This window comes from Streptomyces gottesmaniae, from assembly GCF_031845845.1.
Taxonomy (GTDB): domain Bacteria; phylum Actinomycetota; class Actinomycetes; order Streptomycetales; family Streptomycetaceae; genus Streptomyces; species Streptomyces akebiae.
The window spans coordinates 173,015-288,357 of sequence record NZ_JAVRFJ010000001.1; the positions used below are offsets into that span (position 1 = coordinate 173,015).

The 115,343-nt window shown below is 71.5% G+C and carries 97 protein-coding genes and 2 pseudogenes (2 of these 99 running past the window's edge); 58 read left to right on the top strand and 41 right to left on the bottom strand.

Going from position 1 to position 115,343, the window contains the following annotated elements:
• From RM704_RS00700 to RM704_RS00710, 3 genes are all read right to left on the bottom strand, one after another.
• Window positions 1-65, bottom strand: the beginning of a protein-coding gene (locus RM704_RS00700; protein ID WP_033528702.1) for a GDSL-type esterase/lipase family protein. It extends 1,936 nt beyond the left edge of the window; 65 of the gene's 2,001 nt are visible here — the first part of the coding sequence; it begins with the start codon at window positions 63-65; its stop codon lies off the left edge, out of view.
• A gap of 123 nt (window positions 66-188) precedes the next feature.
• Window positions 189-665: an iron chaperone gene (locus RM704_RS00705; protein WP_033528703.1), complete on the bottom strand. Its 477-nt coding sequence runs from the start codon at window positions 663-665 to the stop codon at window positions 189-191.
• A 102-nt stretch (window positions 666-767) separates the two neighbouring features.
• Window positions 768-1,259, bottom strand: coding sequence for a pyridoxamine 5'-phosphate oxidase family protein (locus RM704_RS00710; RefSeq protein ID WP_052146187.1), 492 nt, complete (start codon window positions 1,257-1,259; stop codon window positions 768-770).
• Window positions 1,260-1,466: 207 nt separating this feature from the next.
• Here RM704_RS00710 and RM704_RS00715 point away from each other — a divergent pair, with 207 nt between their 5' ends.
• A complete protein-coding gene (locus RM704_RS00715) occupies window positions 1,467-4,454 on the top strand; it encodes an ATP-binding protein (protein WP_037657904.1) in 2,988 nt (995 codons plus the stop codon).
• A 17-nt stretch (window positions 4,455-4,471) separates the two neighbouring features.
• Here the strand turns inward: RM704_RS00715 and RM704_RS00720 are convergent, their stop codons facing one another.
• From RM704_RS00720 to RM704_RS00735, 4 genes are all read right to left on the bottom strand, one after another.
• A complete protein-coding gene (locus RM704_RS00720; RefSeq protein WP_033528704.1) occupies window positions 4,472-5,896 on the bottom strand; it encodes a DEAD/DEAH box helicase in 1,425 nt (474 codons plus the stop codon).
• 143 nt (window positions 5,897-6,039) lie between these two features.
• Window positions 6,040-6,960, bottom strand: coding sequence for a phosphatase domain-containing protein (locus tag RM704_RS00725; protein WP_311588687.1), 921 nt, complete (start codon window positions 6,958-6,960; stop codon window positions 6,040-6,042).
• Between the two features lie 2 nt (window positions 6,961-6,962).
• Window positions 6,963-8,171, bottom strand: a complete 1,209-nt coding sequence (locus RM704_RS00730; protein WP_033528705.1) for an RNA ligase — start codon at window positions 8,169-8,171, stop codon at window positions 6,963-6,965.
• Window positions 8,172-8,252: 81 nt separating this feature from the next.
• Complete coding sequence (locus RM704_RS00735) at window positions 8,253-9,353, bottom strand: serine hydrolase domain-containing protein (RefSeq protein WP_311588690.1); 1,101 nt, start codon at window positions 9,351-9,353, stop codon at window positions 8,253-8,255.
• Window positions 9,354-9,557: 204 nt separating this feature from the next.
• On the opposite strand from RM704_RS00735, the gene RM704_RS00740 reads away from it, so the two are divergent.
• The 4 genes from RM704_RS00740 (at window position 9,558) to RM704_RS00755 (ending at window position 12,448) form a co-directional block, all read left to right on the top strand.
• Window positions 9,558-10,280 carry an alpha/beta fold hydrolase gene (locus RM704_RS00740; protein ID WP_052146161.1) on the top strand — a complete coding sequence of 241 codons (723 nt, stop codon included), beginning with the start codon at window positions 9,558-9,560 and terminating at the stop codon, window positions 10,278-10,280.
• A gap of 13 nt (window positions 10,281-10,293) precedes the next feature.
• A complete protein-coding gene (locus tag RM704_RS00745) occupies window positions 10,294-10,431 on the top strand; it encodes a hypothetical protein (protein ID WP_157856723.1) in 138 nt (45 codons plus the stop codon).
• Between the two features lie 360 nt (window positions 10,432-10,791).
• Window positions 10,792-11,526: a 2-phosphosulfolactate phosphatase gene (locus RM704_RS00750; RefSeq protein ID WP_311588692.1), complete on the top strand. Its 735-nt coding sequence runs from the start codon at window positions 10,792-10,794 to the stop codon at window positions 11,524-11,526.
• 160 nt (window positions 11,527-11,686) lie between these two features.
• Window positions 11,687-12,448, top strand: coding sequence for a carbonic anhydrase family protein (locus RM704_RS00755; protein WP_033528706.1), 762 nt, complete (start codon window positions 11,687-11,689; stop codon window positions 12,446-12,448).
• Window positions 12,449-12,484: 36 nt separating this feature from the next.
• On the opposite strand, the gene RM704_RS00760 is transcribed toward RM704_RS00755, so the two are convergent.
• From RM704_RS00760 to RM704_RS00770, 3 genes are all read right to left on the bottom strand, one after another.
• Window positions 12,485-14,158, bottom strand: a complete 1,674-nt coding sequence (locus tag RM704_RS00760) for an ABC-F family ATP-binding cassette domain-containing protein (protein ID WP_033528707.1) — start codon at window positions 14,156-14,158, stop codon at window positions 12,485-12,487.
• A gap of 353 nt (window positions 14,159-14,511) precedes the next feature.
• Complete coding sequence (locus tag RM704_RS00765; protein ID WP_311588696.1) at window positions 14,512-15,477, bottom strand: LysR family transcriptional regulator; 966 nt, start codon at window positions 15,475-15,477, stop codon at window positions 14,512-14,514.
• A gap of 75 nt (window positions 15,478-15,552) precedes the next feature.
• Complete coding sequence (locus tag RM704_RS00770; RefSeq protein ID WP_078937230.1) at window positions 15,553-16,215, bottom strand: lysophospholipid acyltransferase family protein; 663 nt, start codon at window positions 16,213-16,215, stop codon at window positions 15,553-15,555.
• 280 nt (window positions 16,216-16,495) lie between these two features.
• On the opposite strand from RM704_RS00770, the gene RM704_RS00775 reads away from it, so the two are divergent.
• The 3 genes and pseudogenes from RM704_RS00775 (at window position 16,496) to RM704_RS00785 (ending at window position 17,849) form a co-directional block, all read left to right on the top strand.
• A complete protein-coding gene (locus tag RM704_RS00775) occupies window positions 16,496-16,993 on the top strand; it encodes a DUF2975 domain-containing protein (RefSeq protein WP_033528709.1) in 498 nt (165 codons plus the stop codon).
• Window positions 16,993-17,220: pseudogene (locus tag RM704_RS00780) on the top strand (helix-turn-helix domain-containing protein); the annotation flags it as partial. The gene RM704_RS00775 and the pseudogene RM704_RS00780, both read left to right, overlap by 1 nt.
• 125 nt (window positions 17,221-17,345) lie before the next feature.
• Window positions 17,346-17,849, top strand: a complete 504-nt coding sequence (locus RM704_RS00785; protein ID WP_033528710.1) for an HAD domain-containing protein — start codon at window positions 17,346-17,348, stop codon at window positions 17,847-17,849.
• Here the strand turns inward: RM704_RS00785 and RM704_RS00790 are convergent.
• The 8 genes from RM704_RS00790 to RM704_RS00825 all read right to left on the bottom strand — a co-directional run bounded on the left by RM704_RS00790 (window position 17,815) and on the right by RM704_RS00825 (window position 29,010).
• Window positions 17,815-18,456 carry a DUF6461 domain-containing protein gene (locus tag RM704_RS00790; protein ID WP_052146162.1) on the bottom strand — a complete coding sequence of 214 codons (642 nt, stop codon included), beginning with the start codon at window positions 18,454-18,456 and terminating at the stop codon, window positions 17,815-17,817. The genes RM704_RS00785 and RM704_RS00790 overlap by 35 nt on opposite strands.
• A 144-nt stretch (window positions 18,457-18,600) precedes the next feature.
• Window positions 18,601-20,739: a beta-galactosidase gene (locus RM704_RS00795; RefSeq protein WP_033528711.1), complete on the bottom strand. Its 2,139-nt coding sequence runs from the start codon at window positions 20,737-20,739 to the stop codon at window positions 18,601-18,603.
• A gap of 56 nt (window positions 20,740-20,795) precedes the next feature.
• Entirely contained in the window at window positions 20,796-21,725 is a 930-nt protein-coding gene (locus RM704_RS00800; protein WP_033528712.1) for a carbohydrate ABC transporter permease, read from the bottom strand.
• On the bottom strand, window positions 21,722-22,642 hold the full coding sequence (locus RM704_RS00805; RefSeq protein ID WP_033528713.1) for a carbohydrate ABC transporter permease: 921 nt from the start codon (window positions 22,640-22,642) through the stop codon (window positions 21,722-21,724). The genes RM704_RS00800 and RM704_RS00805 overlap by 4 nt, the downstream gene beginning before the upstream one ends.
• A 1-nt stretch (window position 22,643) precedes the next feature.
• Window positions 22,644-24,038, bottom strand: a complete 1,395-nt coding sequence (locus RM704_RS00810) for an ABC transporter substrate-binding protein (protein ID WP_033528714.1) — start codon at window positions 24,036-24,038, stop codon at window positions 22,644-22,646.
• Between the two features lie 356 nt (window positions 24,039-24,394).
• Entirely contained in the window at window positions 24,395-25,534 is a 1,140-nt protein-coding gene (locus tag RM704_RS00815; RefSeq protein WP_052146163.1) for a LacI family DNA-binding transcriptional regulator, read from the bottom strand.
• A gap of 188 nt (window positions 25,535-25,722) precedes the next feature.
• The gene (locus RM704_RS00820; protein WP_033528716.1) at window positions 25,723-27,390 is read right to left on the bottom strand and encodes an amidohydrolase; all 1,668 of its coding nucleotides are present in this window, start codon (window positions 27,388-27,390) and stop codon (window positions 25,723-25,725) included.
• A gap of 141 nt (window positions 27,391-27,531) precedes the next feature.
• Window positions 27,532-29,010: an APC family permease gene (locus RM704_RS00825; protein WP_033528717.1), complete on the bottom strand. Its 1,479-nt coding sequence runs from the start codon at window positions 29,008-29,010 to the stop codon at window positions 27,532-27,534.
• Between the two features lie 145 nt (window positions 29,011-29,155).
• On the opposite strand from RM704_RS00825, the gene RM704_RS00830 reads away from it, so the two are divergent.
• From RM704_RS00830 to RM704_RS00845, 4 genes are all read left to right on the top strand, one after another.
• Entirely contained in the window at window positions 29,156-29,848 is a 693-nt protein-coding gene (locus RM704_RS00830) for a TetR/AcrR family transcriptional regulator (RefSeq protein WP_033528718.1), read from the top strand.
• A 129-nt stretch (window positions 29,849-29,977) separates the two neighbouring features.
• Complete coding sequence (locus tag RM704_RS00835) at window positions 29,978-30,643, top strand: ArsR/SmtB family transcription factor (RefSeq protein WP_033528719.1); 666 nt, start codon at window positions 29,978-29,980, stop codon at window positions 30,641-30,643.
• 74 nt (window positions 30,644-30,717) lie between these two features.
• Window positions 30,718-31,977, top strand: coding sequence for an MFS transporter (locus RM704_RS00840; RefSeq protein WP_107072340.1), 1,260 nt, complete (start codon window positions 30,718-30,720; stop codon window positions 31,975-31,977).
• 629 nt (window positions 31,978-32,606) lie between these two features.
• Entirely contained in the window at window positions 32,607-32,747 is a 141-nt protein-coding gene (locus RM704_RS00845) for an SMI1/KNR4 family protein (protein ID WP_157856724.1), read from the top strand.
• A 162-nt stretch (window positions 32,748-32,909) separates the two neighbouring features.
• On the opposite strand, the gene RM704_RS00850 is transcribed toward RM704_RS00845, so the two are convergent.
• The 3 genes from RM704_RS00850 to RM704_RS00860 all read right to left on the bottom strand — a co-directional run bounded on the left by RM704_RS00850 (window position 32,910) and on the right by RM704_RS00860 (window position 35,180).
• Window positions 32,910-33,884 carry a GNAT family N-acetyltransferase gene (locus tag RM704_RS00850; protein ID WP_052146164.1) on the bottom strand — a complete coding sequence of 325 codons (975 nt, stop codon included), beginning with the start codon at window positions 33,882-33,884 and terminating at the stop codon, window positions 32,910-32,912.
• 238 nt (window positions 33,885-34,122) lie between these two features.
• A complete protein-coding gene (locus RM704_RS00855; protein ID WP_311588715.1) occupies window positions 34,123-34,263 on the bottom strand; it encodes a hypothetical protein in 141 nt (46 codons plus the stop codon).
• Window positions 34,263-35,180, bottom strand: a complete 918-nt coding sequence (locus tag RM704_RS00860) for a LacI family DNA-binding transcriptional regulator (protein WP_311588716.1) — start codon at window positions 35,178-35,180, stop codon at window positions 34,263-34,265. The genes RM704_RS00855 and RM704_RS00860 overlap by 1 nt, the downstream gene beginning before the upstream one ends.
• A 247-nt stretch (window positions 35,181-35,427) precedes the next feature.
• On the opposite strand from RM704_RS00860, the gene RM704_RS00865 reads away from it, so the two are divergent.
• Window positions 35,428-38,790, top strand: a complete 3,363-nt coding sequence (locus RM704_RS00865) for an alpha-L-rhamnosidase-related protein (protein ID WP_078937222.1) — start codon at window positions 35,428-35,430, stop codon at window positions 38,788-38,790.
• 189 nt (window positions 38,791-38,979) lie between these two features.
• Window positions 38,980-39,987 carry an alpha/beta hydrolase gene (locus tag RM704_RS00870; protein ID WP_052146165.1) on the top strand — a complete coding sequence of 336 codons (1,008 nt, stop codon included), beginning with the start codon at window positions 38,980-38,982 and terminating at the stop codon, window positions 39,985-39,987.
• 39 nt (window positions 39,988-40,026) lie between these two features.
• On the opposite strand, the gene RM704_RS00875 is transcribed toward RM704_RS00870, so the two are convergent.
• The 4 genes from RM704_RS00875 to RM704_RS00885 all read right to left on the bottom strand — a co-directional run bounded on the left by RM704_RS00875 (window position 40,027) and on the right by RM704_RS00885 (window position 42,180).
• Window positions 40,027-40,881, bottom strand: a complete 855-nt coding sequence (locus tag RM704_RS00875; protein WP_052146166.1) for a PfkB family carbohydrate kinase — start codon at window positions 40,879-40,881, stop codon at window positions 40,027-40,029.
• Window positions 40,830-41,618, bottom strand: coding sequence for a WD40 repeat domain-containing protein (locus tag RM704_RS00880; protein WP_311588721.1), 789 nt, complete (start codon window positions 41,616-41,618; stop codon window positions 40,830-40,832). The genes RM704_RS00875 and RM704_RS00880 overlap by 52 nt, the downstream gene beginning before the upstream one ends.
• A gap of 94 nt (window positions 41,619-41,712) precedes the next feature.
• Window positions 41,713-41,823, bottom strand: a complete 111-nt coding sequence (locus RM704_RS45140) for an nSTAND1 domain-containing NTPase (protein WP_369015698.1) — start codon at window positions 41,821-41,823, stop codon at window positions 41,713-41,715.
• 72 nt (window positions 41,824-41,895) lie between these two features.
• Entirely contained in the window at window positions 41,896-42,180 is a 285-nt protein-coding gene (locus RM704_RS00885) for a hypothetical protein (protein WP_192829709.1), read from the bottom strand.
• Between the two features lie 540 nt (window positions 42,181-42,720).
• On the opposite strand from RM704_RS00885, the gene RM704_RS00890 reads away from it, so the two are divergent.
• The 7 genes from RM704_RS00890 to RM704_RS00920 all read left to right on the top strand — a co-directional run bounded on the left by RM704_RS00890 (window position 42,721) and on the right by RM704_RS00920 (window position 53,895).
• On the top strand, window positions 42,721-45,111 hold the full coding sequence (locus tag RM704_RS00890) for a SpoIIE family protein phosphatase (protein WP_033528722.1): 2,391 nt from the start codon (window positions 42,721-42,723) through the stop codon (window positions 45,109-45,111).
• 135 nt (window positions 45,112-45,246) lie between these two features.
• Window positions 45,247-46,332, top strand: coding sequence for an S-(hydroxymethyl)mycothiol dehydrogenase (locus RM704_RS00895; protein WP_033528723.1), 1,086 nt, complete (start codon window positions 45,247-45,249; stop codon window positions 46,330-46,332).
• Window positions 46,333-46,642: 310 nt separating this feature from the next.
• Complete coding sequence (locus RM704_RS00900; protein WP_033528724.1) at window positions 46,643-48,964, top strand: FdhF/YdeP family oxidoreductase; 2,322 nt, start codon at window positions 46,643-46,645, stop codon at window positions 48,962-48,964.
• 172 nt (window positions 48,965-49,136) lie between these two features.
• Window positions 49,137-50,894, top strand: coding sequence for a BCCT family transporter (locus RM704_RS00905; protein WP_052146167.1), 1,758 nt, complete (start codon window positions 49,137-49,139; stop codon window positions 50,892-50,894).
• A 217-nt stretch (window positions 50,895-51,111) separates the two neighbouring features.
• Window positions 51,112-51,474 (top strand): bifunctional 3-phenylpropionate/cinnamic acid dioxygenase ferredoxin subunit, encoded by a 363-nt coding sequence (locus tag RM704_RS00910; RefSeq protein ID WP_033528725.1) that lies wholly within the window; start codon window positions 51,112-51,114, stop codon window positions 51,472-51,474.
• Entirely contained in the window at window positions 51,471-52,634 is a 1,164-nt protein-coding gene (locus tag RM704_RS00915; RefSeq protein ID WP_033528726.1) for an NAD(P)/FAD-dependent oxidoreductase, read from the top strand. The genes RM704_RS00910 and RM704_RS00915 overlap by 4 nt, the downstream gene beginning before the upstream one ends.
• A gap of 130 nt (window positions 52,635-52,764) precedes the next feature.
• Entirely contained in the window at window positions 52,765-53,895 is a 1,131-nt protein-coding gene (locus tag RM704_RS00920) for an aromatic ring-hydroxylating oxygenase subunit alpha (RefSeq protein WP_033528727.1), read from the top strand.
• 1 nt (window position 53,896) lies between these two features.
• Here RM704_RS00920 and RM704_RS00925 read toward each other — a convergent pair whose 3' ends face one another.
• Window positions 53,897-54,700 (bottom strand): IclR family transcriptional regulator, encoded by an 804-nt coding sequence (locus tag RM704_RS00925; protein ID WP_192829710.1) that lies wholly within the window; start codon window positions 54,698-54,700, stop codon window positions 53,897-53,899.
• A 150-nt stretch (window positions 54,701-54,850) separates the two neighbouring features.
• Here RM704_RS00925 and betA point away from each other — a divergent pair, with 150 nt between their 5' ends.
• Window positions 54,851-56,521 carry a choline dehydrogenase gene (betA, locus tag RM704_RS00930; protein ID WP_033528729.1) on the top strand — a complete coding sequence of 557 codons (1,671 nt, stop codon included), beginning with the start codon at window positions 54,851-54,853 and terminating at the stop codon, window positions 56,519-56,521.
• A 3-nt stretch (window positions 56,522-56,524) separates the two neighbouring features.
• Window positions 56,525-57,361 carry a methylenetetrahydrofolate reductase gene (locus tag RM704_RS00935; protein WP_033528730.1) on the top strand — a complete coding sequence of 279 codons (837 nt, stop codon included), beginning with the start codon at window positions 56,525-56,527 and terminating at the stop codon, window positions 57,359-57,361.
• 130 nt (window positions 57,362-57,491) lie between these two features.
• On the opposite strand, the gene purU is transcribed toward RM704_RS00935, so the two are convergent.
• A complete protein-coding gene (purU, locus tag RM704_RS00940; protein WP_438828881.1) occupies window positions 57,492-58,424 on the bottom strand; it encodes a formyltetrahydrofolate deformylase in 933 nt (310 codons plus the stop codon).
• Between the two features lie 166 nt (window positions 58,425-58,590).
• Here purU and RM704_RS00945 point away from each other — a divergent pair, with 166 nt between their 5' ends.
• The 10 genes from RM704_RS00945 to folP all read left to right on the top strand — a co-directional run bounded on the left by RM704_RS00945 (window position 58,591) and on the right by folP (window position 73,875).
• Window positions 58,591-60,060, top strand: a complete 1,470-nt coding sequence (locus RM704_RS00945) for an aldehyde dehydrogenase family protein (RefSeq protein ID WP_033528731.1) — start codon at window positions 58,591-58,593, stop codon at window positions 60,058-60,060.
• Between the two features lie 20 nt (window positions 60,061-60,080).
• On the top strand, window positions 60,081-61,166 hold the full coding sequence (locus tag RM704_RS00950; RefSeq protein ID WP_033528732.1) for a quaternary amine ABC transporter ATP-binding protein: 1,086 nt from the start codon (window positions 60,081-60,083) through the stop codon (window positions 61,164-61,166).
• Window positions 61,166-63,184, top strand: a complete 2,019-nt coding sequence (locus RM704_RS00955; RefSeq protein ID WP_033528733.1) for an ABC transporter permease — start codon at window positions 61,166-61,168, stop codon at window positions 63,182-63,184. The genes RM704_RS00950 and RM704_RS00955 overlap by 1 nt, the downstream gene beginning before the upstream one ends.
• 13 nt (window positions 63,185-63,197) lie before the next feature.
• A complete protein-coding gene (locus RM704_RS00960) occupies window positions 63,198-64,175 on the top strand; it encodes an ABC transporter substrate-binding protein (RefSeq protein ID WP_033528734.1) in 978 nt (325 codons plus the stop codon).
• 225 nt (window positions 64,176-64,400) lie between these two features.
• Window positions 64,401-66,839, top strand: coding sequence for a GcvT family protein (locus RM704_RS00965; RefSeq protein ID WP_033528735.1), 2,439 nt, complete (start codon window positions 64,401-64,403; stop codon window positions 66,837-66,839).
• 37 nt (window positions 66,840-66,876) lie between these two features.
• Entirely contained in the window at window positions 66,877-67,737 is an 861-nt protein-coding gene (locus tag RM704_RS00970; protein ID WP_033528736.1) for a bifunctional methylenetetrahydrofolate dehydrogenase/methenyltetrahydrofolate cyclohydrolase, read from the top strand.
• 58 nt (window positions 67,738-67,795) lie between these two features.
• Entirely contained in the window at window positions 67,796-69,028 is a 1,233-nt protein-coding gene (locus RM704_RS00975; RefSeq protein WP_033528737.1) for a sarcosine oxidase subunit beta family protein, read from the top strand.
• An 11-nt stretch (window positions 69,029-69,039) separates the two neighbouring features.
• Entirely contained in the window at window positions 69,040-72,270 is a 3,231-nt protein-coding gene (locus RM704_RS00980) for a sarcosine oxidase subunit delta family protein (RefSeq protein ID WP_033528738.1), read from the top strand.
• Window positions 72,263-72,865 carry a sarcosine oxidase subunit gamma gene (locus RM704_RS00985; protein WP_033528739.1) on the top strand — a complete coding sequence of 201 codons (603 nt, stop codon included), beginning with the start codon at window positions 72,263-72,265 and terminating at the stop codon, window positions 72,863-72,865. Before RM704_RS00980 ends, RM704_RS00985 begins: the two co-directional genes overlap by 8 nt.
• Before the next feature lie 41 nt (window positions 72,866-72,906).
• A complete protein-coding gene (gene folP, locus RM704_RS00990; RefSeq protein ID WP_033528740.1) occupies window positions 72,907-73,875 on the top strand; it encodes a dihydropteroate synthase in 969 nt (322 codons plus the stop codon).
• Here the strand turns inward: folP and RM704_RS00995 are convergent.
• Window positions 73,847-74,644 carry an IclR family transcriptional regulator gene (locus RM704_RS00995; protein WP_052146169.1) on the bottom strand — a complete coding sequence of 266 codons (798 nt, stop codon included), beginning with the start codon at window positions 74,642-74,644 and terminating at the stop codon, window positions 73,847-73,849. The two genes, folP and RM704_RS00995, sit on opposite strands and share 29 nt — an antisense overlap.
• Before the next feature lie 330 nt (window positions 74,645-74,974).
• Here RM704_RS00995 and RM704_RS01000 point away from each other — a divergent pair, with 330 nt between their 5' ends.
• The 9 genes from RM704_RS01000 (at window position 74,975) to RM704_RS01040 (ending at window position 86,345) form a co-directional block, all read left to right on the top strand.
• On the top strand, window positions 74,975-76,060 hold the full coding sequence (locus tag RM704_RS01000; RefSeq protein ID WP_033528741.1) for an S-(hydroxymethyl)mycothiol dehydrogenase: 1,086 nt from the start codon (window positions 74,975-74,977) through the stop codon (window positions 76,058-76,060).
• On the top strand, window positions 76,057-76,689 hold the full coding sequence (locus tag RM704_RS01005) for an MBL fold metallo-hydrolase (RefSeq protein ID WP_033528742.1): 633 nt from the start codon (window positions 76,057-76,059) through the stop codon (window positions 76,687-76,689). Before RM704_RS01000 ends, RM704_RS01005 begins: the two co-directional genes overlap by 4 nt.
• A 41-nt stretch (window positions 76,690-76,730) precedes the next feature.
• Complete coding sequence (locus RM704_RS01010) at window positions 76,731-77,864, top strand: aromatic ring-hydroxylating oxygenase subunit alpha (protein ID WP_033528743.1); 1,134 nt, start codon at window positions 76,731-76,733, stop codon at window positions 77,862-77,864.
• A 121-nt stretch (window positions 77,865-77,985) separates the two neighbouring features.
• Window positions 77,986-79,167 carry an NAD(P)/FAD-dependent oxidoreductase gene (locus tag RM704_RS01015; protein WP_033528744.1) on the top strand — a complete coding sequence of 394 codons (1,182 nt, stop codon included), beginning with the start codon at window positions 77,986-77,988 and terminating at the stop codon, window positions 79,165-79,167.
• Window positions 79,168-79,245: 78 nt separating this feature from the next.
• Window positions 79,246-80,502 carry a serine hydroxymethyltransferase gene (gene glyA / locus RM704_RS01020; protein WP_033528745.1) on the top strand — a complete coding sequence of 419 codons (1,257 nt, stop codon included), beginning with the start codon at window positions 79,246-79,248 and terminating at the stop codon, window positions 80,500-80,502.
• Between the two features lie 69 nt (window positions 80,503-80,571).
• Window positions 80,572-81,954: an L-serine ammonia-lyase gene (locus RM704_RS01025; protein ID WP_033528746.1), complete on the top strand. Its 1,383-nt coding sequence runs from the start codon at window positions 80,572-80,574 to the stop codon at window positions 81,952-81,954.
• 51 nt (window positions 81,955-82,005) lie between these two features.
• Window positions 82,006-82,857 (top strand): formate dehydrogenase accessory sulfurtransferase FdhD, encoded by an 852-nt coding sequence (gene fdhD / locus RM704_RS01030; RefSeq protein WP_033528747.1) that lies wholly within the window; start codon window positions 82,006-82,008, stop codon window positions 82,855-82,857.
• A 191-nt stretch (window positions 82,858-83,048) separates the two neighbouring features.
• On the top strand, window positions 83,049-84,575 hold the full coding sequence (locus tag RM704_RS01035) for an ABC transporter substrate-binding protein (RefSeq protein WP_033528748.1): 1,527 nt from the start codon (window positions 83,049-83,051) through the stop codon (window positions 84,573-84,575).
• 6 nt (window positions 84,576-84,581) lie between these two features.
• Window positions 84,582-86,345: an ABC transporter permease subunit gene (locus RM704_RS01040; protein WP_033528749.1), complete on the top strand. Its 1,764-nt coding sequence runs from the start codon at window positions 84,582-84,584 to the stop codon at window positions 86,343-86,345.
• 75 nt (window positions 86,346-86,420) lie between these two features.
• Here the strand turns inward: RM704_RS01040 and RM704_RS01045 are convergent, their stop codons facing one another.
• Window positions 86,421-87,236, bottom strand: coding sequence for an SAM-dependent methyltransferase (locus RM704_RS01045; protein WP_033528750.1), 816 nt, complete (start codon window positions 87,234-87,236; stop codon window positions 86,421-86,423).
• A gap of 222 nt (window positions 87,237-87,458) precedes the next feature.
• Between RM704_RS01045 and RM704_RS01050 the strand changes: the two genes are divergently transcribed.
• Complete coding sequence (locus RM704_RS01050) at window positions 87,459-90,695, top strand: glycosyl hydrolase family 95 catalytic domain-containing protein (protein WP_033528751.1); 3,237 nt, start codon at window positions 87,459-87,461, stop codon at window positions 90,693-90,695.
• 138 nt (window positions 90,696-90,833) lie between these two features.
• On the opposite strand, the gene RM704_RS01055 is transcribed toward RM704_RS01050, so the two are convergent.
• Window positions 90,834-91,124 (bottom strand): hypothetical protein, encoded by a 291-nt coding sequence (locus tag RM704_RS01055; RefSeq protein ID WP_107072333.1) that lies wholly within the window; start codon window positions 91,122-91,124, stop codon window positions 90,834-90,836.
• Window positions 91,125-91,293: 169 nt separating this feature from the next.
• On the opposite strand from RM704_RS01055, the gene RM704_RS01060 reads away from it, so the two are divergent.
• The 3 genes and pseudogenes from RM704_RS01060 (at window position 91,294) to RM704_RS01070 (ending at window position 95,171) form a co-directional block, all read left to right on the top strand.
• Window positions 91,294-92,316 carry a sulfotransferase gene (locus RM704_RS01060; RefSeq protein WP_033528753.1) on the top strand — a complete coding sequence of 341 codons (1,023 nt, stop codon included), beginning with the start codon at window positions 91,294-91,296 and terminating at the stop codon, window positions 92,314-92,316.
• A gap of 187 nt (window positions 92,317-92,503) precedes the next feature.
• Window positions 92,504-92,944, top strand: a pseudogene (locus RM704_RS01065) (GtrA domain-containing protein); the annotation flags it as partial.
• Between the two features lie 190 nt (window positions 92,945-93,134).
• Window positions 93,135-95,171: a DUF11 domain-containing protein gene (locus RM704_RS01070; protein WP_033528754.1), complete on the top strand. Its 2,037-nt coding sequence runs from the start codon at window positions 93,135-93,137 to the stop codon at window positions 95,169-95,171.
• Here the strand turns inward: RM704_RS01070 and RM704_RS01075 are convergent.
• Complete coding sequence (locus tag RM704_RS01075; RefSeq protein WP_052146170.1) at window positions 95,158-96,252, bottom strand: protein kinase family protein; 1,095 nt, start codon at window positions 96,250-96,252, stop codon at window positions 95,158-95,160. The genes RM704_RS01070 and RM704_RS01075 overlap by 14 nt on opposite strands.
• A 2-nt stretch (window positions 96,253-96,254) precedes the next feature.
• Window positions 96,255-96,899, bottom strand: a complete 645-nt coding sequence (locus RM704_RS01080) for a hypothetical protein (protein ID WP_033528755.1) — start codon at window positions 96,897-96,899, stop codon at window positions 96,255-96,257.
• 307 nt (window positions 96,900-97,206) lie between these two features.
• Between RM704_RS01080 and RM704_RS01085 the strand changes: the two genes are divergently transcribed.
• Both RM704_RS01085 and RM704_RS01090 read left to right on the top strand, forming a co-directional pair.
• Window positions 97,207-97,767 carry a snapalysin family zinc-dependent metalloprotease gene (locus RM704_RS01085; protein ID WP_033528756.1) on the top strand — a complete coding sequence of 187 codons (561 nt, stop codon included), beginning with the start codon at window positions 97,207-97,209 and terminating at the stop codon, window positions 97,765-97,767.
• 272 nt (window positions 97,768-98,039) lie between these two features.
• Window positions 98,040-98,474, top strand: coding sequence for a cupin domain-containing protein (locus tag RM704_RS01090; protein WP_033528871.1), 435 nt, complete (start codon window positions 98,040-98,042; stop codon window positions 98,472-98,474).
• A 5-nt stretch (window positions 98,475-98,479) separates the two neighbouring features.
• Here RM704_RS01090 and RM704_RS01095 read toward each other — a convergent pair whose 3' ends face one another.
• On the bottom strand, window positions 98,480-99,274 hold the full coding sequence (locus tag RM704_RS01095; protein WP_033528757.1) for a methyltransferase domain-containing protein: 795 nt from the start codon (window positions 99,272-99,274) through the stop codon (window positions 98,480-98,482).
• A gap of 220 nt (window positions 99,275-99,494) precedes the next feature.
• Here RM704_RS01095 and RM704_RS01100 point away from each other — a divergent pair, with 220 nt between their 5' ends.
• Together RM704_RS01100 and RM704_RS01105 are read left to right on the top strand one after the other, a co-directional pair.
• Entirely contained in the window at window positions 99,495-100,376 is an 882-nt protein-coding gene (locus tag RM704_RS01100; RefSeq protein ID WP_033528758.1) for an LLM class flavin-dependent oxidoreductase, read from the top strand.
• 75 nt (window positions 100,377-100,451) lie between these two features.
• The gene (locus RM704_RS01105) at window positions 100,452-101,423 is read left to right on the top strand and encodes an LLM class F420-dependent oxidoreductase (RefSeq protein ID WP_033528759.1); all 972 of its coding nucleotides are present in this window, start codon (window positions 100,452-100,454) and stop codon (window positions 101,421-101,423) included.
• 64 nt (window positions 101,424-101,487) lie between these two features.
• On the opposite strand, the gene RM704_RS01110 is transcribed toward RM704_RS01105, so the two are convergent.
• Window positions 101,488-102,657 carry a hypothetical protein gene (locus RM704_RS01110; RefSeq protein WP_192829711.1) on the bottom strand — a complete coding sequence of 390 codons (1,170 nt, stop codon included), beginning with the start codon at window positions 102,655-102,657 and terminating at the stop codon, window positions 101,488-101,490.
• A 138-nt stretch (window positions 102,658-102,795) separates the two neighbouring features.
• Window positions 102,796-103,779 (bottom strand): SMI1/KNR4 family protein, encoded by a 984-nt coding sequence (locus RM704_RS01115; protein WP_052146171.1) that lies wholly within the window; start codon window positions 103,777-103,779, stop codon window positions 102,796-102,798.
• Window positions 103,780-103,866: 87 nt separating this feature from the next.
• On the opposite strand from RM704_RS01115, the gene RM704_RS01120 reads away from it, so the two are divergent.
• Window positions 103,867-104,904: a hypothetical protein gene (locus RM704_RS01120; protein WP_311589031.1), complete on the top strand. Its 1,038-nt coding sequence runs from the start codon at window positions 103,867-103,869 to the stop codon at window positions 104,902-104,904.
• A 36-nt stretch (window positions 104,905-104,940) separates the two neighbouring features.
• On the opposite strand, the gene RM704_RS01125 is transcribed toward RM704_RS01120, so the two are convergent.
• Window positions 104,941-105,315 carry a hypothetical protein gene (locus RM704_RS01125; RefSeq protein WP_033528761.1) on the bottom strand — a complete coding sequence of 125 codons (375 nt, stop codon included), beginning with the start codon at window positions 105,313-105,315 and terminating at the stop codon, window positions 104,941-104,943.
• A gap of 103 nt (window positions 105,316-105,418) precedes the next feature.
• Here RM704_RS01125 and sigJ point away from each other — a divergent pair, with 103 nt between their 5' ends.
• The gene (gene sigJ, locus RM704_RS01130; RefSeq protein WP_033528874.1) at window positions 105,419-106,363 is read left to right on the top strand and encodes an RNA polymerase sigma factor SigJ; all 945 of its coding nucleotides are present in this window, start codon (window positions 105,419-105,421) and stop codon (window positions 106,361-106,363) included.
• A 49-nt stretch (window positions 106,364-106,412) separates the two neighbouring features.
• Here sigJ and RM704_RS01135 read toward each other — a convergent pair whose 3' ends face one another.
• Window positions 106,413-106,847 (bottom strand): VOC family protein, encoded by a 435-nt coding sequence (locus tag RM704_RS01135; RefSeq protein WP_033528762.1) that lies wholly within the window; start codon window positions 106,845-106,847, stop codon window positions 106,413-106,415.
• A gap of 73 nt (window positions 106,848-106,920) precedes the next feature.
• Here RM704_RS01135 and RM704_RS01140 point away from each other — a divergent pair, with 73 nt between their 5' ends.
• A complete protein-coding gene (locus RM704_RS01140; RefSeq protein WP_033528763.1) occupies window positions 106,921-107,382 on the top strand; it encodes a pyridoxamine 5'-phosphate oxidase family protein in 462 nt (153 codons plus the stop codon).
• A gap of 82 nt (window positions 107,383-107,464) precedes the next feature.
• Entirely contained in the window at window positions 107,465-108,301 is an 837-nt protein-coding gene (locus RM704_RS01145; protein ID WP_033528764.1) for an endonuclease/exonuclease/phosphatase family protein, read from the top strand.
• 51 nt (window positions 108,302-108,352) lie between these two features.
• On the opposite strand, the gene RM704_RS01150 is transcribed toward RM704_RS01145, so the two are convergent.
• Together RM704_RS01150 and RM704_RS01155 are read right to left on the bottom strand one after the other, a co-directional pair.
• Window positions 108,353-109,306 carry a GlxA family transcriptional regulator gene (locus RM704_RS01150; RefSeq protein ID WP_052146173.1) on the bottom strand — a complete coding sequence of 318 codons (954 nt, stop codon included), beginning with the start codon at window positions 109,304-109,306 and terminating at the stop codon, window positions 108,353-108,355.
• A 10-nt stretch (window positions 109,307-109,316) separates the two neighbouring features.
• Window positions 109,317-109,919: a cysteine hydrolase family protein gene (locus RM704_RS01155; RefSeq protein WP_033528765.1), complete on the bottom strand. Its 603-nt coding sequence runs from the start codon at window positions 109,917-109,919 to the stop codon at window positions 109,317-109,319.
• 256 nt (window positions 109,920-110,175) lie between these two features.
• Here RM704_RS01155 and RM704_RS01160 point away from each other — a divergent pair, with 256 nt between their 5' ends.
• The 4 genes from RM704_RS01160 to RM704_RS01175 all read left to right on the top strand — a co-directional run bounded on the left by RM704_RS01160 (window position 110,176) and on the right by RM704_RS01175 (window position 111,797).
• The gene (locus RM704_RS01160; RefSeq protein ID WP_033528766.1) at window positions 110,176-110,550 is read left to right on the top strand and encodes a hypothetical protein; all 375 of its coding nucleotides are present in this window, start codon (window positions 110,176-110,178) and stop codon (window positions 110,548-110,550) included.
• A gap of 194 nt (window positions 110,551-110,744) precedes the next feature.
• On the top strand, window positions 110,745-111,116 hold the full coding sequence (locus RM704_RS01165) for an ArsR/SmtB family transcription factor (protein ID WP_033528767.1): 372 nt from the start codon (window positions 110,745-110,747) through the stop codon (window positions 111,114-111,116).
• 58 nt (window positions 111,117-111,174) lie between these two features.
• Window positions 111,175-111,414: a hypothetical protein gene (locus RM704_RS01170; RefSeq protein WP_033528876.1), complete on the top strand. Its 240-nt coding sequence runs from the start codon at window positions 111,175-111,177 to the stop codon at window positions 111,412-111,414.
• On the top strand, window positions 111,414-111,797 hold the full coding sequence (locus RM704_RS01175; protein ID WP_033528768.1) for a hypothetical protein: 384 nt from the start codon (window positions 111,414-111,416) through the stop codon (window positions 111,795-111,797). The genes RM704_RS01170 and RM704_RS01175 overlap by 1 nt, the downstream gene beginning before the upstream one ends.
• A gap of 169 nt (window positions 111,798-111,966) precedes the next feature.
• Here RM704_RS01175 and RM704_RS01180 read toward each other — a convergent pair whose 3' ends face one another.
• Together RM704_RS01180 and RM704_RS01190 are read right to left on the bottom strand one after the other, a co-directional pair.
• Window positions 111,967-113,985 carry a glycoside hydrolase gene (locus RM704_RS01180; protein ID WP_033528769.1) on the bottom strand — a complete coding sequence of 673 codons (2,019 nt, stop codon included), beginning with the start codon at window positions 113,983-113,985 and terminating at the stop codon, window positions 111,967-111,969.
• Window positions 113,986-115,074: 1,089 nt separating this feature from the next.
• Window positions 115,075-115,343: the 3' portion of a GH12 family glycosyl hydrolase domain-containing protein gene (locus tag RM704_RS01190; protein ID WP_033528770.1), read on the bottom strand. Its footprint extends 859 nt past the window's final position; 269 of the gene's 1,128 nt are visible here — the last part of the coding sequence; its start codon lies beyond the right edge, outside the window — the gene reads right to left on this strand; its stop codon occupies window positions 115,075-115,077.

Sequence of the window (115,343 nt, forward strand, 5' to 3'; positions counted from 1 at the left end):
AGGAGTACCGCTGTGAGGACGGCGGCCACGCCGCCTCTGCCGGACCTGTGGGGGAAGGTCAGCATGGGGATCCTTTCTCACTGGAAGTGGGAGCGCTCCCATGAGCAACCTCCCCACGGAACCAGTGAGTGGGACCGTGGTCAAGGAGGTCTGCGGTGAAGGAAGTTGGCTTCTTTGTGCGCGCGGCTTCAGCCCGCCGCCTTCCGGACGAGTTCTCCGATCCGCGCCTCCGTTTCGGCCGTCAGCTCGGTCAGGGCGTAGGTGGTCGGCCACAGGGTGCCCTCGTCGAGGTGCGCCTGGTCGCTGAAGCCGAGGGTGGCGTACCTGGTCTTGAACTTCTGCGCACTCTGGAAGAAGCAGACGACCTTGCCGTTCCTGGCGTACGCGGGCATGCCGTACCAGAGCTTCGGCGCGAGGTCCGGCGCGACGGTGGCGACGATCCGGTGCAGCCGCTCGGCGAGCACCCGGTCCCCGTCCTGCATCGCGGCGATCTTCGCGAGCACATCGCTCTCCCCGTCCGCCTTGGCGGCTCGCGGTCCGCGACGGGCGGACGTCTTCAGCTCCCTCGCGTGGTCCTTCATCGCCTCGCGCTCCTCGGCTGAGAACCCGTCGAACTTCTCGTCGGCCGCGGCGGCGCTCCGGGTGGTCTTCCGCGTGTTCGTCATGGCGGTTTTCCTTCCTCTCACAGTGATGATTGGTCGATCCGGTGGTTGTCTGTTGCCGCGATTCCGCGATTCCGCGATTCGGATGAAGGACGCGGGTTCCGGTCAGTCGAGCCAGCGGCCCCCGCGCATCAGCTCACGCCCCGTCAACTCGTCCGCCTCACGCCAGGCCTGCACGCGGATCGGGGTGACACGGAACCAGTGGTAGGAGGTGGCCGAGACCCGGGGATCGAAGCCGGTGCGCGCGGCGAACCGGTTCCCCCGCTCCGTCGGCAGCGCGTCGAGCGGGAGCACCTCCACCTCGCCCTCGATCATGGTCACGTCGCGGGTGGGGCCCAGCCCGAGCCGGGTGGTCCGTGTCGCGGCCAGGTTCCTGCCCGTCGGACTGTCGCCCGGCGTCGCCAGCAACAACGTCTCGCCGTCCCACTCGAAGGACAGCGGAACCAGATACGGCACACCGTCCACCGAGGCACTGGCCACCCAGACGTCGGCGTCATGGGCGAGCCGGTGCTCCGTGTCGCGGCGACGCACCGCACGGGGGCGGGGACCGGGGGACCGGGTGGCGGACCGGACGGTTGCCTCGGCCGTGGACTGCATGGCGGACTGGGTGGCGGACGAACCGGTCATGGTCACTCCTGACTCGCTGGGGCTCACCGAGGGTGGGGACGGGGCCGCTACCCGTCCGGTGTGTCCGCCGGGCGCTTTCGCCGTGGTCACAGCCTCCCCCGACGGGGCCACGGCCCGCCTCCGTGGTGAGCACGGAATCCACCACTGAGAGACCACGGAGCAGCGGATAATGACCCGGTGTCCAGTCCAGTGGTCTCGGCTCGGGAAGCCGAAGTGCTTGCGTTGCTCGGGGAGCACCTCAGCAACGCGGAGATCTCCGCGCGCCTGTTCATCTCGGTGCGCACGGTCGAGTCCCATGTCTCCGCCCTGCTGCGCAAGCTCGACGAACCGGACCGGAGGGCGCTCTCCCGGCGGGCGGCGGACCTCGCCCGCGCCGCCCGGCCCCGCCCGGCGGCCGTCCTCCCCGCACCGCTGACGGCGTTCATCGGCCGGGTGCGTGAACGCGCCGAACTGGCCGAGGCGGTCAAGACGCGTCGGCTGGTCACGGCGGTCGGCCCGGGAGGGGTGGGCAAGACCCGGCTCGCGCTGGCGGTGGCGGCGGACGCGGCCGGTGACTTCGCCGACGGGGTGTGGTTCGTCGACCTGGCCCCGGTCACCGACCCGGCGCGGGTCGGCGCGGCGGTCGCGGTGGCCGTCGGTGTGGGCGAACAACCGGGGCGCGGCGCCGAGGAATCGGTGCTGGCCGCCCTGGCGGACCGCGAGGTGCTGCTGGTCCTGGACAACTGCGAGCAGATACGCGACGGTGTCGCGCCCTTCCTGGAACGCCTGCTGGTCGCCTGCCCGAGGCTACGGGTGCTCGCGACGAGCCGCGCTCGCATGATGGTGCCGTTCGAATGGGTCTTCCCGGTGCCGCCGTTGTCCTCGGACGGCGGCCCCGACTCGGAGGCCGTGACCCTCTTCCTGGAACGGGCGGCGGCGGTCGGTCGGCCACCGGAACCGGCCCTGCGCGACAAGATCGCGGCCATCTGCGAACGCCTCGACGGTATGGCGCTCGCGATCGAGCTGGCGGCGGCACGCTGGCCCACCCTCGGACTGGACGGTCTCACCGCCGGCCTCTCCGACCAGCTGCGCATCCTCGCGGGCGGCCCCCGCGCGGACGACCGGCACCGGTCGGTACGGGCCGCGCTCGACTGGAGCCATGATCTGCTGGAGCCGCCGGACCGGGCGCTGCTGCGCCGGATCTCGGTGTTCGTCATGCCGTTCACCGCCGAGGCGGCAGGCGTCGTCGCCGGGTTCGCCCCCCTGGAGCCGACGGCGGTCGCCGACGGGCTGGGCCGACTCGCCGAACAGAGCCTGCTCACCGCGACACCGACCGCGACCGGCACCCGCTACCAGGCGCTGGAGACCATCCGCCAGTACGGGACCGAGCGGCTCGCCGGCGCCGACGAGCTGACGGACGTGCGATCGCGCCACGTCGCCTGGTGCCTGGCCGGTGCGACCGCGCTCAGCGGAGCCGAGGGCCCGGACTGGCGCGCACGCTTCGACGCCGTCGCCGACGACCTCCGAGCGTCCCTCGCCTGGGCCGCCGCCCGCCCGGACCACCGCACGGTCGCCCACCGCCTGGCCCTCGCTCTCGCCGGTCTGGCCTTCACCCGCAACCTGCTCGGCGAGAGCCAGCAACGATATGAGCAGGCGGCGGCGCTTGCCGATGACGGGGCCGGGCGAGGAGACACGAGGGGCGTCGCGGCCGCCGAGGGCCGCGCGGTGGCGGACGCGGCCGATGCGGTGGGGGACGAGGCTGGTGCGGGGCGTGGCGCGGGTCGTGGTGCGGACGGTGCCGCCGCCGCTGCCGAGGCGCTGCGGGAGGCCGCCGGGGTGGCCGGCTGCCGTCGGCTCGGCGATGACATGTACCGCCTGCACCGCGCGGCCGCCGAGGCCGCCCGCCGCGCGGGCGACCCCACCGGCGCGGCCCGCGACCTGGCAGCCGCCGCCACCGTCGCGTACCGCTTCTCCAGCGAGTTCGCACATCTCCCCACGCCTGCCGAGGTCACCGGGTTGCTCACCACGGCCCGCCGACTGTCCGGCGCCGTCGACCCGGTGCCCCATCCGTCGACCTCCCCGCCCCCCGATCCGGCGGCCGATCCGACGGTCGAGGTCGAGGTCGAGGCTGACGCCGTGGCCGCTCTCGCTCTCGCCGAAGCGGCCGTCGTCATGGATGCCTTCGGGGCGGTTCAAGGGGACGTGGACAACAGCGCGGGGGAGACCGTCGCCTGTGCCGAGCGGGCCGTCCGGCTGGCTCGGCGGGCGGGGGACCCGGTGGCCGAGTCCGCCGCTCTCGACGCGCTGTCCGGGGCCCGGACCTGGGCCGGTGACCCGTTCGGCGCGGCGGCCGCCGCCCGACGCCGGATCGAGGTCCTGGCCCCGGTGCCGCACACCCCCGCCGGCACGCAGGAGCGGATGGACGCCCTCGCCATGGCCGCCGGGACCGCCCTCGGCGTGGGCGAGCTGGCGCAGGCCCGCCGGTGGGGCAGACACCTCGCCGACCACCCCCTGCTCGCCGAGGTGGAACACCACGCCTCGTCCTGGCTGCTGGTCGCGGACGCCTTCGCGGGCAACGGCAGGGACGTGCTCACCGGCAGCGAGCGCTTCCTCGACGCATGGCGCCGCAGCGGCAGGCAGCGGTCGTTCTCCCTCGGCCCCGCCGCCGCGTCCGTCGCGATGATCCACGGCCTGCGCGGCGACCACGGGGCGCGGGCGAGCTGGCTGGCGGTCGTCAAGGAGGCCGGTACGGCGTCGGAGCACCACCACGGCTACGGCGCGGTCTTCGACGCCATGGTGCTCCTCCAGGACGGCGACCCGGACGCGGCACTGGCCCGGGTCGCGCCGGAACCGGACCAGGTGTGGAAGTGGGTCTCCTGGATCTGGCACCACTGGTACGTGGGCCTGCGCGTCGAGGCCTCGGTGCTCGTCGGCCACCCGGAGGCCCGCGCGCGGGTCGCCGCAGCCCGGCACCTGGTCGCGGGCAACCCGGTCGCCACCGCCCAACTGGACCGGGCGCAGGCGCTCCTGGACGGCGACCTGTCCGGTCAACTCGCCGCCGCGACGGCGTTCGACGCCGCGGGCTGCCCCTACCAGTCGGCCCGCACCCTCCTCCTCGCCGGAGGCGATCACACCGCCACCGGCAGGGCCGCCCTCGCCGCCCTCGGCCTGGCCCCCGGCTCCTGAACGTCGGTGCGCGGGTGTCAGCGGCCCTTGCGCACCCGGGCGGCCGCGCGGGCCTCCGCCGCCTTCCGCGCCTCGGCGGCCTTGCGGGACTCCTTCGCGGGGCGGCCCGGCCGGGTGCCGAGACCACGGAAGGGCGCGTTGCCACCGCTGGTCCTCGTCCCGGTCGGTGGCCGCCTGGCCCCGGTGATGGCGCTCAACTGCGCCTCGCCGGACCGCACTTGGGTGACCGTCGGCCGGATTTTGGCCTCGGACATCATCCGGTTGACGTCGCGCCGCTGGTTGGGTGTGACCAGGGTGACGACCTTCCCGGACTCCCCGGCGCGCGCCGTGCGCCCGCCGCGGTGCAGATAGTCCTTGGCGTCGGCGGGCGGGTCCACGTTGACGACGAGGTCGAGCGCCTCGATGTGGATGCCCCGGGCCGCGACGTTGGTGGCCACCAGCACGGTGACCGCACCGTCCTTGAACTGCCCCAGCGTGTGCGTGCGTTGGGGCTGCGACTTGCCGCTGTGCAGGGCGGCGGCCCGTACGCCACTGGCCCGCAGATGGCGGGTGAACTGGTCCACCCCGGCCTTGGTGTCGAGGAACATCAGCACCCGGCCGTCCCGCGCGGCGATCTCGGTCGCGGTCGCGTACTTGTCGGCGGGGTGGATGTTCAGCACATGGTGTTCCATCGTGGTGACCGAGCCCGCGACCCGGTCGACGGAGGCGAGCACCGGATCGTGCAGGTGGTCGCGGACCAGCTGGTCGACATCGCGGTCGAGGGTGGCGGAGAACAGCAGCCGTTGCCCGTCGGGACGGACCTGGTCCAGGATCTCCGAGACCTGCGGCAGGAAGCCCAGGTCGCACATCTGGTCCGCCTCGTCCAGCACCGTGATCCGGACCCGGTCGAGGTGGCAGTCACGGCGCGAGATCAGGTCGGCCAGCCGTCCCGGGGTCGCCACGACCACCTCGGCGCCGGTCCGCAGCAGCGCCTGCTGCTTGTTGATCGACAGCCCGCCGACCACCGTCGCCAGCCGCACCCCCAGGGTCCGCGCGTACGGCGTCAGCGCGTCGCTCACCTGCTGCGCGAGCTCCCGGGTCGGCACCAGGACCAGTGCCAGGGGCCGCTTGGACTCCGCCCGCGACCCGGCCGTCCGGACCAGCAGCGCGAGCCCGAACGCCAGCGTCTTTCCCGAGCCGGTCCGCGCCCGGCCGAGGACGTCACGGCCGGCCAGCGCGTGAGGCAGCGTCGCCGCCTGGATCGGGAACGGCTCCCGCACCCCGAGCTCGGTCATGGTCCGCAGCAGCTCCGGCGGCAGCCCGAGCGCGTCGAAGGACTCCGCCGGCGGCAGCTCCCCGGACACCGCCTCCGGCGTCGAGGACTCGTCCCACGGCTCGGTGGCGTGCCGGAGCGGGTCGGCGGCGGAGAGCCCGGAGGCCGAGGACGGCGGCTTCGCGTTCAATGGGGAACCCTTCCTGGTGTGGTCGCCCGGAACGCGCCGGGGCCCGTACCCCTCGGTACGGGCCCCGGCGGTGTCGAAGCGTGCCCCCATTTTACCAGCGGGCACCCACGGGCCGCCCCGCCCGCTCGCCCTCTGCCGCGGCACTAGAAGTTGCCGTAGTTGACCTGCCAGGTCGGCAGCCCCATCCGCCGCCACACGGCGACGACCCGGTCCCGGTCGTCGAGGGAGACCCGTACCGCGAAGCGGTGCCGCACATGCCGGTCGAAGAGCTCCGCCTTCACCACGTCGTCGCGACGTTGGTCGCCGGCCGCCCGCATCCACAGCTCGTCGTACGGCACCTCGTGGGCGCGCAGCCACGCCTCCGTCCGGGCGCGGTGCTCCTCGCCGCGCCCGGAGAGCAGGACGACGACATCGCCGTCGGCGCTGCGGAAGGAGCGCAGCGCGCCGCGCACCGACACGTTGAGCAGATCCTCCTCGCAGCGCGTGAAGTCGTAGGCACCCCGGTCGCCCCGGATGGCGAGCGTGCCGTCGATGTCGCACATGACCGCCGAGGGGAGCGCCGGGTCCGCGGTGTACGGCTCGACGGCGGGCTCGTCGTTCAGCCACTCCGCCGTGAGTCGCCAGCCGCCCCTGCGGGACTTCTCGTGCTTGTCGGCGAGGATCCGGATGATCTCCTCGCCGACCGGCCGCTCCCGCTCGGCGTCGCGCCGCAGGCACTCCTCCACCGGTACGTCGGTGAAGTCGTGCACCACGAACGTGGCCAGCCCCGCCACGGCAGCCTTCAGCCGCTTGGGGATGTGCGGGGTCATGTGCGTGTTGTCCACGACGACGTCGAAACCGCCGTCGACGGCCGCGCGCACCGCCGCGTCCTGGATCGCCAGCACGGTCTGCTCGTGCGCGTACGACCGACGCTCGGCCCCCTCCGGCAGCGGGACGTCGAGCATCGCCCGCAGATCGTCGAGGTTGACCCGGCGCATCCGGCCCCCGGACTCCGCCTGCAGCTCGCGCGCGGCCGTCGTCTTCCCCGAGGCGGGCAGCCCCGTCATGACGTGTACCACGGGCACGGTCAGTTCTCCTCGTCGTTCTTGAAGGGGTCGGCCGCCTCCGGCCGGGTGGAACGGTACGTCACGAGGACGGTCGGGCGTCCGTCCAGGCGCTGGAACATGGCGGGGCGCACGGCCGCGTCGGGCAGTTCCCGCACCGCGCGGGCGAACGCGCCCCGGTCGCCCGCGAGATGCGCGAGTGAACGGAACGCCTTGTCGATCGCCCGCTCGCGGTCCTCGACCTGTTTGTCGATGCCCGCGACGACCCCGCGCACCCAGGCGTCGAACTCGTCGGGCACCTGCTCCAGCAGCGCGTCCAGCGGCCGCCCGCCGGACGCGACGACGTCCTCGGCCGAGCAGTTCAGCGCCTGCGCCACCTGCTTGGCGGGCAGCCCCGCGAACCGCTGGATGCCGTGACCGCGCCAGATGTCCCGCTCGGTCACACCGGTCAGCACCTTGTGGAGCCGCACGTACTCGGCGAACTTGGCCTTGGCCCGTACACCCGAGGCGAAGCGCAGGACGAAGCCCTCCGCGTCGGTTCCCGTGGCCGTCAGGCCGCCGGGCAGCCGGTTGCCCTCCGTCATCGCCAGCAGCTCGGCGAGCGGCACGGCGGGCCGGACGGTGACGACCGAGCCGATGCCCCGCCACCCCACGGCGGCCTCCGCCAGGGGGACTTCGGTGCCGTCCTTGGCGAACGCGGCCAGCAGCACCACGTCCCGACGGTCGCCGTAGTCGACGACGATCCGGTTCTCCGGGTACAGGATCTCGGCCAGGTAGGTCACCCCGGGCACGAGACCGGACGTGTCCTTGGCGTCGAGCAGTCGCTGCGCCCAGGTGGCCTGCACGCTCACGAACGACCCCTTGGACGCGACCCGCCACCGGCCCGCGTAGTGGAACACCACCGCCAGACTGCCGTCGACCTTGTCGTACACCTCGAACGGCTCGTCCGGGAGGCTCGGGGCGTAGGGCTGACCGGACTCGTGCTCACCGACGTTGAAGAACTTCGGCAGCGGCAGCGCGACGATCTCCCCGGTGCCGTCGTCGGCCACGAGGCCCCGGCAGCGCGTGGTCACGCGGTTCCACACCCGCTCGTACTGACATGTCCTCGTGTACGTGTAGATGGACAACGGCAGTTCCGGGTGCGACTTGCGCGTGACGTGCCCCGCTTCGAGCGCCGCCGCGAGCTCCTCCGGCGGCAGCAGCTCATGAAGAGTCAGGTGTGCCTGGCTCATGGTGTTCCTCCCCTTGCTGGCTCCTGATTGTCACGTGGGGGGCGGCCCCGGGCCCACCGATTTTCGGTGGAGCGCCGCAGCTCATCCGCCGGGTGCCACCGCACGTGACACCCTTGCCAGCAGCGTCTCGACCTCCGCGCCCCAGCGAGAGCTGATCACCAGGTCGCGCGCCGGGTCGACCCACAGCAGATGGTTGCCGCCGTTGCCCCGGGCGCAGCGGCCGGTCGCGGGCGCCGAGGGCCAGACCGTGCGGTCGTCGTTCAGCCACCACGACAGGCCGTAGTTCGGCTTGACCCGGCAGGGTGTCCACGACTGCTCGATCCACCGCCGTGAGAGGACCCGCCGCTCGCCCCACGCCCCGGCTCGCAGGCAGAGTTGACCGACGCGGGCCAGATCGAGAGCGCTGATCCACAGGCCGCCGCCCCAGTGCGCGCCACCGGACACCACGGGCACCCGTACGCCGTCGATCTCGGCCACGGAGGTGCCGTAGCCGTGCCAGGACCAACCGTCGGACGCGCCGATCGGCGTCATGATCCGCTCGCGCAGGAGGTCCGGCAGGGAGCGGCCCGTCAGGACCGTGAGCGCGAGCGCGGTGAGGTTCACCCGGACGTCGTTGTAGGCCCAGCCCGCGCCGGGCGGTCCGCCCGCCGACTCCGTTCCCTCACGCGTGCTCTGGGCGTCGACGCGCGTCGGTTTGCCCCACAGCTCGCCCTCCCACTGACTGGTCTGGGCGAGCAGATGCCGCCAAGTGATCGCGCGCCCGTGGGAGTCGGCGAACTGGGGCAGAGGGACCGAGTCGGCGACCGGCTCGTCCAGCCGCAACAGGCCGTCGTCGAAGGCGACGCCCGCCACCAGCGACAGCACGCTCTTCGTCGCGCTGTACGCCATCTCCGTACGCGTCGGATCGCCCCACGAGGCGATGACCTCGCCCCGCCGCACCACGACGCCACTGGCGCCACCGCCGTCGAGGAGCGGCCCCACCACCTCGCGATGGGACGCGTCCGCCACCTGGGCCGCGAGATACGACGCCATGTCGTCCACGCCGGCCACCGCGCGCACGGCCTGCTCGCGCACGGCCCGCGCCAACTCCTCCTGGTCCACCCCCCGCCACGGATCCCCGCGCCGACGGCCCCTACCCTCCAGCGCGCCCCCGCCCCACTCCGGACACTCCGACACCCTCACGCCTCTCCCTTCTTCTGCTCCCGGCCCCGCCCCTCGTTCTGGTTGCGGTCCCGCCGGGCCTGCCGCTCCGGGAACTTGATCAGACGGATCTCGCCCCGCACAAGCCGTTCCCGCCCGTCGTCGTCGCCGACTCGGCTGGGTAGTGGCGGTAGGCGCGCCGCCACCCCGCAACGGAAGGAAGGTCCGCCGTGGACGCCGATCCACGTGACGGTGTGGGACGAGACCGAGGGCGCGGGCACCCCCGCCGTCTTCGTGCACAACAGCTTCACCTGGGGCAGCGACGAGACGTACGGCTTCGCCGCCCAGCGGCCGTTGGCCGACCGCCACCGACTGCTCCTGGTGGACCGCCGGGGCTACGGCGACAGCCCCGACACCGTACGCGGCGACTTCGACACCGACGCGGACGACCTGGTGGACGTGCTGACGGCCCAGGACGGCGGGGCGCACCTGGTCGGGCACGGCAACGGCGGCCTGGCCGCCATGCTGGCCGCCGGAGGCCGCCCCGACCTCGTGCGCTCCCTGACCCTGATCCAGCCCTCCGCGTTCGCCGCGGCGGCCGGGCACCCGGTGATCGACGCCATGATGCGGCGGGTGCGGGAAGGGCCCACGGTCCCGGAGTCGGTGACGCCGGAGCAGTTTCTGCGCGCCTCCACGGAGGGCATCGGCATGACCATGCCCGAACCGACCCCGCGGCGGCTCCGAGCCGTGGCCACGTCCATGCGCGAACGCCCCGTCTGGGAGGCGGCGGGGCCGCTGGAACCGCTGCGTGCGGCACCCTGGCCGACGCTGGTGATCTGCGGGACCTGGCAGGACGCGCCGGAGCAGTACCGCGCGTACGTCGGTGAGGCACTGATCGCCTGCGCCGAGGCGGTGTCCGACGCGCTCCACGCCCGCCTGCTCCGGGTCCCGGGCTTCTACCGTTCCTAAGGACTGAGCGGGAGTGAGTCCGTTCAGCCGCGCGCCCCGAACGGTCTTGGGCGAGCTGGTCCCCGGCGTTCTCTACTCCGGGGTGGCGACACGCATCCTGTGCGTGGTCCGGGCCCGGGAGGCCAGTTCCCTGCGCGACCTGGCCAATTGAGTACGGCCAAAGGCGACGGGGAGGCCCCGAACCATCCTCTGGTGGAGCAGGGGCCCCGCACGCTGACGCCGTACCCGGTGTCCCAGGTCGCACGATCACGTTAGCCCGATCAGCCCAGGGCACCGCAAGCCCGCAAGCGGACCATCACACGATCGAGCTAATTCGGCCTCGTGTGCACTCCTTGGCGAGCAGCTACCAACCCCCACATCCAGCAACCGACCACCGTCAACGCCGCGTTGCGCGCACTGTGGTCCTGAGGCGGGGACGCGTTCGGCTGGACCGCGCGTCCCGGGAACTTCTGACTGTGGTGTGCGTCACTCTCTGGCTGCTGCGAGGTCGATGTGCACGATCATGATCAGAATGAACGCTCGTTTCGTCGGCATCCCCGAGCTGCGCGAAGCTCCGACCGTGGCGGTGGTGGTCGACGTCATGCGCGCTTTCACCGTGGCCGCCTGGGCGTTCGCCCAGGGCGCGGAGAAGATCGTTCTCGCCGAGTCGCTCGACGACGCCTTGGCGCTCAAGGCCGGTCACCCCGACTGGGTGACGCTCAAGGACGGTCCGCCGGCGCCCGGATTCGACGCCGTCAACTCGCCGGGCCTGATGCGGTCCATGGATCTCGGCGGACGGACCGTCATCCAGAAGACCACGGCGGGGACGGTGGGCGCGCTCGCCGTGAAGGACGCCTCGTTGGTGCTGTGCGCCGCCTTCGTGGTGGCGGAGGCCACGGCGCGGGTCCTGCGGACGCGCGGGCACGACGGCGTCACGTTCGTGGTCACCGGCGAGGACGGGCGGGCCGACGAGGATCTGGCCTGCGCCCAGTACATCGCCCGCAGAGCCTCCGGGGACGGGGAGGGGGCCGCCGGCGCCGCGCCCGGCGCCGGGACGGACGCCGCTGACTTCCTCCGCCGTGCCGCCGGGTCGCGGGCCGCGGCCGAGCTGGCGGAAGGCGTGCGTCAAGGGGTCCATCCCGATGACGTCGCCCTCTGTCTGGAGCTCGACCGGTTCCCCTTCGCCATGGTGGCGACCCTGGAGGGCCCGCTCATGGTCCTGCGTCCGTGTGACGTGCCTGCGCCGACGGAGGGCGCCCCCCTCTGAGGGGACCGCGCAGTCGGCAGGGCGTCCGTGCCCTTCGTGCGTCAAGGCCGGGCCGCCTGTTCATCAGGGTGGGTGAGCCTGCGCGTTCCGGCGCGGTGTCAGGGGGAGGGATGCGGTGCGTCCGGACCCCAACTCCCGCCCCACCTGAAGGTGTTCTCCCATGTCCCTGACCGCGCCCGCGTCGTCCGCCGTCGGCCGTTCGTACGGCGAGCAGAGCCCGGTCGACATCCGCCCGCTGGATGTCGACCATGCCGCGCTGCCGCCCCTGCGCTTCGCCCACCCGACGACGCTCGACCTGGAACTGCACTTCGACGACCCTGACCACCATCGGGCCGAGACCGGACCCCTGCGGAATGGCCGGCCCGACTGCGTGCGGGACGACGAGGGGACCGTGAAGGCCGTGCCACCACCCGGCGGGGAGTGCCGGGTGCGGGTGGGCGCGGACCGCTACGAACTGGTCGACGTGCACTGGCACACGCCGTCCGAGCACACCGTCTCGGGCGTGGCGTTCCCGATGGAACAGCACATGAGGTACCGGCGGGTGACCGATGAGGACGGCGCGGCCGGAGCGGGGAAGGACAGCGGGTTCGCGGTCGTCGGCGTCTTCGTGCACCCGGGCCGGGCCAACGACTCCCTCGACCGCCTGCTCACCTCGGCACGCCGCGCCGCGGAACGCTGGGAGGTCCCCGGCGTCGAACTCGACGCGCTGCTGCCGTCCTGCACCGAGTCGTATCGCTACCTCGGCTCCACCACCGTCTGCCCCTACACCCCCGGAGTGCGCTGGATCGTGCTGACCCACCCCGTCCAGGCCTCCGCCACCGCGCTGGCCCACTACCGGACGGTCTTCCCCGAGGGCAACGCCCGCGCCGTACAGCCCCTCGGTGACCGGCGCATCGTCGGCGACCGCCACCGGTGGTGGTGACGGCGCGGCGGGCCGTACCCGCCGCGCCGACCGTGGTCAGGAGTGCGGGTGGCCCGACGCGTGGCCCGGAACGCCGGCCCCCTCGTACGCGGAGACCGCCAGCCGGGGCCAGCCCCGGATGTCGCGTCGCAGCTGCCGGTCGTGTGTGGCGACGACGACGGCCGCGTCCGTGGTGTGCAGGGCCTCGGTGAGTTCGTCGACCAGGGCGATGGACAGGTGGTTGGTCGGCTCGTCCAGCAGCAGGACGTGCGGCCGGGTGGCGAGCGCCAGGGCGAGGTCGAGCCGCCGCTGCTGCCCCGTCGACAACTCCGCCACCGGCTTCTCGGCGTCGCGGGAACCGAGCAGACCCAGCGCTCCGAGCCCCACGACCTCGCCCTCCGTGAGGGCCCCGGTCGTCACCAGCCGAGCGGTGTGCCTCTCGTACAGGTCACGGGCCGGTCGCCGGGTCGGGTGCGGCGACTCCTGCCCCAGCAGGTGCACCCGTACCTGGCGCGCCCGGTGCACCCGGCCCGTGGTCGGGGCGACCTGCCCGGCCAGGACCGACAGGAGCGTGGACTTGCCCGCCCCGTTCGCCCCGGTGACGGCCAGCCGGTCGCCGGACGCCACCTCCAAGGTCGTCGGCCGGCGCAGTCTGTCCCGGACACTCACCTCCTGGGCGCGCAGCAGCAGGACGCCGGTGCGGACGGGAAGTTCGGGCATGTGGAAACGCCGTGGCGGTACGGGCGCGGTGACCTGGTGGCGTTCCAGCTCGTCCTGGCGGCGGTGCACGGAGCGGGCCAGCGCGCCGGCCCGGGTGGCGCGTTGGTGCTTGCCGGTGCCCTTGTCCGGGCGCCAACCCGTGATCAGCCGGTTCCGGGCCTCCGACAACGCCTCCCCGAGGCGGGCCTGTTCGGTCCGCTGCTGCTCGTACTCCGCCTCCCACCGAACGAGTTCGGCCTCTCGGCCCTCGCGATAGCCGGCGTAGCCACCGCCGTGGACCCGCGGCCGGCCGTCCCGCGTGGGGTCGAGGTCGAGGATCGTGGTGGCCACGTCGGACAGCAGCGCACGGTCGTGGCTGACCACGACCACACCTCCGGAGTGGGCACGCAGCCTGGCGGTCAGGTACTCCAGCCCCGCCAGATCGAGATGGTTGGTCGGCTCGTCCAGCAACAGGAAGTCGTACTCGGCACCCAGCAGACACGCCAGCCGGATCCGGTGGCGCTGACCGACGGAGAGCGTGGCGAGCGGGCGGGTCCGGTCACCGACCGCGCCGAGCCCGGCGAGGGCGACGTCGACCCGGCGGTCGGCGTCCCAGGCGTCCAGCGCCCGCGCGGCCTCCAGCGCGTCGGTGTACGCGTCCTCGGCGCCGGGCCGCCCCTCGGCCAACGCCGCCGTGGTCGCGTCCAGTCGCCGTAGTGCGGCACGGGTGTCGACGAGGTGCTCGTCGACGACGTCGCCGACCGTGCGCCCGTCCTCGGCCGGCGTCTCCTGCTCGGCCAGCGCGAGGGTGCCGACCCGCTGGACCTCCCCCTCGTCGGGAATCAGGGCACCGGCCAGGACATGCAACAGGGTCGACTTGCCGCGCCCGTTCTCGCCGACCACGCCCCAGCGCGTTCCCGGGGACACCTTCATCTCCACGTCGTGCAGCACCCGTCGACCGCCGCGGTCGACGCGGACGCCGGTACAGGTCAACTGAGCCCGGTCGCGGGCAGGCAGGGTAGGGACAGTCACGTTCTCTTCCTCCACAAGGAGGCACACGTCACCCCTGGGACCGGTGGAATCACTGGGACCACTGGGACCACTTGGGCCACTGGGGGAGCGCACCGAAACTCTGACGTACGACCCGGCCCGACATGGAGCGGGGGGTCGCGGGCGAACTCGTGGCTCCCGACTCGTCACACAGGTGAGGAGCGGAGCCCTGGCCCGGTCAGAGGTAGAGGACGTCAATCATTCGACGAGCGTAGCCACGCGCTGAACCGGACGGCCACCGAATATCGAGCCCCCGGGAAGGGGGACGGGGGCGGGGCGCATGTGTGACGAGGCGCTTCGCGGGCCACGGGCGGGACCCGACCGTGGTGTCGGCCTCAGCCGGCCTCTTCGGCTGCCGCGCGCAGGCGGCGGACGACCCGGCGGACGGCGGGGGAGGTCTCGTCACGGCGGTGGACGCCGACGAGGCGGGTGGTGAGTGAGACGTCGGCGAGGGGGCGATGGGCCACGCCGGGCATCCGCACGCACCGCACCGAGTCCGGTACGAGGGCGACACCCAGGCCGCCGCCCACGAGCGTCAGGGCGGCGACGAAGTCCTTGACGGGTGGCGCGAGTCGGGCCTGGAAGCCGCCGATGTCCGCCACCTCGTTGATCTGGTCGCGGAAGCCGTGCTCCTCGTCGAAGTGGGGCACCACGAACCGTTCCCCGGTCAGCTCCGCGGCGGGCACGGCCTCCAGGGCGCTCAGCCGGTGCTCCTCGGGGAGGGCCAGCACCATCTCCTCCGTCAGCAGGCAGACGGCCGTCAGGTCCGGCGGGTACTCCGGCCGCCACCGCAGAAAGCCCACGTCGATGCGGCCCGAGCCGAGCGCCTCCAGCTGGGCCGGCGTCTCCATCTCCCGCACCCGTACGGTCACGTCCTGCTCGTGCCGCGCGCAGTCGGCCAGCACCCGGGTGAGCACACCCGAGAACGCGGCGGAGGCGACGTACGCGATCTCGGCCTCGCCCAGCTCGCCCCGGCCCGCCCGTCGGCCCACGGCCTCGGCCTTCGCGACCTGGGCCAGGGTCAGCCGGGCCTCGGTCAGGAAGAGCTCGCCCGCGCCGGTCAGCCGGATCCGGGAGCGGCGGCCACGGTCGACGAGCCGCACGCCCAGCTCGGTCTCCAGCGCCTTGATCTGGGCGCTCAAGGCCGACGGGGCGAGATAGAGCCGGTCGGCGGCATGCCCGAAATGCAGGTCCTCGGCGACCGCCACGAACGATGTCAGCCAGCGCAGTTCCACCGTCGGCTCCTCGTGTTCGCGGAATCCCGTGCCGCGATCATCGTCCGCGCTCCTGCCTCGCGACAACCGCGCCGCACCTTGTCTATGCTAACGATAGCATGGGGTCGCCCCGGGCAGCGTCCCGCTGGTGCGGCTCCTCCGTCACGCGGCGAGCGCGGCCGGTTCACCGAGGCGGGCGGCGGCCGTGCGCCAGGCGGCGGTCACCGCGGCGTGCGCCTGCAGAGTGTTCGACGTGTGGTCGTCGGTGAGGGAGAGGGGCGCCCCGACGTGGACATGGAGCGCGGGGCGGCGCAGGGGAGCGGTGAACAGCCCCGCCACCTGCTTGGCCGTGTTGCCGGAGGTGACCCGGCGGGCCCCGGCCTGGCCGACGGGGACGACGGGGGCTCCGGTGCGTGCCGCGAGCCGGGTCAGGCCGCTGCGGAACGCCCCGGGCGCGGCCTCGGCGGCGTCCTTGCGGACCGGGATCCCGCCCTCGGCGTAGATGAGGACCGTCCGGCCCCGCGCCAGTGCGGCGGCGGCGAGATCGAGCGCGTCGGCGGCGCGTGGGTCCCTCCGGTGCACCGGGATGTACCCCTCGCGGGTGAGCGCGCGGCCCAGCAGGGGGATCCGCCACAGGCCGGCGGCGCCCATGGCGACCGGCTCGATGCCGAGGCGGTGCAGCGCGGCGAGCACGATCGCGGGATCGGCGAGGGAGGTGTGGTTCGCGACGACGATGCTGCCCGGTGTCCAGACGGATCCGGCATCGGTGGTCACCGTGAGACGTCCGACGGCGGGCACCAGGACGTCGGCGAGGCGGCTGAACATGAGGTCTCTCCCGATCTCGACCAGCAGGACCCCCATCGTCGGGGCGCCCGCGGCCCGGGATCTTGAGTGCGCGTACTCACCTTCGCGGGTGCTGATACCCAGAGTCGGGGCACGGGACTGGATCCTCCGGGAGTACGGCGACTGTCTGATCGCCATCAACACCAGAGCGCGAGGTCGCCGGACCGCGTGCCTCCGCGTAGCCGTCACGGTGACATCTTGCCTGTCCTATCGATTTTCGATAGATTTCTATCGTTGGTCGAGTGAGGTGGAGGAGGGTGTCGTGGGGAAGCTGACGGTGCTGGCATTGCGGGCCGTGATCGTGGGGTTGTTCGTCGGCTCGGCGTTCGTGCAGGCGGTGATGGTGCCGCTGTTGGCCGCGGATCTGGAAGGGCTCGACGCGGATGTGGCCCATGTCCGGACGCCGACGCTCGTGATCGTGGTCCTCGGCGTGGTGACCGTCCAGGTCGTCCTCGTCTGTGTGTGGCGGCTGGTGACGATGGTCCGGCGGGACACGGTCTTCTCCCACGCGGCCTTCCGGTACGTGCACGGCGTGATCGGCGCGATGGTGGCGGCGGCGCTCCTGGTGTTCGCGCTCGGTGTGGTCCTGGCGCCGGGCGAGGCGGTGGCCCCCGGCGTCGTGCTCCTGCTCGGCGGCGTCGGTCTGGCGGTGCTGGGGATGGCGCTCATCGTCCTCGTCCTGCGGATGCTGCTCGCGCAGGCCGTCAACCGTGACGCCGAGGCGACGCGGATGCGGGCCGAGCTGGCCGAGGTGATCTGATGCCGATCGCCGTCGACATAGACGTGATGCTGGCCAGGCGGAAGATGTCCGTGGGCGAACTCGCGGAACGCGTCGGTATCACCCCCGCCAACCTGGCGGTGCTCAAGAACGGCCGCGCCAAGGCCGTCCGCTTCACCACCCTCGCCGCGCTCTGCGAGGTGCTCGAATGCCAGCCGGGCGACCTGCTCCGCTGGGAGACCGACCACCCTTCGGACACCGGTCGCCCTTCGGACACCGGTCACCCTCCGGACGCCGACCAGAGCTCCGACCCCGACCGCATGTCCGACCCCGACAGGCTCGCGGCCACCGACGGCTTCACGCCCACCGACGGCACCACGGCCGGAGCGCGGCCATGACCGCTCACGCGCCACACCCGCTGCTCTTCCTGGACGTCGACGGAACACTCCTGCCCTACGGCGGCGGACGGCTCCCCTCGGCCGCCGAGGAGTGGGTCGACTGGCAGCACACGTCGAACCCTCAACTGGCGAAGATCGACCGCGCGCACGGGCCGCGCCTGCTGCGGCTGACCTGCGAGCCGATGTGGGCCACCGCGTGGATGGACGACGCCAACGAGGTGATAGCCCCGCTGCTCGGGCTGCCACGTTGGCCCGTCGTGGAACTGCCGGAGGCGCCGGAGGAGGACCGGGGGGATCTGCTGCACTGGAAGACCCGAGCACTCGTCCGCGCGGCCGCCGGACGGTCGTTCATCTGGGTCGACGACGAGATCACCGATCTCGACCGCGTCTGGGTGGCGCGGCATCACCCGGGGCGGGCCCTCCTGCACCGCGTCGAACCCGAAAGGGGGCTGACCGCCGCGGATTTCACGGTGTTCCAGGGCTGGTTGCGCGCCGGGTGACGAACGCCGCCGCCGGCAGCCGCAGATGCTCGGAGGCCGTGGGCAGCCACAGCCCGAAGCGGTGCTCCAGCCACTCCATGACCTCGGGCGCGGTCACGCTCCTGTCGGTCGGCCAGGCGAGCGCCGACGGGTCGACGCCGTCGTCGTAGGCGGGGAGGCCGGGGTCGAAGGAGGACAGGACCCGCCCGTCGACGGCGTACTCGACCCGTTGCGTGGCGTTCACGTCCCGGCAGACGGTGACGACACGGGTTCCACGGGAGAGCGCGGGCAGGTAGTCGCGGGCGGAGACGTACGAGGTGGAGGCCTGGACCGCGAAGGCCCAGCCTTCGATCGCCCCCGCCCGGAGCACGGCGTCGACCTCCGGCCGCAGGAACCCCCGTTCCTCGACCGCCTCCACGTCCAGGCCGTCGAGGTGGTCGAGGTCGAAGGGCTCGTCGGCGGCGTTGCGGACCTCGATCTCCTGGGCCTCGTCACGGGTCAGCGGGAACAGCGACTCGGGCCGCGCACCGAGCCGCAGGAGCACCTGCTCCGGTGCCAGACCCTCACCGAAGACGAGGGTGTGGCCGAGCGGGTATGCCTGGCACACCCAGCGGAGTCCGTCAGTCATCGGACCATCCTGGCAGTCCCCGCCGGGACGCGGTCGAGGTTCCGGGCGCGCTACCGAACGACGAACGACGCGACCAGCCGCCCCGCCCGGCAGCTGCGCCGACTTGGGGTGGACGGCGCAGTTGGCCCCGCCCCAAGGCTTCTCCTAGTCGAGGTCGGTGGAAGCGAGGACCCGTACGTCCCAGGGGCCGAGTTCCACTGCCGTGCCCGCCGCGACGGACGAGTCGTCCAGCGCGTCGGTGAGATCGGTCGGGGCCGGGACGCTCGCGGGCTCCCAGCTCCAGTTGTGGACGATGTGGACGCGCCGCCCGTCCGCCGCCGTGCCGGTGGTCGCGGTGACCGACTCCGGCAGCTCCGCCCAGCCGTGGCGCGCGACCGGCGCCAGCCACTCGGCCAGCGCCCGCCCCAGGCGACGGTCGGGCACCGTACCGACGTACGTGATCCGTCCCGCGCCGTGCCCGCGCGTGGTGAGCGCGGGCCAGCGGCCGAAGTGCGGGTGGTCGTACGAGGCCAGCACCTCGGCGCCGTCGACGGTGAGTCCGTCCGCCCAGTGGGTCGCCGCCGCGCCCTCCGGCAGCCGGAACGGGCTGTCGGGCCTCGGACGCACCGGGATCTCGCCGGTCAGGTTGCTGAACTCGTCGTAGTGGACGCCGGCCGCCGCCGCCAGCCGCCCGGGGGCCGGTTCGGTACGGGCCCGTGCCTCGTGGTCGGCGTACCCGGTGCGCGGGCTCAGCACCAGATGGCCACCGGCCGCGGCGTACGCGGCGAACCAGTCGAGGGTGGCGTCGGCGGCGAGATACAGCGCCGGGACGACCAGGACCGGATGGCGGCGGACCGCCTCCTCCGGCGACAGGCCCTCCCGCTCCCCGCTAGGGTCGTGCAACTGCCGGGCGTGGACGATCCGGACCTGGCGGCCCGCGTCGAAGGCACCCCGGTAGAACGGGTCGAAGATCCGGTGGTAGGCGGTGGGGTCCGGTGCGCCGTCCGGCGTGGCGAGCGGCGGGTACTTCTGCATCAGCCACTTGCTGGGCGTGGAGTACACCAGGGTGATGTCGGCGTCCGGTTCGAGACCGGCGACGAGCGGACCGGCCGCCTCGAACTCCGCGCCGAGACGGGCGAGTTCGGCGTACGTACGGCCGGGCTGCCCGGTGTGGGGGAGGATGCCGCCCCAGTAGGTCTCGGCGCCGAAGTGCAGGGTGTGCCAGTGCCAGTACTCGATCATCCGGGCGCCGCGCGCGACGAGTGCCCAGGCCGCCTGCCGCCACTGTCCGTCGTAGCCGGGGCGGTTGTCCCAGGCCATGCCGATCGAGCCGGCGTTGGTCTCGGTGACGAGGAACGGCTCCTGGCGGGAGGAGAACATCCAGTCGGCGGTCTGGTACAGCGCCCACACCCCGGTCGTCTTCCACTTCTGCTCGTGGCCGTCGGGCGTGGGGTCGGGGAGCAGCAGTCCGTCCTGCATGTCGTAGTACGGGTTGCCGGAGGCGATGTCGAGACGGTCGGTCAGCTCGTCGTCCTCCACCCCCTGGCGGGTGTAGGAGATGCAGGTGGTGACGAACTGCTCGGGCCGGGCGTACTCGCGCACGAGGTCGGCCTGCCAGCCGATGAACTCGGTGACCTGCCGGGCCTGGAACTCCCGCCACGCGACGTCGTACTGGGGCTGTTCGTTGCCGTCCGGGGTCCACAGGTCGGCCCACGTCGACAGCCGGTGCGACCAGTAGACGAGCCCCCACTCCCGGTTGAGGGTCTCCACGTCGCCGTACTTCGCGCGCAGGTGGTCCACGAAGCGCTGGAAGACGCCGTGGTTGTGGAAGAGGTGCAGACCGGGCTCGTTGTCGACCTGGAAGCCGATGACGGCGGGGTGGTCGGCGTACCGGCCCACCACCTTGCGGATGATCCGTTCGGCGTGGAAGCGGAACGCCGGGTGGGTGAAGTCCACCTCCTGCCGGGCGCCCCAGCCGATGCGCTCGCCGGTGCGCCGCTCGCCGGTGAGCTCCGGGTACTGGCGGGCCAGCCATGGCGGTACGGCGTACGTCGGGGTGCCGAGCACCACGGAGATGCCGCGCTCGTGGGCGCCGTCCAGGACGGGCTGGAGCCAGTCGAGATCGAACGTCCCGTTCTCCGGCTCCCACGTGGACCACACCGACTCGCCGACCCGGATCACGGTCACATGGGCGTCGGCCATCAGGTCCAGGTCGGTCTTGAGCCGCTCGGCGGGCCGTTCGTACGGCTGGTATTCGTGGTAGTACGCGGCGCCGAACAGGACGCGGGCAGGCAGAGCCGCCATGAAGGGAAACCTCCGAGAGAAAGGGTGAGGGGGGAGTGGGACGAGGGCGGTGGGCCCTACTGTTTGACCCCGCCGGTGGCCAGACCGCTCTGCCAGTAGCGCTGCAGCATCAGGAACGCCACGACCAGCGGGACGATCGAGATCAGGGAACCGGTCACGACCAGCGCGAGCATGTCGCTGCTGGCGCCCGCCCCGCCGTTCTGGGCCTGCGCGGCCCACGAGGCCAGGCCCACGGTGATCGGGTACAGGTCGGGGTCGTTGAGCATGATCAGCGGCAGGAAGTAGTTGTTCCAGGTCGCCACCAGCGTGAACAGCAGTACCGTCACCACCCCGGGAGCCATCAGCCGCAGGGCGATCCGGAAGAAGATCCGGGCCTCTCCGGCACCGTCGATCCGGGCGGCCTCCAGAATGCTGTCGGGGACGGAGTCCGCGGCGTAGACGCGCATCAGGTACAGGCCGAACGGGTTGACGAGGGACGGCAGGATGATCGCCCAGGGGGTGTTGGCCAGGCCCGCCTGCGCGAACAGCAGATAGGTCGGGATGGCCAGCGCGGTGGTCGGGACCATGACGGCGCCGAGGATGAGGTTGAAGGCGGCCCGGTCGCCGCGGAACCGGAACTTGGCGAACCCGTACCCGGCCGCCGCCGCGAGCAGCGCGGCCCCGACCGCGCTGACCCCCGCGTACACGACCGTGTTGAGCAGCCAGCGCACGAAGACGCCGTCGTCCTGGGTGAGCGTCTCCTTGATGTTCGTCAGCAGCTGCGGGGCGTCGGAGAACCACAGGCCGAAGCTGTTGAACAGGTCCTGGGTGCTCTTGGTCGAGGCGATCAGCAGCCAGAACAGGGGCAGCAGGAAGTAGGCGAGGGCCGCCAGCATGGCGATCGTGAGCGGGTTGCTGCGGCGGGCCGGGCTCGCCCTGCGGTGGGTGAGGCGCGCCGGCTTCTTGGCGGTCCCGGTCACCGGGGGCGCGGGGATCGTCGTGGTCACGGGGTCCTCCTGCGGTTCGCGGTGAGCAGGACGCCGTAGGAGGCGATCACGATGACCAGGCCGAGGAGGAAGGACACCGTGGCCGCGTAGTTGACCTGCTGGCCGGTGAAGGCGAGGGAGTAGGCGTAGAGGTTGGCGGTGTAGGAGCTGCTGATGACGTCCGGGGCGATCTTCATCAGCAGGTTCGGCTCGTTGAACAGCTGGAAGCTGCCGATCACGGAGAACAGCAGGGTGAGCAGCAACGCCGGGCGGAGCGCGGGGAGTTTGATCGACCAGGCGATGCGCCAGGCCCCGGCGCCGTCCATCGCGGCCGCCTCGTACAGCTCGTGCGGGACGGTGCGCAGGGCGGCGTACAGGATGATCATGTTGTAGCCGACGAACTCCCAGGTGACGATGTTCGCCAGGCTGCCGAGCATCCAGCCCTCACTGAGGAAGCGCGGGACCGGCAGGTCCAGGTTCCGGCTCAGCTGGGCGAACGGGCCGAAGTCCGGGCCGTACAGATAGCCCCACATGAGCGCGGCGACCACGCTGGGCACGGCGTACGGGACGAAGATGCCCAGCCGGATCACCCGGGCCAGGCGCAGCAGACCGCTGTCGAGCGCGAGCGCGAACAGCAGGGCGAGCAGCAGCATCACGGGGACCTGGACGACGAAGAACAGCGCCACCCGGCCGACGCCGTGCAGGAACTGGGAGTCGCCGAAGGCCTGGACGTAGTTGTCGAGGCCGACGAAGACCGTCCCGCCGATCAGACGCGTCTGGAAGAGGCTCAGATAGGCGGCGTAGCCGAGCGGGGCGAGGAAGAGCAGGACGAACAGCACCAGGAACGGTGCGACGAAGAGCGGTCCCGCCGAGCGGTGGCGGCGCGGGCGGCCCGGCCGGGAGCGGTCCTCGGCGGTGGACGGGGTGGCGACGGCCATGTCAGCTCCCCTGGACGGTGAAGCCCTGGTTCTTGGCGTACGTGGTCATCCGTGACTGCCAGGTGCCGAGGGCGGCGACCGTGTCGGACTTGTCGGCGAGGGACTTGCCGACGGTCTCGGTCCAGTCGGTCGCCGCCTGGTCGAGGAACGGCGGCCACTGGAAGGAGGGGTCGACGGTGGCGCTGATGTCGGCGAAGACCTGGTTGACCTTCTGGCCGCCGTAGAAGGACGGCGCGTCCGACACGAACTCCTGGTCGGTGAGCAGGGCCTTGGTCGCCGGGAAGAAGAACTGCTCGGTGGCGAACATCTTGGCGGTGGCCGGGTCGCTGTTGAGGAACTGCGCGAACACTGCCGCCGCGACGGGGTTCTTGGTGGAGCGGATGACGGCGGTGGTGGAGCCGCCCCAGTTGCCCGCCTTGGGCTCGGCCGCGTCCCACTGGGGGAGCGGGGCCGCGCGCCACTTGCCGGCGGTGGCCTTGGCGGAGCCGGAGAGGAAGGCGGGGCCCCAGGCGGCGGTGATCCAGGTGGCGTACTTGCCCTTGTTCAGGCCGGCGTACCAGCCGTCGGTGAAGTCCGGGTCGGTGCTGATCACGCCCTCCTTCGCCAGCCCGCCCCAGTAGGCGCCGAGCTTCTCGGAGACGGCGTCGTCGACGCTGATGGTGATGTCGCTCTTGCCGGAGGTGGCGTACGGCTTGGCACCGGCCTGCCAGAGCAGTCCGTGCCAGGCGGCGGGCTGGTTGGCCGCGAGGTTGGTGAGGTAGACGTCGGGGTCGGCCTCGTGGAGCTTGCGCGCGGCCTCGGCGAACTCGTCCCAGGTGCCCGGCACCTCGATGCCGTGCTTGTCGAAGATGTCCTTGCGGTAGAGCAGACCCATGGGGCCCGTGTCCTGCGGGATCGCCCACACCTCGCCCTTGGCGCCGCTGACCTGCCCCCACGTCCAGTCGACGAACCGGTCCTTCAACTCGGCGGCCCCGTACGGGCGCAGGTCCAGCAGGCTGTCGGTGATGGTGAACGTCGGGATCGCCTGGTACTCCATCTGCACCATGTCCGGGGCGCCGCTGCCGGCCTTCAGCGCCGTGCGCAGCTTGGTGTACTGCGGGGTGCCCTGACCGGCGTTGACGACCTTCACCTTGACGGCCGGGTACTTCTTCTCGAAGAGCGCGATCTCCTTGGCGATGTTCGGGACCCAGGTCCAGAACGTCAGCTCGGTCGGCGTCTTCATCGCCTTGTCGATGTCGGCCTGGCTGACGGGCGCGGCCGAGCCGGAGGAGCCGGAGGAGTCACCGCCGCCGCAGGCGGTCAGGGCCGCCCCGAGCGACAGGGCACCCGTGGTGGTGAGGAACAGCCGACGGCTCATGGGAGAGGAGGATGCGGCTGTGAACGCGTTTCTGGGCATGGTGAACTCCGGCTGGTGGCGAGGGTGATGGCGGCACGCCCGAGACGGACGTACGGAGACGTGCGGGCTGTGGGGGCTGGGGCTGTGGGGGCTGTCGGGGCGCGACGCGACGCGCCCCGGCGCGGCTGACCGACTTGGTCGGGAGCGAGGGAGCGAGGGAGCGGGAGAGTAAGGGAGTGTCGATACCCGGGGCAGACGCGTGAACCTGGTTCAGGACACGCCGTGGGTGACAGGGGCGGCCCTACGGCGGGTGCGTGAGGGGCGCGCGGGAGCGGCGGGGGCGTGACGGGTACGGCGGCTCGTTCTCGGGGTCACGCGCCGGCCGTGACGGTGATGTCCGGGCGGGCGAGGGGTCCTCAGTGCTGTGGGGCGGCGCCTCCTTCCGGACGGGCGGCGGGGGTGCCCGCTTGGCGGCGTGAGGAGGTGCGCCGACCGCGGGCCCGGGCCGTCCGGCTCGGTGGTGGCGCGGTCGAGGCGCGGACGACGAGGTCGATGGGCGGGTCGCTCGGCGGCAGCGGGTCCGCGTCGGGGTTCTCGATGGCGTGCACGAGCCGCTTGAGCCCTTCCTGCGCCACGGCGTCGAACGGCTGTCGCACCGTGGTCAGGGGAGGAGTCACATAGGCGGCGACCGGGATGTCGTCGAATCCGACGACGCTGACGTCCTCGGGCACCCGGCGTCCGGCGTCCGCCAGCGCGCGGACCAGACCGATCGCCATGTCGTCGTTGGCGGAGAAGACGGCGGTGACGTCCCCGTCCTCGGCCAGCGCGCGTCCGGCCGTGTAGCCGGACGCGGCCGACCAGTCACCCGTGACGACCTCGGGCACGTCCTTCCCGTGTGCCGTGAGGGTCGCCCGCCATCCCTCCAGACGGTCCCGGGCGGCGTACCACCGCTGCGGGCCCGCGAGATGGTGGACCGTCGTGTGGCCCAGCGCGAGCAGGTGCTCGGTGGCGGTACGCGCCATCAGGTCGGCGCCGTCACCCGCGTTCAGCACCGCGGGCGCGGTGACGAACGGCGGGGCGCCGATGACCAGCACCGGCACGCCGACACGCGGAGCCATGTCCCCGTTCTCGCCCGCCTCGTCGATCGGCTCGGAGATGACGATGCCGTCCACGCCCTGGTCGAGCAGTGAGTCCACGGCACCGGCGATCCCGGCCGGGTCGCCTTCCATGGTGTTGACCACGCGGAGCGCGTAACCCGTGTCCCGGACGACCCGCTCGACGCCCATGAGCAGCGAGGCCGGGCCGTACAGGGCCGTTCCCAGTGTCACCACCCCGATGGAGCGGGTCCGCCCGGAGGCCAGTGCCCGGGCGGCGTTGTTGCGCCGGTAACCGAGCCGTTCCGCGGCCTCCGTGACACGTCGGCGCACATCGGCGGAGACGTACGGTTCGTCGTTGAAGACCCTCGACACGGTCTTCTGCGAGACCCCGGCCAGCCGTGCCACATCGGTGCTGCTCGGCGCTGCGGGGCTCCCGCCCCGCCCTGTACCTCGCGTCATGATGCCTCCCGGTGACCGCACGAACCGACCCCATGATGTCAGACATCGCCCTTCTGACTGCGCTGTCATGTCTGCGTAGTCATGTCTACGCAGTCACACGACTGCCGTCAAGGGGTCGGGCATGGATCCGTGCGGCCGGACCTACGCCCCGGAAGCCGTGGGGCGCGGGTCCTCGGGTGCCGGGGCCGTCACGCGTCGGGTGCCGCGTGGACGCGTGCTCCGTCCACGAAGGTCTGCAGGACCCGGGCGGCCGCGATCTCGTCGGCCGGGCGCGTGAACGGGTCGCGGTCGAGGACGACCAGATCGGCCGCCTTGCCCACGGTGATGCTGCCGGTGAGGGCGTCGAGGTGGTTGGCGTAGGCGCTGCCCGCCGTGTACGCGGCGAGGGCCGTGCCGAGGTCGAGGCGCTGTCCGGGCAGGAACTCCGGGGTGCCCTCGGGGGCGTCCGGTGAGACGCGGTTGACGGCGACGTGCACGGCCTGGAGCGGGTCGGGGCTGCTGACCGGCCAGTCGCTGCCCGCCGCGAGCGTGACCCCGGCGCGCAGCAGATCGCCGAACGGGTACTGCCGGGCGCCGCGTTCCGGACCGAGGAACGGCAGGGTGAGCTCGTCCATCTGGGGTTCGTGGGCGGCCCACAGCATCTGGAGGTTGGCGGTGGCGCCGAGCGCCCGGAACCGTCGTACGTCGTCGGGGTGCACGACCTGGAGGTGCGCCAGATGGTGACGGGTGTCGCGATGACCGTTGGCGGCGCGGGCGGCCTCCACGGCGTCGAGCGCCTCGCGCACCGCGCGGTCGCCGAGGGCGTGGAAGTGCACCTGGAAACCGAGCGCGTCGAGTTCGGTGACGTACTTCTTCAGCTCGCCCGGTTCGACGAAGCTGATGCCGCTGCCGTCCGAGGCGCACCCGCAGCCGGTGAGATAGGGGTCGAGCATCGCGGCCGTGTGGTTCTCGGCTATGCCGTCCTGCATGATCTTCACCGTGCCGGCGCGGAACCGGTCCCCGCTCAACTCCGCGCGCCGCGCGAGGAGTTCGGGAATCTGCTCGGCGCCGCGCTCCCGGTCCCACCACAGGGCGCCGACGACGCGTGCGGTGAGGAGCCCCCGGTCCAGGGCCGCGCGGTACGTGGGCGCGGGGTCGGTCATGTTGGCGTACGTGCCGACGATGGCGTCCTGCCAGGCGGTGACCCCGTGGGAGTGCAGTACGGCCTGGGCGCGCAGCAGGGCGGCCAGCTGTTCCTCGGGGGTCGGGTCGGGCACCAGCCGGCCGACGAGATGGACGGCGCCCTCCTGGAGCATCCCGGTCGGACGGCCGTCGGCGGCGCGTTCGATACGGCCGTCGGCGGGATCGGGGGTGCGGGCGTCGATCCCGGCCAGCTCCAGGGCCCGGGTGTTGACCCAGGCGCCGTGGTGGTCGCGGTTGGGCAGGAAGACGGGCCGGTCGGGGACGATCGCGTCGAGCGCGGCGGTGGTGGGGGCGCCGCCGGGGAAGGCCTCCAGCGACCAGCCGCCGCCGGTGATCCACTCGATGTGCGGGTGCTCGTCGGCGTACGCCCGGATCCGCCGCAGGTACTCGGCGGGGTCGACGGTGTCGGCGAGGTGGCACAGGCCCAGTTCCAGGCCCGCGCCCTGCGGATGGACGTGGGCGTCCTGGAAGCCGGGCAGCAGCAGCTTCCCGGTGAGGTCGACGACCTCGGTGCCGGGCCCGATGAGGGCGTGCACCTCGTCGTGGCCGACGGCCGTGATCCGTCCGTCGTGCACGGCCACGGAGGTGGCGCGGCTGCGCGCGGGATCGACGGTGTGGACGGGCCCGCCGGTGAGGACGAGGTCGGCGGGGCCCGTGACCTGGGACTGGGGCATGCGGAAGAACTCCCTGGGCGATTGAGGGGGGCGCGGGCGGGTCGGACGGGCACGCGGATCGGACGGGCACGCGGGTCGGACGGGTGTGCGGGTCGGAGGGGCCGTCGGTCCGGGTGTGCGGGTCGGACGGGCGCGGTCGGGTCAGGCGGGCGTGCGGTCCATGGGCAGGCTGATGGCCTCGGCGTCGGTGCCGCGTCCCGTGGCGAAGTACGGCGACCGGCGAACGTACTTGGCGACGGCCGCCATCCCGAGACCCACCAGGACGATGACGGCGGGCAGGGAGAACATGAACCACCCGTTGTCCGGGCTCAGTTCGAAGTGGTCGCTCATCGTCAGGTAGGAGTATCCGAGGTAGCCGCCGAGGCCGAGCAGGATCAGTCCGGACACGGCGGGCACACCCACGGCGAACACCGCCGCGCGCACTCCCTCGTGCCGGGCGGAACGGAAGCGGACGGCGCACGCGAGCGCGGTGAGGCCGTAGTACAGGGCGACGAGCAGGCCGATGGCGTTGACGGCGGCCAGCAGCATGTCGCTCAGCCGGGGCAGGGCGACGGCCAGCAGGGCGATCGAGGCCGCGACGGCCAGTACGACGACCGTGCCGGCGGCGGGGGTGCCGTAGCGCGGGTGGACCCGGGTCCACAGCGGGCCCATCGTGCGGTCCCGGCCCATCGCGAGCAGCCCGCGTGCCGTCGGGATCAGCGTGGACTGCACCGAGGCCGCGGCGGAGAACATCAGGGCGACCAGGGGCAGCGTGGCCCAGGGCTCGGCGGCCAGCTTCTGTCCGAGGTACGGCAGGGCCTGCGGACCGTTCTGGATCAGCTCGGCGAGGCTCATCTCCCGCTGGAAGGCGACGGAGGCGAAGAGGAACAGGCCCAGCATCGCGAACAGCGCGATCAGGCCGCCCCGGGCGGCGTCACCCGGCTTCCGGGTCTCCTCCGTGACGCTGAAGGCCGCGTCCCAGCCCCAGAAGAAGAACACCGCGAGGACCATGCCCTGGGCGAAGGTGGTGCCGTCGGCGATCTCGAAGGGGTTGAACCAGGACAGGGAGAAGGACTGTTCGCCGGTGACGAGGGCCCAGCCGCAGAAACCGATGAGCACGGCGTACTCGAAGACCAGCAGCGCGAACTGGAAGCGGGTGGTGGCACGGGTGCCGGTGACGGCGAGGGCGGTGAGGCCGAGCAGGAGCACCAGCCCGACGGCCGTGCTGACGCCGGTGGACGTCGGATCCAGCGCGATGCCCGCCAGGCTGTTCAGTCCGGCCTTGTTGGCGAAGATCAGGACGACCGACCCCATGACGGCGCTGGTGTAGGCGCAGAAGACGACCGAGCCGGCGATGGTGACCCAGCCGGTCAGGAAGCCGGGCCACGGCCCGAGGGTCCTGCCGACCCAGGTGTAGCCGTTGCCGCAGTTCGGCTCCGAGCGGTTGAGCCGCGCATAGGCGGTGGCGATGCCGAGCACGGGCAGGAAGGCGAGGAGCAGGAGGGCCGGCCCCTGGAGGCCGACGATGGTCGCGATCGTGCCCATGCCGATGGCGATGCTGGTGGTGGCGGCCGTGCTGGAGGCGGCGATGGCGACGCCGTCGACCACGCCGAGGGAGCGGCGCAGTGGGGTGGATGACATGGAGGCTCCTCGTGGGGAGGGTGACGAGGGTAGAGCCGCGCGGGACTGTGATGGAACACCCGGCGTTCGTCTTGCGTCAATGCTGTTGACATAAGGGCACCCGCCCCCCTTCACTGCCGGTACGCCTCCCGACAGGAGTCCCTCGATGTCCAGCCGTGTCCCGCAGGAACGCAGCCGCCGCCGCCCCACCCGCTCGGGCGTCGTGCTGTCGGAGGAGCTGATCGTGGAGACCGCGCTGCGGCTGATCGGTGAGCACGGCCCGGAGGCCCTCAGCGTGCGCCGGCTCGGCACCGCCCTGGGCTGCGACCCCAGCGCCCTCTACCGCTACTTCCACGGCACGGACGACCTGGTGCTCGCCATCGCGGACCGCATCATCGGGGACGCGATGGCGGGCTTCGTCCCCGGGGACGACTGGGTGGCCGCCCTGCGCGACATGGCACTGCGGGTCCGCGCCGGGTATCTCGCCCACCCGCGCGCGGCCGCCTTCGCCTCGTACCGGGTCACCCGGCGCCCGAACGAGATCCGCGCCGTGGACACCGGCATCGGCCTGCTGCTCGCGGCCGGCTTCGCACCTGCCGACGCCACCCGCATGTACCTCACGTTCATCGACACCGTGCTCAGCCACGCGGCCATGGAGGCGGCGCTCCTGGCGCTCCCGCGCGGGCAGCGCGAGGCGGATGAGAGGGCGTGGAGCGAGGTCTACCAGGGGCTGGACCCGACGTCGTACCCGGCCCTGACCGCCGTACGCCACAGCCTGCGCAGCATGGGCGCCAGTTCGTTCGAGGACGCGGTCGACCTGCTGCTGGAGGCGTTGGCGGCTCGGGCGCCGGGCAGGTGAAAGCGGTTCGTTCGCCGCGGACGACGCCTCCGCCGGTACTGGCTGGGTTCTTCCGCAAAGGGTTCTTCGCAAAGAAGTCTTTGCGAAGAACCCTTTGCGAAGGACTCTTTGCGGTTTAATCTCTGGGGTGTGACCGACGTGACGAAGAGGCCTGACGGCCCGAGCGCTGAAGAGAAGTCCGTTGTTCTGGACGCCAAGGGGCTGCGCGCCATGGCGCATCCGGTGCGCGTGCAGCTGATCGGGCTGCTGCGGAAGTACGGCCCATCGACAGCCACCCGACTCGCCGAGCGGCTGGGGGTGAACTCCGGGACGGCCAGCTATCACCTGCGCCAGCTGGGTGCGGCTGGTTTTGTCGAGGAGGACACCGAGCGCGGCAACGCGCGAGAGCGCTGGTGGCGTTCGGTACATCAGATGACCGAGCTCAACGACCGAGAGCTGGTCGATCGAGAGCCCGAGGCCACCATGGCCTTTCTGCAGTCCGTCGCCACCGTTTACACCCTGCGTGCTCAGCAGACGCTGAACGAGTTGCAGACGATGCCCCGCGCGTGGCGGGACACCTTCGACATGAGTGACTGGGCCTTGCGGCTCACGCCCGAAGAGGCCGTCGGCTTGCGGCAGGAACTGAGGGACGTCATCGCCCGGTACCGGAAGGACACGCCCGAGGCGGCGGCGAGTGCCCCGGAGGGGGCCCAGCGGGTCGGCGTCATCGCACACCTCCTACCGGAGCTGGACGCGCCCACCGCGTCGAAGGTGCACTCCGGTCCGGAGGCCGTGGCGGGAACGGAGACGTCGTGACGGGTGACGCCTTAGCCGTTGACGACGCGTCCGGAAGGCGGTCCTTACGGCCTCTGGGTGGGGTGTTGGCGGCGATGGCCGTGTCGCTGACCGGTACCCGGGTCTCGGCGCTCGCACTGCCTTGGTTCGTACTGGTCACGACCGACAGTGCCACCCGGACGGGACTGGTCGCCTTCTTCGAGATGGCTCCCTACGTGGTGGTCAAGGCGCTCACCGGACCACTGGTGGACCGGGTCGGCCCACGGACCGTCTCCTGGACCACGGACCTCACCAGCGCGACCGCTGTCGCCGCCGTCCCGCTCTTCCACGCCCTGCACCTGTTGTCCTTCCCGCTGCTGCTGTTCCTGGTCGCGGTGATCGGTGGCGCCCGCGGACCCGGAGACCTGGCCAAGGAGGTCATGGTCCCGGCAGCGGCTGAGCGTGCCGGGGTGAGGCTGGAGCGGGCCACCGGTCTGTCCGGCGTGACCGAGCGGCTCGCCTCCACCGTTGGACCGGCCGCCGGTGGCTCCATGGTGGCGCTCCTGGGTCCCTTGCCGGTGCTTGTCGTCAACGCAGGCTGCTTCGCTCTCGGATCGGTGATCATCGCACTGGCGCTGCCCCGCCGAGTGGGAGAGTCGGCCGCGGGTGCCTCGTCGCAGGCGGGGGAGACGGGGGCGGGCTACTGGAAACGCTTCGGCGAAGGGATCGCCTTCCTGCGTGCCGAGCCGCTGCTGCTCACCGTCATCGTCATGGTGGGCATCACCAACCTGCTCGATGCCGCGTTCATGACGGTTCTCATGCCTGTCTGGGCCAAGGAGTCCGGCAACGGGCCGACGGCGATCGGTCTCACCGGCGGCGCGATGGGGGCCGCGGCGGTTGCAGGGAGCCTGATAGCGGCGATGGCCGCACACCGGCTGCGCCGTCGGCTCGTGTTCTTCGCCGGGTTCCTGTTGGCCGGTGCCCCGAGATTCCTGATCCTCGCCTCCGACGCTCCGCTGGCAGCGGTATTGGCCGTCTTCGCGGTCAGTGGATTCGGTGCGGGCTTCCTCAACCCGGTCATCGGGGCCGTCCTCATCGAGCGGGTCCCACGCCGGATGCTGGGCCGGGTCAGCGCGCTCGGCGACTCGCTTGCCTGGGCAGGTATCCCTCTCGGCGGTCTCATCGCAGGGGCGGTCGTGTCCTGCGCCGGACTCGTGCCGGTGCTGCTGGTCTGCGGGGCCGCGTACTTCCTCACCACGAACCTGGTGGGGCTGCGGCCGGAGTGGCGAGAGATGGACCGCAGGACAGGGAAGAGCGCCGCGACGCGGCACCCCGAGGAAAGCACCCCGCGGCCCAACAGCAAGGCCACGACGTGACATTCACACAGCTTCACCAGCGAGTTCTGACGACGGTGGTCGGGCACGGTCGTCGGACTGCGGTGACGGATCCTGCTGACGCTCCACCCGCCCCGGCGGTTGTCGGGGCGGGCCGCTGTCGTCCCGACGTGCATGCAGCTTGGGAGAAGTCCTGCTCCCCGATGACCGCCTGGCAGTAGTGGCAGGAGGCTCCCTGGGGGCGGCTGCGCTACACGATCGCCGAGGCGGACCTGCTCCGTCACCTCGACGGCCTGGCAGCGGAGCGCTGCGAGTACTCGATTCACCTGCGTCGCGGCCGACGCGACGGATCTGCCCCGCGATCTCGCCGAGGGCCAGTTCGACGTGGTGCTCTGTCACAATCGGCACTCGGCACCCTTGAACATCGCTGTCAGGGAGATGGATCCCGAGGCCGCGCTCGCCGCCCTCCATACCGAACAAGCCAGGACGCAGACGTTCGATTCAGCGCTGACACTCCACACGGCCGACGACATGACACAAGCACGAGCCGGCCTTCTACGCAGCCCTCGAACGCCTTGAACTCGCCACAACCGACCGCCCGCCCTACACGTACACCGCCCAGCTCTTCCGACTCACCGCGTGGAAGCCGAGTGGTCACTCAGCCGCAGCGAATGACTGATCATCTGAGGGCGAACCCTGACCAGATCGTGCAGGTCGAGCATCACTTCGGAGTCCGGTTTCCCGAGAACTACCGGGACTTCCTCGCCTACGACTCCCACCACGACACCCCACCCCTGGTGACCGCGACGTAGAATTCCCCCGCACCGGACGGAACTGGGACGACCTCCAAGCCCGGCTCGCCTGACCGGCGAGCCGCTGCCTTCGTGATCAAACTATGGATGTTCCGACGACGGCCTCGACGGGCAGCGGGCAACTGCATCGGGTCTCCCCGAGGCCGAGCACGGCGAATCGGATCAGCGCCAGTCGTCGATCACATAGGCGTCCGGGTGGCTGTAGCCGGGTTCGTTGGGCTTGTGCATGGTCACGCCTTGCAGCCAGGTGCGGAAACCGTGGTCGACCATGCACCGGTAGGCATCCTGGCGGGCCAGGTTCGTTCCGGCGTCCAGTTGCCCCAGTCCCCTCTCGGCGGCCAGTTGCTCGCACGCGTCCAGCAGCCGTTCGAACCGGTCCGCGGCGTCCGGGCCGGGGCGTACGGCGCCGAATTTGACGAAGCACACGTCCTCCCCGGCCTCGGACCCCGCTCCGCAGTGGCAGACAGCCAGACCGTCGAGGTCGGAGCCGGCGCCCTCGACGAGGATGGTGTCGCCGAGCCCCTGCGCCTGTGTGGCCATGATCTCGCGTTCCAAGCTCAGACCCTCGTACACGGCATCCGTCAGTGCGCGACTGAGGCTCAGTGCGTCGGACCGCTCGGCGGCGGTCAGCTCGCTGTACAACACACGGCCGGTGACTGCAGGGCTGGCGGTGACCTGTTTCTTCATGATGGCTGTGAGGAAGCGGGGCCAGAAGCCGTACCGGCGGTAGAGCTCCAGGTGCTTGGGGCTGTGCGAGAAGGTGAACAGTCCGAGGTGGCGGTTGCCCCAGGTGTCGAAGCAGGCCATGACCGGTTCCATGAGACGCCTGCCGATGCCCTGGTCCCACAGATCCGGACGGACGGTCAGCGGGCCGAAGAACCCGACGCTGCCCCAGTCGGTGGCGAAGTTCGATCCGGCGACCTCGCCCTCGACGGTCGCCGCGAAGGCCGCGTGCGGATCTGCCGCCCAGCGGGTGCGGACGTAGTCGGCGGTCCCGAAGAACGTCTCCGGCTCCGGGGCCCCGAGGAAGGTACCGAAGGCGCTCCTGAAGATCTCGTCGGCCCGGTCCAGGTCCGGTTCGGCCAGTGGGCGGACCGACACCGAGGCGGCGACACCCGTTCGCTTCGCTGCGGGCATGATCGCTCTCCTTTCCGCCCCCGTTCCATCGCACCACGGACGTGCGCAACGGGCGAAGCGACAGCTTCGGCCGTGCCTCAAGGAGGCGGGTTCGGACCGGAACGCGGACCGCTGCGCCGCGAGGCAGGAGGGCGCCCGCCACCGCAACCGCAACCGCCGGCCCCGCGGTCGGCCCAGGCCCCCTGCGCGCCCGATGTCGTCCGGCTGACGGTGTGGAACGTTCCACGTTCTGCGAGGCTTATCGCAGGGTCGGCAGCCGGCGCCGGGGCGCGGCCGTGCTGCCCCGCGTCACCAGGTGGGGGATCGACGCCGTGACCACGGCGCGGTCGCGCCGTCCGTCGACGCGTTCCAGCAGCAGCCGGGCCGCGGTCTCGCCCATCAGGGCGCCCGCCTGGTCGTGCTGGTGAGGCTCACCGGGGCCAGCGCCGCGACCGACGTGTTGTTGTATCCCGCCAGGGACAGGTCCTCGGGGATGCGCAGACCCAGCTCCGCGGCGGCCCGGAAGACGCCGGTCGCGGCCACGTCCGCGCCGGCGAATATCGCGGTGGGCGGGCGCGCCGAGGTGAGCAGTTCCCTCGCGCCCCGGTAACCACCCTCGTCGGAGTAGCCGGAGTGCTCGATCCGGGCCAGGTCGGCCAGTCCGTGCCGGTCCATCGCCGCGCGGTAGGCGGCCCGGACGTGGTGCTCGGGCCGCTGCTCCCACTGGGTGCCGCGCACCGTCGGATGCGACAGGTGGGCGATGTCCCGGTGCCCGAGGCCGACGAGGTGGTCGATGACCAGGTCGACACCGGTGCCGTCCTGGTTGACCACGCAGTCGTAGGCCGGGGAGGGGTCGTGGTGGCCGATCACCACCGTCGGCACCTCCGCCGCGAGGCGCACCACCTCCGTGCGCCGCACGGCGGGCGCGATCAGGATCAGGCCGTCCATCTGCCGGTCCACCATGGCGTGGATCAGCCTGGTCTGGTCCGCCATCTCGGACGAGCCGCTGGAGCCGAGGAAGAGCGCGTACTCGGTGTCCCGCAGCGCCGCGTTCATACCGTCCAGGAGGTCGGCGTAGAAGGCGTTGCGGATGCTCGCGAGGAGAACGCCGAGCGTGTAGGTACGCCCCCGCATGCCCCGCGCGGCGGCGTGCGGGCGGTAGCCCAGGTCGGCCATCGCCGTCCGTACCCGCTCACGCATCGCCGGGCTGACCCCGTAGGCGTTGTTGAGCACCTTCGACACGGCCGATGTGGACACCCCGGCGCTGCGCGCGACATCGGCGATCGTGACTCGCTTCGAGCCGCCGGTTGATTGCACTGGGGATCCACCTCCGTCGTCACGCACCGCTCAGCCTCGTCGGCGATTCGGAACGTTACTCGCCGACTCCTTGACGACTCGGCCTCCCCCGCCTCAATCTTTGGGCGTTCCCCGTGTGGCACGTTTTACGAATGAGCCGCATGCGGTCTGTGATTGAATCGATTCAATCCATCCCGACACGACCCGACACGACCCGCCGTGACCCGCCGTGACCAGCCACTGAGTCACTCGCCGTAGGAGAGCCGCCATGCCCGACATCACACGCCGGTCCACCCTGCGCTCGGCCATAGCCGTGGCCCTCGCGCCCACCCTGGGATCCCTTGTGCTGCCCGGGCTCGCCTCCGCCGCGTCCGCGGCCGTCTCCTGGGCCGCGAAGTGGATCTGGGCCCCGACCAGCGCCACCAACCAGTGGGTGGCCTTCCGCAGATCGTTCACCCTCGCCGCGGCGCCCTCGAAGGCGGTCACGCAGATCGCGGCGGACTCGAAGTACTGGCTGTGGGTGAACGGCACCCTGGTGGTCTTCGAGGGCGGGCTCAAGCGCGGCCCCAACCGCACGGACACCTACTACGACGAGATCGACCTCGCCCCGTACCTGAAGAGTGGCAGCAACACGGTGGCGCTGCTGGTGTGGTACTTCGGCAAGCAGGGCTTCTCGCACAACAGCAGCGGCAAGGGCGGGCTGCTGTTCCAGTCGGACATCGAGGTCGGCGCGAACACCACCCGGCTGGTCAGCGACACCGGCTGGAAGCACCGAGTCCACCCCGGCTACTCGAACAACACCAGCGGTACGCAGGTCAACTTCCGGTTGCCCGAGTCCAATGTGCACTACGACGCCCGTGCCGCCGCCGTCATGTCCGGCTGGCGGTCGCCCGGGTTCGACGACAGCGCCTGGACCGCGCCGACCGACTTCGGCGCCGCGGGCGCCGCGCCCTGGAACGGCCTCGTCGAGCGCCCGATCCCGCAGTTCCGCTACTCCGGTCTGAGGACGTACACCAACGCCTCGTCGCTGCCGACCGCGGGGCGCGGATCCACCGCGATCTCGGCCACCCTGCCGTCGAACATCCAGGTGACCCCGTTTTTGAAGGTGGACGCACCGGCCGGAGCCGTGATCGGCATCCAGACCGACCACTACGACGACGGCGCGGGACTGGTGGGCATCGAGCCGGGGACGCAGTACAACATGCGCGCCACCTACATCTGCGCCGGCGGGGTGCAGGAGTTCGAATCGCTGGCGTGGATGAGCGGTACGGCCGTGCGGTACACGATCCCCGCCGACGTGACGATCCTGGAGCTGAAGTACCGGGAGTCGGGCTACGACACCGACTTCGCCGGGTCGTTCAGCAGCAGCGACCCCTTCCTGGACACGTTGTGGACCAAGGCCGCGCGCACGATGTACGTCAACATGCGCGACAACTACATGGACTGTCCCACCCGTGAGCGTGCCCAGTGGTGGGGGGACGTGGTCAACCAGCTCAAGGAGGGCTTCTACACCTTCGACACCAAGTCCCACGCACTCGGCAAGAAGGCCATCGCCCAGCTCGCCGCCTGGCAGAAGTCCGGCGGCGCCCTGTACTCCCCGGTGCCCTCGACGATCTGGACCGCCGAACTGCCCGTCCAGATGCTCGCCTCGGTGTGGTCCTTCTGGACGTACTACCTCTACACGGGCAACGCCGACGCCGTCACCGTCGCCTACCCGGCGGTGAAGAAGTACCTTGACCTGTGGACCCTGGACGGCGACGGCCTGGTCAACCACCGGGCGGGGGACTGGGACTGGGAGGACTGGGGCAACGACATCGACGCCCGTGTCCTCGACAACTGCTGGTACTACCTCGCCCTCGACACCGCCGCCAAGCTCGCCGACCTCAGCGGCAACACCGGCGACGTGGCGGGCTGGAAGTCGCGGCGCGACAGCATCAAGGCCAACTTCGACCGCGTCCTGTGGAACTCCTCCCGGGGCGAGTACCGCTCACCGGGCTACACCCGTGACACCGACGACCGCGCCAACGGCCTCGCCGTCGTCGCCGGCCTGGTTCCCGCCTCGCGCCACAAGGCCGTCACCGAGGTGCTGCGCACGCACCTCAACGCCAGCCCGTACATGGAGTTCTACGTCCTCGAAGCGCTCTACCTCATGGGCGCGGCCACGGTCGCCGAGGAACGGATGCGCAACCGCTTCGCCGCCCAGGTCACCGACCCCGTCTGCCCCACCCTGTGGGAGCTGTGGGACAAGGCCGCCGGCACGGACAACCACGCCTGGAACGGCGGCCCCCTGTACGCCCTGTCCGCCTACGCCGCGGGCGTCCGCCCGACCGCGCCCGGCTGGAGCAGGTACGAGGTGGTCCCGCAGACCGGCACCCTGACGAAGATCAACACCGTTGTGCCCACGGGCAAGGGCGACATCCGCTTCGGGATCACCCGCGACGGCACCAAGGCGACCCTGACCCTCACCTCGCCGGGCGGCACGACCGCCCGGGTGGGCGTGCCCACCTACGGCGGCGCGCAGCCCGTGGTCAAGGCGGGCGACACCACGGTCTTCAGCGGCGGTGCCGCAACCGGCGGCGCCAGCGGGCTGACCTACGACGGCAAGGACGCCTCGTACGTCTACTTCCTGCTCCAGCCGGGCGCGTGGACGTTCACGGTCACCGGAGCGGGCCGGCTCGACAACCTCGCGCTCGCCCGCCCGGTCACCAGCAACAACAGCCTGGAGAACGCCGAGTGGGGCAGGAACCGGCTCACCGACGGCAAGCTCACCAGCGTCAGCGGGGCGCGGGGCTACACCAGCAACGACTTCTCCTCCGCCGACGTCGGCGCCAACCCCGTCTGGGTCGAGGTCGACCTCGGCGCCGACATCGACCTCGACGCCGTCCGCCTCTTCCCCCGCACCGACACCCCGGCCGCGGGAGGCGGAACGGCCGGATTCCCGGTCGACTTCACGATCCAGACCCGCCCCGACGGTGGCGGCGCCTACACCACCGTCCGCACCGTCACCGGGCAGGCCAACCCCGACGGCCGCGTGCAGACGTACGGCTTCAGGACCACGACCGCCCGGTACGTGCGGCTCCACGCCACCCGGCTCGGCGCCCCCGCCACGGACGAGTCCGCCAAGTACCGCCTCCAGCTCGCCGAACTCACCGTCCCCACCGCCGCGACCACGGTCACCGGCAACTGCACACTGGAGAACGGTGACTGGGGCAAGACCCGCCTCCTGGACGGCACCCTCACCAGCGCGGCCGGTGCCAAGGGCTTCACCAGCATCGACTTCGCCTCCGCCGACGTCAGCGACACACCCGTGTGGATCGAACTCGACCTCGGCGCCGACCGGGCCGTCGGCACGGTCACCCTCCACCCGCGCACGGACACCAGTGGTACGGGCGGCGGCACGGTGGGCTTCCCGGTCGACTTCACGATCCAGACCCGCCTCGACGGCGCCACCTCCTACACCACCGCCCGCACCGTCACCGGCGAACCCAACCCCAACGGAGCCGCCCAGACCTACACCCTCACCTCCGCCACCGGCCGCTACCTGCGGTTGAGGGTCACCAGGCTCGGCCGCCCCGCCACCGACGAGTCCGCCAAGTACCGCCTGCAACTCGCCGAGATCCGCGTCGGCTGACCCACCCGCCCCCTTGCGAGGACCCGGCCGGTCGGCCGACACGCGCGCCGCGCCGGGTCCGGTGCAAGGGCCCGGTCGTTCACCCGCCCGCGACGGCACGGGTGCGGACACCGGTGGGATGCGAGACCCTGGCCTCGGCCGACGGCCCGCACGCACCCGCCGACGACGAGGCCGCGGAGGAGAACGACCATGACCGGACCGATCCACGAGTCCCCGCCAGGGGTACGCCGGATCACCCTGGACGCGGCGGGGCTGCCGCTCTCCGCGCTGCTCAGCGAGCCGCCCGGCGGCTCCCCGCGCGCCGTCGTGGTCGCGGTGCACGGCGGCGGCATGAACGCGGGCTACTTCGACTGCCGGGCCCACCCCGAGCAGTCGCTGCTGACGCTCGGGGCGAGCCTCGGCCACACCGTCCTGGCCGTGGACCGGCCGGGCTACCGGCATTCCGCCGCCCTGCTGCCCGAGGGGCAGGGGCTGGCGGAGCAGGCCGTGTCGCTGCGCGCGGCGCTGCGCGACTTCGTCTCCCGCCACGACACGGGCGCGGGGCTGTTCCTGCTCGCCCACTCCTACGGCGGCAAGGTGGCCCTCACCGCAGCCGCCGACCTGCCGCAAGCCGCCGACCTGCCGCAAGCCGCTGACCCCGGCCCGCCGCACCTGCTCGGTATCGACATCTCGGGCTGCGGCCATCTGTATGCCGTCGAGCCGCACGAACTGCCCACCGCCCCCGGCGGCGGCCGACTGCGCAGGAGCTGGGGGCCACTGCGGCTCTATCCCTCGGGCACCTTCCGGGAGAGCGGCTCGATCGTCGAGCCCGTGCCCGCCCTGGAACGGGCCGAGCTGGCTCGCTGGCCGCTGCTCTTCCGCTCGACCGCGCCCCGCGTCCGCGTCCCGGTACGGCTCACCTTCGCCGAGCACGAGGCCTGGTGGCGCCACGACGACGAGGCCCTGGCCGACCTGGTCGCGCACTTCACGGCCGCCCCGCAGGTGAGCGTCGAACGTCAACCGGCTGCCGGACACAACATCAGCCTTGGACGGGCCGCCCGCGCCTACCACCTGCGCGCGCTCGCGTTCCTCGAAGACTGCCTGGTGGCCCGCGAGACGACCCCCGCCCCCCGCGCCGTCATCAGCCCCCTGCCGTCCGCCGTGGCCTCCCCCGACGGAACGGAGGTCGACGACGTTCAGCTGTGCGCTGAGCGGTGAGCACGGCATGCCGCTCCTGAGGGAGGCGGACCGGTGGGCTCACCCGCCCCGCATCCACGCCCGCGTCCCGAACGACGCGCACGCCCGCGAGGCCACCGCCGCCGCTGCGCGCAGGGCCCCGACGAAGCCGTCCGACGTCAGCCCGTCCTGCCCCGCGAGCCCATGGGCGAGCGCCCCGTGCAGGACGTCACCCGCGCCCAGCGTGTCCGCGACCTCCACGACGGGCACGTCCACCGTGCCGCCGCCGTCGGGACCCGCCCACACGAGGGGCCGCCCGCCCCGGCTGACCGCCGACCAGACGACCCCGTGGTCCCGCAGGAACCGCAGGGCGTCGGTCGGCCCGCTCCCCGGTGTGTCCCTGCCGGGCGGACGGAAGTCCTCCGAGACGACGGCCACGTCGATCGACGGCAACAGCCTCTCCGTACCGGCCTTCCAGCTGCCGCCGTCGAGCACGGTCCGACGACCGGCCGCCCGCGCTCTTGTGGCGGCGGCCACGGCCAGCTCCATGTGGTGGCCGTCGAACTCCACGACGTCCGAGGCCGCCACCCACGCGTCGAGGTCGTCCGGCGGGTCGAGCCGGTGGCCCGTCGCGTTGGTGGAGGCGACGGCCCGGTCGCCGCTCGACGCGGTCACCAGCACGGACGACACGGCCGGCGGCTCGACCGAGTCGGCCGCCAGGTCCACCACGGTCACGCCCAGCCGGTCCAGATCCGCCGCGACAGCGGCCCCCAACGGATGGCGGCCGATCGCGGTGAGCAGCGTGGCCGTACCGCCCAGATGGGCGAACGCCACCGCCGCGTTCGCCGCTGGGCCGCCCGAGGCCACGAGCTGCTCACGAGCCGTCAGCTTCTCGTTCGGCCCCGGCACCCGGTCGACGAGCTGCACGACGTCCATCGTGCACAACCCGACGAACAACCCCCGCGGACGCCTCCGCGCACCCGCCGCCCCGCCCCCTGACTCCACCAAGGTGACCCCCTCGCGTTCGGCGGGCTCAGTCCCCGCAGGGCGGACGGTACGCCCACTGGGGAAGTACTGCCGCCATCCGGTCCGGGTGAGGGTCGGGGAGGCCGTGACGCAGATGCGGACGGCGACGCTGTCGACGCCGGGGTCCCACAGGAGGGCGGCCCCGTCCTCGCCCGCCGGCCCATGGTGACCGGCGCGGCCGGCCGGTGCGCGTCGGGCACCTGGTGCAGCCGGACGGTCCGCTCGGTGTCGCCGGTGGCCCGGACACGGCCGTCGGCGCTGAACGCCACCGCCGTGACGGCGCCCGGCGGGCCGGTCAGCCAAGTGGCGTACGGAGTGGCGAAGGTGCTGAGCACGCTGCCGCGCGCCTCGGGGGTGGATGCCAGGCGGTACGCCGCCAGGCCGAGTTGGGCGGCCGGGGCGGGGTCGACCGCGCGCAGTGCCGCGGCCCGGTCGGTGGCCCGTTGCGAACCCACGGTGTCGCGCTGCTGGTCGGCCGTCCGCCGCGCCCGTACGGCGAGGGCCACGGTCGTGGTGGCCAGCACGAGCAGCATGCCCGGCGCGCCCACGCCCAGGGGTCGTGACCGGGTCCGGCGTAGCACCCCCGCCCGCTCCGCCGCCTGTGCGGCCAGATCGGCGTCGAGGAACTCCCGCTCCGACGCGGCCATCGCCGTACGGTCGAGCCCGTCGGCAGGGCGAGGCTGGTGCCGCGGTACAACGCCCCCGGCTCCCGCCCCAACGCCTCCCAGGCCTCGGGCCGCCTCAGTGAGTCGACGCGCGGTCCGGGTGCGGTCCGGGTGGCCTCACGGCCTCGCTCAGCCAGCCGCGCAGCCTCGGCCAGCAGCGAATCAGCGCCTCGTGGGCCAGCTCCACCCGTCCTGGCAGAGCGTGAAGGACTCCTCGAACTGCTCGACGACCAGCACGAGTTCACGGTGGCTGTCGCCGTCAAGTCAGGCCCGCCGACGCCCCCAGCCGTACCGTACCGCGCTCCGCCAACGGCCGTGCCCCCGGCGTCAGGACCACCACCGTCGTCCCCGCGGCCTCCCTCAGTCGTGGCACGGGCAGGCGGAGTCCCGTTCCCGAAAGAGCGCAGCCCCGTGCACGGGGAGCCGGGCCGACCTCGGCCTCCGGCCCCGGACCCACCTCGCCCAGCAGCTCGGCCGCCTCCTGCCAGCGCTTGCGCCACTCCTCGGCGTCCCCGGCGCAGGCGCGTACGTGGGCCGACGTCACCGCCGGCGGGGCAGCCGCTGTCCGGACGCGGCGGAGGAGAGGGGCGAGATGGAGTAGTGCGTCTGGTCCGTCAGTCTCCGGTACGGCGGATTTCCGGCTTGCGCCGCAACTGCCTCGATCCTGCGGCGAGTTCGCCTGACGGACCGTCCCCGCCGTCCAGCCGTCGCTCCCCGCGCGGCATCGCCGCGCCTTGCCGATGGTCCCGGCAGCTCCCCGTGGCCCCCGTTTCCTCCGTGCCGCGGGTCGCACTGCCGCTCCGCAATTTCAGGAGTGGCGCAAAGCCGCCACATCTGTGCGCCTGGCTCGACCGCCCGGCCCGGCGGAGGCACCTGCGCGGGCAGGGCCGCCGCGGCGTCCGGGCGAGGTGTGAAACCGGGCGCCCGTGAGGCGGGTGACGTGGCAGGGTAGGGGCTCGGGTGTTCCGGGTGGTCGCGCGCCAGGTCTGGCGCGCCCGGCGCACAATGAAGCTTGGAAGCAGTGCCCCGCAGTCGATCTGTGAGCCCATGGACCACGGCTCCGGTCGTACGGAGAGAAGGAACGATGGGCGAGCACGGTGTCGCCACGGCCGCGGTCGACGCCAGGGGACTGGTGATCGCGTGGAGTGACGGCGCGCGACGGGTGCTCGGTTACGAGCACGGCGAGGTGCTCGGCCTCCCCGCGGCCGACCTGCTGGCCCGGTCCCTCCCCGCCTCGGGGCGGAGCCGTCTGACCGAACCGGCCGACTGGCGCGGCCCCGTGCACGCTCGGCATCGGGACGGTCACGACGTGGAGCTGGAGCTGGAGGCGCATCCCCTGCTGGACTCCGCGGGCCAAACGCAGTGGTTCCTGACGGCCACGGTGCCGGAGCCCGCCGCCCGGCTGCGCCGGTGGGCCCTGGACCAGCTCCCCGTGCCGATCGCGCTCTTCGACCAGGACGGGCTCGCGGTGTCCGCGAATTCCGCCATGGAGACGGTGATGGGCAGGTCGCAGCAGGAGCTCCTCGGCCGGCGGGTGGGGGTGTCCGTCGACGGACAGCGTCGGCTGCCGGGCTTCGAGAAGCTCGACGACGCGGTGCGACGGGTGCTGCGAACGGGTGAACCGATGCCGTTCGAGGCCTGGCTGCGCGCGCCGGGCGAGGCGCACGAACACGCGTGGCTGGTCTCCCTCAGCCCGCTGAAGGACGCCTCCGGCGACGTACGGGGCATGTGCCTGGCGGCGATCGACAGCACGGAGCAGTTCCTGGCCCGCCGACGCCTGAGCATGCTCAACGAGTCCAGCAACCGGATCGGCTCCACCCTGGACGTGACCCGCACCGCCGAGGAACTCGCCGAGGTGTGCACGGACCATCTCGCCGACTTCGTCATCGTCGACCTGCTGGACTCGGTGCTCGCCGGCGAGGAGGCCGCCCCCTCGCCCGACGCCGGCCCCCTGCTCTTCCGCCGCACCGCCCACCGGTCCGTACTGGAGGGCTGCCCCGAGGCCGTCGTCCCGGTCGGCAGCAGACACAGCTACGACGAGGGCTCGCCGTCGGGCCGCGCGCTGGCCACCGGCCGTGCCCTGCTCTACGAGGTCGACGACGTCACCGGGCTGCGGTGGGCGGGGGGCTCACCGGAGCGGGCCCGCAGCATCGAGACCCACGGCATCCACTCGATCATGGCCGTGCCCCTGCGCGCCCGCGGCCTCACCCTCGGCCTCTCGATCCTCTCCCGCCACCGCACGGCCGAGCCCTTCGGCGAGGACGACCTGCTGCTGGCCGAGGAACTCGCCGCCCGCGCCGCCGTCTGCGTCGACAACGCCCGCCGCTACACCCGCGAACGCGCCATCGCCCTGGAACTGCAACGCAGTCTCCTGCCCCACCGCGCACCCCGGCAGGCGGCCGTCGAGGTCGCCTCCCGCTATCAGCCGGCCAGCACCCGCGCCGGCATCGGCGGCGACTGGTTCGACGTCATCCCGCTGTCCGGAGCCCGAGTGGGACTGGTCGTGGGCGATGTCGTCGGCCACGGCGTCCAGGCGTCCGCCACCATGGGCCGGCTCCGGACGGCCGTACGCACCCTGGCCGACGTCGACCTGGCTCCGGACGAGCTGCTCACCCAGCTCGACGACATCGTGCTGCGGCTGGACTCCGAGCGGACGGCGGACGAGGCCGAGGACGCGGAGAGCCCGGGCGAGATCGGGGCCACCTGTCTGTACGCCGTCTACGATCCCGTCGCGCGCCGCTGTTCCATGGCCCGGGCCGGCCACCCGCCGCCGGCCCTGATCGCCCCGGACGGTGAGGCGGCCTTCCTCGACCTGCCGATCGGGCCCCCGCTGGGCGTGGGCGGTCTGCCCTTCGAGACCGCGGAGTTCGACGTCCCCGAGGGCAGCGTGTTCGCCCTCTACACCGACGGCCTCGTCCAGGGAGCCGGACGCGACCTGGACGACGGACTCGCCCGACTGCGCCAGGCTCTGCGCGGTACGGCCCGTCCGCTGGAGGAGACCTGCGACGGAGTCCTGGCGAGCCTGCTGACGGACCGCCCCGTGGACGACGTGGCCCTGCTGCTGGCCCGGACCCGGGCACTGGACGCCGACCGGGTCGCCGTCTGGGACGTCCCGGCCGATCCCGCGTTCGTGGGGCAGGCCCGTAAACTGGCCTGCGACCAGCTCGCCGCCTGGCAGCTGGAGGAGCTCTCCTTCGTCACCGAACTCGTCGTCAGCGAGCTGGTCACGAACGCCATCCGCTACGGCGGATCCCCGATCGAGCTGCGGCTGATCCGTGAGGCGACCCTCATCTGCGAGGTCTCCGACTCCAGCGCCACCGCTCCGCACATGCGCCGGGCCCGTGCCTTCGACGAGGGCGGCCGCGGCCTCCTCCTCGTCGCGCAGCTGACCCAGCGCTGGGGCAGCCGCCACACCCGCACGGGCAAGACCATCTGGGCCGAGCAGGCCCTCCCCGACGAGGAGCGGACGGAGTAGCGCCGGAGCGGCGCCGGCGACCGTGCGACTTCTTGACCGCCGGTCGGCACTCCACGATGCTGTGTTGCGGTACGCGCTATGCGTACCGCGATGAGAAACATCAGACTCAGGTCTCGTACCAGCCGAGGAGTGGCCATGGCTCACCAGGTCCGTGCTGTCGTCGCGCGGGGCAAGGGCGCCCCCGTCAGCCTGGAAACGATCGTCGTGCCGGACCCCGGCCCGGGCGAGGCGCTGGTGAAGGTCGAGGCCTGCGGGGTGTGCCACACCGATCTGCACTACCGGGAGGGCGGGATCAACGACGACTTCCCCTTCCTGCTCGGCCATGAGGCCGCGGGTGTGGTGGAGGCGGTGGGGGAGGGGGTCACGGATGTCGCCCCCGGCGACTTCGTCATCCTCAACTGGCGTGCGGTGTGCGGTAGTTGCCGGGCATGTCGACGTGGTCGCCCCTGGTACTGCTTCGCCACCCACAACGCGAAGCAGAAGATGACCCTGCTCGACGGCACCGAGCTGGCTCCCGCCCTCGGCATCGGTGCCTTCGCGGAGAAGACCCTCGTCGCCGCCGGGCAGTGCACCAAGGTCGACCGGGCCGCGTCGCCGGCGGTCGCGGGGCTGCTCGGCTGCGGGGTGATGGCGGGCATCGGCGCGGCGATCAACACGGGGAACGTCGGCAGGGGTGACACGGTCGCCGTCATCGGCTGCGGCGGAGTCGGGGCCGCGGCGGTGGTCGGAGCCGAGCTGGCGGGTGCCGCGAAGATCATCGCGGTGGACATCGACGACCTCAAGCTGGAGACCGCCAGGAACCTGGGCGCGACCCACTCCGTCAACTCCCGCGAGACCGACCCCGTCGAGGCGATCCGCGAGCTGACCGGCGGTTTCGGTGCCGATGTCGTCATCGAGGCGGTCGGTCGCCCCGAGACCTACAAGCAGGCCTTCTACGCCCGCGACCTGGCCGGCACGGTGGTCCTCGTCGGTGTCCCGACCCCGGAGATGAAGCTCGAACTGCCCCTCCTCGACGTCTTCGGCCGCGGCGGCGCCCTGAAGTCCTCCTGGTACGGCGACTGCCTGCCCGACCGCGACTTCCCCATGCTGATCGACCTCTATCTGCAGAACCGCCTGGACCTGGACACCTTCGTCACGGAGACCATCGCACTCGACGACGTGGAGAAGGCCTTCGAGCGGATGCACGGCGGCGACGTCCTGCGCTCGGTGGTGGTCCTCTGACGCCAGGGAGGAGCGCGGCCGCGTCGGCGTCGGAGTAGCCCGCGGAGCGTGACGGACGAGCCGTGGCCGGGGGCATCCCCCCGGCCACGGCTCGTCGCCGTGTTCCGGGAACGGTGCGTCCCGGGTCGATCGGGTGGTGCGCCGGTCTTGACAGGGGATCACGCATCACGCTTTCTTGGACTCGTTGCGTATCGCGGCACTGTTGTGCAGTTCGCAACCATGATGTTCGGCGGCGGCCCGCATGCCGGGCCGAGAGGCCCGGCGGCACGGAACGGCTCTGCTTCCCCTATCTCCCGGAGTGGCGCTTCAGATGACTCGCAACGCACCTGTCGAGGACCCCGGCGACGCCCGGCTGCGGGTCGGCCCCCCGAAGGAGTACGCCGCCGGCATCCCCGCCGTCACCTCCTCCCTCCGCCACGCCGGCGAGCAGATGGGCGCCCGCCGAGGCCTGCTCACCCTGCTGCGGGTCAACCAGAAGGAGGGCTTCGACTGTCCCGGTTGCGCGTGGCCCGAGCCGGAGCACCGCCACCGGGCGGAGTTCTGCGAGAACGGGGCCAAGGCCGTGGCCGAGGAGGCCACCGTCCGCCGGGTCACCCCGGACTTCTTCGCCGAGCACACGCTGGAGGACCTGCTTCCCCGCAGTGACCACTGGCTGGGACAGCAGGGCCGTCTGACCCACCCCATGTACCGGGCGACCGGCGACGACCGCTACCGGCCGATCTCCTGGGACGACGCGTTCGCCGTGATCGCCCGTGAACTCGCCGCGCTCGACCGGCCCGACCAGGCCGCGTTCTACACCTCCGGCCGGGCGAGCAACGAGGCCGCGTTCGTCTACCAGCTCTTCGTCCGGATGTTCGGCACCAACAACCTGCCGGACTGCTCCAACATGTGCCACGAGTCCAGCGGCTCGGCCCTGACGGAGACCATAGGCATCGGCAAGGGCAGCGTCACCCTGGAGGATCTCCATGGCGCCGACCTCATCCTCGTGGTCGGCCAGAACCCCGGCACCAACCACCCTCGGATGCTCTCCACGCTGGAGAACGCCAAGCGCCGCGGCGCCCGCGTCATCGCGGTCAACCCCCTGCCCGAGGCGGGGCTGCTGCGGTTCAAGAACCCCCAGAAGCCGTCCGGCGTCCTCGGCGGCGGCACCCGTCTGGCCGACCGGTTCCTGCAGATCAGACTGGGTGGGGACCAGGCGCTGTTCCAGGCCTTCAACCGCATGCTGCTGGAGGCGGAGGACGAGGCCCCCGGCACCTGTCTGGACACGTCCTTCATCGACCGCCACACGCACGGCTTCGAGGAGTTCGCCGAGCACGCCCGCAAGGTGTCGTGGGACGAGATCCTGACGGCGACCGGCCTGCCCGAGGAGGAGATCCGGGCGGCGTTCGGTGAGGTGCTGGCCGCCGAGAAGATCGTCGTCTGCTGGGCGATGGGCCTCACCCAGCACCGTCACTCGGTCCCCACGATCCGGGACGTGGTCAACTTCCTCCTGCTGCGCGGCAACATCGGCCGCCCGGGCGCCGGCCTCTGCCCGGTGCGCGGCCACTCGAACGTGCAGGGCGACCGCACCATGGGCATCCACGAGAAGCCGGACGACGCGTTCCTGGACGCGCTCGGCGCCGAGTTCGCGTTCACGCCCCCGAGGCACCACGGCCACGACGCCGTCGAGAGCATCCGCGCGATGCGCGACGGCGACGTACGCGTCTTCGTGGCGCTCGGCGGCAACTTCGTCGCCGCCGCCCCCGACACCGACCTCACCGAGCGAGCCCTGCGAAACTGCCGCCTCACCGTGCAGATCTCCACCAAGCTCAACCGCTCGCACGTCGTCGCCGGCGAACAGGCGCTCATCCTCCCGTGTCTCGGCCGCACCGAGGCCGACCTGCGGCCCGGCGGGCCCCAACAGGTCACGGTCGAGGACTCCATGGGCATGGTGCACCTCTCCCGAGGGCGACTCGCCCCCGCCTCCGAGCACCTGCTGAGCGAGGTCGCGATCGTCTGCCGGATGGCGCGGGCCGCGCTCGGGGAAGCGGCCTCGCACGTGCCCTGGGAGGACTTCGAGTCGGACTACGACAGCGTTCGCGACCGCATCGCACGCGTGATCCCCGGCTTCCAGGACTTCAACCACCGGGTGCGCCGGCCGGGCGGCTTCGCCCTGCCCCACCCGCCGCGCGACGAACGCCGGTTCACCACCGCCACGGGTCGGGCCAACTTCACCGCCAACCCGCTGGAGAGGCCCCACGTGCCACCGGGCCGACTGCTGCTCCAGACGCTCCGCTCCCACGACCAGTACAACACCACCGTCTACGGCCTGGACGACCGCTACCGCGGCATCCACCAGGGCCGCCGGGTCCTCTTCGTGAACCCCGACGACCTCGCGGACCGCGGCCTGGCCGACGGGGACCTCGTGGACATCGTCAGCGAGTACGACGACGGCGTGGAACGCAGGGCACCGGCCTTCCGTGTGGTGCCCTACCCGACCCCGCGCGACTGCTGCGCCGCCTACTTCCCCGAGACCAACGTGCTGGTCCCGCTGGACTCCACCGCGGCCATCAGCAACACGCCCACGTCGAAGTCGATCGTCGTCCGCCTGGAACCGGTCCCCGTCCCGGTACTTCTTCGGCGCGACTCTTGACAGCCTCTCCAGGCCATCCGATGGTGTTGCCCATAGTGAACCCAGGTGCATCATCTGCAACCTGGCTGGAGTGGCGGTCCCCCTCTTCGCCCACACGTTTCCCTTCTTGCCCGGTCGCGCAACCGTCGTCCGCGACAGCGCGTCCCCTGCCGTCTGTGGAAAGGACGAGCCGATGAGCAGAGCCCGCGAACGGAACGGGAGCCCAGGCCAACCCGTCGGAGGGGATCTGCCGGGAGGCGGTGCGGCCGCCGCCCACCCCCGGACCGACCGCGTCGTCTTCGGTGTCGCCGCGGCGCTCACCCTGGCCTTCGTCGTGTGGGGAGCCGCGGCGACCGACACGCTGGAGAGCGTGTCCGGGAAGCTGCTGGACGGCACGATCCGCAACGGCGGCTGGGCCTTCGTCCTGGCCGCGTCGGGCTTCGTGGTCTTCGCCCTCTGGCTGGCGATGAGCCGCTACGGGCGGATCACCCTCGGGAAGGAGGGGGAGGAGCCGGAGTTCCGCACCGTCTCGTGGATCGCCATGATGTTCAGCGCGGGCATGGGCATCGGCCTGATGTTCTACGGAGTGAGCGAGCCGCTCTCCCACTTCGTCACGCCCCCGCCGGGCACCGACCCGGCCGATGCCAACCAGGCCATGGAGACCGCCATGGCCACCACCCTCTTCCACTGGACGCTCCATCCGTGGGCGATGTACGCGGTCGTGGGTCTCGCCATCGCCTACAGCACCTTCCGGCGCGGCCGCCGGCAGCTGATCAGCGCGGTGTTCACCCCGTTGCTCGGTGAGAAGCGGGTGAACGGCCGGCCCGGCCGGGCCATCGACATCCTCGCCATCTTCGCCACCCTCTTCGGCTCGGCGGCGTCCCTGGGACTCGGCGCCCTCCAGATCGGCAGTGGCTTCACGGGGCTGGGCTGGCTGGGATCGGTCGGCACCGGACTGCTGGTCGTCGTGATCGCGGTGCTGACCGTGGCGTTCGTCGCCTCGGCGGTGTCCGGGATCGAGAAGGGCATCCAGTGGCTGTCCAACACCAACATGGTGCTGGCGGTGGGGCTCGCCCTCTTCGTCTTCCTCGTCGGCCCGACCATCTTCATCCTCGACCTGCTGCCCACCTCCATCGGCGCCTTCTTCGGTGACCTGGCCCAGATGGCGGGCCGTACCGAGGCGTCGAGCGGCAAGGGCGTCGCCGACTGGCTGGCCGGCTGGACGGTCTTCTACTGGGCGTGGTGGATCTCCTGGACGCCCTTCGTCGGCATGTTCATCGCGCGCATCAGCCGCGGCCGCACCATCCGGCAGTTCGTGGGCGGCGTCATCCTGGTCCCCAGCAGCGTCAGCCTGCTCTGGTTCGCCGTCTTCGGCGGCTCGGCGATGCACCTCCAGGAGGCCGGCCGGCTCAACGACGCCGCGACCGCCCAGGGCCAGCTCTTCGACGTGCTCCAGCAGTACCCGCTCGCCACGGTGACGAGCATCGTCGTCATGGTCCTCGTCGGCATCTTCTTCGTCTCCGGCGCCGACGCCGCCTCCATCGTGATGGGGACGCTCTCGCAGCGGGGCTCCCTCGAACCGTCCCGGGGCGTCGTGGTGTTCTGGGGTGTGCTGACCGGAGCGGTCGCCGCCGTCATGCTGCTCATCGGCGGCGGCAAGGGCGATGCCCTCACCGGACTGCAGAACCTCACCATTCTCGCGGCGGCCCCCTTCACCCTGGTGATGATCGGGCTGTGCGTCGCACTCAACCGGGACCTGCGCCACGATCCGCTCATCATCCGCGGACGCATGGGCAAGGAGGCCGTCGAGACGGCCGTCATCGCCGGACACGAGAGGTACGACGGGGACTTCGAACTCCGTATCGGCCCCGCGACGGCCACGGAAGGCGCGGAGACCGCAGGGCCCCAGCTAACCGAGGAGTCCGCGCGGCCCACCACCTCCGGCGTCTGAGACCGGCACACCACCCCGCCCGGCGGGGGCGTGGCACCGCCCTGCGCGGCCATGACCCCGACCGGGCTTCTGTTGTTCTATGTGAGGTGGGTTTTGGATAACGCAACGACGCAAGTGACTCAGAGGGGCCTCTGGATGCCTTGACAAGGGTTCTGGGCGACTCCAGACTGATGTTGCGCTTACCGCAAACCGTTTCGTTATACGCACCCGAGGTGTCATGATGATTCCCGCGTGCCGTCTCGCGGATCTTCCGCGAGGTGAGGCCTTCCGGCTCGACATCGACCCGCCGGTGTCGGTGTTCCACACCGACGACGGCGAGATCTTCGCCATCGATGACACCTGCACCCACCAGGACGCCTCGCTCGCCGACGGCTGGCTGGAGGGCTGCGAGGTGGAATGTCCGCTGCATGCCTCCAAGTTCGACCTGCGCACCGGCGCGGTCGACTCCCCGCCGGCCAAGCTGCCGGTCCGGACCCACGAGGTCGCCGTCGAGGACGGCATGATCTACGTCCGGCTCTCCACGGAGGCCCCCAACCTGCCGCCCTGTATCTCCGCCCGGCTCGCCGGAGGTCCCGCGTGAGGACCGTCGCCGTGGTCGGCGCCTCTCTCGCCGGCCTCTCGGCGGCGCGCTCCCTGCGCAAGCAGGGCTTCGACGGGCGCCTGGTCGTCATCGGCGACGAACCGCACCGCCCCTACGACCGGCCCCCGCTCTCCAAGGAGTTCCTGGCCGGCACCCTCGGCGAGGCCGAACTCGCCCTGGAGACGCAGGACGAGGACCTCGCGGCCGAGTGGCTGCTCGGCACCCGCGCGACCGCGCTCGACCACACCGGGCGAGCCGTCCGCCTCGCCGACGGACGTGAGGTGCGTGCCGACGGCTTCGTCATCGCCACGGGCGCCGTGGCGCGGGCCCTGCCCGGCTCCGAGGGGCTGGCCGGAGTCCACACCCTGCGCACCCTGGACGACGCCCGCGCCCTGCGGGACGAACTGGCCCGCGGCGGACGCCTGGTGGTGATCGGCGGCGGTTTCATCGGCGCCGAGGTCGCCTCCACCGCCCGCGCCCTCGGCCTTGAGGTGACCGTCGTGGAGGCGGCGTCGACCCCGCTCGCCGGACCGCTCGGCGACACCATGGGCGCTGTCGTCTCCGGCCTCCACACCGACCACGGCGTACGGCTGTTGTGCGGCGTGGGGGTGAAGGGGCTGAGCGGCGAGCACCGGGTCGACGCCGTTCTGCTGGAGGACGGCCGCAGCGTCCCCGCCGACATCGTCGTCGTCGGCGTCGGGGCCCGCCCGTGCGTCGAGTGGCTCGCGGGTTCCGGCATCGCGCTGGACAACGGGGTGAAGTGCGGCGCCGACGGCCGTACCAGCCTGGCCTCCGTGGTCGCGGTCGGCGACTGCGCCAACTGGTACGACCCTCGTGCGGGCCACCACCGCCGTGTGGAGCACTGGACCGGCGCGCGCGAACGCCCGGACGCAGCCGTCGCGACCCTGCTGGCGGGGGGCGCCATCGAGCCGGGCGTACCCAGGCCGCCGTACTTCTGGTCGGACCAGTACGGCGTCCGCATCCAGTTCGCCGGCAACGCGGCCGAGGCCGACAGTGTCACCGTCGAGGCGGGCGCGGCCGACGACCGCGACGTCCTCGCCGTCTACCGGCGCGCCGGCCGGCCGATCGCCGTGCTCGGGATGAACCAGCCACGGCTGTTCACACGGGTGCGCAAGGAACTGGCCGCCACCACGTCTTGACACCACCCTGGCGTCACCTCATGCTGCGGTTGCCCAGAGCGCGCAGCGTTGCTCCATACACAACGCCGACCGGAGGCGTTCCTCCCGGCGCCCGCATGATCCCTCCGCGACGTTCCCCGAGGAGTGCCCCGTGACCTCGACCAGCCTGCCCGACAGCCTGATCGCCACTCTCCCCGGCTCCTCCTACACCGATCCGGTGGTCTTCGCCCAGGAGCAGGAGCACATATTCGAGACCATGTGGTTCTGTGTGGCCCGTGCCTCCGAGCTGGCGAAGCCCGGTGCCTTCCGCACCGTCGACGTGGGCCGCGAGAGCATCCTGGTCACCCGGGCCCGGGACAACTCGATCCGCGCGTACTTCAACGTCTGCCGGCACCGCGGGGCCAAGCTCTGCACCGAGGAGTCCGGCGAGGTCAAGCGGGCCTTCCAGTGTCCGTACCACGCCTGGACCTACGGCCTGGACGGCAAGCTCGTCGCCGCGCCCAACCTCACCAAGATGCCCGACGTGGGCCGCACCGAGTACGGCCTGGTGAGCGTCGCCGTACGGGAGTGGCTCGGTTATGTCTGGGTCTGCCTCGCGGAGAACCCGCCGTCCTTCGAGGAGGACGTCGTCGGTGAGGTCGTCGCCCGCCTGGGCGACGTCGAGTCGATCGAGCGCTACGACATCGGCAGTCTCTCGGTGGGCCGTCGGATCACGTACGACGTGAAGGCGAACTGGAAGCTCATCATCGAGAACTTCATGGAGTGCTACCACTGCGCCACGATCCATCCCGAACTGACCGAGGTGCTGCCGGAGTTCGCGGACGGGTACGCCGCCCAGTACTACGTGGGCCACGGCGCGGAGTTCGGTGAGGAGGTGCGGGGGTTCACCGTGGACGGCTCCGAAGGTCTGGACCGCATTCCCGGTGTCGCGGAGGACCAGGACCGCCGCTACTACGCGATCACCGTCCGGCCGCAGGTGTTCATCAACCTCGTGCCCGACCACGTGATCTTCCACCGGATGTACCCGGTGTCCGTGGACCGCACGATCGTCGAGTGCGACTGGCTGTATCTGCCGCACGTCGTCGAGAGCGGCAAGGACGTCAGCCGGTCCGTGGAACTCTTCGACCGGGTCAACCTCCAGGACTTCGAGGCCTGTGAGCGGACCCAGCCCGGCATGAGCTCCCGGCTGTACGCCAAGGGCGGTGTGCTGGTGCCCAGTGAGCACCACATCGGCGCGTTCCACGACTGGGTGAACGAGCGCCTCGGCACCCCTCAGGGGTGAATCAGCCCAGGAAACCCATCCGGTGGCTGATCTCGGCGGCGCCCTTGAGCAGTACCGGGGACATCTCGTGCAGGCGCTCCTCGGTGAACCGGTAGGAGGGCCCGGAGGCGCTGAGGGCGGCGATGACCTCGCCGTCCCGGTTGCGAACGGGTGCGGCCATGGCGTGCAGGCCGATCTCCAGCTCCTCCAGGGTGAAGGCGTAGCCCCGCTCCCGTGCGGCGAGGAGGTTCTTCTCCAGCTTCGTCTTCGCGGTGATGGTGTGCGGGGTGACCTTCTTCATGCCCACGGTGGACAGCAGTTCGGCGCGTTCCTTCGCCGGCATGTGGGCCAGCAGGATCTTGCCGCTCGACGTGGCGTGCAGGGGAGTCAGTTGGCCCACCCAGTTGTGTGCGGTGATGGCCCCCGGTCCGCGCACCTGGTACAGGTTGATCGCGTAATGCTCCTGCATCACGGCGATGTTGACGGTCTCGCCGATCTCCTCGGCCAGCCGCTCGCAGACGGGACGGCCCTGCTGCGTGATGTCGATACGCCCCGTGACCGCGCCGGCCAGGCGCACGATGCCGAAGCCGAGCCGGTACTTGCCGCGCTCGCCGGCCTGCTCCACCAGGCCGCGCGCCTCCAGGGCGCCGAGGAGACGGAAGGCCGTGGACTTGTGCACCTCGATCTCCGCCGCCACCTCGCTGACGCCGGCTTCGCCACGCTGAGCGAGGATCTCCAGGACGCTGATGGCGCGGTCCACCGACTGGACACCGCCCGAGCCCGCGTGTGAATTCGACGTTTCCGTGTCAAGGCTGTAGTTGCTCACAGTGAAACTATACGCGCAGTAAACAACACACTTGCAAGTAACCGCCCCGAAATGAAGTTCCACAAGTTGCGTTGTTCGCAACCTGGTGCGTATAGCGCGACCGGTCTAGCATGCCTCGCATATCTACGGCGCGAGCGAGACGAGGCACCCATGGCCCCTGTGCAGTACGACTTCGTCATCGTCGGTGGTGGTTCCGCGGGCAGTGCACTGGCAAACAGGCTGTCCGCCGACCCGGCGAACCGAGTGCTGGTCCTGGAAGCGGGCCGCTCGGACTTCCCGTGGGACGTCTTCATCCACATGCCCGCGGCGCTGACCTACCCCATCGGCAGCCGCTTCTACGACTGGAAGTACGAGTCCGAGCCCGAGCCGCACATGGGCGGCCGACGCGTCTACCACGCGCGCGGCAAGGTGCTGGGCGGGTCCAGCAGCATCAACGGCATGATCTTCCAGCGCGGCAACCCCATGGACTACGAGCGCTGGGCGGCCGACCCCGGTATGGAGACCTGGGACTACGCGCACTGCCTGCCGTACTTCCGGCGCATGGAGAACTGTCTCGCGGCCGATCCGGACGACGAGTTCCGCGGCCACGACGGCCCCCTCGTCCTGGAGCGCGGCCCGGCGTCGAACCCGCTCTTCGGCGCCTTCCTCAAGGCCACCGAGGAGGCGGGCTACGCCCCCACCGGCGACGTCAACGGCTTCAGGCAGGAGGGTTTCGCGAAGTTCGACCGGAATGTGCACCGCGGACGCCGGCTCTCGGCCTCGAAGGCGTATCTGAAGCCCGTCCGTAGACGTCCCAACCTCACGGTCACCACCCGGGCCCTCGTCACCCGTGTCCTGTTCGAGGGCAAGAAGGCCGTCGGCGTCGAGTACCGGCGCGGCAACGGCGCCCCCAAGCAGGTCCGCGCCAAGGAGGTCATCCTCTGCGGCGGCGCGATCAACTCCCCGCAGCTGCTCCAGCTCTCCGGCGTGGGCAACGCCGAGGAACTCCGGGCGCTGGGCATCGACGTCGTGCACGACCTCCCGGGCGTCGGCGAGAACATGCAGGACCACTTGGAGGTGTACATCCAGTACGGCTGCAAGCAGCCCGTCTCCATGCAGCCGTACCTGGCGAAGTGGCGCGCGCCCTTCATCGGGCTCCAGTGGCTCTTCCGGAAGGGCCCGGCCGCCACCAACCACTTCGAGGCCGGTGGGTTCGCCCGCAGCAACGACGACGTCGACTACCCCAACCTGATGTTCCACTTCCTGCCGATCGCGGTCCGCTACGACGGCTCCGTGCCGGCCGGCGGTCACGGCTACCAGGTGCACGTCGGGCCCATGTACTCGGACGCCATCGGCTCGGTGAAGATCAAGAGCAAGGACCCGCGCCAGCACCCCGCCCTGCGCTTCAACTACCTCTCCACCGAACAGGACCGCCGCGAGTGGGTCGAGGCGATCAGGGTGGCCCGCAAGCTCCTCAACCAGCCCGCGCTCGCTCCCTACAACGACGGGGAGATCTCGCCCGGACCGTCCGTCGAGTCGGACGAGGAGATCCTCGCCTGGGTCGCCAAGGACGGCGAGACCGCTCTGCACCCGTCCTGCACCTGCAAGATGGGCACCGACGAGATGGCGGTCGTGGACCCCACCACCATGCGCGTGCACGGCGTGGACGGTCTGCGGGTGGTGGACGCCTCCGTCATGCCCTACGTCACCAACGGCAACATCTACGCACCGGTCATGATGATCGCGGAGAAGGCCGCCGACCTGATCCTCGGCAAGGAGCCGCTGGCGCCCTCGAAGGCCGCGTACTACCGCCACCGTGACGTCCAGAAGCAGGCGGAGTAGACGTTGGGCGCCGCGGGGCTCCGTGCGCTGCTGAGCACGGTCCGCTACGAGGTGCTGCCGGCGAGGACCACCGAGGAGAAGGTCCTCGCCCATGTCCCGCGCGACGTCGTGGTCACTGTGACGGCGTCGCCGGTCAGGGGACTGGAACCGACGCTCGACCTCGCCGTCCGGCTCGCCGCGCACGGCTACCGTGTGGTCCCGCACGTCCCCGCCCGGCTCCTGCGGGACGATCTGCACCTGAAGGAGATCGCGGGGCGGCTGCGCGAGGCGGGCGTGGACGACGTGTTCGTCCCGGCGGGGGACGCCGATCCACCGGCCGGTTCCTACGACGGGGCGCTGCCGGTGCTGCGGCGGCTGGGCGAGCTGGGCCGGCCGTTCCCCCACGTCGGTGTCACCGGTTATCCCGAGAGCCATCCGCTCATCCACGACGACATCACCGTCCAGGCGATGTGGGACAAGCGCGAACACGCCACGTACATAGTGAGCAACCTCTGCTTCGACCCGCGGGTGCTGGGGGACTGGCTCGCCCGGGTGCGGCGCCGGGAGGTGACCCTGCCGGTCCACGTGGGCGTCGCGGGGCCGGTGCAGCGGGCGAAGCTGCTGGCGATGACGACGAAGATCGGGGTGGGGGAGTCGACCCGCTTCCTGACCCGGCACGCGTCGTGGTTCGTGCGCTTCGCCGCGCCCGGCGGCTACGCGCCCGAGAAACTGCTCAGGCGTACGGAGAGCGCCCTCACCGACCCCGCGTCCGGGGTGGCGGGACTGCACCTGTTCACCTTCAACCAGATCGCGGAGACGGAGCGGTGGCGGCGGGCCCTGCTGGACCGGCTGGAGGGCTGAGCGCGCACCCCGGACACCGCAACCCCGACACCGCACCCCGGACACGAAACGCCGAACGCCGGACGGGCTCTCAGCCCGTCCGGCGTTCGTGTCGTACCTGTCCGCCGTTCGTATACGGAGGCCGTTCCGCTCAGCGGAAGACGACCGTGCGGTTGCCCGCGACCATCACCCGGCTCTCGCTGTGCCACTTCACGGCGTGCGCGAGCACCTGGGCCTCCACGTCCCGGCCGACCGTGACCAGCTGGCCGGGGTCCAGCGAGTGGTCCACCCGGACCACGTCCTGCTCGATGATCTGGCCCTCGTCCAGGTCCGGCGTCACATAGTGCGCCGTCGCGCCGACCAGCTTCACCCCGCGGTCGTAGGCCTGGTCGTAAGGGCGCGCGCCCTTGAAGCTGGGGAGGAAGGAGTGGTGGATGTTGATGGCGCGACCGTCCAGCTCCTTGCACAGGTCGTCGGAGAGGATCTGCATGTAGCGGGCCAGGACGACCAGGTCGATGTCCAGCTCACGGACGAGTTCCAGCAGCCGTGCCTCGGCCTCGGGCTTGGTGTCCCGGGTCACCGGCACGTGGTGGAAGGGGATGTTGTACGACTCCGCGAGCTTCTCGAACTCCCGGTGGTTGGAGACGATCGCCGGGATCTCGATGTTGAGGGCGCCCGCGCGCCGGCGGAAGAGCAGGTCGTTGAGGCAGTGCCCGAACTTGGACACCATGATCAGGGTCCGGGTCGGCGTGGAGGCGTCGCTGAGGGACCACGAGATGCCGTACGCCTGGGCGACGGGGCCGAAGCGGTACCGCAGGCCGTCCAGGTCGACGTTCGGGTCGGAGACGTCGAAGTGGACCCGCATGAAGAAACGGCCCTGAAGTCGGTCGTCGAACTGCTGGCTTTCCAGGATGTTTCCGGAGTTCCTGACGAGATAGCCGCTCACGGCGTGGACCAGCCCGGCACTGTCGGGACAGGAAAGCGTCAGGACGAACTCACGGCCAGGCTGGGGTCGGGGGAACCTTATGGACACGGCGGCCTCCGTCGGTGCGTATTGCACAACAAGGTGAGCGATACGCAACATGGTCGGCTCGGCACCGCTTGCGGTCAAGGGCGGGCGGGTAAGTGGTCACATGGCCATATCGTCATCGGCGAACATCTTGACGTCCGTCTGGCCAGGCGACAGGGTGTTCCATCACAAGCAATCGGGTGCACGATGCGCAACGAATTTCAGTCGGAAGGCTCGGCGCGTGGCAGACCTGTATGTGAATGGCGAATGGCGGACCCCGGTGGCCGGCGGCCACCGGGAGATCCGATGTCCCGCTGACGGCACGCTCACGGCGACCGTCTCGGAAGGAACACGCCCCGACACCGAGGCGGCCGTCGCCGCGGCCCGGGAGGCCTTCGACGCCGGCCCCTGGCCGAGCACCCCCGAGCGGGAGCGCGGCGCCCTGCTGCTGCGCACCGCCGACATCATCGAGCGCGACACCAAGAGCTTCGCCCGCGCGGAATCCCTCGACACCGGCAAGAGGGTGGTGGAGAGCGAGTACGACATCGCCGACGTCGTCTCCTGCTTCCGCTACTACGGCGGACTCGCGGGCACCGACGCCGGCCGGGTGATCGACACCGGCCGCGACGACGCCGTCAGCCGCGTCGTCCACGAGCCGGTCGGGGTGTGTGCACTGATCACCCCCTGGAACTACCCACTCCTGCAAGCCAGTTGGAAGGTCGCCCCGGCGTTGCTGGCCGGCAACACGATCGTCCTCAAGCCCAGCGAACTCACTCCCTCCACCTCGATCCTGCTGATGCGGGCGCTTGAGGAGGCCGGGCTGCCGGCGGGCGCCGCCAACCTCGTCCTGGGCGCCGGCCCCGAGGTGGGCGCCCCGCTCTCCGAGGACCCCCGCGTCGACATGGTCTCCTTCACCGGTGGCCTGGACACCGGCAGACGCATCATGGCCACCGCCGCCGCGACCGTGAAGAAGGTCGCGCTCGAACTGGGCGGCAAGAACCCCAACGTCGTCTTCGCCGACGCCGACTTCGAGACGGCCGTGGACTTCGCCCTCACCGCCGTCTTCCTGCACTCGGGCCAGGTGTGCTCGGCCGGGGCCCGGCTGATCGTCGAGGACTCCCTGCACGACCGCTTCGTCGACGAGGTCGTCCGCCGCGCTCGGCTCATCCGGCTCGGCGGCCCCTACGACGCCGAGGCCGAGACCGGGGCACTGATCTCCGCACAGCACCGGGAGAAGGTCGAGGCGTACGTCGCCTCGGGCCTCGCCGAGGGCGCCGTCCTGCGCTGCGGCGGCGCCCGGCCCGAGGACCCCGCCCTGGCGGACGGCCACTACTATCTGCCCACCGTCCTCGACGAGTGCCGCCAGGACATGCGTGTGGTGCACGAGGAGTCCTTCGGGCCCGTCCTCACCGTGGAGCGCTTCACCGACGAGGACGACGCCGTACGCATCGCCAACGACACCGAGTACGGGTTGGCCGGTGCCGTGTGGACGCAGGACGCGGGCAAGGCCCAGCGGGTCGCCCGGCGACTGCGCCACGGCACCGTGTGGATCAACGACTACCACCCCTATGTGCCGCAAGCGGAATGGGGCGGTTTCGGGCATTCGGGTGTGGGCCGGGAGCTGGGACCGACCGGCCTGAACGAGTACCGAGAGCCCAAACACATCTGGCAGAACATCCAACCCCGGCCGCAGCGCTGGTTCCGCGGCTGAACGCCGAAAGAAGGTCGAACATGACCACCCAGACCGAGGTGCCGCAGCGGCGCGGCACGCCCCAGGACTCGGGTCCCACCCCGGTCATCTCCGTGCGCAGGCTGTGGAAGGTGTTCGGGCCGAAGGCCGACCGGGTGCCGGAGTCCGAGGAACTGTGCGGGCTCACCCGCCGTGAGCTGATGGACCGCACCGGCTGCACCGCCGCCGTGCGCGATGTGAACTTCGACGTCTCGCCCGGTGAGGTCTTCGTCGTCATGGGCCTGTCCGGCTCCGGCAAGTCCACCTTGGTGCGATGTCTGACCCGGCTGATCGAACCCACCGCGGGGGAGGTCGTCTTCGAGGGCGAGGACATCCGCCAGGCCGACGACAGACGCCTGCGCGAGCTGCGCCGCCGCAAGTTCTCCATGGTCTTCCAGCACTTCGGGCTGCTGCCCCACCGCAGGGTCCTCGACAACGTGGCCTTCGGGCTGGAGATCCGCGGCATGGGCAGGGCCGAGCGCCTGCGGCGGGCCCAGGAGGTCGTCGAGCTGGTCGGCCTCGCCGGTTACGAGAAGTCCTACCCCGACCAGCTCTCCGGCGGTATGCAGCAGCGGGTCGGGCTGGCCCGCGCGCTGGCCGGCGATCCGGACGTGCTCTTCTTCGACGAACCGTTCTCGGCGCTCGACCCGCTGATCCGCCGTGACATGCAGAACGAGGTCATCCGGCTGCACCACGAGGTCGGCAAGACGATGGTCTTCATCACCCACGACCTCTCCGAGGCCCTCAAGCTGGGCGACCGCATCCTGATCATGCGCGACGGCAAGATGGTCCAGTGCGGCACCGGCGACGAGCTGGTCGGCGCCCCGGCCGACGACTACGTGCGCGAGTTCGTCAAGGACGTCCCGCGCGGCGACGTGCTCACCCTGCGGTGGATCATGCGGCCCCTGGCGGACGGCGACGCCCTGGACGGCCCCGAGCTGGGACCGGACGTCGTGGTCAAGGAGGCCACCCGGGCGGTGCTCGCCGCCGACAAGCCGGTCAAGGTCGTCGAGAACGGCAAGCTGCTCGGCATCGTCGGTGACGAGGAGATCCTCGCCGTGGTCGCCGGGCGGGAAGGCGGCGCGTGATGACCGTCGTCGTGGAGAAGACCGAACCGCCGGGCAGACCGGAGAAGACCCGGCCGGTCGAGGAGCCGGCCCCGGTCCGAGAGCCCCGCCATGTCAGCCGGCCCATGGTGATCGGCGCGATCCTGCTCGCCTGGCTGGTGCTCTTCGTCGTCCTGCGCGGCAAGCAGACCCTCGCCCTCGGGGCGGCGGACCTGACCGATCTGCACCGGTGGTTCAACGACGTCAACGACTCGATCGGCGCGAACCGCAACTCCAACCCGCTCTTCCTGTACTTCTTCAACGAGATCCGCCTGGTCATCGACACCCTGGTGACGTTCGTGCAGGAGCTGATCTCGCAGCCCTCCGTCGACCGCCCCCTGCCGCAGATCGGCTGGCTCGGCGTCGTCGGCATCGCGGGCTATGTCTCCTGGGCGTTCGGCAACTGGCGGGTCGCGCTGCTGGCGGTGGCCGGCTTCACCTTCCTCGGTCTCCAGGGGCTGTGGCAGGAGAGCATGGACACCCTGGCGCTCACCGTCTCCGCGGTGTTCGTGGCGCTGCTGTTCGCGATCCCGCTGGGCGTGTGGGCGGGGCTGTCCGACCGGGTCAACCGGATCGTCACGCCCCTGCTCGACTTCATGCAGACGATGCCGACCTTCGTCTACCTGGCCCCGCTGACCCTGTTCTTCCTCATCGGCGGAGCTTCCGCCACCATCGCCACGGTGATCTACGCGGCGCCCCCGGCGATCCGGATCACCGCGCACGCCATCCGGAACGTGCCGGAGACGACGGTGGAGGCCGCCGACTCGCTCGGGGCGACGCGCGGGCAGGCCCTGCTGAAGGTCCTGCTGCCCATGTCCAAGCGGACCGTGGTGATGGGCGTCAACCAGACCATCATGGCCGCACTGGCCATGGTGACCATCGCGGCCCTGATCGACGCTCCCGGCCTCGGCAAGACCGTCGTCCAGGCCCTCCAGTCGCTCGACGTCGGCACGGCCTTCAACGCGGGCCTGTCCATTGTCGTCATGGCGATCGTCCTCGACCGGGTCACGACCGCGGCCAGCACCCGCGAGGAGGAGGCCCGGCGCTCCAAGAACCGCTTCCTCGCCTGGCGGCGGCCGCTGCTCGGCGCGGGCGCGGTCCTCACGGCCGTCCTGGTCCTCATGTCGCACACCTATGTGTGGGCGGCGGAGTTCCCCGGCGAGGGAGGTCTCGGCAGCTCCATCGCGAGCGCGGCCGACACCACGACGACCTGGGTGCAGGACAACCTCTCGGGTGTCACCAACACGGTCCGCGACCTCATCACCAACGGACTGCTCAACCCCTTCCAGTCCCTCCTCACCGACTCCCCGTGGTGGCTCGTCGGCGCCGTGCTGATCGCGCTCGGTGTCGTCCTCGGCGGCCGGCGGGCCGGCCTGACCACGGCGGTGTGCGTGGGGCTGCTGGTCGCCACCGGGATGTGGTCCGACAGCATGACGACGCTGGCGTCGACCGTGGTCGCCACCGTTCTCGTGATGCTGCTCGGCATCGTCTTCGGCGTGTGGATGGGCCGAAGCCGGCTGGCGGACCGCATGCTGCGGCCCAGCCTGGACGCGGCCCAGGTCATGCCGCCGTTCGTCTATCTGGTGCCGTTCCTCGCGCTGTTCGGCGCGACCCGTTTCACGGCGATCGTCGCCGCGATCGTCTACGCGGCCCCCGTCGCGATGAAGATCATCGCGGACGGGGTGCGGAACGTGCCCGCGGCGACCGTGGAGGCGGCCACCTCCGCCGGGTCCAACACCTGGCAGATCATCACCAAGGTCCAGCTGCCGCTGGCACGCGGCGCCCTGACTCTCGCCACGAACCAGGGTCTGATCTATGTGCTGTCGATGGTTGTGGTGGGCGGCCTGGTAGGTGCCGGCGCCCTCGGCTACGACGTCGTGGCCGGTTTCTCGCAGGGCCAGCTCTTCGGGAAGGGGCTCGCCGCCGGGCTCGCCATCGTCCTTCTCGGAGTCATGTTCGACCGCATCACTCAGGCCGCGGCGCGGCGTACCAGTGCATAAGGAGCAACTGACCATGGCAAGGCAAGCAAGACGTTGGAGAGCCGGCGCGGCCGGTATGGCGGTCCTCGGCCTCACCCTCACCGCCTGCGGCGGCGCGAAGGTCGGTGACAGTTCCTCGGACGCGGGCGGCTCGGGCAGCTCCGCCAAGTGCGGCACGTTCAACCTCGCGGTCAACCCGTGGGTCGGCTACGAGGCCAACGCGGCGGTCATCGCCTACGTCGCGGAGACCGACCTCGGCTGCAAGGTCACCAAGAAGGACCTGAAGGAGGAGATCGCCTGGCAGGGCTTCGGGACCGGTGAGGTGGACGCGGTCGTCGAGAACTGGGGCCACGACGACCTGAAGAAGAAGTACATCACCGACCAGAAGACCGCCGTGGACGCCGGTGCGACCGGGAACGAGGGCCTCATCGGCTGGTACGTGCCGCCGTGGCTCGCCAAGGAGCACCCGGACATCACGAACTGGGAGAACCTCAACAAGTACGCGGCGAAGTTCAAGACGTCGGAGTCCGGCGGCAAGGGTCAGCTCCTCGACGGCGACCCGTCGTTCGTCACCAACGACGAGGCCCTGGTGAAGAACCTGAACCTGGACTACAAGGTCGTGTACGCGGGCAGCGAGACCGCGCTCATCCAGACCTTCCGCAAGGCGGAGAAGAACAAGGAATGGGTGATCGGCTACTTCTACGAGCCCCAGTGGTTCATGTCCGAGGTGCCGCTGGTGAAGGTCAAGCTGCCCGACTACAAGGAGGGCTGCGACGCCGACGCGGAGAAGGTCGCCTGCGACTACCCCGTCTACACGCTGGACAAGATCGTCAGCAAGAAGTTCGCCGACTCGGGCAGCCCCGCCTATGACCTGGTGAAGAACTTCAGCTGGACCAACGACGACCAGAACGTCGTGGCGAAGTACATCGCGGTGGACAAGATGACCCCCGAGGCCGCGGCGAAGAAGTGGGTCGAGGACAACCGTCTCAAGGTGGACGCCTGGCTCAAGTAGTGCCGACGGCCGGACGCGGGAATCCGGTCGGGACATGCCCGGTGGGCGGTGTGCGAGGGATGCGCGCCGCCCACCGGGCATCGCCGCGTTCCGGCCTGTTTTCCGAGGTCCCGGGACCCTTGACACCCACCTGCGCGGAAGGCACATTGAGTTGCGCAACCTGAATCGCGTTGCGTAAACAGCAACTCGATCGGCTCGACCGGTCAACAAGGCGGAGGTGCGGCGATGGCGGGACCCCGAGTGGTCATCATCGGAGCGGGCGTCGTGGGAGCGGCTCTCGCGGACGAGATCTCCGCGCGAGGCTGGACCGAGGTGACCGTGGTCGACCAGGGCCCGCTCCCCGCCACCGGGGGCTCCTCCTCACACGCCCCGGGTCTGGTCTTCCAGACGAACTCCTCCAAGACGATGACCGAGCTGGCCCGGTACACCGTCGAGAAGTTCTGCTCCCTCGACGTGGACGGCAAGCCCTGCTTCCTCCAGGTCGGCGGTCTCGAAGTGGCCACCACCCCCGAGCGCCTGACCGAACTGCGCCGCCGCCACGGCTGGATCACCGCCTGGGGCATCGAGTCCCGCCTGCTCACCGCGGACGAGTGCGTCGAACGGCACCCGCTGGTCGACCGCGACAAGGTCCTCGGCGGCCTCCTGGTCCCCACCGACGGCCTCGCCAAGGCGGTCCTCGCCGTCGAGGCGCAGATCCGCCGGGCCACCGAGCGCGGCGTGACCTTCCTGGCCCGCCACGAGGTCCTCGACGTCCTGCGGGCCGACGGCGAGGTCACCGGCGTCCTCACCGACCAGGGCGAGATCCCGGCCGACATCGTCGTGTGCTGCGCCGGCATCTGGGGCCCGAAGATCGCCCGCATGGTCGGCATGAACCTCCCGCTGACCCCGCTCGCCCACCAACTCGCCTGGACCGGCCCGATCCCGGCCCTCGCCGGTCAGACCGAGGAGGCGATCCGGCCGATCCTGCGCCACCAGGACGCCGACCTCTACTACCGCGACCGCTTCGACGGCATCGGCATCGGCTACTACGGCCACCGCCCGATGCCCATCACGGCCGACGAGATCCTCTCCGTGGCCGAGGCCGACGACATGCCGTCGGTCCTGAAGTTCACCGAGGACGACTTCGCCGACGCCTGGACCGAGACCCAGTCGCTGCTGCCCTCCACGAAGGAGGCGAACATCGAGGAGGGCATCAACGGCCTGTTCTCCTTCACCACCGACAACTTCCCGCTGCTCGGCGAGTCCCCGGACGTCAAGGGCTTCTGGGTCGCCGAGGCGGTCTGGGTCACCCACTCCGCCGGCGTCGGCCGGGCCATGGCCGAATGGCTGGTCGACGGCTACTGCTCCTCCTTCGACCTCCACGAGTGCGACGTCAACCGCTTCGAACCGCACCAGCTCTCCCCGGAGTACGTCCTGGCCCGCGACTGCCAGAACTTCGTCGAGGTCTACGACATCCTCCACCCCCTCCAGCCCTCCGGGGACCCCCGCCCGATCCGCACCAGCCCCTTCCACGCCCGCCAGCAGGAGCACGGCGCCTTCTTCCTGGAGGCGAACGGCTGGGAGCGCCCGCAGTGGTACGAGGCCAACGCCGGCCTCGTCGAGGGCCGCTCCATCCCCACCCCGGGCGACTGGGCCGCGCGGTACTGGTCGCCCATCGTCGGTGCCGAGGCCCAGGCCACCCGCGAGACCGTCGCGATGTACGACATGACGGCCCTCAAGCGCCTGGAGGTGAGCGGCCCCGGCGCCGCCGACCTCCTGGAGCGCCTGTGCACCGGCAAGGTCGCCAAATCCGTCGGCTCGGTGACCTACACCCTCCTCCTCGACCACGACGGCGGCATCCGCAGCGACGTCACCGTCGCCCGGCTGGCCCGCGACACCTTCCAGATCGGCGCCAACGGCAACCTCGACCTCGACTGGATCACCCGCCACCTCCCGGCCGACGGCACGGTCCAGGTCCGCGACATCACCCCCGGCACCTGCTGCATCGGCCTGTGGGGCCCACTGGCCCGCAAGGTCCTCCAGCCCCTCACCGACGCCGACTTCTCCGGCGACGGCCTGAAGTACTTCCGCGCCAAGCACGCCTACATCGGCTCGGTGCCCGTCACCGCCATGCGCCTGAGCTACGTCGGCGAACTCGGCTGGGAGCTCTACACCACCGCCGACCAGGGCCAGAAGCTCTGGGACACCCTCTGGGCGGCGGCCGAGCCGCTCGGCGGCGTCATCGCCGGACGCGGCGCCTTCAACAGCCTCCGCCTGGAGAAGGGCTACCGCTCCTTCGGCACCGACATGACCTACGAGCACGACCCCTACGAGGCCGGCGTCGGCTTCGCCGTCAAGCTCGACAAGGACGACTTCGTCGGCAAGGCCGCACTGCTTCGCCGCAAGGAGAACGTCCGGCGCAAGCTGACCTGCCTCGTCATCGACGACCCCCGGTCGGTCGTCATGGGCAAGGAGCCGGTCCTCGACGGCGACCGCCCCGTCGGCTACGTCACCAGCGCCGCCTACGGCTACACCATCGGCAAGGGCATCGCCTACGCCTGGCTCCCGACGGAACTCACGGCCCCCGGAACCGCGCTGCGCATCGGCTACTTCGACCAGCTCGTCGAGGCGGTCGTCACCGAGGAGCCCCTGTTCGACCCCACCATGTCCCGCCTCCGTGGCTGACCCCCGGCCACGACCGCAGAGGGAAGGAACACCGCCGGTGAACGCAACGCTGCTCGACGGCAAGGCGACCGCCGCCGACATCCGCCGCGAACTCACGGAGCGGGTGGCCAAGTTGACCGCCACCGGCGGCCGCCCGCCGGGCCTCGGCACCGTCCTGGTCGGCGAGGACCCCGGCAGCCGCGCCTATGTGGCCGGCAAGCACCGCGACTGCGCCCAGGTCGGCATCGCCTCCATCCGCCGCGACCTGCCCGCCGACGCCTCCCAGCAGCAGGTCGAGGACGTCATCGACGAGCTGAACGCCGACCCGGCCTGCACCGGCTACATCGTCCAGCTCCCGCTGCCCCGCCACCTCGACGCAAACGCCGTGCTGGAGCGCATGGACCCGGCCAAGGACGCCGACGGACTGCACCCCGTCAACCTCGGCCGGCTCACCCTCGGCGTCGACGCCCCGCTGCCCTGCACCCCGCGCGGCATCGTCGAACTCCTGCGCCGTCACCAGGTGCCGCTCGCCGGCGCCCGGGTCTGCGTGGTGGGCCGGGGCATCACGGTCGGCCGTCCCATCGGCCTGCTGCTCACCCGCCGCTCCGAGAACGCCACCGTGACCCTGTGCCACACCGGCACCAAGGGCCTGGCCTGGCACACCCGCGAGGCCGACATCGTCATCGCGGCGGCCGGTTCACCCGGGCTGATCACCAAGGACATGCTGCGCTCCGGCGCGGCCGTCCTGGACGTCGGCATCACCCGCACCGACCAGGGCCTGGTCGGCGACATCCACCCGGACGCCGCCCAGGTCGCCGGCTGGATCGCGCCGATGCCCGGCGGGGTGGGCCCCATGACCCGCGCGATGTTGCTGGCCAACGTCGTCGAGGCCGCCGAGAGGAACGCCACCGCCGTATGAACGCGCACGTCCCCCCGTACCCGCCGCATCCGCACCTTTCAGAAGACGGAGACGTCCGATGAGCCCCCGTACCCCCGGCGCCGACCTCCCCGAACACCCCGACTGGCTGTGGCGCGACCCCGAGCCGAAGAAGTCGTACGACGTGGTGATCGTCGGCGGCGGCGGACACGGTCTGGCCACCGCCCACTATCTGGCCAGGAACCACGGCATCACCAATGTCGCGGTGCTGGAGAAGGGCTGGCTCGGCGGCGGCAACATGGCCCGCAACACCACGATCATCCGCTCGAACTACCTGTGGGACGAGAGCGCCGGCATCTACGAGCACGCCCTCAAGCTCTGGGAGGGACTGGCGGAGGAACTCGACTACCCGATCCTCTTCTCCCAGCGCGGCGTGCTGAACCTCGCGCACAGCCTGCAGGACGTCCGCGACAGCGTGCGCCGTGTGGAGGCCAACCGCCTCAACGGTGTGGACGCGGAGTGGCTCGACGCCGACGGCGTCAAGGAGGTCTGCCCGATCGTCAACATCTCCCAGGACGTGCGCTACCCGGTCCTGGGCGCCACCTACCAGCCGCGCGCGGGCATCGCCAAGCACGACCACGTGGCCTGGGGCCTGGCCCGCTCCGCCGACGCGGCCGGCATCGACATCATCCAGAACTGCGAGGTCACCGGCCTGGACGTGGTCGACAACCGCGTCGTCGGCGTCCGCACGACCCGCGGCCGCATCGCGGCCGGCAAGGTCGCGCTCTGCTCGGCGGGCCACACCTCGGTCCTCGCCGCCATGGCGGGTGTCGAACTCCCGGTCCAGAGCCACCCGTTGCAGGCCCTGGTCTCCGAACTCCTGGAGCCGGTGCACCCCACGGTCGTGATGTCCAACGCCGTCCATGTGTACGTCAGCCAGGCGCACAAGGGCGAGCTGGTGATGGGCGCGGGCATCGACGCGTACAACTCGTACACCCAGCGCGGTGCCTTCCACATCATCGAGGAGCAGATGGCCGCGGCCCTGGAGCTCTTCCCGGTCTTCGCCCGCGCCCATGTGCTGCGCACCTGGGGCGGCATCGTCGACGTCAGCCCCGACGCCTCGCCGATCATCGGGCTCAGCCCCGTCGACAACCTCTATCTCAACTGCGGCTGGGGAACGGGCGGCTTCAAGGCCACCCCGGGCGTCGGCTGGGTCTACGCCCACACCATCGCCCACGACACCCCGCACGCCCTCAACGCCCCCTTCTCGCTCGACCGTTTCACCACCGGCGCGCTCGTCGACGAGCACGGCGCGGCCGCGGTGGCCCACTAGGGAGCCCAACCATGCTGCTCATCACCTGCCCGTGGTGCGGGCCCCGCGACGAGGCCGAGTTCCACTACGGCGGCCAGGCCCACGTGGCCTACCCCGAGACCCCCTCGACCCTCACGGACGAGGAGTGGGCCCGCTACCTCTTCTTCCGCGACAACACCAAAGGCCCCTTCGCCGAACGCTGGAGCCACGCGGCGGGCTGCCGCCGCTGGTTCAACGCGGTCCGCGACACCTCGACGAACGAGATCCTGTCGGTGTACCGCGCGGGCGAGGAACGGCCGGCGACTCCTGAGCCGAGGCCCGTGCTCCCAGCCAGTGCGGTGTCCGAGCCGGCGCCGCTCGCGGTCACTTCCGAGCCGAGTCCGGCACCATCGGCCCGTGCGGCGCACGAGGACGGGACGGGCGGGGGCGGCGGGGGCGGGACGACCCAACCGTTCCGCCACCCCACCCGAGGCCGCATCGACCGCGACACCTCCCTCACCTTCACCTTCGACGGCACCGCATACCAGGGCCACCGAGGCGACACCCTCGCCTCCGCCCTCCTCGCCAACGGCGTCGTCGAGGCGGGCACCAGCATCAGACTCGGCCGCCCCCGGGGCATCTTCTCCGCCGGCGTCGAAGAGCCCAACGCGGTCGTCCAGATCGAGGAACCCTTCCCCGAGCCGATGCTCCCCGCGACGACCGTCGAGCTGTACGACGGCCTGGTCGCGACCAGCCTCCCCGGCCAGGGCCGCCTCGCCACGGAACCCGACCCCGCCCGTTACGACGCCGTACACACCCACTGCGACCTCCTGATCGTCGGCGCGGGTCCGGCCGGGCTCGCGGCCGCGGCGGCGGCCGCGAGAAGCGGCGCCCGCGTCATCCTCGCCGACGACCAGCCGGAACCCGGCGGCAGCCTCCTCGGCACCGCCGAACACCTCGACTGGGTGAGGGAGACCGCCGACCTGCTCGACGCCGCCCCCGAGGTCCGCGTCCTGCGCCGGACCACCGTCTTCGGCTACTACGACGACAACCACCTCCTCGCCGTCGAGCGGCGCACCAACCACCTCGGCGGTGCGGCCCCGGAGAACGTCTCCCGGGAACGCGTCCACCGCATCCGCGCCCGCCGCGTCGTCCTCGCGACCGGCGCCCACGAACGCTCCCTGGCCTTCGCGGACAACGACCGCCCCGGCGTGATGCTGGCCTCCTCCGCCCGCACCCACGTCAACCGCCACGGCGCCCTGCCCGGCCGCCGCGCGGTCGTCCTCACCACCAACGACAGCGCCTACGAGGCGGCCCTGGACCTCGCCTCGGCGGGCCTGACCGTCACCGCGATCGTCGACACCCGCCCCGAACCGGGGGAGTGGGCCGAGCGCGCCACGGCCGCCGGCATCGAGGTCCTGGCCGGACACGCCGTCACCGGCACCGAGGGCGAGCCCCGCCTCACCGCCGTGAGCGTCGCCCCGTACGGGGAGTCCGCCGGACAGCGGGTGTTCGCCGCGGACCTGTTGCTGGTCTCCGGCGGCTGGAACCCGGTGGCGCACCTGTTCAGCCAGTCCGGCGGCAAGCTGCGCCACGACGCGTCGCTGGGCTCCTTCGTGCCCGACACCTGCCGTCAGGCGGTCGAGGTCGTGGGCAGCGCCAGCGGTCTCCTCGACCCGGCCGCCGTCCTCGCCCAGGGCGCCGCCGCCGGTGCCCGCGCGATCGAGGCCGAGGGATACACGGCCGAGGCGCCCCGCCTTCCCGCGGTCGCCGCGCGGCCCGCCGGGACACCGCCGATGCATGTGTACGTCGTCCCGGGCGAGTCGGACGCCCCGCGGTTCGTCGACCTCCAGCGCGACGTCACGGTGGCCGACCTGGCCCGCGCGACCGGCGCCGGCATGCGCTCGGTGGAGCACACCAAGCGGTACACCACGGCGGGCACCGCCAACGACCAGGGCAAGACCTCGGGCGTGCTGGCCGGCGGTGTCGTCGCCGAACTGCTCGGCGTGGACGTCTCGGCTCTCGGCACGACCACCTTCCGCCCGCCGTACACACCGGTCTCCTTCGCCGCCCTCGCGGGCCGTGACCGGGGCGTGCTCAGCGATCCGGTCCGTACGACCGCCCTCCACGAGTGGCATGTCGCCCGCGGCGCGCTGTTCGAGAACGTCGGCCAGTGGAAGCGCCCCTGGTACTACCCGCGGGACGGCGAGGACATGGAGGCCGCCGTGCTGCGCGAGTGCGCGGCCACCCGTGAGGGCGTGGGCTTCATGGACGCCTCCACCCTCGGCAAGATCGACGTCCAGGGTCCCGACGCCGGTGTCTTCCTCGACCTGCTCTACACCAACATGATGAGCACCCTGAAGGTCGGCATGATCCGCTACGGCGTCATGTGCCGCCCCGACGGCATGGTCTTCGACGACGGCACGGTCATCCGGGTCGCCCAGGACCGCTACCTGGTCACCACGACGACCGGCAACGCCGCCACCGTGCTCGACTGGATGGAGGAGTGGCTCCAGACGGAGTGGCCCGAACTGAAGGTCCACTGCACGTCGGTGACCGAGCAGTGGGCCACGGTCGCGCTGGTCGGGCCGAAGTCCCGCGAGGTCCTCGGCTCCCTCGCCCCGCGGCTGGCCGTGTCCAACGAGGACTTCCCGTTCATGGCCTGGCGCGAGACGACCGTCGCGGGCATCGAGGCCAGGGTCTGCCGGATCAGTTTCTCCGGTGAACTCGCCTACGAGATCAACGTGTCGCCGTGGGAGGCCCTGGCCCTCTGGGAGGCGCTGTACGAGGCCGGCGCCCCGTACGGCATCACCCCGTACGGCACCGAGACCATGCACGTCCTGCGGGCCGAGAAGGGCTACCCGATCATCGGCCAGGACACCGACGGCACCGTCACCCCGCAGGACCTCGGAATGAGCTGGGTGGTCTCGAAGAAGAAGCCGGACTTCATCGGCAAGCGGTCCCATGCCCGCGCGGACACCGCCCGCCCCGACCGCAAGCACCTGGTCGGCCTCCTCCCCGAGGACCCGGGCGCCTTCCTCCCCGAGGGCACCCATCTGGTCGCCGACAGCGTGCTGCCGGCCCCGCCCGTCCCGATGCTGGGCCACGTCACCTCCAGCTACCGCAGCGCCGCCCTCGGCCGGACCTTCGCGCTCGCCCTGGTCAAGGGCGGCAGGGACCGCCTCGGCGAGCGGCTGTACGCCCCCGTGGGCGACCGACTGGTCCCCGTGACCGTCGCGAGCCCCGTCCTCTACGACCCCGAGGGAGCCCGCCGCGATGGCTGACACCGCCCCGACCTCCCGGCCCCGCAGCCCCCTGTCCGGGGCCGCCGACCGGCTGGCCGCCGCCACCCGCACCTCCGGGGGCAGGATCCGGCTGGCCGAACTGCCCTTCCTCACCCAGCTCGACGTGCGTCTGGACGCCAAGGGGGCGGCGGCGGACGCCGTCGGCCTCGCGCTGGGCCTCCCGCTGCCGCTGGAGCCCAACACCGTCGCCCGCGCGGGGGAGTTGACCGCGCTGTGGCTCGGCCCCGACGAGTGGCTGCTCGTGGGGCCGCCGGGTGGCGGGCGCGAGCTGGAGAGCCGGATCCGGGAGGCCGCCGGAGAGGAGCCGGTCTCCGTGACCGACGTCTCCGCACAGCGCACCACGGTCCTCGTCGCGGGCACCGGCGCCCGCGAGCTGCTGGCCCACGGCTGCCCGCTGGACCTGCACCCGAGAGCCTTCGGCGCCGGACGCTGCGCCCAGACCACCCTGGCCCGCACCCAGGTCGTCCTGGTCGCACGGGAGGAGCCCAGCGCCGGTTTCTGGGTCCTGGTCCGTTCGTCGTTCGCCGGCTATCTGGCGGACTGGCTGCTCGACGCGGCGACGGAGTACGTCTGAGGCATGCGAGTACCTGTCAGCGCGCCGAAGGTCGGACACCGGTGACCGTCACGGCCCACGCCACCACCACGCCGTGGCACCCGGGCACGCCGGACCTGCACCCGCACGGGCTGCCGAGGCCCGCACGCACGTTGGTCATGGGCGTCGTGAACGTCACGCCGGACTCGTTCTCCGACGGCGGGCTGTCGTTCGCCGCCGAGGCGGCCATGGCACATGGCCGTGCCCTGCTGGAGCAGGGCGCGGACATCGTGGACGTGGGCGGCGAGTCGACCCGGCCCGGTGCGGTGCGCCCACCGGTCGAGGAGGAACTGCGACGGGTGCTGCCCGTCGTCCGGGACCTCGCGGCGGCGGGCGCGGTCGTCAGTGTGGACACCATGCGGGCCGAGGTCGCCGCCCGTGCGCTGGAGGCGGGCGCACGGCTGGTCAACGATGTGTCGGGGGGCCTCGCCGATCCCGCGATGCTGCCCCTGATGGCCCGGGCGGGTGTGCCGTACGTGCTGATGCACTGGCGTGGACACTCGGCCGGTATGCAGGCGAACGCCGTCTACGGCGATGTGGTCGACGACGTGCTCAAGGAGCTGCGGCTGAGGATCGACGCGGCCCTGGAGGCGGGCGTCCCACCCGGGTCGCTGATCGTCGACCCCGGGCTGGGCTTCGCCAAGGCGTCCGAGCACAACTGGGAGTTGCTGGGCCGGCTCGGGGAGGTCCGCGCGCTGGGCCGTCCCGTCCTGGTGGGCGCGTCCCGCAAGGCCTTTCTGGGGAGGCTGTTGGCGGACCGGGCGACGGGGGAACCGCGCCCGGCACGGGAGCGTGACGCCGCGACCACCGCCGTGTCCGTGCTCGCCGCCGCACAGGGCGTCTGGTGCCTGCGGGTGCACGATGTCGCCTCGACGCTGGACGCGGTACGGGTGACGGCTCGCTGGGGCGTCGAGGCGGCGGTGGCGGCGCGGTCGGTTTCGTGCCGGGCGTCGTTCGTGCCGGTCAGCCCAGATAGCCCATCCTGCGGCTGATCTCCTCGGCGCCCCGCGTCAGTACGGGCACGAGTTCCCGGATGCGTTCCTCGGTGAAGCGGTAGGCCGGGCCGGAGGCGCTGAGCGCGGCGACGACCTGGCCCTCGCGGGAGCGGATCGGGGCCGCCATCGCGTGCAGTCCGATCTCCAGTTCCTCCAGCGTCACCGCGTACCCGAGCTCGCGCGCCGTGGTGAGGTCCTTCTCCAGCTTCGCCCTGGTCGTCAGCGTGTGCGGCGTCAGCTTGCGCAGCCCGGACGCCTCCAGCACCTCGGCCCGCCGCCGCTCCGAGAGGTGGGCCAGCAGGATCTTGCCGCTGGACGTGGCGTGCACAGGGGTGAGCTGGCCGACCCAGTTGTGGGTGCCGACCGCGCCCGGGCCGCGCACCTGGTGGAGATTGACCGCGTAGTGCTCCTGGAGCACGGCGATGTTGACGGTCTCGCCGATCTCCTCGCTGAGCCGCTCGCACACCTGCCGGCCCTGCTGGGTGATGTCGAGCCGGCCCGTGACGGCGCCGGCGAGCCGCACGATGCCGAAGCCGAGCCGGTACTTGCCCCGCTCGGCCGTCTGCTCGACCAGTCCGCGTGCCTCCAGCGCCCCGAGGAGCCGGAAGGCGGTCGACTTGTGGACGTCGATCTCGGCGGCGACCTCACTGACACCGGCCTCGCCGCGCCGGGCGAGGATCTCCAGGACGCTGACGGCACGGTCGACGGACTGCACACCGTTCACCGCGGGACCCGTTGTTGCGTCCTCTGCCGAGTAGTTGCTCATGGTGCAACTATACGCAGCCGCTCCCGATGGTTCCGAGGTGCTCGTGGAGTGCGGTGACCATGGCCGGAACCGGTCGCCCGCATGCTCGCACGGACCCTCGCGTCCAGGGAAGGGGGAGGCGTCGAGGGGGAGCGGGCAAGTCGGGGTGGTCAACCTCTTGACAGTGGGTGTCCGCGAGGAGACAGTTTGGTCGTCGTTGCTCATAGCGAACATGGTTGCGTCATATGAAACGCGACGATCGGCGGCTCGGCCACGGTCCCCGTCCGGGCCGGCCGGCCCGGTGAAGTCCCTCCCCCTTTCCCCCTCCCTTCCTCGACGAGGAGATCGACCGTGACACACGAGGTACGCGCCGTCGTCGCCCGAAAGAAGGGCGCCCCGGTCTCGGTGGAGACCGTCCTGGTGCCGGACCCCGGCCCCGGTGAGGCGCTGGTACGGGTGCAGGCCTGCGGTGTCTGCCACACGGACCTGCACTACCGGGAGGGCGGGATCAACGACGAGTTCCCGTTCCTGCTCGGTCACGAGGCGGCGGGCGTGGTGGAGTCGGTCGGCGAGGGAGTCACCGACGTCGCCCCCGGCGACTTCGTCATCCTCAACTGGCGCGCAGTCTGCGGCACCTGCCGGGCCTGCCGCAGAGGCACACCCTGGTACTGCTTCGCCACCCACAACGCCACCCAGCCGATGACCCTGGCCGACGGCACGCCGCTCGCCCCGGCCCTCGGCATCGGCGCCTTCGCCGAGAAGACCCTGGTCGCCGCAGGCCAGTGCACCAAGGTCGACTCCATGGCCTCCCCGGCCGCCGCCGGGCTCCTCGGCTGCGGCGTGATGGCCGGTTTCGGCGCCGCGGTCCACACCGGTGGCGTGGGACGCGGGGACTCCATCGCGGTGATCGGCTGCGGCGGCGTGGGCATGGCCGCGATCGCGGGCGCCAAGGTCGCCGGAGCCGGCCGCATCATCGCCGTCGACGTCGACGAGCGGAAGCTGAAGTGGGCCGAGCGGTTCGGTGCCACCGACACCGTCGACTCCTCCAGGACCGACGCCGTCGAGGCGATCCGCGAGCTCACCGGTGGCTTCGGCGCCGACGTGGTCGTGGACGCGGTCGGCCGCCCGGAGACCTTCAAGCAGGCCTTCTACGCCCGCGACCTGGCCGGTACCGCCGTCCTGGTGGGGGTCCCCACCCCTGAGCTGAAGCTCGAACTGCCGTTGCTGGACGTCTTCGGGCGGGGCGGCGCGCTGAAGTCCTCCTGGTACGGCGACTGCCTGCCCTCCCGCGACTTCCCCGCCCTGATCGACCTCTACCTCCAGGGCCGCTTCGACCTGGGAGAGTTCGTCACCGAGACCATCGGCCTGGACGAGGTCGAGGCCGCGTTCGCCAAGATGCACCACGGCGACGTCCTGCGTTCGGTGGTGGTCCTGTGACCGCCCGGGTCGAGCGCCTCGTCACCTCCGGCACCTTCGAACTGGACGGCGGCACCTGGGAGGTCGACAACAACGTCTGGCTGATCGGCGACGACGAGGAGGTCCTCGTCGTCGACGCCGCGCACGACGCGGACGCCATCGCGGCCGCCGTGGGCGACCGCCGTCTGGTCGCCGTCGTGTGCACCCACGCCCACAACGACCACGTCAACGCGGCCCCGGCCCTGGCCGCCCGCCATGGCGCGCCCGTCATGCTCCACCCCGCCGACACGGTCCTGTGGAAGATGGCGCACGGCGAGGACGCGCCCGACTTCCGCCCGCTGGCCGCGGGCGCGACCCTGACCGTCGCCGGCGTCGAGCTGACGGTGCTGCACACCCCCGGCCACTCGCCCGGCGCGGTCTGCCTCCACGCACCCGAGCTGAACGCCCTGTTCTCCGGCGACACGCTCTTCCAGGGCGGTCCCGGGGCCACCGGCCGTTCCTTCTCGGACTTCGGCACCATCATCGCCTCCATCCGGGACCGGCTGCTGACGCTCCCCGCCGCCACCACCGTGCACACCGGTCACGGCGACACCACCACGATCGGGGCCGAGGCGCCCCACCTCGACGCGTGGATCACCCGCGGCCACTGACCCGCCCGCCATCGCTTCCCGATTTTCCCGAAGGTGACTCGATGACCCTCACGAATCTGCCGCCCAGCCTGATCCCCACGCTGTCGGGCGAGTACTACACGGACCCCGGAGTCTTCGCCCAGGAGCAGGAGCGGGTCTTCGAGGCCATGTGGTTCTGTGTGGCCCGCGCCTCCGAGCTGGCGAAGCCCGGCGCCTTCCGCACCTACCAGGTCGGACGCGAGAGCGTCCTCGTCTCCCGCTCCCGGGACGGCTCGGTCAAGGCCTTCCTCAACATCTGCCGGCACCGCGGTGCCAAGCTCTGCACCGAGGAGTCCGGCGAGGTCAAGCGGGCCTTCCAGTGTCCGTACCACGCCTGGACGTACGGCCTGGACGGCAAGCTCGTCGCCGCGCCCAACCTGACCTCGATGCCGGACATCGACCGCACCGCGTACGGCCTGGTCGACGTCCATGTGCGGGAGTGGCTCGGCTATGTGTGGGTGTGCCTGGCCGACGAGCCGCCGTCCTTCGAGGCCGACGTACTGGGCGCGGTCGTCGAGCGGCTCGGCGACGTCGAGTCGATCGAGCGCTACGACATCGGCAGCCTCTCGGTGGGCCGTCGGATCACGTACGACGTGAAGGCGAACTGGAAGCTCATCATCGAGAACTTCATGGAGTGCTACCACTGCGCCACGATCCATCCCGAACTGACCGAGGTGCTGCCGGAGTTCGCGGACGGGTACGCCGCCCAGTACTACGTGGGCCACGGCGCGGAGTTCGGTGAGGAGGTGCGGGGGTTCACCGTGGACGGCTCCGAAGGGCTGGACCGCATTCCCGGTGTCGCGGAGGACCAGGACCGCCGCTACTACGCGATCACCGTCCGGCCGCAGGTGTTCATCAACCTCGTACCCGACCATGTGATCTTCCACCGGATGTACCCCATGGCGGCCGACCGCACGATCGTCGAGTGCGACTGGCTGTACCTGCCGCACGTCGTCGAGAGCGGCAAGGACGTGGAGCGTTCGGTGGAGCTCTTCCACCGGGTCAACCAGCAGGACTTCGACGCCTGCGAGCGCACCCAGCCGGCGATGAGCTCGAAGGCGTACGCCAAGGGCGGTGTGCTGGTGCCCAGCGAGCACCACATCGGCGCGTTCCACACCTGGCTCCAGAACAAGCTGGACGTCGGACCCGCGCACTGACCTCGCTCGGTCCCGCCCCTTGACACCCCAGAACTCCACCGAAACCATGTTGCGCATAACGCCCGTCGTTGTGTCATGTGAGACGAACACATATGAGACAGCCTCTCGTCTGGAGCCCGCCATGAGGAGCATCACCGTCGTCGGAGCGTCGCTGGCGGGCCTGAGCACGGTCCGCGCGCTGCGCGCGGAGGGCTACGACGGCGAGATCGTCGTCGTGGGGGAGGAGCGCCACGCCCCCTACGACCGTCCGCCGCTGTCCAAGGACTTCCTCAAGGGAGAGCTCGACGCCGACGCGCTCGCCCTCGGCGACCCCGAGGAGTACGACGACCTGGACGTGCACTGGCTGCTCGGCGAACGGGCGGTGCGCCTCGACCCCGCCGCCCGGACCGTCACGCTGACCGGTGGCCGCCAGGTGCGCACCCACGGCGTGGTCGTCGCCACCGGCGCGAGCCCGCGCACCCTGCCCGGCTCCGACGGGCCGGCCGGCGTGCACACCCTGCGCACCCTGGACGACGCCCTGGCCCTGCGGACCGAACTGCTGACGGGCCTGCCCCGGCTCGTCGTCATCGGCGCCGGCTTCATCGGGGCCGAGGTGGCCTCCACCGCCCACCGGCTCGGAGCGCACGTCACCGTCGTCGAGGCGGCCGACGTACCGCTGGAGCGCCAACTGGGCCGCGAGATGGGCCTGGTCTGCTCCTCCCTGCACACCGATCACGGCGTGGACCTGCTGTGCGGCACCGGCGTCGCCGAACTCCTCGGCGGGGACCGGGTCACCGGTGTACGGCTGGCGGACGGACGGGTGCTGCCCGCCGACACCGTCGTGGTCGGCGTGGGTGTACGGCCCAACACCGACTGGCTCGCCGGCTCCGGAGTACTGGTGGACGACGGCGTGGTGTGCGACTCCGGCTGCGCGACCACCGTTCCCGGAGTCGTCGCCGTCGGCGACGTGGCCCGCTGCCCCCACCCGTTCACCGGACGGCACGCCCGCGTCGAGCACTGGAGCAACGCCACCGAGCAGGCGAGGACCGCCGCCCGCACCCTGCTGACCGGCGTGTCCGCGCCCGCCCCGCTCACCGCCCCGTACTTCTGGTCCGACCAGTACCGCACACGCATCCAGCTCGCGGGGTACGTCGCCCCGGGCGCCGAGCCCGAGGTCGTCGAGGGCGACCTCGACAGCCGTACCTTCACGGCTGTCTACCGGTACGAGGGCCGTCCCGTGGCCGTGCTCTCCCTGAACCAGCCGAAGTTCTTCAACCGGCTCCGCCGCACGCTCGTCCCCGTCGCCGCCCTCGCGGTGTCCTGAGCGTTCCGCAGGTGAGCGTCGTCTCGTGAGTGTCCCGTCCCCCTCTCCTCCCTCCGGAACCCGCCCAGGAGACCGCTGATGACCCTGTTCAACCAGTCCCTGCACGACCTCGACCCCGAGGTCGCCGCCGCCGTCGACGCCGAGCTGCACCGTCAGCAGTCCACCCTGGAGATGATCGCCTCGGAGAACTTCGCTCCGGTGGCGGTCATGGAGGCCCAGGGCTCGGTGCTGACCAACAAGTACGCCGAGGGCTACCCGGGCCGCCGCTACTACGGCGGCTGTGAGCACGTCGACGTCGCCGAGCAGATCGCCATCGACCGGGTCAAGGACCTGTTCGGCGCCGAGTACGCCAACGTCCAGCCGCACTCCGGGGCCTCCGCCAACCAGGCCGCGCTGTTCGCGCTGGCCCAGCCCGGCGACACCATCCTCGGCCTGGACCTGGCGCACGGCGGCCACCTCACCCACGGGATGCGGCTGAACTTCTCCGGCAAGCAGTTCGACGTGGTCGCGTACCACGTGGACGACGCCGGGCTCGTCGACATGGCCGAGGTCGAGCGGCTCGCCAAGGAGCACCGCCCGAAGGTGATCATCGCGGGCTGGTCGGCCTACCCCCGTCAGCTGGACTTCGCCGCCTTCCGCCGGATCGCCGACGAGGTCGGGGCGTACCTGTGGGTGGACATGGCGCACTTCGCGGGCCTGGTCGCGGCCGGGCTGCACCCCAACCCCGTGCCGTACGCGGACGTGGTCACCTCCACCACGCACAAGACGCTCGGCGGGCCGCGCGGCGGCATCATCCTCGCCAGGAAGGACTTCGCGAAGAAGCTCAACTCCTCCGTCTTCCCCGGCTTCCAGGGCGGCCCGCTGGAGCACGTCATCGCGGCGAAGGCGGTGTCCTTCAAGGTCGCGGCGAGCGAGGAGTTCAAGGAGCGCCAGCGGCGCACGGTCGAGGGCGCGCGGATCCTCGCCGAGCGTCTGACGGCTCCCGACGCCCGCGCGGCCGGTGTCGACGTGCTGTCCGGCGGCACCGACGTGCACCTGATCCTGGTCGACCTGCGCGCCTCCGAACTGGACGGGCAGCAGGCCGAGGACCGTCTCCACGAGGTCGGCATCACGGTCAACCGCAACGCGATCCCCAACGACCCGCGCCCGCCGATGGTCACCTCCGGCCTGCGCATCGGCACGCCCGCCCTGGCCACGCGCGGTTTCACCGCCGAGGACTTCACCGAGGTCGCGGACGTCATCGCCGAGGCACTGAAGCCCGCCCACGACGCGGAGGCGCTGAAGACCCGCGTCAAGGCACTCGCCGACAAGCACCCCCTCTACCCGGGGCTGTGACCGACAACCTCCCGCAGAGGGCGTGCCGTCACCGATCGGCACGTCCCCTCCAACTCCACGGAGTGTGGCGTGGCAATCAGCGTCTTCGACCTGTTCTCCATAGGCATCGGCCCGTCCAGCTCGCACACGGTCGGCCCGATGCGCGCCGCCGGGATGTTCGTCAGGCGGCTGAAGCAGGACGGAGCGCTGGCCCAGACCGCCGCCGTACGGGCGGAGTTGTTCGGTTCCCTCGGTGCCACCGGTCACGGCCACGGCACCCCCAAGGCGGTCCTGCTCGGCCTGGAGGGCAACGAGCCGCACACGGTCGACGTCGTCCGGGCCGACCTGGACGTCGAGCGGATCCGCGCCACCGGGCGCATCCGTCTCCTCGGCGCCGAGATCGGCCCCGCCCACGAGGTCGGCTTCGACACCTCGACCGACCTGGTCCTGCACCGCAGGCGGTCACTGCCGTACCACGCCAACGGCATGATCCTCTTCGCGTACGACGCCGACGGTGCGCCGCTGCTGGAGAAGACGTACTACTCCGTCGGCGGCGGCTTCGTGGTCGACGAGGAAGCGGCCGGCGCGGACCGGATCACGCTCGACGACACCATGCTGCCCCACCCGTTCGGCACCGGTGACGAACTGCTGCGGCTCACCCGGGAGACCGGCCTGTCGATCTCCGCGCTGATGCTGGAGAACGAGAAGGCCTGGCGCACCGAGGAGGAGATTCGCGCGGGCCTGCTGGAGATCTGGCACGTCATGGAGGCCTGTATCGCACGCGGCCTGGGCCGCGAGGGCATCCTCCCCGGCGGTCTGAAGGTCCGTCGCCGGGCGGCCGCGGCCGCGCGCGCCCTGCGCGGCGAGGGCGACCCGTTGGCCCGCGCCATGGAGTGGATCACGCTCTACGCGATGGCCGTGAACGAGGAGAACGCCGCCGGCGGCCGGGTCGTCACCGCGCCGACGAACGGCGCGGCCGGCATCATCCCCGCCGTCCTCCACTACTTCCTGGAGTTCGTGCCGGGCGCCGACGACGACGGGATCGTGCGGTTCCTGCTCGCGGCCGGCGCCATCGGCATGCTCTTCAAGGAGAACGCCTCCATCTCCGGCGCCGAGGTCGGCTGCCAGGGCGAGGTCGGCTCCGCCTGCTCCATGGCCGCCGGCGGACTCGCCGAAGTCCTCGGCGGCAGCCCCGAACAGGTCGAGAACGCCGCCGAGATCGGCATGGAACACAACCTCGGCCTCACCTGCGACCCCGTCGGCGGCCTCGTCCAGATCCCCTGCATCGAACGCAACGGCATGGCCGCGGTGAAGGCCGTCACCGCCGCCCGTATGGCGATGCGCGGCGACGGCCGCCACCACGTCTCCCTCGACAAGGTCATCAAGACCATGAAGGAGACCGGCGCCGACATGAAGGTCAAGTACAAGGAGACCGCCCGCGGCGGCCTCGCCGTCAACGTCATCGAGTGCTGAGCGCCGCGGGGCACCGGCCGGTGCCACGACGGCGGAACGGGGAGTGAGGCCATGGGACGGGTCACCGAACGACGGCGCGTGCTGCGGATCCGGGACGGGGAACCGAGCACCCGCCCCGACACACTGGTCGCCGAAGAACCGATGGAGATCCGCCTCGACGGCAGACCCCTGGCCATCACCATGCGCACACCCGGCGACGACTTCGCCCTCGCCGCCGGGTTCCTGGTGAGCGAGGGCGTCGTGAGCCGCGCCTCGGACGTGGCCGCCATCGTGTACTGCGCGGGCGCCACCCAGGACGGCCGGAACACCTACAACGTCGTCGACGTCCGTCTCGCCCCCGGCGTGCCGCTGCCCGACATCACGCTGGAGCGCAACGTGTACACCACGTCGTCGTGCGGCCTGTGCGGGAAGGCCAGTCTCGACGCGGTACGGACGACCGCGGCCTGGCCCCTCGCCGACACGCCCCCGGTCCGGGTCACCCCCGACCTGCTGGCCCTCCTTCCGGACCGACTGCGGGCCGCGCAACGGGTGTTCGACCGGACCGGCGGGCTGCACGCCGCCGGGCTCTTCTCGCCCGAGGGCGAACTGCTGGATCTGCGGGAGGACGTCGGCCGGCACAACGCCGTCGACAAAGTGGTCGGCCGTGCCCTGCGGTCCGGTGGACTGCCGCTGTCGCGAAGCGTCCTGCTGGTCTCCGGACGGGCGTCCTTCGAACTCGCCCAGAAGGCCGTCATGGCGGGCATCCCCGTGCTCGCGTCCGTGTCCGCTCCGTCCTCCCTCGCGGTGGACCTGGCCGCGGAGACCGGACTGACCCTCGTCGGCTTCCTGCGCGGCGGCTCCATGAACGTGTACGCGGGCGAGGGCCGCCTCGACCTGCGGGCCGGGGCGGGGGCCGGCACATGACGGCCGCGACGGTCCCCGGACGCGGACACCGTTGCCCGCCGGTGCCCGCAACGGTTTCGGCGGTGTCCGGTATGCGGTTCGTCCTGCCGGTCGTCGCAGAAAGTGCGTATCCTCACCCACCCTGCCATGAAAGATTGGTAAGGCTTCCCTTATATTCTTGATCGATCCGCTCTCCGCAAGACAGGACGACCATGCGCACCGCCACTCCCCGCCGCCTCCTGGCAGCCCTCACCCTCACCCCGCTGCTGGCCGGTTGCTTCGCCGCAGGCGAGGAGGGATCCGGTGCGAGTGACGGGTCGGGGGCCGCGGGCCGCCTGCGGATAGCCCTCGCGGTGCCACCGGTGCAGGCCCTGTCGCCGTACAGCAACGACGCCACCGTGCTCAGCAAGCTCTCCGTCGCCGAAGGCCTCACCGCCCTTGACGAGGACGGCGCCGCCGCCCCCGCCCTGGCGAAGTCCTGGACCCGGAAGAACGCCACGACCTGGGTCTTCGAGTTGCGCGAGGCCACGTTCCAGGACGGCACCGACGTCACCGCCGAGTCGGTCGTGAGCGCCCTCGACCACGCGAACGAGGCCAAGACCAAGCCGCGGGTGCTGAGCGACGTGACGCTCACCGCGCAGGCCGATGACGCCGACACCGTCACCATCACCACCAAGACCGCCGACCCGGTCCTCCCGCTGCGGCTCGCCAGCCCCGCCCTCGGCATCCTCGCCGAGAAGGCGTACGCCGACGACGGCACCGTCAGCCCCGTGGGCACCGGCACCGGCCCCTTCGAGATCACCCGGCTCACCGGAAAGACCAAGGCCAAGCTCAGCCGCTACGACGGGTACTGGGGCGGCAAGGCCAAGGCGTCCGGCATCGATGTCACGTGGATCGCCGACGGAACCGCACGCGCCAACGCCCTGCGCGGCGGCGACGTCGACATAGCCGAGTGGATCCCCACCGCCCAGGCGAAGCTCCTCGACGAGAACACCCGTCACGAAGTGCCCTCCGTGCGCACCGACAGCCTCGTCCTCAACACCGGCAGCGGCCTCTTCACCGACGCCGGTCTGCGTGCCGCGGCCCGTGAGGCGGTGGACGGCGAAGTCCTCGTCGACTCCGTCTTCGGCGGCTACGCCGACCCCGCGCAGGGCCTGTTCGGGCCGGCCGTCCCCTGGGCCGCCGACCGGCGGGTCGAGGTGACCGGCCGGGCGAAGGCCGCGACCACCGCACAGGTGAGGACCGGGACGAAGGGCCGGACGCTGCGCCTGGCCACGTACACCAACCGCGCCGAACTCCCCGAGGCCGCCACCGTCCTCCAACAGCAGCTGGAGAAGGCCGGGTTCACGGTGAAGCAGGACGTGCGCGAGTACACCCAGATGGAGGCCGACCTCCTCGCCGGCGAGTACGACGCCCTCGTCTTCTCCCGGGTCACGCTCCTCGACACCGGCGACGCGGTCGCGTACCTCGCCAGTGACTACACCGGCGACGGCGTCTACAACATCGCGGGCCTGAAGGACGCCGAGGTCGACCGGGCCATCAAGTCCGCCGCCGAGGAAGGCGACACGGCCGAGCGGCAGGAGAAGATCATGCGGGCCGAGGCGGAGATCCTGCGCACCGACGCCGTCGTGCCGCTGGTCCACGAGAAGGTCGTCCAGGGCATCTCCGACGACGTCGAGGGCGTCCTCCTCGACCCCCGTGAGCGCTCGCTGGTCGACGTCGACACCCGACTGAAGTAACCGCCGATGACCACCACGTCGTCGGCCGGCGTGCGGGGCCTGCCCACCCGGTGGCGTACGGGCGCCGGCCGCGTCGCCGCCGGGACGGCGCTGCTGACGGCCGTGGCCTTCCTGCCCTGGCTGTCCGGCATCGACCCCGCCCTCACCGTGCTGCGCGCCCGCGCCGCCGACCAGGACCCGACCCCGGCCCAGCTGTCCGCCATACGCGAGCAACTGGGCCTGGACGAGGGGCCGTTCGCCCATCTCGGACGATGGCTGAGCGGTCTGGCGCACGGCGACGCGGGCACCTCCTGGGTGTCGGGCGAACCGGTTCTGCCCCAGGTGACCACGGCCCTCGCGGTCTCCGTCACGCTCATGCTCGGCGCGCTGGCGGTCACGATCGCGGTGGCCGCGCTGGTCTGCGCCCGCACCCTGTACCTCGGATCCCGGCGCGAACTGCGGCAGAAGCGTGCGGGCACCGCGGCCGCCGTGGCGGCGGCACTGCCCAAGTTCCTGCTCGCCTCGCTGCTCGCGACCGTCTGCGGGGTGTGGCTCGGCTGGTTCCCCTCCCAGGGGTGGGAGGGGCCCCGGTCGATGGTGCTGCCCGCCCTCGCCCTCGGCGTCCCCTCCGGCGCCATGATCGGCGGACTGCTCGACCAGGCACTGCCCGCCGCCTTCAACGAACCCTGGGCGCGGACCTGGCGCGCTCACGGATGTTCGGGTAGCCGTATCGCGCGCACCGCACTGCGCAGCGCCCTCGCCGGTGTCCTCCCGCAACTCCTGCCGACCGTCGTCGCCCTGGTCGGCGGCGCGGTCGCGGTCGAGAAGATCTTCAACATCCCGGGTCTCGGCCGTCTCTCGCTGGACGCGGCCACCGCCCAGGACATGCCGCCGCTGCAGACCGCGACGCTGACCCTGGTCCTGCTCGGCGTCTGCGCCGGCTTCCTGATCCAGGTCCTGCGGCACGCCCTGCTCGGCCCCGCCCTGCGCGACGGTGCCCTGCCCGCCCTGCACCCGCCGAGGCTCCCGCGACCCCGGTCGCTGCCCTGGGTCCTCGGCCTCTGCGCCGCGACCCTCCTCGCCCTGGTCGTGGCCGGCCTCCTGCGCGACCCGTCGCACGTCGAGACGACGGCCAGACTGATGCCCCCCTCCTTCGCGCACCCCCTCGGCACCGACTCGCTGGGCCGCGACCTGCTGGCCCGGCTGGGTCACGGAGCCCTGCGCACGGCCGGCGTGGCCCTCGCGGTCACCGTGGTCAGCGCCCTCATCGGACTGCTGATCGGCACGACCGCACAGCTGGGGTCGGGCCTGACCGAAGTGGTCTCGACGATGCCGGCCGTCCTCGCCGGACTGCTCACCACCGCCGTGACCGGCCCGTCGGTCTGGGGCGCCGCGTGCGCGGTGTGTGTGGTGGCCTGGACTCCGTACGCCGCCCAGACCGCCGCCCTGCTGGAACAGGAAAGGGCCAGCGGGCACCTCCTCGCGTCGATCTCCTTCGGCGCGGGCCCCTCCTACCTCCTGCGCCACCACCTGCTGCCCGCGGTCGTGCCCGCCCTGGTGCGCAACGCCCTGCTCCGCCTGCCCACCACGGTCCTCGTCCTCGCCTCCCTCGGCTTCCTCGGCCTGGGCGAACAGCCGCCCACCCCCGAGTGGGGCCGCCTCCTCGCGGAGAACCAGCCCTACGCGGAACTGGCCCCCTGGACCGTCCTGGGCCCGGCCGCCGCCCTCGTCCTCCTCTCGGTCCTCGCCGTCTCCTCCACGACCTGGAGCCGCAACCGCCCTCGGGGCTAGTGCCCCGCGACAGGCAACCTCGCCGTGCCCTCGTCGACCCCGCCGCCCGGCCCTGGCACCAGGTGGCGGCCGTGGTCAGGGCTTTTGCGCCACCGCCCCCAACTGCGGTACGACCGTGGGCTCGTCGCCGGGGTCGGGACGCCACAGCGAACACGGGACGAGACCCGGCTCCAGGAGGGTGAGACCGTCGAAGTAGCGGGCGATCTCCGCGCCGCCGCGCGCGGTGACCGGTGGCTTGGCGTGGGCGTTCCAGAACTCCATGGCCTCCAACTGGAGGTCGCCGCCGAGTTCGGGCTCGGTGGTGGGGTGCGTCAGCACGAGGAAGCTGCCGGGGGCGAGTGGTTCGAGGAGCCGGTGGGCGATGGCGCGGGCCTCGGCGTCGTCGAGGACGAAGTTGAGGATGCCGAGGAGCATCAGCGCGACGGGCTCGCCGAAGTCGAGCGTCTCTCCGGCGATGCGCAGGATCGTGTCCGGGTCGTGCGCGTCGGCGTCGATGTAGGCCGTGGCGCCCTCCTCGGTGCTGGTCAGCCGGGTGCGGGCGTCCGCGAGGACGACCGGGTCGTTGTCGACGTACACGATCCTCGACGAGGGTGCGACGCGCTGGGCGATCTCGTGGGTGTTCTCCAGCGCGGGCAGCCCGGTGCCGATGTCCAGGAACTGGCGTGTCCCTCGCTCCTCGGCCAGATGGCGCACCGCGCGGACGAGGAAGCGCCGGTCGGCGGAGGCGATGTCGCGGATGACGGGGATGATGCCGGCGACGTGGTCGCCGACCTGCCGGTCGACCTCGTAGTTGTCCGTGCCGCCCTGCCAGTGGTTCCAGACGCGGGCGTTGTGCGCCGTGCTGGTGTCGGGGCGCTCGCGCGCGGTGTCGCTGGCCTCGTTCTCGCTCACGTGGTCCTCTCCTGGCACGCCCAAGGGGCCGATGACGGTGGGCAGTTGGGGCCCGGGTGGCGTGACATGGCGTCATTGTGCCGCTGCCCTTCCGCTGGTGTTCGCGCAGACCCCTAGACATCCGATGTATTTTCCGGCAACGATGATCGTGCCCCCGACCGAGGTCGATGTGGTGCCACAACTGCCGTGAAAGAGCCGATGATTGGGCCTGGAGATCTCATAGTGATCGATGCATCCGAACCGCAGAGACGAAGCCTCCTCAAGTTCGGCGGTGCCCTCGCCTTCGCACCTCTGGCCACCGGACTGACGGGCACCACCGCCTCGGCACAGCCCGCCGCCGGGACCAGCGCCTCGGAGGCTCTCCGCCGGCCCACCCTGTCGCGCGACGCCCTGAGCTACACCGTCCCCGCCAGGAACTGGGAGTCGCAGGCCCTGCCGATCGGCAACGGCCGGCTCGGCGCCATGCTCTTCGCCGATCCCCACGAGGAGCGCGTCCAGTTCAACGAGCAGAGCCTGTGGGGCGGGGTGAACGACTACGACAACGCCCTCGCCGGCAAGCCGGACAGCGAGTTCGACACCGGCATGAACGGCTTCGGTTCGTACCGGGACTTCGGTGACCTCGTCATCACCTTCGCCGCCGCGCCGCGGGCCAGGGTCACCGCGCCGGGGGGACCGTACAGCAGCTCCCCTTCGGAGGGCGTCGACAAGTCGTACGACGGCGAGACGGGCACCAAGTGGTGCGTCGAGGGACCCGGCTCGAGGGTGCGGTGGCAGGTCGAGCTCCCCGCTCCCGTGGAGGTCGCCTCGTACCGGCTGACGAGTGCCGACGACGTGCCGCAGCGCGACCCGCAGGAGTGGACGCTCTCCGGTTCCGCCGACGGCGCCGCCTGGACCGTGCTGGACAGCCGCACGCTCCCGGCGCCCTTCGAGAGCCGCCTCCAGACGAAGCGGTTCACCTGCGCGGACCCGGCGGCCTACCGCTTCTACCGGTTCGACTTCGTCCCCAAGGCCGGCGTCAGCCACTTCCAGGTCGGCGAGATCGGCCTGACCGGCGTGGACCTCGGCGCGTCCGAGGCGGTGTACCTGTCCTCGCCGAGCGGGCACTTGGGCGGTTCCTCCCACGGCACCGGAACCGGCACCGGCACCGGTCCCGCCTCAGGTGCCCGGTCCACGGACGTCTCACGCTCCGTGGACGGCGATCCGGCCACCGTCTGGCGGGTCACGGGCACCTCACCCGCGCTCGTCTGGCAGGCCGACCTGCCCCGCGCGGTCGCCGTCACCTCGTACACCCTGACCGCGGCCCCGAGCCGCCCGCGGGAGGACCCCCGGCAATGGACGCTGGAGGCGTCGAAGGACGGGAGCACCTGGGTCACCCTCGACACGCGGCGGCCCGGCACGCCCTTCGCCGAACGTGGCGAGAGCCGGACCTTCCGGTTCACCAACGGCACCGCCTACCGCGTCTACCGGCTCACCCTGACGCCCGACGCCACCGCCGACGGCTGCGGGATCGCCGAGATCGCCCTGGCCGGTGAGGACTTCGACACCCGCACCCGGCCCATGGTCGTCGACTACCGGCGCACCCTCGACCTCGTCGACGGCGTCCACGTCACCCGCTTCGGCGCACCGGGACGGCGCGTCGTCCGGGAGGCCTTCGCCGGCCGCGCCGCCGACGTCATGGTCTTCCGGTACACGACGGAGGCGGCCGAGGGTCTCTCCGGAGCGATCTCGCTGACCTCCGCTCAGGACCAGGCCCCGACGACCGTGGACGCCGACGCCCGCCGGATCGCCTTCAGCGGTGTCATGGGCAACGGCCTCAAGCACGCGTGCGCCGTCCGGGCCGTGCACACCGACGGAGACTTCAGCGCCGACGGGTCGGTGCTCCGGTTCAGCGGATGCACGACACTGACCCTGCTCCTGGACGCCCGCACCGACTACCGGCTCGACGCCGCCGCCGGGTGGCGCGGAGCCGATCCGCGGCCGGCCATGGACCGCGCGCTCGACAAGGCCGCAGCCCTCTCCTACGCCGCACTGCGCAAGCGGCACACCAGCGACACGCGCGCCCTCATGCAACGCGTCTCGGTCGACTGGGGCACCTCCGAGGAGGCCGTGGCCGCCCTGCCGACCGACGCCCGGCTGGCGCGCTACGCGGCGGGCGGCGAGGACCCGACGCTCGAACAGACGATGTTCGACTACGGCCGTTACCTGCTGATCAGTTCCTCCCGCCCGAAGGGCCTGCCCGCCAACCTCCAGGGCCTGTGGAACGACAGCAACCAGCCGGCGTGGGCCGCCGATTACCACACCAACATCAACGTCCAGATGAACTACTGGGGAGCGGAGACGACGAACCTGCCGGAGTGCCACGAGGCACTCGTCGGGTTCATCCAGCAGGTCGCGGTGCCCAGCCGGGTGGCCACCCGCAACGCCTTCGGCGCGGACACCCGCGGCTGGACCGCCCGCACCAGCCAGAGCGCCTTCGGCGGCAACGCGTGGGAGTGGAACACCGTCGCGAGCGCCTGGTACGCCCAACACCTCTATGAACACTGGGCGTTCACCCAGGACCTGACCTATCTGCGCGACCTCGCCCACCCGATGATCAAGGAGATCTGCGAGTTCTGGGAGGACCACCTCAAGGAGCGCGAGGACGGACTCCTCGTCGCGCCGAACGGCTGGTCCCCGGAGCACGGGCCGCGCGAGGACGGCGTCATGTACGACCAGCAGATCATCTGGGACCTGTTCCAGAACTACCTCGACTGCGAGGCGGTCCTCGACGCGGACCCCGACTACCGGGACAAGGTCGCGGACATGCAGGCCCGCCTGGCGCCGAACAAGGTCGGCAGATGGGGGCAGTTGCAGGAGTGGCAGGAGGACATCGACAGCCCCACCGACATCCACCGCCACACCTCGCACCTGTTCGCGGTGTACCCGGGGCGCCAGATCACCCCGAAGACCCCGGACTTCGCGGCCGCCGCCCTCGTCTCCCTCAAGGCGCGCTGCGGAGAGAGGGAAGGGGTCCCGTTCACGGCCGCGACGGTGTCGGGCGACAGCCGCCGCTCATGGACCTGGCCGTGGCGCGCGGCTCTCTTCGCCCGCCTCGGTGACGGGCACCGGGCCCGGATCATGCTGCGCGGGCTGCTGACCTACAACACGCTGCCCAACCTGTTCTGCAACCATCCGCCCTTCCAGATGGACGGCAACTTCGGCGTCTCGGGAGCCGTCGCGGAGATGCTCCTGCAGAGCCACGACGGAAGCATCCACCTGCTGCCCGCCCTGCCGGAGGCGTGGAAGCCCAAGGGCTCCTTCACCGGCCTGCGTGCCCGTGGCGGCTACGCCGTCACCTGCGAGTGGCGCGACGGGAAGGTCACGTCCTACGAGATCGTGGCCGACCGGGCGCCGAACCGGGGCAAGGTCACCGTCCGGGTGAACGGCACCGACACCAAGGTGAGGCCGCGCAGGCCCTGACATCCCCTGGGGCCGACGCCGTGCGGCTCGCCGTAGCGGCCGTGCCTCGCCACGGCCGCTTCGCCGTAGCCGGGCCTCTCCACGGCCGACTGCCGTAGCCGCCGCCGATCACCGCGCCCCGGGCCCAGAGCTCGGGGCTCAGGACTGGGCGGCGGCTTCGGCCGGGGTGTCGGCGTCGGCCGCCTCGTTCCGCGCCATGTGCAGAAAACGCCGGATCGCCTCGACCGACATGTCGAGCGCCTCGGACGCGGACTGCTCGTCCCCGAACACCTGCACCGCCTCGGTGACGGCCACGGCGAGTTCCGCCTCCGCCTTGCGGACCTTGCCCTCCGCCTTGTCCACGGTGTCGACGACCGACAGCTGGCGGCGCTGCTTCTCCTGAAGCCGCTGTTTACGGGAGAGGGTCTTGTCAACGTTCTGCACAGTCATGCCCAAGATCATAAGGGGCTGGGAACGCGCCCACGGAACGGTCAACTCTCCTTCCTCGAAGCCGCGTTCGATCCGGTCGGCTTCGGTCCTGGACGTGCGACCCTTCCCCGGTCACCTCTGAACCGGCGGGTCCACCGGCGGGGACCCGCCTCCACCCTGGAAGGGGATCATGCGTTCTCTGACCTTCGTCTTCGGCACGGGGCGCAGCGGCTCGACGGCGCTCTCCCGCATCCTCAACGCCCACCCGGACGTACTGAGCCTGAACGAGTACATGGCCTCGGTGGGCGACGCGTCCTTCCCCGCCGGGCAGGTGGGCGGTGAGGAGTTCTGGCAGGCGCTCTCCCGACCCGCGCCGCACTTCGAGCGGATGATCCGCAGCGGGCTGCCGCTGCCGGAGTTCCTCCACACCCGACGCCCCGGCAGGTACTCGGCACGCACGTCGGACATCCCCGCCCTCTCCCTGATGGTGCTGCCCCACCTCACCGACGACCCGGACGCACTCCTCGACGAACTCGGCGCGGCCGTGGTCCGGTGGCCGGAGCGTTCCGCCGCCGAGCACCACCGGGCCCTGTTCGGTCTGCTCTGCGACCGTCTCGGACGCACCGCCGTCGTGGAGCGCTCCGGCTACTCGACCGGCTGGGCCCCGGGACTGCGGGAGGCCTTCCCGGAGGCCGGGTTCGTGCACATGTTCCGCGACGGCCCGGACTGCGCCCTGTCCATGAGCCGCCACCCCGGGTACCGCACGATCTTGCTGCTCCGTGAGATCAGGATTCGCTCCGGTGTCGACAGCTTCGCCGACCTGACGCCCGAGCACGTCCGTGCCTTGCCCCCGGACCTGGCGCCCCTGCTCGACGACCGCTTCGACCCCTCCCTCGTACGCGACCGGCACATGCCTCTGCGGACCTTCGGCGCCCTGTGGTCCGAACTCGTCACCGAGGGAACGGAGTTCCTCCGTCGGCTTCCCGAGGACCGCCGCGCCACCCTCTCCTACGAGAACCTCCTGGACCACCCCGCCGAAGAGTTGACCCGCCTGGCCCGGTTCATCGGCGTGGCCCCCGACCCGCAGTGGCTGCACGCCGGATCCGCCCTGCTCGACCACGGCCGTCGAGGCTCCGCAGCCACCCTGCCCGCCGCCGAGCGCGAAACCCTGCGCGCCGCCTGCGCCCCGGGGGCCCATGCCCTGGAGTCATAGCCTTCACGTTCACCAGTTGCAACGAAACAGGCCACGTTCGTTGCGTTGAGTCAAGGATCATTGCAACGAAATATGTCCCTTCAGCTGGGTCTATTGAGATAGCGCGCAATTATTGCGTTGCTGAAATTCTGAACGCAACGTAGCGTTTCCGTATCGGGAAACGGTGGGCGTTCAAGGGGGCCAGGTCATGGGGACAGCACACAGCCGACGGCGGGCGGCACCCGGCGCCGGCGCCGCCTTCGCCCGCTTCGTGCTCTGCGGCGGGGGAGTGGGGCTCGCCTCCAGCTTCGCCGTGGCGGCCCTCGCCTCCCGGATCCCCTGGGTCCTGGCCAACGCCCTGATCACGGTCGCCTCCACGCTGCTCGCCACCGAGCTGCACGCCCGCTTCACCTTCGGCGCGGGCGGGCGCGCGACCTGGCGCCAGCACACGCAGTCGGCCGGTTCCGCGGCGGCCGCGTACGCGGTGACCTGTGGGGCGATGTCCGTTCTGCATCTGCTGGTGGCGACACCCGGAGCGGTGCTCGAACAGGCCGTCTACCTGTCGGCGTCCGCCCTCACCGGCGCCGCACGGTTCGCGGTGCTGCGCCTCGTCGTCTTCGCCCGCCACCGTTCGCGACCTCGGCGGACGGAGTCGGCCGTCCCGAAGCCGGCGTCCGCCCTGACCTCGGTTCCGGAGCGAAGGGCGGGTGCCGCGCCCCGGCTCGGTGTCCCCGCCTCGCACCGCGCTCACCCGGTCGGATGGAATCGTTGCAGCCGGGCGGGTGCAATGCCGCACCCGGCATCCGTCCGCGTGTGCGAAGAGCGGAAGGCTGTCGCACATGCGCACACCTCATGCACGACCAGCGTGGCGGCGGCACGGTGAACGCTCCCGCCGGTCCTTCCCGGTCCGGTCCGGCACCGTCGCCGCCGCGGTCCTGGCACTCCTCCTGTCCTTCCCCGGCACCGCCGCGGCGGCCCCGGGCGATCTGGATCCCTCCTTCGGCGGCGACGGGAGGGTGCTCACCCACTTCTCCGACGACGATCACGCCGACGACGTGGCGGTACAGCCCGACGGAAAGATCGTGTCCGTCGGCGCCTCCGCCGACTACTCCGTGACGGAGAGTCACTTCGCGCTGGCCCGCCACAACCCCGACGGCACCCCGGACACCGGGTTCGACGGCGACGGCAGGGTCACGACCCCGATCAACACCATGGGCCCCAGCCTCCAGTGGAGCGAGGCCAACGCCGTCACGCTGCAGCCCGACGGAAAGATCGTCGTGGTGGGCATGAGCTGGCGGGAGTACGAGGACTGCTGCTGGTTCGTGGTGGCCCGCTACAACGCCGACGGCACCCTGGACGACACCTTCAGCGGCGACGGCAGGGTCTTCGCCGACATCGGCGGCCCGACCGAGGCCCTCGACGTGGCGATCGACGCGGAGGGCAGGGTCGTGGCGGCCGGCTACAGCGGGGGCCTCGTGGCCCTCGCCCGCTTCGACGACCAGGGCACCCCCGACACCTCGTTCGGCGGCGACGGAGTGGTGACCGTCGACCCGACGCCGAACACGCAGGAGGCGGGCGGCGACGCCCGCAGCCTGGCACTGCAGTCCGACGGGAAGATCGTTGTCGGGGGCGAGGTGGGATCGACCAGCTTCGACTTCCTGCTGATGCGCCTCGACACCGACGGCACCGTGGACAACGGCTTCGGAACCGCCGGCATCGTCCGCACCGACTTCGGCGGCTACGACGGCGTGCGGTCACTGGCGATCCAGCCCGACGGCAGGATCGTCGCAGGCGGCTCCAGCGACGCCCGGGTCGCCCTGGCCCGATACACCACCAACGGCACGCTGGACACGAGCTTCGACGGGGACGGCCGGGTCGTCACACCCGGCGCCTTCGCCGACGACATGCTGCTCCAGCCGGACGGACGGATCGTCACCGTCGGCGGGACGAACGGCGACTTCGCTGTGCTGCGCCACAACCCCGACGGCAGCCAGGACAGCGGCTTCGGCACCGGGGGCGTCGCCACCGCCGACTTCGGCGGCAGCGACAGCGCCCGCGCCGTGGCCCTCCAGTCCGGCGGCGGCATCGTCGCCGCGGGCGGGGGCGGACCGGACGCGGACTTCGCCCTGGCCCGCTTCGAGGGCGGCGGCAGTGTCCCGCCGCCCCCTGCCGGCGTGGACCTCGCGGTGACGAAGTCCGGTCCCACCACGGCCGCCATCGGTGACCGTCCCACCTACACCGTGCGGGTCACCAACCACAGCACCACGACCTCCGCGACCAACGTCTCCCTGTCCGACACGCTCAGCGGGGTCCCCGCCTCGGCCGTCTCGGCGACCACCACCGCGGGCACCTGCACCACGACCGCGACCGGCGCGAACTGTTCCCTGGGCACTCTGCCCGCCGGGGCCACCACCACGGTCACGATCGCCGCCGAACCCCGGGCCACCGGCACCCTCACCGACCGGGCCACGGTCGGCGCCACGCAGACCGACCCGAACACCGGGAACAACACCGCCACCGCGACCACCACGGTCAGCAATACCCGTGGCTGCACCCGCATCGGCACCAGCGGCAACGACACCCTCACCGGCACCTTCGGCAACGATGTGATCTGCGCCCTCGGCGGCGACGACACCGTCAACGCGGGCTCCGGCAACGACACCGTCCACGGCGGCCACGGCAACGACCGCCTCGACGGCGGAACCGGCAGCGACACCCTCAACGCGGGTCCCGGCACCGACAACCTGATCGGCGACTACGGCACCGACAACCTCAACACGGTCGACAACGTCTCCGGCAACGACACCGCCAACGGCGGCCCCAACACGGACACGTGCACCACGGACGCGGGCGACACCCGCGTCAGCTGTCCCTGACCCACCCGTCGGACCCCGGGCCCCGCGCGTCGCCGTGCTGGGCCCGGCGGAGCGCCTCCAGCGGGTACGGGGTCGCCCGGCTCTCGTGGCGGAAGCGGTGGTAGAACTCCCCCATCACCGCGGCGACCGGCGCGTGCCGCACCAGGATCGCCGCGAGCGTCTCGGGCAGGTCCGCCGGAAGCACTCCCCGGGCGCAGGCGCGCACGAACTCCCGACGTTCCTCCGGGGCGTACCCGTACAGCGCGACGGCCAGCCAGTTCACCAGGTGGGTGACCGCGTAGCACCGGTCGTAGGTGCGGTGCTCGTCGTAGAACTCCGCCTCGTCCCGGGTGAGTTCGAAGCTCGACGCGAGGGAGAGGCCGTAGTCGGCGAAGTAGAGACGCCGGCCGTCGGTCAGGATGTTCTGGAAGTGCGCGTCGAAGTGCAGCAGGCCGTGGTCGTTCATGAACGACACGCCGGCCGCCAACTCCTCCTCCACCATGGCACAGGCCCGCTCGGCGGCCTCGCCACCGGCTCCGATCCGATCGCCCAACCAGTCGTGCAGGTTGTGCGGGATGTACTCCAGGAACAGGGTGAGGCTCGCCGAGGACCGACGCAGTTCCTCGATCCGGCGGCGTACCCCTCGACCGCCTCCCCAGTAGGCCACGGCCCGTTCCACGTCCGCCAGTTCCTCAGGAAGCGGCCGGCCGCCGTCGGGGAGGACGCGCCAGTGGTGTGTCAGGGGAAAGCCGTCGTGGTCTCCCGCGACCACCCAGTTCGTCGTCATGGTGTGCACGGCCAGCTCCCGCCAGGCCCCGAACCCCGGTCCGCCGACGCTGCCGACGCCGTACTGGCAGTGGACCGGCAGTCCGAAGAGATTCGCCGTGGAGCGGGCGTGCTCCGGGCGTCGCTCCAGATCGGTCAGGCGCACCTGCTTGACGAAGACCGGTGTTCCATCGACGTCCAGCAGCGCCGACGTCCCGCCGATGCCGGAGCCGAGCGGCGTGGCGGCGTCGACCAGCTCCCCCAGTTCGCGAGCACCGTGCCGCGCCAGCGCCGCGGAAACGGCGCGGTGCGCGGCCAGACGAGCGTCACGCGACATGTCTACGTCCGGTCCAGCCCCGCGCGCAGCAGGGCTCTGGTCATGGCGGGCCGGTCCAGCTCACGCCAGTCGGGTTCGGTGACGAGCGACATCAACAGGTCCGGCGTCAGCCGGTAGCCCTCGGCGTGCTCCAGCAGTGTCTCGGCGTCATGGGTGGGCATGGCGCCGTGGTCCTCGTCGGCGATCGTCCTGAGCACCTGCTTCCGGTCGACGAAGCGGCTCATACCGCAGTCGAGTCCGTCGTCGTGGAGGGTCGCCGGGTAGGGAGCGCGGGACCAGCCGCCGTTCTCGAACCAGTAGACACAGCCCAGTTGACCACCCGAGCGCAGATCCTGGAGCTCCTCGTGGGGGAGCCAGTCGGGGGCGCCGGCGAGCATGTCGACCGGCGGCTCGTGCCACTTGGCCCCGCTCGACTCGTCCTCTCCGAACAGCACGAACCGCCCCGGACCGCGCGGCGCGAAGCCCCACCACGTGCAGCCGGAGTCGTCCAGATGGAGCCCCTCGTCGTCCACCCAGGTCCCCGCGCGGTGGACACCCGCTCCCTCGTCCGCGGTGGTCGCCTCCAGCACGGCGACCAAAGCCCACCGCGCCCACAGCACCTCCGCCGCCGGCAGATCCCCGCCCAGCCCCGGCCGGTTGATGTCCATGTCCTGTCCTTCGGCTCTACACCCGTGGATCGACTCATCGACTCATCGACCTGTCGACACGCCGAAGCGCAACCACTCAGCCGTGCCGACGCGCCGACGCGCCGACGCGCCGATCCAAGATCGGAGCCAGACTCTCACGGAGCGGCCGACCCCGGTGCACCGCCCGCGGATCCGTATCGACCCGCCGGGCCGCGCGGCAACTCCGCTCGCGGACACGCAGATTGACGGATTCGTCTCCACCCCGGCCGGGCAGCGAACCGATAGTGTCATGAGCACGACTAACCTTCCCCCCACAAGGAGGTCGATCATGCGCGTCCGTACGCTGACCGGCGGCCTGACAGCGGCCCTGATGGTGTCCCTGTCCCTGTCCCTCACCGGCGGCCAGGCCGTGGCCGCTGCTCCCGACGCGACCCTGGCCGCCCGTGTCCTCACCTACGACGCGGCCGGCTCCGCGGAGTTCCGGAGCGCCGTCGACCGGGGCGCGGCGATCTGGAACGAGAGCGTCGACGCCGTCGAGCTGCGGCCCGCGGCGACCGGTCAACGCGCGAACATCCGGGTCCTCGCGGACAACGGCTGGCCGCGCGCCCTGCCCACGACCCTGGGCAACGGCACCGTCTACATCGGGCGCCAGGCCGTCGACCAGGGCTACGACACGATCAGGATCTCCGCCCACGAACTCGGGCACATCCTGGGCCTGCCCGACCGCAAGCCCGGACCGTGCTCCAGCCTGATGTCGGGCTCCGCCGCCGGCACCGCGTGCACGAACCCGTATCCGAACGCGGCGGAGAAGGCGGAGGTCGAGGGCAACTTCGGTGGCCTGCTCGTCGGGCGGACCCCGGCGAAGCTCCCCGACATGATCGTGGACTGACGCACACGGTCGCTGCCCGGCCGGGTCATCCGCGCGGCCGGGCCCCGATCGCCCGGGTCCACTCGGCCGGGCAGCGAGGTCGCTCCGGTGAGGCCGTTCCGGCGAGGTCGTTCCGGCGAGGCGGAAGCCCGCGTGATCCAGCCCGTCGACGAGAACGCGCCGACTTTCGACCGGACGTGTGCGGATCCACCGGATCCAGTCCCCAACGGCCCCTGCTACGGCCTATGTTCACGGCGATGACCACGTCTTCGCTCGCCTTGCAGGAGGTCCGCATGCGCCGCACGTTCCGTACCGCCGTCGCCGGGATGGTGACGGCCGCCGCCCTCGTCGTGGGTGGCACCGCGCATGCCACCCCGGCGGGACCGGGAGTCACGGGCCGTGTGCTCAGCCGGACCACCACGAACGGCACCGACTACGTCCTGCGGGAGGTCACGATCCCGCCCGGCCAGGCCACCGGCTGGCACTACCACGACGGGCCGCTGTACGGCTTCGTCAAGCAGGGCACCCTCAGCCACTACGACTCCACCTGCGAGACCGACGGCGTCTACCGCCCCGGCGACCGCATCCAGGAACCGGCCGGCCCCGACTACGTCCACATCGGCCGCAACCTGGGCGACACCCCCCTCGTCCTGGTCGTCCTGTACGTCCTGCCCCAAGGCTCCCCGTTCTCCGAGGACGCCCCGAACCCGGGCTGCTCCTTCGAGTGACCCCGTCAGGCGCGGCGGCCGACGGCGACATAGGTGTTGCCGAAGAACCGCAGGCCCGTCAGGTCCTGTCCGACATCCGTGAACGCGTCGTCCCAGCGGGTGATGTCGTCCGCGGTGACGAGACCCTCGGAGAGCAGGGCGTCACGGGCCGCCCAGGCGGGACCGCGCATACCGGGCGGGGGCGTCATGACGTTGATGTGGCCCTCGTAGGCGATGACACCGAGGCCGGCCGCGGTGAGGAGTTCGTCCAGCCGGGTCCCGACGGCGAGATCGTTGCCCCGGCGACGGTGCAGTTCGCGGTAGCGCTCGTCCATCTCGTCGTACGCGGCGGGCGCGCCCCGCAGCCGAAAGCCGGTCGCGTCGACGTCGACCAGGTACACCACGCCGCCGCCGGGCCTGGCCAGCTCGGCGAGATGGTCCACGATCGCCTGCTCCCGGCCACCGTTGTGGGCCAGCACATGACGGAGCATCACCACGTCGAACGTGCCCTCGGCCAGCCCGGTGGCGTCGGCGGACCCGACGCCGGTGTGCACGACGACGTTCGAGCGTTCGGCGAGCGCGGAGGCGACGGCCACCGCGTCGGGGTCGCGGTCCACCGCCCACACGGCGCCGTCGGGCCCGACGATGTCCGCCAACCGCACGGACAGCGCGCCCGGTCCGCACCCCACGTCCGCGATCCGCGCCCCGGGTGCCACCCCGGCCGTCTCCCACAACTCGCGTTCACGCCGCTCGGCGATGTCGGCCATGAGCCGGTAGCGCGCGATCTCCGAGTCGTCGAGGGTCAGTGAGTAATCGGCCACTGCGGTTCCTTCCAGGTTCGTCGGTGGCTCATTGTGTGCGCCGGGACGCCTCCGTGGACCATGAAGGACGCACACGGCGTTTCGCCGGTTGACGCCCGGCAGGCGGAGTGCGGCGCGGCGGCGGAAGGCGAGGCAGGGGAGCGAACCCGGTTCGGCGGGCCGTACATGGGGCCGGATACGCCGTTGATCCGTTCCTCGTCCGCCCCATAGGTTCGCCTGTATGACGAACGTACGGATCGGTGTGATGTACGACCGCGACTGGGCCCCGGAAGGGCTGCCCGAGTTCGCGCGGCGGGCCGAGGCACTCGGGGCGGACGACCTGTGGGTGGTGGAGGACCTCGGCTGGAACGGCGGCGTCTCGGCGGCGGCCGTCGCCCTGGGCGCGACGGAACGCCTGCGGGTGGGCATCGGCATCACTCCGGCCCCGCTGCGCAGCCCGGCACTGCTGGCGATGGAACTGGCCACACTGGCACGGGTGTTCCCCGGGCGACTGGTGGCCGGCATCGGGCACGGCGTACGGGAGTGGATGGTCCAGGTCGGTGTCGCGCCGCGCTCCCCGCTGGCGCTCCTGGAGGAGACGATCACCTCCGTCCGTGCGTTGCTGCGCGGTGAGCGCGTCGAACTGGCGGGGCGTGAAGTGCGGCTGGACGGCGTCGGGTTGGTGCACGCGCCGACGGAGGTCCCGCCGGTCGTCGCGGGTGTGGTGCGCCCCCGCTCCCTCGAACTGTCCGGCCGGGTCGCCGACGGCACGCTGATCGCCGAGGGGCACGGGCCGCGCGACCTGGAGCACATCCGCGAGCTGACCGCCAAGGGCGGTGCCACCGCCGACCACACCCTCACGGTCTTCGCCTTCGCGTGCGTCGGCGACGATTCCGGCGAGGTCGCCCGCACCCTGCACCCCCACACCGAGGGCCACGGCGCCTGGCTGGGCCGCCCCCAGGAGGAGGTCTTCACCGTCTCCGGCGACGCCGGCCGGGCCGCCGACGCCGTTCGGGCACTGGCGGGGGCCGGCGCCGACACCGTCGTCCTGCGCTTCGTGGGCGAGGCCCCGCTGCGACAGCTGGAGGCCGTGCTCGAAGCCTGGCGGGCGCCCGAGGTCTGAGACTTCGCCCGGCGAGTCCCCCTCCGGGTCCCGGTCGGCTGTTTTTGATCCGCTCGGGCGGGGGACCCGCCGCTTATGGTGCAAATCGGATACACGATGATGACCGAGCAGGCCGGCCCCCGTGACCTCGTCGACCACGTGGTTCGGGCGGAGGGCGCGGGGTTCGACTTCTCGGTGACCTCCGACCACTACTTTCCGTGGCTGCGCTCGCAGGGTCACTCCCCGTACGCGTGGAGTGTGCTGGGCGCGGCCGCCCAGGCGACCTCGCGCATCCCGCTGATGACGTACGTGACCTGCCCGTCGTTCCGCTACCACCCGGCGGTGGTGGCGCAGAAGGCGGCGACGATGCAGTTGCTCTCCGAAGGGCGGTTCCGGCTGGGGCTGGGCTCCGGGGAGAACCTCAACGAGCACGTGGTGGGCGGTGGTTGGCCGTCCGTGGACGTACGGCACGAGATGCTCGAAGAGGCGGTGGAGATCATCCGGGCGCTTTTCGACGGCGGCCATGTGAACCACCACGGCACGCACTACGACGTGGAGTCCGCCCGGCTCTGGGACCTGCCGGACGACCCGCCGCCGCTCGGCATCGCCGTCTCCGGCGAGCAGTCCTGCTCCCTCGCGGGCAGGCTGGGCGACCTGGTCATCGCCACGGAGCCCGAGGCCGAGCTGCTCCAGGCGTTCGACCGTCACGGCGGCACGGGCAAGCCGCGCGTGGGCCAGCTTCCGGTCTGCTACGACCCCGACCGCGACACGGCGGTCCGGCGCGCGCACGACCAGTTCCGCTGGTTCGGCGGCGGCTGGAAGGTCAACTCGGAACTCCCGCACCCGGATTCCTTCGCGGCGGCCACGCAGTACGTCACGCCCGACGACGTCGCCGCGTCCATCCCGTGCGGCGACGACCCCGAGGCCTTCGTCGAGGCCGTACGCCCGTACGCCGAGGCCGGGTTCACCGAGATCGCCCTGGTCCAGATCGGCGGCGAGTCCCAGCCCGCGTATCTCGACTGGTCGGAGAAGACCCTGCTGCCCGCCCTGCGCGAGGCCTTCGCCTGACACCTTCACCCCGCACGCCCTCGCCCTGCCCTGCCCTGCCCTGCACGGTCTCGCCGGGCAGGGACTATGCCCCGTCGCTCCGGCGCTCCGAGCCGGCCGGCCGGCCGCCGTCCGCGGGCTCCTCGTCCTGGGCGGTGCCGGTGGGACGCGAGGCCTTGGCGCCACCGCCCTTGAAGCGCTCCAGCGTGCGCGCCAGCTGCTGGAACGGTGACGCCGTGGGCTTCCCCGACGGCTGCTGAGCGGCGGGAGCGGCCTCGGCGGACTCACGGTAGGCGGCGAGCGCCTCATGGGCGCGCTCGGTCGCCTCCCGGTACAGGTCCCGGGACGCGGTCATGGCCTCCAGCGCCTCGGCGTACATCGCCACCCGTTTCCGCTCCCGGGCGAGTTCCTCCTCAAGAGTGAGCAGGTGCCAGTCCTCCCGGAGCGCGGTGAGCGCCTCACCGGCCCCGTCCGGCAGCGGACGCGACAGCGCGGCGAACCGCGTCACCGCCGCCACCAGGTCGACCGGCTCGGAACCGTCCAGGAACACGGTGCGTACGGTGAAGTCCTCGGCGTCGTAGCCGGTCGGGGCCGGGGCACCGGGCAGCACCACGGCACCGCCACGCGGCACCTCCGCGTCGAACGCGCGCAGCGCCCAGTTCACGACCCGTACCTGGTGCGGGGCGGCGCGGTGCTCGACCACCCGGTGGCGCAGACTCGGTGACAGCCATCGCGCCAGCGGCAACTGCCCGCGCTCGCCCGTGGTCATCGCCTCGTGGACGACGACGTGGACGCACCATCCCCCGCGCCCGGCGTCCCGGAGTACCCGTCGTACGTCCTTGTCGTCCTCGGGGAGGGCGTTGATCCTGCTCAGCGACAGGCCCGTGGCGGCGTCGTGGTCCCAGTCGCCGTACTCCGGCCAGAACCGGGTGACGGGGGACGGCCACGCCGGATCCCATGGCTGTTCCGCCTCCGCGACCAGGGTCCACTCCCGCCCGCCGCCCAGGTCGGGCGCGAGGGCGAGCCGGGCGCGGACGGTCACCTCGTCGCCGACCCGCCAACGGGCCTCGAAGACCCGCTCAGGGGACTCGCCCCCGGGGTCGGGCACTTCGAGGAAGTCGTCGACGACCTGACTGTCCTTGAGCTGCCGCAGAGTGCGACGGAGTACATCTTCCGCGCCGGGCCCGATGTGGCGGCCGCGAGCCGGCCACACCGTCGGAGGAATCGCGGGACGAACTGTGGGGGAGGTCGGCATGAGTCCTTCGGGAAGCAGGGGCACGTGCGTCCATCAGTATCACCGCCGCACCCCTGCCCAGATCACGCGGGGTCCCGCCGACCTCCCCAGGTCCGGAGCGTTCGGGGCCCCACCGCACCTACGCGCCGCTCGCTGGGGTCAGTCCGTCAAGGGCCGCCACTGATCCCGGAGCGGGCCACTGACGCTGCTGCGCCACACCAGCGCCCCGCCGATCAGGCCGGGCTCGTCCCGGGTCGCCAACGCCGGGGCTTCCAGCATGTCGGCGGTTTCTTCCAAGTAGGTGACCAGGGTGTCGAGTTCGTCGCCCGGGGGCTCGTGGTAGAGGGACCAACGGCCCAGGTACCCGGTGGCGGTGTCCAGATACAGCCCCGAGGTGCGGTCGGCGGCGCTGCGCGAGATCAGCGGGATCCAGGTCGCCCTCCACACGGTGACGCGGTCGTCCTCGGGGAGTTCGGCGTCGAGGGTCTCCTGATGGGCCTGGGCGTCCATCATCAGCCGGTGGCGGGCGGCCACGGCATCCAGCGGCATCAGCGTCGCGCCGCCCGGCAGGCATCCCCAGCCCCAGCCGTCGGCCCCTTCGTCACCTTCCGTCAGCAGCCACAGGACGTGCAGTTCGACGGGTATCCGCACGCCGAGAGCGTCTTCCAGGGCGGCGACGGCGGAGGGCCTGGCTCCGGCGCGGAGCGCGGCGTAGGAGTCGGGAGCGTTGCTCCTGAGCCGGCGCGTGATGCGCTGCCAGGCGTCGGCGACCTGCCGTACGGTGACTGCGACGGCGGCCGGGTCGGCGGCAGGGGCGGCAACCGGGTCGGCAGGCCGGTTCTGGTCCGGGCCCTGCTCGTCTCCCGGGTTCCGAGGGGACGGGGAGTGCTCGGCGGTGGGGTCCGCTCGCAGGAAGCGGATCTCGATGCGGTCCGGCTCACGTATGTAGCCGATGGAGAGATCGGGACAGTCCTCGAACGTCGTGCCGTCGACGGTCACGTGCAGGATGCCGGGCAGTGGCGAGGGGCGCCCCATGTCGGGGTCGTCCACCAGTCGGCCGGCCAGGACCTTCAACGCGTAGATGGCCCCTGCCCCGAGCCGGGCGGCGGTGTCGCGTACGTCCGGCTGGATCTCGACCTTCACAGCCTGCTTCTCCCTGATCGTCGGATGGCGAGGGGGCATCGTCGCAGTTCGGCGACCACCGACCAAGGCATCCAGTTGCCGGTGCTCATGGAGACAGGCACGTTCGCCGTGGAACCGGAGCCCTCGGGCCCACCATGGCGGAGGTGGGAGGAGATCGACCCGGACGAGGCGACGGCCCGCGGCATCCACGCCCCGGTCGACGCTCTGTCTGACGGCCCGCCGGGCGCGGTCGTCATCGCTCCCGGAGACGTCCGCGGCACCCAGCTGATCCCTGAGAAGGTCGGCGGTTACAGCTGCGGCCTCGACGGGGCCGACGGCCCCAACATGGCCTGCGAAGCATGCGGCCTGCCCGTGGCGAGCCGGATCGACGACTGTTCGCTCTGGCAGGCGGTGTGGCTCGCCTCGAACGCCGTGCGCCACCGCCGCGTCGGCGCGACCGCGCCGCTGTCCTGGTCCGAGCTGATGGAGACGCCGCGGACCACGCCACCGTTCGAGCCGATCGCCACCTGGGGCTCGCGCCCGGGGACGAGCCGTTGGTGGTCGTGGAGCCCGCAGTGGGGGGCGGCGGCGGGCCGGGCGCTCGCCCACCTGCTGGCGGCCTCGGAGCGCCGACCGGTCGTCGTCCCGGACGGTCCGACGGCGAAAATGTTCCGCCGCGCCCTCGACGCACTGCTGCCCGCCGGCCCACCGGCGCTGCGCGCCGTCCTGGCGGGACCGGGATGCCCCACCTCCGGCACCGACGCGGACCTCCTCCTCGTGCCGCTCCATCCGCAGACGGGCGAGCTGTGGACGCCGGGCGGCAGGACGACCAGCACGTCCAGCGGCACCGGCGGAGCCACCGCCGCCCCCACTCCGGGGGCCACCGCGAACCGCTCGGTGCCGCTGCCGTTCGGGGTGTGGCGGTGGCTGGCCTTCCCGGAGCCGTCGCCGCCGGTCCTCACAACGAGCGGCAGGCACGCCGAACTCCTCCGCGACGACCCGCCGGAACCACGCCCCGTCGACCCGTTCCGGATCGACTCGGGAGTCTTCCGCCACACCCTGGTCCGGCTGCCGGCGGCGCGCAGCCCGTGGCTCCGCGAGATCCTGGCCGACCTCATCGAGCACATGCGTGCCGGTGTCTTCTAGCCGGCCCGGCGGACGTCGGGGGCAGGCATCCGGACCTCAGCGCCGGGCCAGCGCCAGCACGCTCAGACCGAACATCAGCACTCCCAGGGGCAGATGGACCGCCGGGACGTGTGCGATGCCGAGCACGACCTGGGCCGAGGCGAGCGCGAGGAAGCCTGTGGCGTGCCGGACGGAGCGGGGCGAGCCGCCGCCCGGTTTCCACGCCAGTACCGCCGCGAGCACGTACAGCATCGAGGCCCCGTACATCACTCGCGCACCCGCACTGTGCAGGGTCTCCCCGTACGGCGAGGCCAGCAGCAGTCCTGCGGAGATCGCCTGAAGGAAGATCGTCAGGGTCTGCAGGGCGATCGTGATCCGCAGGAACGAGGAAGTGCGCCGGGCGTTCGGCGTCGCCGTCACCTGGGTGGCCATGTCGCGGTCTCCTTCATGCCCTCGGGCGGTGGATCGATAAGGTCTCACCAGTCCGACGACGGGGGCCGGCGAAAGGTAAGGCGAGTTGGGCGAGGGGGCGACGGTGGACGGGACGACGGGCGCGGCGGCGGTGGACGGGGAGCGGCGTCAACTGGTCAATGTGGCCTACCGGTTGCTCGGTTCCGCGACAGAGGCCGAGGACGCCGTGCAGGATGCCTACGCGCGCTGGTACGGGCTGCCGAGCGGCCGGCGGGAGGAGATCGAGTCTCCCGGGGCCTGGCTGACGACCGTGACCGGCCGCATCTGTCTGGATCTGCTCGGCTCGGCGCGGGCCCGCCGCGAGCGCTACGTCGGCGCGTGGCTGCCCGAGCCGCTGCCCGACCGTACCGAGTGGGACGGCGCGGGCCAGGTCGTCCACGGCGGCGGCCCCGCCGACCCCGTCGGCCCCGCGCGTCCCGCCGATCCGGCCGACCAGATCGTCCTCGACGAGTCGGTGGCCATGGCCTTCCTCGTCGTCCTGGAGTCGATGACGCCGGTCGAGCGGGTGGCGTTCGTGCTGCACGACGTCTTCCGGTATCCGTTCGCCGAGATCGCCGACGTGCTCGGCCGGAGCCCCGGAGCCTGCAAGCAACTGGCCGCCTCCGCCCGGAGAAGGGTGGGCGCCGTGCCCGCTCCGGTGACGGCGGCCGACCGCGCTGAGGTCGTCAGGCACGTCAAACAGGCGTGGGAGAGCAAGGACATCGCCGCCCTCGTCGCTCTCCTCGACCCGGGCGCGGTGATGACCGCCGACGGCGGCGGCATGGTCGGCGCCGTGCTACGCCCCGTCGAGGGCGGCGCGCACATCGCCCAGTACATGATCGCCATCGCCGACAGGGCTCCGGGGCTCGAACTCCTGGAGCGGTCGGTCAACGGTGTGCCGGGCCTGGTGGCCCGGCGCGACGGCGTCGTCATGACCGTGGCCGCGTTCGACGTCGCCGACGGACGCGTCACGCGGATCTGGGCGATCCGGAACCCGGAGAAGCTGCGCCCCTGGGCGAGGCAGTCCTAGGGCCCGTCCGGGCCAGGGAGTACCAACCCGTTCTGGGCGCTCCCCGGCCTCAGTCGAGACAGAACTCGTTGCCCTCGACGTCCTGCAGCACCAGGCACGACTCGTTGTACTCATCGGCACGCAGCAGGCGCACGCGCACCGCGCCGAGCGCGACCAGTCGCGCGCACTCGGCCTCGAGCGCCGCGACCCGCTCGTCCCCCACGAGCCCGGTGCCCACCCGCACATCGAGATGCACCCGGTTCTTGACGACCTTGCCCTCGGGCACCCGCTGGAAGTACAGGCGAGGCCCGACCCCGGAGGGATCCATGCAGACGAACCCGGCCCCCCGGCGCTCGGGCGGCAGCGAACGGTCGTAGTCGTCCCAGGAGGCGAATCCTTCCGGCGGCGGCGGTACGACGTACCCCAGCACCTCGCACCAGAAACGAGCGACCCGCTCGGGTTCCGCACAGTCGAAGGTGACCTGGACCTTCTTGATCGATGACATCGGCGCACCATAGCAAGGGAGTCGAAAGCACGGCTCACGAAATATTCGCGCGCCCCGGTAAGTTGATCACGTCATGACTCAAGGACCGGCCCCGCGCCCGCTGTCCGACGAGGCCCTCTCCGGCCTCCTCGGCACGCATCAGTTCGGCACGCTCGCCACTGTCAAGCGTGACGGCCACCCGCACCTGACCACCATGTTGTACAGCTGGGATCCCGAGTCCCGTGTCGTACGTTTCTCCACGACCGCCGACCGGATCAAGGTCAGGCATCTGCGGCACAACCCGCGCGCGACGCTGCACGTGCAGGGCGGCGACGTCTGGTCGTTCGCCGTCGCCGAGGGCGAGGCCGAGGTCTCGGAACCCACCGCGGTCCCCGGTGACGCCGTCGGGCGGGAACTGCTCGGGCTGATCCCGAAGGACGCGAAGCCCGAGGACGAAGGCGCTTTCCTGGAGCAACTGGTCGCCGAACGCCGCGTGGTCGTCCGGCTGCGGGTGAACCGGCTGTACGGAACAGCGCTCGACATCTCGGGCCGATAGCGGCACTCGCGTCGCTCACAGACTCGTCCCATAACCTCGTGCGGAAGACGTACGTTGCCAGGGGGAACCACGCAGGGAGGCGATGGTGTTCGGAAAGGGAACGCGCTTGCTCGCGGGCGCCGTCACCGTGGCCTGCGTGGTGATGCTCGGCCCCAGCGCGCCCGACGGCCTCTTCGCCAGGTCGCAGCCCGTCGAAGCCGTCCAGGACGTCGTACCGAACCGGGTCATGACCTGGAACATGTGCAACCCCTGCAAGGAGAGCAACGTCGACCGGGCGGCGGAGATCGCCGCCTACGCACCCCAGGTCATCGGGTTGCAGGAGGCGTGCGCGCGTGACGTCGAGCGGATCAGGGAGTACCTGGAGACCCTGCACGGGCTGGTCTACCACGTCGAGTACGGCACGGTGCTGCAGAACTGGAACCGCTGCGGGGGAGTGCCGTGGAACCCGGGAGGCTACGGCCAGGCGATCCTCTCGGCGGCACCGATGACGGACCGCGTCAGGGTGGAGTATCCCGACGGCGGATCCGAGGACCGCGGGTACCTGGCGGTCACCACGACGGTGGGCGGCCGGTCCGTCCGGGTCTTCAACACGCACCTCGCCCAACGGCAGCAGGAGCAGGTCCGGGCGGAGCAGATCGGCGTACTCGCCCCGGTCGTGGCCCGGTACGACCGTGCCGTCGTCGTCGGCGACTTCAACGCGGTGCCGGACGCTCCCGAACTCGCCCCGATGTGGAAGGTGGCCACGGACACCGACCCCCAGTGCCGTCCCGCACTCGCCGGCGACTGCGAGGTGACCACCGACTGGCAGAGCAAGTTCGACTACGTCTTCCTGCGGGGCATCACTCCGCTCAGGCACGAGGTACGGCTCACGGAGACCTCGGACCACCACGTGCTGCACACCGATCTGGACGTCGGCTGAAGCGCCGCCCCGGCGCGGTCCACGCGACAGCGCCCTGACGCGAGCGCACGGTCAGCGCGAGGGGGAACGGCTCCGTGCGTTCGCGGCAGGGGAGACCGGTGTCCGGCGGGCCCGCAGGCGGCGGAGCATGCGCGCGTCCTCGAAGCCGACCGAGCGGGCGGCGGCGTCGACCGTGGCACCGTGACTGATGAGGTGCTCGGCGCGTTCCAGGCGGAGGGTCTGCTGGTAGCGCAGCGGGGTGAGACCGGTGGCGCGGCCGAAGAGGCGCGTGAGGGTACGTTCGCTGACGCCGACGGCCGCGGCCAGGCCGGTCAGCGGGAGCGGCTGGTCGAAGCGGGTGTCGATGAGGTCCTGGACACGGTGCACGGTGTCGTCCAGATGGGACCGGTGCCGGAACATCGCGCTGGACTGCGGCTCGTCGCCGTTGCGACGGGCGTAGACGACCATGTCCCGGGCGACCCGCGCGGCGACGGCGGGTCCATGACGGCCCGCGACGAGGTGCAGGGCCAGATCGATGCCGCTGGCGATACCGGCCGAGGTGATCACCCGGTCGTCGGCGGTGAACAGGACGTCGCGGACGACGACCGCCCCGGGGTGGCGCGACGCCAGCTCGTCCTGCACGTCGTGGTGGGTGGTGCAGCGGCGGCCCTTGAGCAGACCGGCCCGCCCGAGCGCCTCCGCGCCGGCACAGACGCTGGCCACCGTCCCGCCCCTCGCGTGGTGGTCGGCCAGCGCCTTCAGGGAGGCGTCGGCGACGGCGGGCGAGTCGGCCAGGGTGCCGGTCCGCCAGCCGGGCACCACGACCAGATCCTCGGGCCCGAGCGCGGGCCAGTCGGTTCGGGCCACCAGGGGCAGTCCCTGGGCCGAGGGGACCTCCGGCCGCTCGGCGACGTAGGTGAGGGTGTAGGGGTGCCCGAAGTCGGCCGCGGTGGAGAAGACCTGCGCGGGGCCGGCCAGGTCCAGCAGATGGACCCCGGGCACCAGGAAGAAGACGATCCGGCTCACGATCCGGTCATCATGCCGTAAGGTCCGCCGCGGCCTCCACCTCGTCGACCGTCGCGATGGTGGCGAAGCGGCCGGCCAGGGCGTACTCGGTGCGGCGGACGACCTCGTCGGCCGGCAGGGTGCGGGGGTCGGCGAGCAGTTCGGCGACGGTCCGTCCGGCGGGGGCGTCGCGGTGCGGGATCGGCTGGGTGGCGGTCGCGTCGACGACGAACGTGACCGGATAGCCGAGGTCGCTCGCGAGGCGGGCCGTGGTCTCCACGCACTGCTCGGTGCGGATGCCGCAGAGGGTGAGCTCCCGTACGCCGCGTTCGGTGAGGAGCCGCTGCAGGTCGGTGGTGGTGAAGGCGTTGTGCGAGGTCTTGTGGAGCAACGGCTCCTCGTCCTCCCGGCGCTCCAGCCCCGCCTGCAGCCGGACGTGGCCGAGGGCCGGGTCGAAGACGCCGCCGCTCCCCGGCTCGGCGTGGAGCACCCACACCACCAGGTCGCCGGCCCGGCGAGCCAGCCGTACCAGCCGGTCCACCTTGTCGGCGATCTTCGGGTCGGAGATCGCCTCCCACAGCGGATCGGCGCGGAAGGACTCCTGGACATCGATGACGATCAGTGCTCGGGTCATGTCCCAAGCCTCGGCCGTACGGCCCCGGGCGCGACAGGCCGCATCGGGTCCACAAGCGGACCGATCCGGTCAGCCGCTCCGAGTGGTCGCTCACCGAGCACGCGTGATCGAAAGTGATCCGAAGATATGACAATGCGCGGCTCCCTCGTTCAGTAGCGGAACAACACGGGTGCCGCGGACAGGCACCTCGTACGGTCCTCGCACCGGCGGAGAGGGCGATGCCCGAGCCGCGCAGCGATCGACAGGAGATGCCGATATGAGCAATGTGGAGATTTCCCTGAAGGAGATCATGACCTCGATCGAGGGTTCCCTGGGGACCGCGCTCGTCGACTACACCAGCGGTATGGCGCTGGGCACGCTGGGCGGCGGAAAGGACCTCGACCTGATGGTCGCGGCGGCGGGCAACACCGACGTCATCCGCGCCAAGACCCGCACCATGGAGCACCTCGGCCTGACGGGGGAGATCGAGGACATGCTCATCACCCTCGGCAGTCAGTACCACATCATCCAGCCGCTCAAGGGCCGCAGCGGCAACGGACTGTTCCTCTACCTCGTGCTCGACCGGACGAAGTCCAACCTGGCCATGGCCCGCCACCAGCTCAGGCGCATCGGGGCCGAGGTCGACGTGTAGACAACCGCGTTCTCCATGGCCTCGCACGCCCATGAGTTGAAGATTTCTTCAACTGGACATATCCAGATCGGGTCAATCCCACGGGTGTGCGGGGCCGGATCCACGAGGATGGGGACGCAGTACCGCCTGCGGTGGCGCACACAGGCCGCCGTGCCCAGAGACCCGTCGAACGCGGCAGGGAGCGAGCGAATCTCATGCAGGTGCCCCTCTACCAGGCGAAGGCCGAGTTCTTCCGGATGCTCGGGCACCCGGTGCGCATCCGGGTCCTGGAACTGCTCCAGGGCGGCCCGCTTCCCGTACGCGATCTGCTGAGCGAGATCGAGATCGAACCGTCCAGTCTCAGCCAGCAGTTGGGCGTGCTGCGCCGCTCCGGCATCGTCGTCTCCATCCGGGAGGGCTCCACGGTCAGCTACGCCCTCGCCGGCGGCGACGTGGCGGAACTGCTCCGCGCCGCCCGGCGGATCCTGACCGAGCTGCTCGCCGGCCAGAGCGAGCTGCTCGCGGAGCTCCAGCAGGCGGACCTCCAGCCGGCCCTCACCCCGGACACGGCCGGTCGACGCTCCTGAGCCGGCCTGTGCCCCGCACGCTGGCGCGGGCAGGTGCCAAGTAGGTACCATGCGGGGCATGCCATCACTGAACGTGTCCTTCACGGACGAGGAAATGGAAGGTGTGCGGGCGGCCGCGGCGGCCGAGGGCAAGAGCCTGAAGCAGTACATGCACGATCTCGGGGTCCGTGAGATGCACCGCAAGCGGTTCGTCGCCGGCGCCGCCGCGTGGGCGGACCGGTTGCGCGGCGAGTTCGACGAGGCCTTCCCCGACGAGGTGCCTCCGTCCCAGCGCGACCAGGGAGTCACCGCCGCCTGATGAGCGAGACCCTGTACGTCGACGTCTCCTGGCTGCTGGACGTCCAGGAAGCGGCCCTCGGCAGCGAGGACGTGTCCGTCACGGACTACTCCGCGCTGGTGGCGGCCGTCGCCCGGCACAAGACCCGTATGCCGACCCTGGAGACGTCGAACCCCGACGCCGCCTGGCGCGCGGCCGCGCTGCTGCACACCATCGCGCGCCTGGAGCCGTTGCCGCACCGCAACAGCCTTGTCGCCGCGTTCGTCGCCGCCCAGTACATGGACCAGTCGGCGCAGGGCATCGATCCGCCCTACGGCGCCCTGTCGGATCTGATCCGCAAGGTCCGTGAAAGCAGGCTGACCATCTACGAGGTCGCCGACACCCTGCGTTCCTGGCGGATCTGAAACCCCCGCCCGCAACCGCGTCCCCGCCCGCAACCGGTCCGTCCCGCCCGGCGGCGGTCCGCCTCCTCACTCGGGGCGAGGAACCGGCGGACGCTCCGCAGGCCCCCGGACGCGGCGCGAAGCCGGGGGCCTGCGGTGGCGCAAGGGCGTATCGGGTGTATCGGGCGTATCAGCAGGTCGAATTGGTCTGAGTGAGCAGGCCCAGCCGCCACGGCAGCAGGTTGTAGTCACCGCTCGCGCCGGGGTTCAGGCCCTGGTAGAGGTACTGGAGCCGGCAGGCGGGGATGGTCAGCGTCTGGTCGTACCCGGCCCGGAGCATCTCGCCGTGGCTGACGTCCCTGGTCCACGCTCCCGAGGGGAAGCTGACGTTGTTGGACCGGGCGAACGGGTTGCTCTCGGACGCGGCCAGCTGGGTCCAGGAACCGGCCAGGTTGCTGGAGGTCCAGGAGCGGAAGTAGCGCCGGCCGTCCGATCCGATGGCCTCCACCAGGAGCAGATACTGATTGGCTCCCTGCACCTTGTAGACGTTGCTCGCTTCGAAGAGGGCGTACTTGGAGTCCTGGGCCGCGATGACGGTGTTGGTGAAGCCGTTCGGGAACTGGCCGACGGTGGTCTGGGACCGGTAGAGGTGCCCGTTGTCGTCGGAGGAGAACAGATAGCAGTTGGCGCTGTCGCAGATCACCCACATGTCGACCCAGTAGCCGTTGCCGATGTTCTGCCGGATGATGTCCGGCATCGACGAGTAGAAGTTGCGCGGTGCGCTCCACCCGTTCGGATTGCTGATGTCGGGGTTGGTGGAGTAGGAGGCGTTGCCGGTCTGGTACACGAGGTACCACAGGCGCTGCGGAGCGTAGTAGAAGACCTGTGGGGCGGCCCGGTAGCCGGCCCCGATGGCACTGCGGTCCAGGTAGTGGTGTGTGGCGGAGCCGGCCTGCGACCAGTCGCTGAAGTTCAGGTACACCAGGTTGTACCCGGAGGAGCTCGCGACGCTGGCGAACACGTGGTACTTGCCGTTGTACTGGACGACCGTCGGATCCTTGATGCCGGCGATGTTGTGCGTGGCGTCCGACTTCGGCGAGATCAGCGTCCCGCTGGAACTCCAGGAGAAGCGGGAGGGAAGCGCGGCGGCGGACCGGGGCGAGGAGGTGTCGGCCCGCCGGGTCGTGGGCGTGCCGCCCATGGCGGTGAGCGTCGAGGAGTACGCCGGTTTCTTGTTGCCGTTACGGTCGAACAGCAGGGGGTTCTCCCCGGCGCGCCAGGAGTCGCTGTCGCGGATGCCCCAGACGGTGATGCCGGTGCAGCGCGCCACGTTCAGACACGCCCTGATCGTGTTCGCGTAGGCGGTCGGCGGTGCCTGTGCGATGTCCAGCTCCGTGATCTGGACGTCCACGCCGAGCGCGGCGAAGCTCGACAGCGTGGTCTGGAAGCTGGAGGGGGGACCACCGGCGCCGAAGTGGGCCTGGAGGCCCACGCAGTCGATGGGCACCCCGCGCGCCTTGAAGTCACGGACCATGCGGTAGACGCCCTGGGTCTTCGCGGCGTTCCAGTCCTCGATGTTGTAGTCGTTGTAGCAGAGCTTGGCCGCCGGATCGGCCGTGCGAGCCGTGCGGAACGCCTGCTCGATGAACCCGTTGCCGAGCAGGTTCTGGAACACCGAGGGGCGGTGCTGGCCACTGCCGCCGTCGGCGAAGGCCTCGTTGACCACGTCCCAGGAGTGGATGCGGCCCTTGTACCTGTTCATGACGGTCGTGATGTGGTTGTTCATCACGCCGCGCAGCGTGTTGGCGTCCGTGATGGAGCTGACCCAGCTCGGCAGTTGGGAGTGCCAGACCAGGGTGTGCCCGCGTAAGCGCTGTCCCCGGGCCGCCGCGCGGTTCACTATCTGGTCGGCGGCGCCGAAGGTGAACTGACCGCGCGACCGCTCGGTCGCGTCCCACTTCATCTCGTTCTCGGGTGTGACCGAGTTGAACTCGCGGTCCAGGATGCCCGTGTACGTGCCGTCACCGAGCCTCCCGGCTGCCACGGCGGCTCCGAAGTACCGTCCGGACTGTGCCGCTTGGGCGCCCAGGGTGGACGCCTTGACCGCGTCCGGCGCACCGGACGCGGCGCCGGGTGTCACCAGGGCCACGAGAGCTGCCAGGCCCAACACCGCGGCCCGGCGTCGGCCGATCCGTTTCAACGAATTCATCGTTCTCCTCGTACGGTCGGATGCCAGTGATGGTGCTGCGGGTGCGGAGAGTCCAGGAGGCGGACAGCCGGTGATGACGAGGGCATGACATGTTTGGTGGCATGGCGTATCCGGTGCCATGGCATACCCGTGCGGCTGGCTCCGTCCGTCCGGCCTGGTTCGCGTGGTCGGACGTCGATCGACTCATCGAGCACTTCGGATGATAGGAGGCCGGTGGACTCCGTCAATCCCTCCCGCAAAATTCGTTCAACACCGCGAAAGCTTTCGGAGATTCATGCGGATGCGAGGTGGTCCCTGCCGACTGGGTGCCTGGAAGTTCTTTCCTGGTCCTGCGGTCTTCGGTCGTTCGGTGTCTCGATCGCGCGGTCGGTCGGGACGTCAAGTGTTGACATGCCTTCCGGCCTCTCTACAGTCCCGGACTACTTGGCGTCCGAAGCCTTCGATCGTGAAGACGACCGAATCTTGCGACTCTTGACGGCATGGCACTTTGTCAGGTGCGTGACATGCGAAGGAGGCCGGCGAGACCACTGCGACACGAACCCTCTGGCTGGGACTGGCGAACAACAGCGCCGTCTCCGTCACGCCCCTGCTCCCGGCCGACGGGCTTCCGCGCGGTCGCCGTCCAGTACGGCGGGTAGCCCAGCGGATGCGCCGGCGGCACGCAGCCCGTCGCCTACCTCGGGGTGCACGGCATCAGAGACGGTGTCCTCGGCATTTCCGGTGGCCGGGCGATGCGCGACAGGTTCGTCAGGAACAACGGCCGCGCCGCCCAGAATCCGCCCGAACCGGCCCGTGGCAGCCTGACGCACCGGGTCACCACCTACTCGGGGTGCTCGGCCGGACGTCCGGTTGCCTGGGCCGCGTTCGACGAAGGACACATCGCCGCCCCGCAGGACGGCGCCGCCGGTGACAGCGGTTCCAGGACCTGGCTGCCGGCGAGGTGTGAAAGGTCTTCACGCAGTTCGGGAACTCCGCCTCGGCGCAAGGGACTTCCGCCTCGACGAACTGAGCACAAGGGCCGGCCGGGCCGAATCCGCTCGGCCGCGGGGCCGGCGCCGGACGCCGCACGAGCGTCCGGCGCCGGTCAGGTCATGTCCGGGTGCACGCGGTCCCGTTCAGGCTGAAGCCGCCCGGTGCGGCGAAGGTGCCGCCGTAGGTGCCCTGGAACCCGAAGCTCTGGCTGCCGCCGGGGGAGATGCTCGCGTTGTGTGCCAGCGCGCTCGCCGTGATCGAGCCCGAGGACGAGGAGAGGGAGGCGTTCCAGGCACTGGTCGCGCTCTGGCCGGAGGGCAGCGTGAAGGCCAGCCGCCAGGTTTCGACGGGCGTCGCACCGGTGTTGGTGACGGTGACGTTCGCGG

Excerpts from the sequence above, each read along its gene's own strand:
- RM704_RS00705 (WP_033528703.1), bottom strand. The coding sequence starts at position 665 with ATGACGAACACGCGGAAGACCACCCGGAGCGCCGCCGCGGCCGACGAG.
- RM704_RS00710 (WP_052146187.1), bottom strand. The coding sequence starts at position 1,259 with ATGCAGTCCACGGCCGAGGCAACCGTCCGGTCCGCCACCCGGTCCCCC.
- RM704_RS00730 (WP_033528705.1), bottom strand. The coding sequence starts at position 8,171 with ATGAGCCAGGCACACCTGACTCTTCATGAGCTGCTGCCGCCGGAGGAG.
- RM704_RS00750 (WP_311588692.1), top strand. The coding sequence starts at position 10,792 with ATGAACGCTCGTTTCGTCGGCATCCCCGAGCTGCGCGAAGCTCCGACC.
- RM704_RS00755 (WP_033528706.1), top strand. The coding sequence starts at position 11,687 with ATGTCCCTGACCGCGCCCGCGTCGTCCGCCGTCGGCCGTTCGTACGGC.
- RM704_RS00770 (WP_078937230.1), bottom strand. The coding sequence starts at position 16,215 with ATGTTCAGCCGCCTCGCCGACGTCCTGGTGCCCGCCGTCGGACGTCTC.
- RM704_RS00785 (WP_033528710.1), top strand. The coding sequence starts at position 17,346 with ATGACCGCTCACGCGCCACACCCGCTGCTCTTCCTGGACGTCGACGGA.
- RM704_RS00790 (WP_052146162.1), bottom strand. The coding sequence starts at position 18,456 with ATGACTGACGGACTCCGCTGGGTGTGCCAGGCATACCCGCTCGGCCAC.
- RM704_RS00795 (WP_033528711.1), bottom strand. The coding sequence starts at position 20,739 with ATGGCGGCTCTGCCTGCCCGCGTCCTGTTCGGCGCCGCGTACTACCAC.
- RM704_RS00805 (WP_033528713.1), bottom strand. The coding sequence starts at position 22,642 with ATGGCCGTCGCCACCCCGTCCACCGCCGAGGACCGCTCCCGGCCGGGC.
- RM704_RS00810 (WP_033528714.1), bottom strand. The coding sequence starts at position 24,038 with ATGCCCAGAAACGCGTTCACAGCCGCATCCTCCTCTCCCATGAGCCGT.
- RM704_RS00815 (WP_052146163.1), bottom strand. The coding sequence starts at position 25,534 with ATGACGCGAGGTACAGGGCGGGGCGGGAGCCCCGCAGCGCCGAGCAGC.
- RM704_RS00820 (WP_033528716.1), bottom strand. The coding sequence starts at position 27,390 with ATGCCCCAGTCCCAGGTCACGGGCCCCGCCGACCTCGTCCTCACCGGC.
- RM704_RS00825 (WP_033528717.1), bottom strand. The coding sequence starts at position 29,010 with ATGTCATCCACCCCACTGCGCCGCTCCCTCGGCGTGGTCGACGGCGTC.
- RM704_RS00830 (WP_033528718.1), top strand. The coding sequence starts at position 29,156 with ATGTCCAGCCGTGTCCCGCAGGAACGCAGCCGCCGCCGCCCCACCCGC.
- RM704_RS00840 (WP_107072340.1), top strand. The coding sequence starts at position 30,718 with ATGGCCGTGTCGCTGACCGGTACCCGGGTCTCGGCGCTCGCACTGCCT.
- RM704_RS00845 (WP_157856724.1), top strand. The coding sequence starts at position 32,607 with ATGACTGATCATCTGAGGGCGAACCCTGACCAGATCGTGCAGGTCGAG.
- RM704_RS00850 (WP_052146164.1), bottom strand. The coding sequence starts at position 33,884 with ATGCCCGCAGCGAAGCGAACGGGTGTCGCCGCCTCGGTGTCGGTCCGC.
- RM704_RS00855 (WP_311588715.1), bottom strand. The coding sequence starts at position 34,263 with ATGGGCGAGACCGCGGCCCGGCTGCTGCTGGAACGCGTCGACGGACGG.
- RM704_RS00865 (WP_078937222.1), top strand. The coding sequence starts at position 35,428 with ATGCCCGACATCACACGCCGGTCCACCCTGCGCTCGGCCATAGCCGTG.
- RM704_RS00870 (WP_052146165.1), top strand. The coding sequence starts at position 38,980 with ATGACCGGACCGATCCACGAGTCCCCGCCAGGGGTACGCCGGATCACC.
- RM704_RS00875 (WP_052146166.1), bottom strand. The coding sequence starts at position 40,881 with ATGGACGTCGTGCAGCTCGTCGACCGGGTGCCGGGGCCGAACGAGAAG.
- RM704_RS00880 (WP_311588721.1), bottom strand. The coding sequence starts at position 41,618 with ATGGCCGCGTCGGAGCGGGAGTTCCTCGACGCCGATCTGGCCGCACAG.
- RM704_RS00890 (WP_033528722.1), top strand. The coding sequence starts at position 42,721 with ATGGGCGAGCACGGTGTCGCCACGGCCGCGGTCGACGCCAGGGGACTG.
- RM704_RS00895 (WP_033528723.1), top strand. The coding sequence starts at position 45,247 with ATGGCTCACCAGGTCCGTGCTGTCGTCGCGCGGGGCAAGGGCGCCCCC.
- RM704_RS00900 (WP_033528724.1), top strand. The coding sequence starts at position 46,643 with ATGACTCGCAACGCACCTGTCGAGGACCCCGGCGACGCCCGGCTGCGG.
- RM704_RS00905 (WP_052146167.1), top strand. The coding sequence starts at position 49,137 with ATGAGCAGAGCCCGCGAACGGAACGGGAGCCCAGGCCAACCCGTCGGA.
- RM704_RS00910 (WP_033528725.1), top strand. The coding sequence starts at position 51,112 with ATGATGATTCCCGCGTGCCGTCTCGCGGATCTTCCGCGAGGTGAGGCC.
- betA (WP_033528729.1), top strand. The coding sequence starts at position 54,851 with ATGGCCCCTGTGCAGTACGACTTCGTCATCGTCGGTGGTGGTTCCGCG.
- purU (WP_438828881.1), bottom strand. The coding sequence starts at position 58,424 with ATGTTGCGTATCGCTCACCTTGTTGTGCAATACGCACCGACGGAGGCC.
- RM704_RS00950 (WP_033528732.1), top strand. The coding sequence starts at position 60,081 with ATGACCACCCAGACCGAGGTGCCGCAGCGGCGCGGCACGCCCCAGGAC.
- RM704_RS00955 (WP_033528733.1), top strand. The coding sequence starts at position 61,166 with ATGACCGTCGTCGTGGAGAAGACCGAACCGCCGGGCAGACCGGAGAAG.
- RM704_RS00960 (WP_033528734.1), top strand. The coding sequence starts at position 63,198 with ATGGCAAGGCAAGCAAGACGTTGGAGAGCCGGCGCGGCCGGTATGGCG.
- RM704_RS00965 (WP_033528735.1), top strand. The coding sequence starts at position 64,401 with ATGGCGGGACCCCGAGTGGTCATCATCGGAGCGGGCGTCGTGGGAGCG.
- RM704_RS00975 (WP_033528737.1), top strand. The coding sequence starts at position 67,796 with ATGAGCCCCCGTACCCCCGGCGCCGACCTCCCCGAACACCCCGACTGG.
- RM704_RS00980 (WP_033528738.1), top strand. The coding sequence starts at position 69,040 with ATGCTGCTCATCACCTGCCCGTGGTGCGGGCCCCGCGACGAGGCCGAG.
- RM704_RS00985 (WP_033528739.1), top strand. The coding sequence starts at position 72,263 with ATGGCTGACACCGCCCCGACCTCCCGGCCCCGCAGCCCCCTGTCCGGG.
- RM704_RS00995 (WP_052146169.1), bottom strand. The coding sequence starts at position 74,644 with ATGAGCAACTACTCGGCAGAGGACGCAACAACGGGTCCCGCGGTGAAC.
- RM704_RS01010 (WP_033528743.1), top strand. The coding sequence starts at position 76,731 with ATGACCCTCACGAATCTGCCGCCCAGCCTGATCCCCACGCTGTCGGGC.
- RM704_RS01015 (WP_033528744.1), top strand. The coding sequence starts at position 77,986 with ATGAGGAGCATCACCGTCGTCGGAGCGTCGCTGGCGGGCCTGAGCACG.
- glyA (WP_033528745.1), top strand. The coding sequence starts at position 79,246 with ATGACCCTGTTCAACCAGTCCCTGCACGACCTCGACCCCGAGGTCGCC.
- fdhD (WP_033528747.1), top strand. The coding sequence starts at position 82,006 with ATGGGACGGGTCACCGAACGACGGCGCGTGCTGCGGATCCGGGACGGG.
- RM704_RS01035 (WP_033528748.1), top strand. The coding sequence starts at position 83,049 with ATGCGCACCGCCACTCCCCGCCGCCTCCTGGCAGCCCTCACCCTCACC.
- RM704_RS01040 (WP_033528749.1), top strand. The coding sequence starts at position 84,582 with ATGACCACCACGTCGTCGGCCGGCGTGCGGGGCCTGCCCACCCGGTGG.
- RM704_RS01055 (WP_107072333.1), bottom strand. The coding sequence starts at position 91,124 with ATGACTGTGCAGAACGTTGACAAGACCCTCTCCCGTAAACAGCGGCTT.
- RM704_RS01060 (WP_033528753.1), top strand. The coding sequence starts at position 91,294 with ATGCGTTCTCTGACCTTCGTCTTCGGCACGGGGCGCAGCGGCTCGACG.
- RM704_RS01070 (WP_033528754.1), top strand. The coding sequence starts at position 93,135 with ATGCGCACACCTCATGCACGACCAGCGTGGCGGCGGCACGGTGAACGC.
- RM704_RS01075 (WP_052146170.1), bottom strand. The coding sequence starts at position 96,252 with ATGTCGCGTGACGCTCGTCTGGCCGCGCACCGCGCCGTTTCCGCGGCG.
- RM704_RS01080 (WP_033528755.1), bottom strand. The coding sequence starts at position 96,899 with ATGGACATCAACCGGCCGGGGCTGGGCGGGGATCTGCCGGCGGCGGAG.
- RM704_RS01085 (WP_033528756.1), top strand. The coding sequence starts at position 97,207 with ATGCGCGTCCGTACGCTGACCGGCGGCCTGACAGCGGCCCTGATGGTG.
- RM704_RS01090 (WP_033528871.1), top strand. The coding sequence starts at position 98,040 with ATGCGCCGCACGTTCCGTACCGCCGTCGCCGGGATGGTGACGGCCGCC.
- RM704_RS01100 (WP_033528758.1), top strand. The coding sequence starts at position 99,495 with ATGACGAACGTACGGATCGGTGTGATGTACGACCGCGACTGGGCCCCG.
- RM704_RS01105 (WP_033528759.1), top strand. The coding sequence starts at position 100,452 with ATGGTGCAAATCGGATACACGATGATGACCGAGCAGGCCGGCCCCCGT.
- RM704_RS01110 (WP_192829711.1), bottom strand. The coding sequence starts at position 102,657 with ATGCCGACCTCCCCCACAGTTCGTCCCGCGATTCCTCCGACGGTGTGG.
- RM704_RS01120 (WP_311589031.1), top strand. The coding sequence starts at position 103,867 with ATGGAGACAGGCACGTTCGCCGTGGAACCGGAGCCCTCGGGCCCACCA.
- RM704_RS01125 (WP_033528761.1), bottom strand. The coding sequence starts at position 105,315 with ATGGCCACCCAGGTGACGGCGACGCCGAACGCCCGGCGCACTTCCTCG.
- RM704_RS01135 (WP_033528762.1), bottom strand. The coding sequence starts at position 106,847 with ATGTCATCGATCAAGAAGGTCCAGGTCACCTTCGACTGTGCGGAACCC.
- RM704_RS01140 (WP_033528763.1), top strand. The coding sequence starts at position 106,921 with ATGACTCAAGGACCGGCCCCGCGCCCGCTGTCCGACGAGGCCCTCTCC.
- RM704_RS01145 (WP_033528764.1), top strand. The coding sequence starts at position 107,465 with ATGGTGTTCGGAAAGGGAACGCGCTTGCTCGCGGGCGCCGTCACCGTG.
- RM704_RS01155 (WP_033528765.1), bottom strand. The coding sequence starts at position 109,919 with ATGACCCGAGCACTGATCGTCATCGATGTCCAGGAGTCCTTCCGCGCC.
- RM704_RS01160 (WP_033528766.1), top strand. The coding sequence starts at position 110,176 with ATGAGCAATGTGGAGATTTCCCTGAAGGAGATCATGACCTCGATCGAG.
- RM704_RS01165 (WP_033528767.1), top strand. The coding sequence starts at position 110,745 with ATGCAGGTGCCCCTCTACCAGGCGAAGGCCGAGTTCTTCCGGATGCTC.
- RM704_RS01170 (WP_033528876.1), top strand. The coding sequence starts at position 111,175 with ATGCCATCACTGAACGTGTCCTTCACGGACGAGGAAATGGAAGGTGTG.
- RM704_RS01175 (WP_033528768.1), top strand. The coding sequence starts at position 111,414 with ATGAGCGAGACCCTGTACGTCGACGTCTCCTGGCTGCTGGACGTCCAG.
- RM704_RS01180 (WP_033528769.1), bottom strand. The coding sequence starts at position 113,985 with ATGAATTCGTTGAAACGGATCGGCCGACGCCGGGCCGCGGTGTTGGGC.